The following is a 110,376-nucleotide window of genomic DNA, read 5'->3' on the forward strand; positions in this document are numbered from 1 at the left end:
CACGAGCGGTTCGCGTAGCCACCCGGGCAGGCGCGGCAGGCGCAAATCGTTCCACGGCTTGCCCGCATCACCCGCCATCTTGCGCAGGACGGCGTTGACCAGTCCCTTGAGCTTGGCGTGGCGGCGGTCATTGCCCAGCAGACCGACCAGTTCATGCACTACCCCATGCGCATCCCCGCCCATGCAGAGTTCGACCGTGCCGAGGCGCAGGATATTGCGGACATGAAGCGCGGGCGGTTTGCGCACCTGACGGCTGAGCAGCCGGTCGGCCCGGTCAAGGCTGCGCAGCGTGTCGTTGGCCAGCCGCTGCGCCCGGGCCCGGTCCGGCGGTGACAGGCGGTCGAGCTTGCCGCTGGCCACGAGGTCGGACATCAGCCGCCCTTCGCCCAGAACCTGATCCAACAGGAAAACCGCCGAGCGGCGAGCGGTGTATTGGGGCGTGGACATGGGTATTTTCCTTGGCGACAAGCTGCGCGCGGCATATATCAAGCGCATCCGACCAAAGGAAGCCCGACGATGAGCGACAACGCCCGAGATCTGCCACCCGAAGCCATCCGCGCTCTTGCCGAAGCCGAGGAACGCCGCAGGAACGCGGAAAAACTCGAACTGCCCAAGGAACTGGGCGGGCGCAAGGGGCCGGAACCGGTGCGGTATGGCGATTGGGAAAAGAAGGGCATCGCCATTGATTTTTGACGTGTTTGTCTGCCTTGGAGGGGCTCAGGTTTCTTCAATGGGCAGGAGCGCACCCGGAAAGCGCCAAGTTTAGCACAGTGATATCAGAGGACGGCCAAGAGCAGTTTTGCGCATCGGGAACCTGTCACCGAACCCCTCACACATCTCCGGCCTCTGATCTATAGAACTCGGCGCCCCATCCGATGTCTTTTCGCATGATCGCGCCGAAATCCGAGACGTGTCCGTGCCGGATCGCGTCGAGAAGCTGTTTGTGCCCGAGGTTCCAATCGAGGTTCGCGACGTCGGATTTTTCGAAACCCTGATACAGCGACGGGCCGGATTTCATCCAGAGCTGCTCGATCATTGCGACCATGTCAGGGTTGTCCGCTTTCCTGTAGAGCAGGAAATGAAAGCGGTAGTTGTCGGCCATGTAGGCGCGGAAATCCCGCAGTTTGAGATGTGCATCCATGCGCTCGCACAGCGCGCTGAGTTCATCCAGCATGTCAGGTGTCATCGCGCGATGAGCCGCCTCGACCGCAGCACTTTCCAGGAGCGCGCGCAGGTCGAACAGATCGGCCGCGCGCTTGTCGCTCAATCGCGGGACGTTGAATGCTTTGGCGGCGGCGCTTTCGATTGCATGCTCGGACGCCAGACGCTTCAACGCCTCGCGCACCGGCATCGGACTCGTCCCGAATTCCACCGCGAGTTTGCGCATGGATAGGCGGTCACCGGGTCGATAATAGCCTAGGATCAAACGGTTTTTCAGTTCCGCATAGATACCATCGGACAGCGAGGTTTCTTTTTGAATAATAGCGCCATTCATGCCGGCAATCTGGCATGAATGGCTTTCGCAAAGCAACTCGGCTTGAGGGGTGGCATCAAGCCCGCTCACGGTGTTCAGCCCTTGAACCACCAGCGTTGATAGGCGCGGGCGCCGTCCAGTTCCCAGGTGCTTCCAACATTTTCGGGATGGGCCACGGTGTCCTGATGGGCATAGACGTAATTCGTGAACATGGGCAGGATCGTGCCCCCATCATCGCGGGCGATCAGGCTCATCTCGCGGTACATCTCCGCGCGCTTCGTGTCGTCAAGTTCAGCCTTGGCTTGCAGGAGAAGCTCGTCAAAGCGTTCGTTGCTCCAAAACGCCTCGGACCAGCTTGCCCCTGTCTTGTAGGCGAGCGTGAACATCGTGTCGGGCGTCGGACGTGCCCCCCACTTGGAGAAAATGAACGGCTTCTTCAGCCAGACATCCGCCCAGTACCCATCGCCGGGTTCGCGGATCGGCTTGATGTTGATGTTTGCCGCCTTGGCCTGTTCGGAGAAGAGCGTCACGAAGTCCACCGCGCCCGGCATGATCGAATCCGATGCCGACATGTCCAGGCTGAGGCTGTCCATGCCTGCCTGTTTCAGATGCCATTTCGCCTTGTCTGGATCATGGGTGCGCTGCGGAATATCGTCGGGATAGTAGGGCATGTTGGGCGAGATGTGGAAGTCATTGCCCGGCGTGGCCGTACCGAAAACGATCTTTTCGATAAGCTCGTCGCGGTTGATGGCCAGCTTGAGCGCCATGCGCACATCATTGTTGTCAAAAGGCGCCTGCGTCACATGCATGGGCAAGGTTACGGCGGAGCCGGACGGCAGGTTCAAGATCGAAATCCCTGCGCGTCGTTCCAGCAAGGCGAGCGTTTTCAGGTCAACCGAACTGACAGCATCGACATCGCCTGAGACCAGTGCGGTTTGGCGGGCGTTCGGGTCGTTGATGGCGATGAGTTCGATCGAATCGAAGTACCCTCCGTCGCGGTGCCATCCCTCGTGCTTGGTCAGCTTGGCGCTTACCCCGGCATTGAAGTTGTCGACCTTGTAGGGGCCAGATCCCATACCACCGGCCCAATCGGCCTTGCCGTCGGCATCGGCCGGGACCATCGCGATGTGATAATCCGTCATGATATAGGGCAGATCGGCAAGGCCGGTGTCCAGTTCGATCACCACGGTATGATCGCCGTCCGCGCGTACATCCGTCACATTCGCAAGCAGGGATTTCGCCGCCGACGCCGATTCTTCGCCAAGGTGATGGCGCAGCGATGCGAGCACGTCATTGGAGGTGACGGGGCGCCCATCATGGAACGTCGCATTCTTGTTCAACTCGAAGGTCCAGACCTTGGCGTCGGGAGACGCCGTCCAGCTATCGGCCAGATCCGGGCCGAGCGTGCCGTCGGGATTGACCTCGGTCAGATAGCTGCGCGAGGCATGGGCCAATTGGATCATGAAGACCGAAAGATATTGCCCGGGGTCCATCGTGTCGGTGGTGTTGGCGTCGTGGATGGCGACCCGGAAATTTCCGCCTTGCGAAGGGGTCATTGCCGACACCTCGTTCGTCCAAAGCGTTGCCGCCGCCGCGGCGGTCAGGCCGGTGGCCGTTGCGTTCTGCATGAAATGGCGGCGGGTTATGCCACGCTGTCGCCCGGCCGCAACGATGCGGTCGAGTATCAGATTGCTGTCGTCGTTTTTCATTTTTCTACTCCCCTGTTGGTTGATTGCGGACCATTAAGAAATGCTCACGCCGGTTCTCTTGTCGATTTTTCGCCATGCTGAACCGTCTCATGGCGATTACTTGGTAGAGGCAGCGCCCGGTTCAGACCGTCAGCAAGCGTGCCATATATTTCGTGAAGTCCCAGATCGTCCCCTCATAATCATCCGGCGCCAGAGGTCCGCCATCAAAGGTGCGGGTCTTCATCGTCTCCTGCAGAATTTCGAGTTTTTCGCGGTCCTCGACATTGAATGACCTGCAGAGATCAACGTAATCCCTGACAGCCTGCGACTCGGGATCATCCTCGATCCCCGTGACGCCCCAGCGGATGCGGACTTTGTCCGGGCCATTCGGGCGGAGGCACATGAACAGCGTGAAATTCGTTGCCATGCCGACGACGAGGTTCGGAAACACCCCATACATCGGTGAGTTGGTGGTTTCGTCCTCGGTCAGATCCGGATGGAATGGGCCGCGTGGTGGGTAGTCGGGATCGTAATAGGCGTGATATCCCGTCCAGGCATCACCCGACACCATTTTTCGGCACAACCGGGTTGGCGTGATCTTGTGCAAGGTCTTCAGATGCGTCGCGCTCAGGTGGTAGCCTTCCATGAAATTCTCGAAAAGCGCCTTCCAGTTGCAGGCCCACTCATCCTCTTCCATGAACACCAGGAAACGCTCGTCTTGGTGGTAGTTCCTGATGACGTTCTGCAGACCGCCAAGCCGGGGCGTAAGGGGCTCGGCCTGACCGTCGAGATTAACAAAGATCCACCCGTTCCAGATTTCAGATGAAAACTCAGGCAGACCGCATTTCTTTTGATCGAATGCAGCCCGTTTCTTCATCAGTGGCGCCGCGACAAGCGCGCCTGTCGTGTCATAGTTCCAGGTGTGATACTGGCAGATGAACTTGCGCGCATTCCCCGACCCTTCGGCGACACGGTTGCCCCTGTGGCGGCAGACATTGGACAGCACCCGGACGGTCCCATCGCGATCGCGCACGACCAGCAATTGTTCACCAACCATCTCCGTGGTGAAGAAGTCGCCGGGATTTCGGACCTCTCCGATATGTCCCACGCAGAGCCATTCCTTGCGCAACACCGCGTCGATCTCGACTTCAAGAAAGGCGGCGGAGGTGTAGAATTCCGCGGGCATTGCCAGGGCCTCGTCGTCCGGCAGACTTGCCCGAAACGCGAGAGCTTCACGAATTTTGTTGGTGTTGCCGCTGGCGTTGTCCAGCATGAAAGCCTTCCGGTGTGGTTTTGAGCAAGTCTCTAACTGAGATCACGGTTTAAGATTCGTTTCAAGTAGATGTTTAGCGGGGTTGCATGATCCGGCGCAGAAAGGAATCCGAATCCATCCACGCCTTTTGCTGGCAGGTTTCAGCAGGCTCTAAAGCAAGTTTTTTGATGAAAAACCAAGTATAGTGAGTGGTTTGGAACTTTAATTCTCTGATCTTCGACACGATGTCGCTCGGTCAATTTGCACGCTGGGGATTGATTTTATCTCCCAGTAGAAATAACCGTGATCGCAGTTTTAGATAGTGACCGTGCGAAAATAAGTGCGTTGGGCCACGATCCCGATCGTTCATGGAGGGGACATGTTTCTCAAAAACACCTGGTATGTCGCTGAGTGGTCCGATGAAATCGGCGATGAGTTGCAGGAAGTTGTTCTGCTGGAGGAAAGCATCTGCATGTTCCGTGACAGCACGGGCGCGGTGGTGGCATTGGAAAACGCCTGCCCGCATCGCAAGCTGCCGCTGACCAAAGGCCGGCGCAAGGGCGACACCGTCGAATGCGGCTATCACGGGCTGACGTTCAATTGCACCGGCCAATGTGTCCGCGCACCGGGCAAGGGCGGCATCCCGTCCAATGCCAAGGTACATGCCTATCCCTGCGAGGAACGGTACGGTCTTGTCTGGATCTGGATGGGCAATCCGGCGTTGGCGAATGTGGACGAGATCTTCGAGATCGAAAATTACGGCAACCCCGAATGGGGTCTCAACCGCGGCAAGGCGTTGGAGATTGATTGCAATTACCTGTACGTGACCGACAACCTTCTTGATCCGACCCATGTCGCCTGGGTGCATCAGTCGTCGTTCGGGCAGGCGGCAACCGAGGACACGCCCCTGCGGATCACCAAAGGCGAGGATGGTGTTACGGTCTGGCGGTGGATGATGGATGTTGAACCGGCACCGTTCTATAAAAAGATCGTAGAGTTTGACGGCAATTGCGACCGGTTGCAGCATTACGAAGTACGATATCCCTGCCATGCGATTATCCGGGCGGTGTTTACGCCCGCAGGTACCGGTGGGGAGGGTGGCCCCCTGCACGACAAGACCTTTATCATGGACAGCTACAACTTCATGACGCCGGAAACCGAAAGCCGCACGCGCTATTATTGGTTTCAACTGCGTAACCTGCGGCCGGATGATGAGGATTTGTCACGGATGATGAGCGATGACGTCAAACACGCCTTTGAAGAGGACCGCGACGTGCTCAACGAGGTACAGAAGGGCATGACGACCAAGAAGACAGCGCATATCGACCTGCCGATCGACGGCGGACAATTGCGGTTCCGGCGGCAACTCGAAGTGTTGATCGAGCAGGAACGCACGGCCGACGCCGCCCTGGCCTGATGATGGCCGATCTGCCCGCCATCCTCACCGTTCTCGACGATCTCGTGGCCATTCGAACCGTCCCGGGTGAGAAGAATGCGGAATGGCTGCGGTATGTTTCTGCGCGCCTTGCTGCCATCGGCGCCGAAATCGCGGAGGTGCCGTCACCCGCGGGGGAACGCACCGGCCTGATCGCCAGTATCGGCCCGGATCGGCCAGGCGGTCTTGTACTGTCGGGTCATTTGGATGTGGTGAGCGCCGACGGGCAGAGCTGGACAAGTGATCCCTTTCGCCTTCGCCGCACGGAAAACAGGGTCTATGGTCGCGGCACCACCGACATGAAAGGCTTTGTTGCCTGCGCCATTGCGGTATTCGAGGAGGCTGCGCGCGGCGATCTTTCCCATCCCGTCCATATCGCGCTCTCCGCCGATGAGGAAACCGCCTGCCAGTCTGCCCGGAGCCTTGCGGCGCATATCGCCAAGAACCTCCCGCCCCCGCGCGGCGTTCTTGTAGGCGAGCCAACGGCGCTTCGGCCCAGTAACGGCCAGAAAGGATCCTATACCTATGCGGTTGATGTAACCGGTCGCGCGGCGCATGCCAGCATGCCCGAACTCGGGGTAAGCGCGACGGCGATCGCGGCGCGGTTGATGACATGGATCGAAGACCAATCCGCCAGAGTCTACGGTCCGGAGACAACGAGCCATTCTGTCGGTGTGGTCGAGGGAGGTACCGCCAGCAACATCATCGCGGGGCATTGCCGGTTCGAATGGGACATCCGCCTCGCGGCAGGAGACCGGCTCGACCAGATTGAGCAGGCGTTTCACACCGAAGTCGAGCGTCTTCTGGTGCCGCACAGGGAGAACGCAGCCGAAGTTGATGTGCGGTTGCAACAGACGGCGGATTTCCCCGGTTTCCTGACCGCGCCCGACCATCCTTTCGTAAAGGAATGCCTGATGGCGTCCGATGCGGGTGACCCTCAAGCCTTCCCGGCCGGAAGCGAAGGGGGCATCTATTCTGCGGCTGGCCTGCCGGTGGTCATCATGGGGCCTGGCGACCTTGCCCAGGCCCACATTGCCGATGAATTCCTTGAGATCGAGCAGCTTGAAAGTTGCGCGGTGCAACTGCGGCGGCTCATGGGGATGCAATAGGTGACTGGTCCGCCACACGGTCGCGGCGAATGCGGGATGCTTCCTGGCGCATCGGCGCAAGCTGCGGTGCATTTCGGATGAAATCCGCAGCTCTCGCCGCGATCATCATTGTCGGGGCATTGAGATTGGCGCTTGTGATCTCCGGCAGAGCCGAGGCATCCACCACGCGCAGGCCCTCTATCCCCCGGACGCGAAATTGGTCATCCACCACCGCCAATTCGTCATGCCCCATGCGGCAGGTGCAGGACGGGTGAAACGCGGTTTCCACCCTCTCGCGCAGCATGGCTTCGATTTCCTCATTCGTTCGGCAATCGGCGCCCGGGGTCATCTCGGCTCCCCGAAACGCATCGAAGGCGGGTTGCGCCACAAGATCGCGTGCGCGCGCCACACCTTCCCGCATCTCGCGCAGGTCATCGGCATCGGCCAGGTAGTTGAAATGCAACCTCGGTGCCCCCTGCGGGTTGGCCGGATCAAGCGCGATGTGCCCCGTGGTGCGCGGCCTTGCGTGATCGACATTGACGGAAAACGCCTGGTTGACGGTGATCCGGTCCCCGTCAACGGTAAATCCCAAGGGGCCAAAATGGTATTGCAGGTTGGGATAGGCGATGTCGTGATTGCCGCGGATAAGGCCGCCGGCTTCCCATATGTTTGATGTGGCGATGCCGCGGCCGGTCAACGCCCATTGCACCCCCGCAGCCGCCTTGACGAGCGGGTTGCCGATCCGGTGAAAAGCGAGGGGTTTTCGGCAGGCAAATTGTAGTTTGATCTTCGCGTGGTCGCGCAGGTTCTGACCGACACCGGGCAGGTCGGTGGCAACAGGGATACCGCATTCACGCAGGTGATCTGCCGGGCCGATCCCGGACAGCATGAGTAGATGAGGAGAGTTGATTGCGCCACCGCACAGGATGACCTCTCGGGTTGCCCTTGCGACCCGGCGTTCGCCGCGCTGGTCGAATATGACGCCCTCGGCCCGGTGCGCGTGAATTTCCAGAGCTAGGACCTCTGCCCCGGTCTCCAGGGTAAGGTTCGACCGCCTCAAAGCCGGCTTGAGAAAGGCAGTTGCCGCACTGCATCTGCGGCTGCGGCTCTTGGTGGCATCATACCGCGCGACACCTTCGGGGTGCTGCCCGTTCAGGTCGTCACTTGACCCTTGTCCTGCCTGCTTTCCGGCTTCAAGAAAGGCGTCATAGAGCGGATCGTGGGTATCTGTCCGCGTGACTTGCAACGGGCCGGAACCGCCCCGCCACTCATCCCCGCCGCGGCTATAGCTTTCAGCGGCTTTGAAATACGGAAGGCAATCGGCATAACCCCAGCCCGTCAGACCATGATCGCGTTCCCACCGATCGAAATCATCCGGGTGGCCCCGCATGTAGACCATCGAATTGATCGCCGAAGAACCGCCCACAACCCGTCCGCGTGGGGCCGGGACGCGGCGGCCATTCAGCCCCGGTTCAGGTTGCGATACATAGTTCCAATTGATGCGCCGGTCGCGGAAAGCGCGGTAGACGCCGGCTGGAACATGTATCATGAGATTTCGATCCGGCGGTCCGGCTTCGAGAAGCAGCACGGAAACCGACGGGTCGCGGCTGAGTGCTTCGGCAACGACACACCCCGCCGACCCGGCACCAATGATGATAAAATCATGATCGCCCTGTTTCGTCATGTCCCCGGCATCTGGCTGCTGTGACATGACCAAGTTCCACAGAATGCCCCCGGAAGTCCATTGCCGGTCAAAGACCCGGATCACCGATGACATCTCTCACGGGCGGTTTGCAATGCCATTCGCCGGATCAGGCGTAGCCCAAAGAAGGACCTTCGGAGCTTATCCGGACCTCAGCACATTGACCGAGCATTCGGCGTGACGCACCACCCGCGCGGTCGTTGGCCCGATCAGGTAGTCGGCGAGCGACGGGCGATGCGCGCCCATCACGATCTGTGTTGCGCCGATTTTCTCTGCCACTTTGAGGATTTCCTCATAGGCCGTCCCGTGCCGCGCCACGGTCTTGACCTTCATGCCGCTTGGCGTGTGTTCCGCGACGATTTCGTTCAGCCGCTCAAGCGCCTCCTTCACGATCCCCTTGAGGTCATAGTCCTCAGAGCCACCCATTTCGCCGCGTATGGCATAGCGAAAATCAAGCCCGGACAGAATGTCGGGGACCACCGTCATCACCGTCATTTCGCCATCGCGCGCCTTGGCCTGCATCACGCCTTCCTTGATCACCTTCAATCCGGTTTCCTGGTCCGCGAGGTCGATTGGAACAAGTATCTTATCTGTCATTTTCAGCCTGCCTTTCGTGACTCAGCGAACTTCACGGCGTGTGTAGAGCCAGAATACCCACACGAACATTAGAACAAGAAGAACATTCAGGATCGACACGTCCGCGGACGGGTTCATCGCCGCAGGTGGTTCCGGAAGTGCGGGCGCAAAGGCCGCGGCAATCGGCAGCACGGGGTCGATGATCCCGCCATCGGACACACCGCCTGCCAGCGCCTGAACCGTGCTTGTGGGTACCGGTTTCAGGCTGGGCGCTGCCGTGGCACCGGGCCCCTGTTCACCGATGGTCGTGGCCGCCGCAGCGGGGGCGGGACCGGCAAGGACCACCTGGCTCGACAATGTTTCGATGGCGGTGAATTGCAGCGCATAGGTGCCGCCGGGGATACGGGTCTGGCGCAGGAACGGGTATTTCACGAGGTTGCCGCCATCGGTCCATCCGGTGATCGGCAAAAGCTTCAACCCGGCGCCGTCAAAGGCATTCTCGACCACATCCAGCCCAAGCGGACCGGAGATCAGCGCGACCTGACCCGCATCGGCAATCGCCGCGATCAGCTCTGCGGCGCTGGCCGCATCCGTCGCAACCAACTCCGCATTCAGGCCAAGTGCGTCCTTCAGGATCATGCCCAGCTGATGGGTCGATGACCCTTCGGGGCCGACGATCAGTGCCGATGCTTCCTGGAGCGATTTCGGGGCATCCCCGTCCGTTGTCGCAACGAAGTGCAGGACGTTGGTTCCCACCGCTGCGACGCTTTCGAACTGATCGAGGCGGCGCGGTGCGGGACCAGAGATATCAAAGAAACGCTCGGCCCCCACCATGGCGAGCCGTGCATTGCCGCTGGCCACTTCTGCCAGGGGGTCGTTGCTTGCTTCGATGGCGACCTCGCGCCCGACAAAGGCCCGCCTGACCGCCCTGAGCGATGTACCCGCATGGGCGCTGTCGGTCAGCACGGCGGATGTCGCGATCAGAAGCGGATCCTCGGCCTCGACGGCCCCGGATGAAATCAGCCCCAGGCGCGCAAGGGCATCCCGGGCCACGGCATCCGGCGCCCGCCCCTCCAGGTCGACCTTCCGGTTAAGCGCCTGCATCTCGGCCTCGGAAAACTTGCCGCCGAGCGCGTCCAGCGCGCCGCCCAACTCGGGGAATTCGGACAGCGACGACATGCGCACGATGGGCGCCAGTTCATAAACCGGGAAGAAGGTCAGGTTGTCTTCGAGCAAGGTCAGGCCGTAATCCGCGATCTGGCCATCGGTGGTGTAGACCTCGATCACGTCCACCTTTTCGTCCAGCAGCATGTCATAAAGCTGCCCGCGATCCTCGAGCGGCACCTGCTCCACACTCCCGAATTCAAATCCGTAGCGTTGAACCATCGGGTTGAGACCATCAAGCGGGCGATCATCGAAGTCGTCTTCGATGCCCAGTGAGACCTCCGACGAACGGGCTGCGAGATCTGTCATGGTGGTCAGTCCAAGCTCTTCGGCCCGGTCCGGCAACATGGCCAGCCCGTAATTGTTGGCAAAGCCCACCCGTTCGCGCCAAGAGATCCCCAGGGGTTCGAACACCTCCTTCACCCGCGCGGTGGCCTCATCGCCATCGGCCAAGGGGCTTTGGCCCAGCATGACCAACCCGGTGCCATTGTACTCCGGATAGGCGTCGATATCCCCGCGTTTCAACGCTTCGAGAATGGCGGGGGTGTTTTCGTATTCGACAACCCCTTCCACCGGCAATCCCTGCTCGGTCGCAATCGCGGCCATCATGTGCGCAAGAACCCGGCTTTCGCCAAAACTCTTCGAGCCGATGCGGATGGCGCTTTCCTCTTCCGAACATCCCGCCAGCAGGACCACCGCGGCGAGAACTGAAATGAATGTCGATTTGAACATGGGTCTCTCCTTTCTCTGCGGTTGGTGTCAGGCGCTGCCTTCGGCGGCGATTTCAGGGTTTCGGCCTTCGGTTTCACCCTCGGCCTCGATCACTTCGGGCTCTGCGACCTCCTTTCGGATTTCCCGCATGAAGCCCACGATCTGCAGCAGGACAATCACGGCAAAGGGAATGGCCCCCGTGATCGCCATGGCCTTGGCCACCTGCACCGATTCCGTGACCAGCGTCGAGAATGTCAGAACCGCGATCAGGATGCCCCAGATCATCTTTTGAATGACCGGCGGGTTCAGGTTTCCGTCGGTTGTCATCATCGACAGAACGAAGGTGCCCGAATCCGCCGAGGTCACCAGGAAGATGAAGAGCAGGACAGCGGCCAGACCGGCCAGCAACGCGCCGCCGGGGAAGTAACCCAGGAAGGCAAAGAGCGCGGCAAAGACATCTTCGAAAATGATCTCTTTCAGGCCGCCACCGCCGAACATCTCGATATAGAAGCCCGCACCGCCAAAGGCTGCGAACCAGAGCATTGAGAACATGGTGGGCACCAGGACGACGCCAAAGACGAATTCCCGGATCGTGCGCCCGCGCGAGATGCGGGCGACAAAAATGCCGATGAAGGGCCCCCAGGCCAGCCACCAGATCAGGTAGGTCAGCGTCCAGCCGGAGGTCCATCCCGTCAGCCCCTCGAACGGGTAGAGCGTGAAGGACTTGGTGATGATCGCGCTGAAATACTGGCCGATGGAATCGACGAACGTCTCCATGATGAACTGCGTGGGTCCGGCGAAGATCACCAGAAGCATGATGGCCACGGTCAGCACCATGTTGAGGTTCGACAGGATCTTGATCCCCTTGTCGACGCCGGTCGTGGCCGAGAGCATGTAGCAGACGAAGAGCGCCGCAAGGATGATCATCGACATGGTGTTGTTCTGCGGCGTGTCGAACGCGTAGAACATGCCCGAGCGCACGGCGAGCGCGCCCATGGCGAGCGATCCGGCCAGGCCGAACACCACCGACAGGACACCCAGGATATCCGCGGCCTTGCCGACGTTTTCGCCTGCCTTGCCCTTGAACACATGTTTGATGGGCGTCGATATCATCGAGGGTTCATTGCGCCGGAAGGTGAAATAGGCAATCACCAGCGCGCAGCAGCCGTAGATCGACCAGGCGTGCAGCCCCCAGTGCAGGTTGGTGATGACCAAGGCCTCGCGCGCCGCTTCCGCGGTTTCGCCTTCCATGCCCGGGGGCGAGACGAAATGGTACATCGGCTCCGCCGCGCCCCAGACCAGAAGGCCCGAGCCCATACCGCCCGCAAACAGCATCGCGATCCACGACGCGGTGTCGAATTCCGGTTCCTCGTCGTCTTTGCCCAGCCGGATGTTGCCGTAAGGCCCGAAGGCCATGTAGCCGCCAAGCAGTAGAAAGCCCGAGCACATGGCAAGCCACATCCATCCCGCCCCGTTGAGCAGGTAGCTGGTGAAGGCCTGCGCCGAGCCTGTCATGCTGTTGGGGCTGATCACCCCCCAGACGCCGATGGCGAGGCACAAAACCATCGCGACGATGAAGACCGTGTTAAAGGACGCACCTTTGAAATTTGACATTTTCCCACCCTGTTTTTCCCGCAAGGCGCGTAATCCGCCCTTTACAGGCGTCCATCGGATGTCGATTTTCTTCACAAATCAAGGTTGACAGCGGCGAAAAAACTCAGCGAATCGTTGTATTCTTGGCGATTTCCCGCCCACGCTGCTTTCGTGTGCTTGATCCCGAGGCGGTTGGCTTGATTGCCCTTGATACGGTGCAAGATCGCAAGGCGCAGCCTATGGGAGACATGCGGAGAAAGGTGGCTTGTTGCCAGGTCGCCGCATAGACGCAGCCTTTGTGTCAACGTCGAAGGTAACGGAAGGCCGACGTTTTGGGGCACGGCAAATCCGTGTGCGGTCGACCGTGACGGGCACAATGGGCTTTTGGCAGAAAACGAGGGTGAATTGGCATATCTGCCAGGCACATCCCTTGTAAAACGGTTCTCAATGCGGAGCCGCAGCTCTCATCATTCTTACCAAAGGTCGATGTCATGAAGAAACTAGCCGCACTTGTCTTCCCCGGTTTCCAGACGCTGGATTTGCAGGGGCCCCTGGAAATGCTGGGAGATCATGATGAAGGATCTGTCGACATCAAGATCATCGCTGAGACCCTAGAACCTGTACCCAGCTACCATGGCACCAGGATCTTGCCCGACAGAACCCTCGCAGATGGAACAGATTACGATCTTCTTCTCATTCCTGGCGGTGACAGCGCACCGCTTGATCCGGTCAATCAGGCCATCAATGCCTGGATCGTCGAGACCTCCAAAAACGCCGAATATGTGATGGCGGTCTGTACCGGTACGGTTCTGTTGGCCACGACCGGCCTGCTGGATGGGCGCAGGGCGACAACCAACAAGAAGGATTTCCTGGCGACCATCCATCACGGGCCGAATGTCGAATGGGTGAAAGAGGCCAGGTGGGTCGAAGATGGCAAGTTTATCACCTCGTCGGGTGTTTCAGCCGGCATGGATATGAGCCTTGCGGTCATGGAGAAACTGTTCGGTCACAAGGCTGCCTATGAGATCGCGCGAGGGTGTGAGTATGAATGGCACCAGGATTGCAACTGGGATCCCTTCGCCAAGCTCGCCGGGTTGGTTTGAGATCATCGGAGTTTTGGGCCGATTGCCCGCGATGGTGCGAGAGATGTGCCAGTTGACCCGTAGGAAAGAGACATGATGCAGACCGACAAAACAGCCCCAAAACTGGCGCTCTATACGTTCGGCCTCTTCATTGAGGATGATGACCATCCCGCTAATGATAGCTTTTGGGAGCTGAATGACCGCATCTTTGCGATCGTTGACCTCTGCAACGGGTTGATTGCGCGCTCTGGATATGCGGACGAGGACGGCCCCGAAAGCTGGGGCCGCGAAGTCTATCCGCATTTCGCCCATGAATACGGAAGAGATACCGCACCCTCCACGCTGTCCCTCTGGGAGAGCATCGAGGCCGCAATGGCGTTCGTGTATTCGGGATTGCATGCAGAGGCTTTGAAGCGCGGGCGCGAGTGGAACATCAAACCGTCATGGCCGCCTTACGCTGCGTGGTGGTGGCCGCATGAAGCGCCTCCGGAGTGGTCCGATGCCGTGCAGTTGCACAAGCGCCTTCATGACAATGGCCCGTCCCCCAAGGTGTTCAACTTCAAGTCGCCGTTTGGACCGCATGGCGAAAAAATTGCTTTGGACCGGAAAGAGATCAGAAGATTATCAAACCTGAATGCACAGCGGATCTAGAATGCCTGTTTGTCCTTGGCCCGCTTCACCTAAGATGCCCTGACAGTGCTTTGCCAACCAGAACCGACGCCATGACACGAAATCCCTCTCATCAACCTGACACATCCGGGACACCCTTGGAGGTCGTGTTCGTCATCTACCCGGACATTTCCCTTTTGGACCTCGCGGGCCCGCTACAGACGATCACCTGGGCGAAGGAGCACGGGACGGATCGCCTTGGATACCAATCGACCATCGTCTCGCTTGGGGGCGGGCAGGTGCCAAGTGACACGCTTATCGCCGTTGATACCCAACCGATGGCGGCGTTGAGCGGGAAACATATCGACACCTTGATCGTCGTGGGGGGAGACGGCGTTTATGCCGCGATCAAGGACAGCTCTTTCCTGGATGCCGTGTCGGCGTTGGCGGCCCGATCGGATCGTGTCTGCGCGGTGTGTTCCGGCGCGTTGGTTCTGGCGGGGTTGGGGTTGCTCGATGGTCGGCGCGCCGTGACCCATTGGGAAGACAGCGACAACCTGGCGACCATGTTTCCGGATGTTCTGCTGGAAGAGGACCCGATCTACATCAAGGACGGTCATATCTGGACCTCGGCCGGTGTGACCGCGGGAACGGACATGGCCCTTGCGATCGTCGCCGAAGACCTGGGGCGCGAGGCGGCCCTTGCACGGGCCCAGGCGCTGGTCACCTACATGGTACGCCCCGGCGGCCAGTCGCAGTTCAGCCGGGTTCTGGAACGCCAGAGGCTTGAAACCGCATCACGGTTCGAAGACCTTCACAGGTGGATACGCGCAAACCTGCGGAAAGACCTGCGGGTTGAAGAGCTTGCCGGATTTGAAAACATGAGTGTTCGAAGTTTCTACCGCCTCTACACCGACACGATGGGACGCACCCCCGCGAAGGCCGTCGAGATGCTCAGGATGGAAGCGGCGCGGGAAATGCTGGAGACAAGCGGCACCGGCATCAAATCGGTCGCGCTGCGCTGCGGGTTTGGGGATGAGGAACGCATGCGGCGGGCCTTTGTCCGGCTTCTCGGCGTGGCCCCGAGCGAATACCGCGCAAGGTTCCGATTGGCAGAGGGCGTTGGATAGGTGGTGAGGTCAGCGATGCCTCAGACACAGGCCAGCATCATCGAGGTATGATGAACCACGAGATTACATTCAGGTCCTACCACGTTGCCGACCGGCGCTGGGTCGTTGCGACCACCTCTCAATTCAGACTATCCAGACGCAAAAATGTTCCACTTTTCTGAAAACTCACGTTCTGAATGAAGGAGCGTTGAGTGACATATCAGGATCACCATCCACTGCATCGGTGACACCACCTTGTACATACCTTCACTTTTTCCTTGTGACGGGGTGTTGCTCTTCCGAATAGACGCAGCAGAATACTATTTCCAAAGTGCTTAGCCAGCAATTTCCATATTAACTGTGGAATGCAGATTTGGTGCGTGCTCCAAGAATTCCATCTTGTGGGCCAGGATTTATCCCACGCTCTGACAAAGCCTTCTGTAACCAAAGCACAGATTGTCCGCAAAATTGGAGGCTCGTATGTTGTAGAAAACCTAAAAACTCTCGAAATACAACGATCTCTAGCCCTCCTGCCTTTTCAACGCCGATGGCTGTAAAGTCACCGTGTTTACTTACTTTTACGCCGTGAACAGGAATGCGCGTTTCAAGTTGTCCACGATCGACTAGCTCACCATCGTTGCTTGACAAACTAAGAACTCGAGAAACTGGATATCCGGACAACAGAATTATCTCTCCTGTTCGATCTGCAGAAAACCCTGCCCAGTCAGGGCGAAAGTTTTGCGCAACGCTGCGAATGTGATGGAAGATTCCCTGGAAAAGTCGACAAAACTGTCATTCATGCAGAGTTCGCGGATGGCAATTTTGCTTGCTGATTGGTCAACGTAGACAAGACTAGCCAAATGGTCCGCATCGCCCCAATAGATGTCTTTATATCTGGAAGTCGCGGAAACAATCTGGTGAAGCCAGAAGTTAGCTGTTTCCCTGTCGCTTTTATGTCACTGGATAGTCGAATTGTATTTTTGCAGTCATAGCTACGCTTTTCAACCTGAAACAAAACAATTCGGTCATCTCCAAATATCGACAAAACAAAAATTGGATCGTTCGTCTCACTCTCTAACAACGAAGTTTGAATGGACACGCCGCAAGGCAGCAAGTACCCTCCCAATATTGGAGCTTCTAAGTTCCCGTTATCTTTGAATTGATGCAATCTCCCCAATAGCAAAGACCATGAGGTAGCATCAGTTATCGTAAAGTTGTCGTTCTCGCTGATAACGATTTCGGTTAGAATTTCAGATTGCGAGAAGGCAATTTCGTACAATGTTTGAACTGACTTTAGGTCCGTTCACTAGACTTCTTTGACACTACGAAACGAGCGTTGGAGCGTGTTGAATCCAATTTTGGCCGATCGCTGCCAACTACATAAAACGTCCCATCAAATGCTACTCTAAAATCGCTGATGTGGAAATCGAGAGGGTACCGCTGGACTTCACGAGCTGGAAACAACTCATATTCAACAATAGTCGAAGTCAATGCAACAAATAGAGACCTTCTAGTTTCTGAAAATTCCACTCCAACTACATCCGATGATTGAAAAGTTGAATCTGGGTTTTCAATAGGATTGTCAGTCTTTGCATTACCGGCGGGATCAGCCATCAAGATAAATACAATTGCGGCGCCTATCTTGAACATTTTGCATCATCCTCTGAAAGCTTGCTTGAGTCGTTTGACGTGGTCCCATCTTTTTTGGACAGGGAAATCAAAAGCCGCTACCCAACGAATGGCCGGTCTTCCCAATGCAAAGCAGCGCAGAAATCTGAGCAACTGCAGCAACTTTCGTGCTGCGAGCGTGTGCAGCGCAAGAAAGAAAAGACCGTGTCGGGGCTCGGTGCCGACGTTAGAGCATTCGTAGCATCATTTCGGGGAGACCTATCAACTCCAATGCTGACGGCCCAAAGCGGCTGAGGTGGGTGGCTCCTGCTCCACCGGCATCGAATGTGCCAAAGTGCAGTTATCAACGACTGCTAGGAAAGGAGCCACCCAATGACAGTAAAGACCGTCGGCCTCGATCTGGCCAAGGATGTATTTCAAGTGCACGGCATTTCGGAGAATGGCCGTGTCATCTTCAACAAGGCCATCAAAAGCGCGAAGCTGCTGGCCTTCTTTGAGACGCTTCCGCCCTGCAGGGTTGGGATGGACGCCTGTGGGTCGTCCCATCTACTGGGGTCGCCAGTTGTGCAAGCTTGGCGATGATGTGAAGCTCATGCCCGCCGGTTACGTCAAACCGTATGTGAAACGCGGTAAGAACGACGCCGTGGATGCCGAAACAATCTGCGAAGCAGTTCGGCGCCCAACAATACGCTTCGTAGATACCAAGACTGAAGAACAGCAGGCTATTTTGTCCATTCACTGCGCACGGGATCTGGCGGTCCAGCGGCGCACCCAGATAGCCAACATGATCCGCAGCCTTTTTGCGTGAGTTGGGCATATCTTGCCCATCGGGATCGAAGCGGTAACGGCCTTTGCAAAGCGTCACCTTGATGGTGACAACTCGGACATGCCTGAGATCGCCAGCGGCATGCTCGGTATCCGGTGCTATCAGTTCATCGGCTTGAACGCGCGCATCGAAGGCTATTCGAAGATGATCGAACAACATGTCCTATTGAATGCAGACGCACGCCGACTAACGCGCATGCCAGGGATTGGGTCGATCACCGCGTCAGCTATCGTCGCAACGATTGGCGATGCAAAACAGTTCCGGACCGGACGCGATCTGGCGGCGTGGCTGGGGTTGATCCCTCTCAACAAGCCCAGTGGTGGAAAGGAACGTCTGGGCAAGATTACCAGGCGGGTGACCGCTATATTCGCAAACTGTTGGTCGTCGGCATGACATCGTGCGCAGTCATGGCCAAACGTTCGCCAGAGAAGGTGGATCTGCGGACGGCGAAGATCATTGCGGACAAACCATTCCGCTTGGCGACAATTACAATGGCAAACAAGGCCGCCCGGGCCATCCGGGCGATGCTAACCAAGAAACAGGAATACAGGCAGCCAGCGTTCTAAGCGCACCAGCTGCCCACGAGATGCAAGACGTTGAAGTGATGATGCGGAAGTAGGTCAACCAACAGCAAGGAAACTCCGGGAATGTCAGCGGCCCTCTTCTAAGGTCTAAGGTCGACAAGCCGATTGGAACCTCGCTCGCGGAATTCATCAAGGCCAGCGGAACACCGCCGCACAAACAGGCCGGACAGACGACAATACTGACAAAATGACCGCAGTTATCGCCAAAAACGCTTGCGATGCAGGAGCCACCCATAGAGGACGTTGCACCAGCCCGGAATCAAGACCGCGCAGCACCGCCCCATGGGCGGGCGCTTCGTCGCCGTTTCAATCCGAACAACTGGTGGAGGTATACGTGACCATAAAGCACGATGAACCACCTGGGTACGCCCACCCACGGTCAGACGATGCCCTCTGTTTCAATGGTGATCGAGCGGCCGCTTTGTCCGCTCAGCCGCCTACTTCGATAATGGCCCTCGCTAGGATCGGCACGGTGTCGCGGTTGAGGCCCGCGATGTTCATCCGGCTGTCCCCGATCATATAAATCCCGTGATCGGCGCGCAGTTTTTCGACGATCTCCGGGGTGACGCCAAGGCGCGAGAACATGCCACGATGTTGCGCCAGAAATCCGAACCGGTCGGAGCCGGACAAGACACGCAGCTCGTCCGCCAGTTGCTGACGCAGGGCAAGCATGCCGGTGCGGACCTCCTCAAGCTCGGCCTGCCAATCGGCGCGCAGGGCCTCATCCTGCAAGACCATCGTCACCAAGCGCGCACCGTGATCGGGCGGGAAGGAATAGGTCAGCCGGTTGAGCGAATTGAGATTGTCCTGCGCCACCGCGCGCAGCCCAGCATCCTGCGTGACGGTCATCAAAATGCCGGTACGTTCGCGATAAATGCCGAAATTCTTGGAACAGCTCCCGGCGATCAGGGTCTCGGGGCAGTTTGCGGCCACAAGGCGGGTCGCGGCGGCATCTTCGTCGAGGCCATCGCCGAAGCCCTGATAGGCGATGTCGATCATCGGCATAGCGCCCGTGCGGTTCAGCAAATCAATCACTGCTTGCCATTGCGTCAGGTTCAGGTTGGCACCGGTCGGATTGTGGCAGCAACCGTGCAGCAGCACCAGATCACCGGTGCGGATGTCTGCCAAATCAGCCATCATCCCGTCGAAATCCACCGCGCAGGTGGCATCGTCGAAATAGCGATAGCTTTGCGTGTCGATCCCAAGATGTTTCAGAATGCTGACATGGTTGGGCCAGGTCGGATCGGACACCCAGACCCGCAGATCGGGATTGGCCATGCGCGCCAATTCGAACGCCAGGCGCACAGCGCCGGTCCCGCCGGGTGTCGCCGCTGCAGCCACGCAATCCGCCGCAACGGCCTCACCCAAAAGAAGATCCCGCATCGCGTCGGTAAAGCCCGGATCGCCCGCCAACGCCACATAGCTCTTGGTGGTTTCCTGTTCCCAGAGCTTTTGTTCAGCCGCCTTGATTGCGCGCATGATCGGGGTGTGACCGTCGGCATCTTTGTAAACGCCGACGCCAAGGTCGATCTTGTCCTCGCGCGGGTCGGCGCGAAACGCCTGCATCAGGGCGAGGATTTTGTCAGCGGGTTGTGTCGAGAGTGCATTCAGCATCATTTGAGGCATCTTTCGTTGAGCGGGGTTTCGGCAAGGCGCCGGGTCGAACAGGTGTCAGGCTTTCTTGCGAAGGAGCGTCAGATCGCAGGCTGTGGCGTGTCCCATTGCCCGTTTGATACCGGGCAGAAGGGTAGCGCCATTCATGGCAAAGCTCAGCTCGATCAGGCCAGCGTCACCGTAGGCATCCTGAACCACCGCCCGGGCGTCCGGGTCATCCATCCGGTGCAGCGTCACGGCGTCGGCAAGCGTTGCAACGGCGGCCACTTCCGCCGGGAGTTGCGCGTAATCCGCCGCAAGCAGGTGGTCGATCTGCTGCATGTCGATGCCAGCTTTGCGGGCCAGGTTGATCTCGGCCTCGACACAAGTGCCGCAATCGGCCGCCAGCGCACCGCGCAGCCGGGCAGCATGATAGGCCAGCGGCGGGGTGTGATTTCGGGGGTCGAGAAACCCAAAAAGACGATTGTAGCGCGTCAGCAGTTTGATGTCGGTCCGGGCGATCCGGTGGACATAGTCGAGGGTTACACCAATCCGCCGCTCGGCCCGCCGGATAAGATAGGTCGCGACCTCTTTGAGGACCATGTCATGCGTCCCCGGTCGCCACGGGCATTGTCGGATAGGCCCCCCATTCCGTCCAGGAACCGTCATAAAGCGCATGGTCGGTCTTGCCGACCCGCTCCAGCGCGAGGTTGATGATCGCCGCCGTGATGCCGGAACCGCAGCTCGTGATAACCGGTTTCGACATATCGACCCCGGCCGCCGCGAACACCTCGCGCAGCGCATCGGGCGCTTTCATCGTGTTGTTCTTGGTCAGAAGCTCGGTGAAGGGAACGGATTTCGACCCCGGAATGTGCCCTCCCCGAAGCCCTTCGCGCGGCTCTGGCGCTTCGCCCCGGAACCGACCCGCCGAGCGAGCATCGAGGATTTCATAATCACCCAGTTTCGATGCCGAGGAGACCTGTGTCACATCCTTGACCATCTGATTCTGCCGGCGAACGGTCATGTGACGATCACGGACAATAGGCGGGAGGTCTTCGATCGGGCGCTCTTCGGCCATCCATTTCGGCAGGCCGCCGTCGAGCACGGCGATGTTCTCTTGCCCCATCAGCTTGAAAAGCCACCAGACACGCGCCGCCGACATCAAGCCGATCTGGTCATAAACCACGACCTGGTGCCCGTCGCCGACACCCATCGCCCGCAGTCGGGACATGAATTTCTCGACCGGCGGCACCATATGCGGCAACTCGGAACGATGGTCGCTGATATCGTCAATGTCGAAGAAACGGGCGTTGGGAACATGCGCCGCCTCGAAGGCGCTTTTTGCGTCGCGCTCATCACCCGGCATGAACCACGTTCCATCCAGCACGCGCAGATCGGGATCTTTCAGATGCGCGCCAAGCCAGTCGGTCGAAACCAGTGTTTTCGGATCATCATTTGCCATGGATGCCCCCGTTTTTGCTGCGTCCTGCCTACAACCCGGGGGCGTGAAGGGCAAGGCCGGGCGCTGGGACACAAGCGCCCGGTTTGGGCGTTATTTTGCCATGGCGTTCTTGATGAGACCCACGACGGCAAGCAGCACACCCCCGCCGACGCCGCCCGAGGCAATCTGCCCGATAATAGCACCCAAATCCGTGCCGCCAGCGGCTGCACCACCCGCACCGAGCGCCGAAAGGATCTGACCGCCGAGGCCGCCACCGACGATCCCCGCCACCGAGTTCAGCAACACGCCCAGATTGGCTTTTTTCAGAAGGCCCCCAGCCACGTTACCGCCGACGGCACCCGCGATCAGACTGATCAGAAGTTCCATTACGCTTCCTTCCTGTCGGGCCGTTACACGTTTTATCAGCCGAAGACTGACCCATCCCCTCCGGTGGAGAGAGCGTAGCAAAACCGCCCATGCGGACCTAAGGGGAAAAACCGAGGCCTACTCTCCGTGACGCAGCAGGCGTTGCTTCTGGCGGTTCCAGTCGCGCTTGGCCTCGGTCGCGCGTTTGTCGACATTCTTCTTGCCCTTGGCGATGCCGATCTTGAGCTTGGCCAGGCCGCGATGGTTGAAATAGAGCACCAGCGGCACAAGCGTCATGCCCTTGCGTTGCGTGTCGTTCCACAGGCGCGACATTTCCTTCTTGGACACCAGGAGCTTGCGGCGACGTTTTTCGTCATGGGTGAAGGTCTTGGCCTGATCGTAAGGCGCGATGTAGCTGTTGATGAGCCACAGCTCACCCTCATCCACCGCAGCATAGCTTTCGGCAATGTTGGACCCACCCGCGCGCAGGGATTTGACCTCCGACCCTTCGAGAATGATGCCGCATTCGATATCGTCCTCGATGGCATAATCATACCGCGCCCGCCGGTTTTCGGCGATGACTTTGTAGTTCGGATTGTCCTTCGGCTTGGCCATGGGTCTTGTCCTATCGGGGCGCTGCATACCTGTCCAGCGGCCCGCCTACATAAGCGGTCGCGGGCCGGGTTCCAACCCCAGCGATTCAGCCGCGCAGATCCTTGGGTGAGCCCATCACAACGTAGGAGGTAATCGACGCCACTTGCGGCAGGGTACCCACCACGTCGGTGTGGAACGCCTTGTAGGCCGGCAGGTCTGCGACCTCGATCCGGAGCAGGTATTCGACCGCGCCGGTAATGTTGTGGCATTCGACCACCTCGGGGGCGACGGCCATGGCGCGTTCAAACGCCTGCTGACTGGACTTGGTGTGGGAGTTGAGACCCACGGCGGCAAAGGCCACAAACCCCACCCCCATCGCCGGACGGTTCAGGACCGCGCGATAGCCTTCGATCACGCCGCGCTTTTCCAGCGATGCGACTCGGCGCAGGCAAGCCGACGGCGACAGACCCACCTTTTCCGCCAGGTCAAGGTTGCTGATCCGACCATCGCGTGACAGCTCGTGCAATATATTGTCGTCAATTTGATCCATGGCCGCATTTAGTTGCACATCTTCTGCCTCAACGCAAAACTTCGCAATTCCAATGCGCCCACTGCCGCATAAGGTTTCCCGAAATCACCCCGGACAACGACAATGACAATCGAACTTCTCTCCGCGCTTTTCACCTTCGCCTTCGTGACCGTCATCACGCCGGGGCCGAATAACCTGATGCTGATGGCCTCGGGGGCGAATTTCGGGTTCCGGCGGACTTTGCCGCATATGCTGGGCATCGGGATCGGGTTTCCGACGATGATTTTCCTGGTGGGGATCGGGATCATGCAGGTCTTTGACCTCTGGCCGATGAGCTACACGATCCTCAAGGTGTTCAGCGTCGCCTATCTCTTGTACCTCGCGTGGAAGATCGCCAATGCCGCGCCCCCGCAAGAGGCCGCAACCGAGGGCAAACCGCTGACCTTCCTGCAATCGGCGGCATTTCAATGGGTGAACCCCAAGGCGTGGAGCATGGCGCTTTCGGCCATCACCCTCTACGCCAGCAGCCGGGATTTGCCCGCGGTGATGTGGGTGGCAGGCGTCTATGTCTGCGTCTCGTTCTTGAGCACCACCGGGTGGACCGTCCTGGGCCAGCAAATGCGGCGCATACTGAAAAGCCCCGCCCGGCTGCGGGTCTTCAACTTGCTGATGGCGCTTTTGCTGGTGGCGACGCTCATCCCCGTGTTATGGCCCGCAGAAGGTTGACCGGCGGAGGGCGCAATGCCCCGAATCCTGACGTTTTTTCACACCGCGCTGGTGCATGGCGACACGTTTGATGCGCTCCGCGACCGGATCGCGCCCGGCGTGGCGATGCACCACAATATCCGGACCAGCTGGCTCGTCCGCGCGCGAAACGGGATTGACCCGGACCTCGCCGATGAGATCCGGCGCGAGATCTCGGGCGCCCGTCAACCGGCCATCTGCACCTGTACGACCATCGGCCCGCTGGCCGAGGCCGCCGGTGCAATCCGCATTGACCAGCCGATGATGCGGGCGGCGGCAGAAACCGGTGGCTCTGTCCTGATGATCTATTGCCTCGAAAGCACCGTGCAGCCAAGCCGGGAGTTGCTTGAGACCGCGATGCTAAGGGCGGGCAACAGGGCCACGATTGAGTTGCTGCCGCTGACCGGGCTTTGGCCGCTTTTTGAGACCGGTGAGACCGAGGCTTTCGCTCGTGCAATTGCCGAAGCCGTGCGCGATCGCGTGAGCCAACACCCCGGCATGGGTTGCATCGTGCTGGCGCAGGCATCCATGGCCGGAGCGGCAGAATGGTTGGCGGATTTGCCCTGCCCGGTGCTGTCCTCGCCGGAACTGGCATTGCGCGCGGGTCTGGCCCGGTTGTGATTGCAAATCCCGGCCCATGCCGCCATATATCCATGCGCAGAAGCTGGAGACCGCGATGACCAATTACCTCGACTTCGAAAAGCCCCTGGCCGAGATTGAAGGCAAGGCCGAAGAGCTGCGCGCGTTGGCGCGGACCAACGAGGAGATGGATGTCGAGGCCGAGGCGACCGCACTCGACAAAAAGGCCGCAGATCTGCTGCGCGATCTTTACAAGGATCTGACGCCCTGGCGGAAATGCCAGGTGGCGCGTCACCCCGAACGGCCCCATTGCCGGGACTATATCGAGCAGCTTTTCAGCGAGTATACCCCCCTCGCCGGGGACCGGAACTTTGCCGACGATCTGGCGGTGATGGGCGGGCTCGCGCGGCTGGACGACACACCGGTGGTGGTGATCGGCCACGAAAAGGGGGCCGACACCAAAAGCCGGATCGAGCGCAATTTCGGCATGGCCCGCCCCGAGGGGTACCGCAAGGCGATCCGCCTGATGGAACTGGCCGACAAGTTCAACCTGCCGGTGGTGACTTTGGTGGACACGCCCGGCGCCTATCCGGGCAAGGGCGCCGAGGAACGCGGCCAGTCCGAGGCGATTGCTCGCGCCACGGAAAAATGCCTTCAGATCGGGGTGCCGCTGATTTCGGTCGTGATCGGCGAAGGCGGCTCCGGCGGGGCGGTGGCCTTTGCCTCGGCCAACCGCGTGGCGATGTTGGAGCATTCGATCTATTCGGTGATCTCGCCCGAAGGCTGCGCCTCGATCCTGTGGAAAGACGCGGAAAAGATGCGCGAAGCGGCGGAGGCGCTGCGCCTGACCGCGCAGGATCTGACCAAGCTCGGTGTGGCCGACCGGATCATCAACGAGCCGATGGGCGGCGCGCATCGCGATCCGAAGAAAGCCATTGCCGACGTGGGCAAGGCAATCTCGGCAATGCTGAAAGAACTCGGCAATCAATCGCGCGAAGATCTGGTCAAGGACCGGCGGCAGAAATTCCTGAACATGGGCGACAAGGGCCTCGCCGCATAAGGCGGACCGTCACGCGGTCTTAGTCGATCTGCGGACAGCCGGTACCGCCGATGCCATCATTGCCGGATGCACATTCCGCCGACGGGTCCAATTTGCGGGCCGATGGCGCCGCATCACCGGCGGGTTCAGCCGCGATCACCGGCGCGGGTTCGGCCAGAATGGCTTCCTCCATCGGCGCCGGGGCACATGCGGCCAGCAGCAAAAGAGCGAAGATTGCGGATGTGGTGCGGCCTGTCATGCGTCGGTCTCCCCGGTCTTGTAGAAATACGCGCCCGCGCGGAAACGCTGTGGCCTGTCACTGGTTTTTTCGAATGTCGCGGCCAGGGCGTTAAGCTCCTGCAACACCGCCATCTGTAACGCTGCATGGCGGTCCTCGAGCATCTTGACCTGATCTTCGGACAGACCGCCATAATGCACTGCACGTTCAAAAACCGGGTCCATACCGGTCACGTTACCCGTCGCAGCCGACAGGTGATCACCTACATTTTGCGCCAGGTAGGCGACCTGTTCCGCGCTGCCCGCATGGGGTTGATAAGACCGCGACAGGAGTCGGACGGTCTGTCCGTCATCGGCAAGCTCGATCGTTCCGGTCTCCGCCAGCGCGTCCAGCATCGTACGGGGATGGACATCGCGCCGAACAAGCCGCGCCAGCGCGTCGAAGGACGGCGCATCGCCGGAGCGTGCGAGGTCACGCGGGTCGCCATCGTCATGGTATCCGTCTTCGGTCTGCCAAAGCGCGACCAGGCGGGTGAGGTGGCCGGTCTTGGTCGGTTTCGGCTCGAACCCGCGCAAACGCGCCACGTCGCGCCGTTGCAGCCCGGTCATCACCGACAGGCGGCTATCGGTGGCTTTGCCCTCGGACAACCGCATCGCTTCGACCACGTAATGCGCTTTCAGCCGCTCTGACAGTTCCGAAAACAGCACCCCGCGCGCGATCATCAACCGGGCAAGCGGGGCCAGCAGCGTATCAAGGAAATCACTCATATGTGCTTTTTGCACATTAATCCTGGACAAGAAAGCCGAATCCATAATATGTGCAATTTACACATTTTTAACGAGGTGCCCGATGTTGAGCCGCGATTATCACTTGCCGTTTGTCCTTTTGGCCGGTCTCGGCCTGTTGTCCGCCTGCGCCGCCGGTGGCCCAGGCGACACAAGGCTGGCCAAGACGTCCGAGGGGACAAGCGCCAGTCCCGTTCTGGCAGAACCCGTCATGGTCGACGCCGAACCGGCGGCGATATCCTCGGCCCGCATTGCGCCCAGCCACCCCCACCGGCCGCCCCGGGCCGGTATTGTGACCGCCGGTGATATTGACGACACCCGCAACTTCGCCGCGTTCCGGTCCTACCTGAAACGCAAGGGCGGGTCGGAAAGACCGTTCTCCCGGCCGGTGCTGGTGCAATTGTCGGGACCTGATGGCAAGCCTGCGCCCGGGGTCTACTACACGCTGCGCAAACCCGGGGCGAAGGAGCCGTTCCATACCGGCTATTCGGGGGTCGACGGGCATATCAATGCCTTCCCCAAGGCTCTCGGCGCCGGACAGCCCCAAAATGTTGAACTGCGGCTTTTTGCAGAGGACCAGGACGGCACGACGGTCCGGGATCTGCGGACAGGACCAACCCGGCACAAGATCGTACTGGCACGGAACACCGCATGGAAACCCGCCTTCCTCGATCTTGTCTTTGTCGTCGATACCACGGGAAGTATGGGCGACGAGTTAGACTGGCTGACCCGTGAAATGCGCGAGATCGTGAAGACCGCGCGCAGGGCAGCACCCGGCGTCGATATCCGCTATGGCCTCGTGGCCTATCGCGACCACGGGGATGCCTATGTGTTGCGCAATCTGGGCTTCACCGGGTCGGCACGGACCATGCAAGGCTGGCTGGACCGGCAGCGGGCAAATGGCGGCGGGGATTATCCCGAGGCTGCCGCCGCGGCACTTCAATCCGCCGTATCGCTCAACTGGCGCCGGGGCAAGGGCGAGCGTATCGTGATCCACATTGCCGACGCCCCGCCCCATAGCCGCGACGCGAACCGGTATCTTGACGCCGCCCGCGCCGCCGCCCGTCGCAACATCCAGGTTTACGGGCTTGGGGCCAGCGGGGTTGGTGACGAGGCCGAGATTTTGATGCGCCAGGCCGCGGCGATGACATCGGGCCGCTATCTGTTTCTAACCGATGACAGCGGTGTGGGCCACGCCCATGCCGAACCGGATATCGCCTGCTACCGGGTGACACGGCTCAAGACCCTCATGATCAACGTGCTGAAATCCGAACTGTCCGGCATCCGTCATGAGGCCACGGCCCAGCAGGTTGTGCGCGAGGTGGGGGCCTATCGCCGCGGCGTTTGCCTGAATTGATGGTCTATCCCACCAGCATCTTGAGGCCCTGCGTCACGTCGGAACGCACCGCAAGGCGAAGGCCGGGTTCATCCCCGGCCTTGAGCGCGCCGATGATAAGCCGGTGATAATGCGGCGGATCCTTGCGCGAGAGCTTGCCATAGAGCGCCCGCATCGTCGGCCCAAGCTGCAGCCAGACGGTTTCCGCCATGGCCAACATCGCCGGCGCCTGCGCACGTAGATAAAGAGTCCGGTGAAACTCCAGATTGCGGCGGATATACCCCACCGCATCGTGGCGCGAGATGTTTTCGGTGATCAGCCCGTTGATGCTCTGCAGCCGGTCGATCAGCGCGATATGCGCCCGTGGCAAGGCGCGGCTGGCCAGTTCCACCTCGATCAGGGCGCGCAAGGCCGCAAGCTCTTCGATACGGTCGTTGCTCAGATCGGGCGTGGACACGCGCCCCGACGTCGAAAGGGTCAATGCCCCCTCGGCGGTCAGGCGGCGGATCGCCTCGCGGGCGGGTGTCATCGACACGTTGAATTCTTCGCCGACGCCGCGCAGGGTGAGCGACTGCCCGGGGGCAATCTCACCATGCATGATGCGGGTGCGCAGCCCGCGATAGACGCGATCATGCGACGACGGGGACGGATCCGGGCGAGGGTTGATCAGCATGAGGCCTATTTGTGATCACAAACCAAGGAACGTCAATCGCCGAAGCGGTAGCGATGCAAGGCACCGCCCTCTTTGCGCAGCCATTGGCGGGGATCGCGGTAATCGGGCATAAGGTGTTCGACCAACGACCAGAAGGCCGCAGAGTGGTTCATTTCCTGCAAATGCGCGACCTCATGGGCCGCCACGTAGTCCAGCACCTCCGGCGGCGCCATGATAAGCCGCCAGGAATACATGAGCCCACCGGCGGCGGTGCAGGAGCCCCAGCGCGACCGTGTATCGCGCAGGGTCAGGCGGCTATACGGACGACCGATCAGACCGGCGTATCGATCTGATGCGGTGGCCAGTCGGTCACGGGCCAGCGTCTTAAGGAATGCCTGCAGCCGCGATGCCATCGCCTCTTCGGGACCGGGAACCAGAAGCGCATCGCCCTCCGGCACCACGCGCTTGCCCGTCCCGGGCATGATTCGCAGCATCTCTCCCTCAACCGGGATTTCCATCCCTGAGCTGACGGTGACAATCTCCGGCTGATCGCTGATCTGCGCCCGCAGCCAGTCACCCTTGGAGCGGGCAAATTTGAGCCCCTCGCCCTCGGAAACACCCCGCGGCAGGGTCAGTGTCACCGCCCCGTCAAGCCCCGAGACACGCAGCGAAATCCGCCGCGCGCGGGCGGACCGGCGCAGGGTCAGTTCGACCGGGGGGTTGCCGGGAAGAAGATGTTGGCCCATATGGCCTCCTGAATAACCTGTCCGCCGGGCTTCAAAGCCTTTGACACCTGCCGCACGTTATGGCAGGTGGCGCGGATCGTCGACAAGACCTCAGATTTGAAAGGGATGACCCATGCCCAAAGAAGAATGGGGCGTCAAGCGCCTGTGCCCCACTACCGGAAAGCGGTTTTACGACCTGAATGCCGATCCGATCATCAACCCCTACACGGGCGAAGTGTTCGAGCTTGAGAACGGCAAAAGCCGGTCGATCACGGCGGATGCCGAGGATGCCGAGACCAAGAAGATGAAGGACGCGGATGTCGACAGCACCGATGATGTGCTGGACGATGATGACGACGTCGACGTCGATCTGGGCGATGATGTGCTGGACGATGACGACGACGATGATGTGTCGCTGGACGAAATCGCCGACGTCGCGGCGGATGACGACGACAGTTGACCGCGAAAAGGCGGGATTTTCCACTTGATCCCGCCTGCCGCTTTGCCTAATTAGCGGCGAACCGATCCGACGGGTCGATGGTTTGGGGCCTTAGCTCAGCTGGGAGAGCGCTTGCATGGCATGCAAGAGGTCAGGGGTTCGATCCCCCTAGGCTCCACCAGATCTCCCATTTAAGCAACTGACTTTATTTCATAAATACGTTTTTCTTAGTTTTATCCCGCCGATTTACCCGCCGACAAGGTGGAACTGCGTTTAAAACTTGTTCTAAGCCTCGTAGGGATAAGTTTACTTCCGAATGCGAGCCTATGGTGGCTAATGCCGCTTCTACATGAGTCCAGAAGGGATTCCCATGAGTCCAAAAATGTGCGATGGTTGGAGTACGGGAGAAATGAGATGACCAACATTGAAAAAGTGATTCACAAACACTTGGGAACAAAAAACGTAGAGAAGATTCTTGTTAGTCATGACGAAGATATAGATGGCGAAAGCATTATCCGAGTGAAAGTGGTCTATAGTACGGATGTTGAGGAACTACCCGTAGAGACGATGGCTAAAGTGACGAATGAGCTTTGGGAAATTCTCCGTAAAGAAGATCAAGAAGCGCTTCCTTTGCTGAGCTACATTTCAGCTGAAGATACGCCTGAATTGAATGCAGCTTAGTCGCCAGCTAATTAATTCAGCGCGTCAGCGCTTCGGGCGCGCGGAAAATAGGACCGAGGCTGATCTTCGTCGTGCCGTTAGCGATACTTACTATGCTATGTTTCATTGCATTTGTGAGTCATTGTCAGCACCGCTTTTGGCTGCGGGTAGTTCGACTTTGGTTAACACTGCTTATTGCGCTCTATATCGCTTTCCCGAGCATAAAAAGCTAGCTGATCGCTGCAGGTGCTTACCGAACGATCAATTCCCTAATCACTTTGTTTCGTTCGCTCGTCAATTTGCCTCAATGCGACAAAAACGAAATGAAGCAGATTACGACCCTCTAGTTCAGATTGTTTACTCAGAAGTCGAAAACGACCTTAACCTATCGGCGAGACAAATTGCTGATTTTCAGAATTCGGATCAAATTGATCAGCTGGGTTTTGCTATGTTAGTCGCAGGCATTTCCAAGAACCGGTGAAGGTCTATTCCTCCTCCATGCTTCCTCTGATTTTTCCCGCGCCTTGTCGGTTCTCAAAATATTTTCTGGATTCGTCTCAGCATAATCGCGGAGGCATTGTCTCACTACTTCGGAAAGCGATTTAGATCCCGATTTTGCTCCAGCTCGTAGCCAATACTCAATATCAGGATCAAGAGTTATGGTCACTCGTGTTTTTTTCATTTGCCCTATCCCCAATGACCTCTCGAATGGTTGCAAGCGCTACGCAAGCGCCGAGCACGATTCCGATTTCTGAAATTGTGCTCCCCCCAAGTGGAAGGAACGACAAGGTATCGGGCGCGATTGCTTGTGCAACTGGAAGTAATAGCAGCGCTGCGCATCCAACAAGGATCGGTTTCATGAGTGTCTCCAAAGAATTTGACGCCCTTGAAGATAGCGGTATGTCGTTAAAACGAAGTTAAAGCTGCATCACTTTCATAACATGGGTATTGAGTGGCACTAGCTTCATGTACCGGTGTTGCTCGACCTCGCCACCACCAACCTCGGCTCCTCCGGAAAGCTCCTGATATCAAACCAGGTGAACCGCGTGCCGTCGGCGTTGGTCTTGTTGCCCCAGACGAGCCCATCTGAACCCTGTCGTATCAGTCCCGCCCGGAATGCCCGCAGGTCAATCAGATACCAGCTCTCTATAGCCGTCTGCGCGGCGTTGGCATGACCATAGAACAACCAATCGCCCTTACCATTTACAATCTTGGAAAGCTCCGTCTCTGCCCCTGAGGCAACGCGAGAGCGGATGGTGAACTGATGCGGGTATTGGGTGGCGTATCCCGGTCTGCGCACCCTTGCGGCTATCCGCATGTCACGAGCATCCAGCATCAGTAAGTCGGTGGCCTGGTGCCAATCCAGCGGATCCGGCGAAGTCTCCAGAAGGTGGCTTCCGACAATGCGCTTGATCTGCGGCAGGAACTGGTCGGACCAGTTACGATTGATGGAATAATGGTTCATTCAAATAGCCTTACCGTACAACTTCTTTGGAACATTCGGAGCCGCGTAATTTCGCCCTGTAACCGTCTTAATTTGATCAATTCGGTATGCTTATTCTTCTGTATGGACTTGAAAGTAATTTCAGTCTGGAGGTCCCGCTTCACTGTCCTTTGTGCGGGGCCTCCACCATGCCCTCGGCGACCGCAATTGCATCATCGCAGGCGCGACCCAAAGCCAACAGCAGTACAGGCAAACCATCGACCGGCAGCGGTGTCTCGGTTTCGGCATTGGCTCTCTCGTAGGCCAATCCGGCCAGGCCCTGCACCTGTTCCATCGTCTCACGCAGGTATTCGTATTCATCCATCGTCAGGGGCATGCAGATTTCTCCAATGTTGGTAACGCTAAGTTCATGTTTCTGTTGTTAATTGCCGGTGTCACATTTGACATTGAAGCTAGTACTGAAGCCTCGCCACTCGCTCCCGGCGGGGCTTCTTCATTTCCCTACAAATACTCCATACCAGTAACGCTAAATTCATATCCGTGCGGTTACTTCGCGTTGTAACGATTGGCAGTGGTTAATGGTAAGAGGCCTCGTCGAGTTCCAGCCCTCGGGGCCTCTTTCAAATTCCTCTAAAACTCACCGAACAGCGTAACTCCAGGTTCATTTCTCTGTCGTTAGATGACGTGTCTCTGGTGACAGGGATTGGAGGAGTGAGGGTCCCGTTTTCGTGTCTGGCGGGACCTTCAGCTTTCCCAATACTCTTTGCTTACAAGCGCGACCTCAACGCCTTGGGCCTCCAGTGCTTCCAGGTTCGCAGAGACATAGGCAGGCTTGGTGCCAATGGCCTTCTCATCGGCCAGGATCAGCTTGTCACCCGGTCGCATGATCTTGCACAGCAACTTGTAACCGGGCCGGTCCATCACACGGCCTTCTCGAATGTCGGTCATCACGAGCTCGGCGCCGACGTAGTAGGCCCGGCGCACGTTGATGTCCGCTGGTCCGTTGCGGGGTTCAGCCACATAGCCAAACACTCGCTTGCTATCCTCACGGAAGGCTTCGGGATGACAGACACCGCACGTCATCTCACCCCCTTTCCTGCGATGCCTGCCGGAAGATGGCAGACGCAATCTGATTGCCCCATTCCTTCGACCGGGATTCGAAGAAGCGATAGAAAGGCTCGACGCTGTTGAAGGCGACAAGTGCCTGCGCCTTGATAAGTACCCCCTGCATTGAGCGTTCTTCGCATTCAAGAATGGCGTTGACCTGCTCTGTCAGGCGCTCACGGGTCTCACTTCGCCGTTCAAGTGCAGCCTCTATCCCCGACGCATCTCGGATGGCATCCACCTCGGCCCAATATTTGCGCGCAATGGGAATGGCAGCCCGATTTTCTTCCAAAGACTTCTGGACCATACCGAGACGGCGCTTGCTCTTGGTTTTCAGAATGCGGGCAATCTCGCCCTCGTCGTACTCTGCCTCGCGGCGAAACACCTCGGGGGTGCCGACACGTATTGCACCACAACCCTTGATGTCGTGAGGATATCCCCTGAAATCAATCGTCTGTTCTTTGAGGCAACCAGTACCATACCGGACAATCGCCTTCGGTGCGCGAGGCCACGTCGGGCTGTACTTGCTGATAATCCGCTTCACCTCGGCGCGGGCGGCGACATGTTCGGCTTCAATGGCAGGCAGTTCATTGCCCATGCGGATCAGATCCGGGTTTTCGGCGATGCTGGCCTCAGTGACTGTTGCAGCAGCGGTCGATGCGGCGGCAAGGCCTAGCAGCATCTGGCGGCGGTTTGTAACTGCGGCGTTCATGATTGCGCCCTCCGGTTAGGGGTATCCAGCTCATCAAGTTCCTGCGAGAGGCGGTCGGCTTTGGCAATCACCTCGTGGATGAGTGCATGGGTGGCGTTGCTGGCCGGTGTGGATGCGTTCTGGACCTCATCGTAGAGGACACCAACACCCTGGCAGAGTCCGTGCAGGAAAGTTGCATCGTCGCGAAGGTCAGAGATTGTCTTGGGGTGATTAACTGCATTCATGGTTTTCCTCCGGTTGGGTATGTGGCCACTCAGTGCGGCCGGAATTCATGCACCGCGCCATCAACGGCGATGCGGGAAATGGTGGCCAGATTGACAGAGCGGGCAGCGGCCTTGTCGGCGTCCCAGACAGGCATCAGATGCGGATGACGCTCAGCGCGGGTCTGTGCGGCCTTACGGGCGCTCTCAGAGGCGCTATCGCCCTTGAGGTGATACTTGAGCGTTGCAGGCTGTACGCGCATGACCCGCTCGCTACCGTCCTTCTTGGTGAAGGTGACGGAGACAAACCGGCCCTTGGCGGCGGCAATCATCCGTCGCTTGGCTTCCATCTCCGCTTTGGCTTGTTCCTCGGCCTCGCGTTTCGTGGAAGCGCAGTAGGCACTGCGCAACTCGGACAGTCGGGCCAGTCCCTCGTGACCTAAGGTGGTGCGGTTTTCGAGGTTCTGGATTTCGGCCCAGAGATCCGCAGAGGGGCGCAGAGCTTGCTTGGCGCGCTCGGCTGCGATGACCGCCCGGCGTTTCATCTCGGCCCAGGCACGGCGCAGGGCATCGGGGAACACTTCGTGGAGTTTGATGACAGGCAAACGGCGGCTGAACAGTTCCTGACGAGCTAGCGTCCAAGCAAAGGAAAAGATTTCTGAGCGGTTGATAGCGTGGCTCATTGCATTGTCCTCGCCTTGCTAAAATTATCGATACAGTGTATTTATATAGTAACGTGGTAATTGTCAATACCACGCATTTAAAAAGATACGAGGTATTCATGACGCCCGAACAGGCAAGAGCAGCAAGAGCAATGTTGAAGGTGGGTGTGAGAGATGTTGCTGAAGCGACTGGCGTTACTCCAAACACAGTTTCTCGCATTGAGGCGGCAGCAGATCCCGATAAGCGCGGCCCACAGGCCTCAACAATCGCCGTTATAGAGGCTTGGTACGTTAGTCAGGGACTCGAATTCATACCCGAAAACGGCGGCGGACCAGGGGTGAGGTTGAAGAAGTAAGACGTGGGCTCGAATGTCTGCTTTGCGGACAAAGCGGCCTTTGCTTCACTTGAAGACGAAAACGCCTATAGTGACCCCTGGTTGTGTTCGTCATATTGTTGTTTAGGAAAGAAATGAGAATTTACCATCGACCCGAATGGACAATCTTTACCTGCCAATATGTTATGTCCAAGCGTCGAGAAAATTGTATCGAAGAAGAACTTCACATCGACATTGTCATGTACAATGCAAGTTCTCTAGACGAAGCATATGAAATTGCAAAAAATAGGATTGAAGCGCAGGATGATGTCTATCGTGATAAGCAAGGCGTTAAAATTACTCTGAAATGCCTTGGTATACGCGACGTACAGCTTGAACAATCAACATGGGATGACATGAAGAACGCTACCGCTGGAATTGGACTTCACCTGTGCACTGTAAACCTGCCTGACGGAATTCAAGCGCAATCTCTGGTTAAATCACGCGAAGAAATGAGTGTTGTTAGGGATTTAGAGTAGCAGTTTGCCGATTTACAGTGTCCACTTCGGACTCAGAGCCGTCATCTGACGCAAACGGTTGGTCCATTAAGCACTCAATGGCGGTTCAGCGGACTTTTCTGCCGTTGGCAAAGTGCTCCCCAAAGTCCGCTTTGACTAGCGAAGCTTCAAGATGACATTGTCCTCTGCCTCTTCTCCACCAGCGCCATGCACTCGGATGATTTCAACCAACCAGTCGAAAACAGTAGCGCCCTTGTTGTTTCCCGCATCCCTCAATTGTCTATTCACCGAACGGCGCGCAGTTGGATGGCAGCGATCAAGCCGACGCTCCAATATCCTTACTGTTTCTGGGTACCCCAAGCGCCTCTTCGACACTGCTGAGTTTTCCCAGATTAGAATAAAGCCCTCATCCGGTGTGCCAAAGCCACCACGAAGAACGTCATTAAAGGCATCGAGGTTATTACCCCATCTGGCATTTGGAATGAGAACACGACTGATCTCTTCGTAAAACTCTTCAAGCGTCGAGAACCGCTCGCCATCAATGCGATAGGTCTCCATGCTTTGATATTTTTTCCAAGTCTCTGGGGGCATGTTGGCATTCTCAGCGGCATCACAATAAGGCGCAAGAGTTCGTCACAAGACCCGACCTTCGCCATAACGCAGCAACTTGGCAAGTATGGGCTCCAAGCGGCCATCTGATGTATTCACTCGGGCATTCTAGAGCCGAGTGACTCCATCGCGGACAAAAGTTGCCGTTGACCCTGCAACAAAGAAATCACAGCTCCATTCGTAATGCTTGCCATTCTTCCCAAGCGTTTTCCGCGAGAATGTCTCGGTAACCGCGACTGGCTTCCATCTCTATCGCTGTCGATGTCTTCACCGCCATGCACACGGCTGAATCTCGTATCGAAAGAACTTCAAGCTCTTCAAGCGGTGTACCCTTTTTGTCTTCTGCCGCCTTTAAGACCGCTGCCAATGCGGGAACAAAAACCAGGATCAGTGCATCCTCGGTGGCACTAGGTTGTTGGTTTCCAAAGAGCTTCTTGAGAAAGTTCATGACCACATTTTCAACACGGAACCAGAGTATTTGTCTAGTGACCAGCTCGGTCGAAATGGGCTCGGAGCGGAAGTTCGATTGAGCCCTGCAACCCCCTCCTAGGGCCAAATACTCTTCGACGCTAAAGGCACCACGGATAAGCTTCGCAAGCTTCACGTTCGCAATCGTCAGGATTGCCGAAGTAGCCAGACATCTCGCTGTTTGACCAATACCCTTTTCCCAAAAGTCCCTCATCTTCGTCGCATGCTGACCACCACTGCATGACCTAAAACCTGTATAGCTTGCCGTCAGGGCTTCTCCGAATTTCTATCTTTCGCTGCTGTTCCTCGTCGGAAAGCTCTTTAGTCAATTCCCACTCTGCCATTACTAAATACCTAGCGTTTCTTTTTCGTGAGCAACTGATTTAATTAGTAAGCTTATGTCGGGAAAGGGCTCAAACCGGTCAATCGAGCATTTTAGTCGAACAATACGTAGCCGAACGACGTCGGAGGATTGCAGGGGGCATCAATGAAAAGAACCTTAAAAAGTTATCTAAAATTTTATGGTAAACGGCCACTTCTTACTTCGCTGGTAGGCATATTCCTCTTGTTTTTAGCCATGGCTGTCGTCGGAATTATTTTTGAATTACTCAAGAAAATGGTTCCGCTGAATCCAGATATTCTGATTTTTGTGACGCTTCCTCTATGGCTGCTGTTGTTGCTGCCAATGTGCTTAGTCGTTTTCTTGAGTGCAGAACTTATGTGGCGAACATTTGGTGTTTATAAAATTATTGGTGTCGAAGGAGAGCCTGTAAGAGAGTATTTCCGTCAACTCTCGGGAGATTTAAATGATGAATGAAAGTGATGGGCTTATAAGTGGAATTAAAGGGGCCTTACCAACGACTGCTTTGGGCACAAACCAGTCATCCGACGCATTCGCTCGGGCAAATTGGTAGTGAATGGCTGGAATGCGGGACGAAGCTGGCGATGCCCTGACCCTCTCGGATGGGTTGCGCCCGCTAGACACTACGCTTGGGAGGAAGCGATCAGCCCAGCAGGCACAGAAGCATGGTTGTGGAATAGGTGGGGATTTGCTTCTGCCGAAGAAAGTCGGCAATTAGGGTTAATTTCCGGTTAATGTTGCGCGCTTTGCGTGAACACTGGTGAGGGTCAGCGCCCTTTAGCCTCGGGCGGTTGACTGCCGCGTCCAATCACCGTGAGTGATCCATCCGGAAGCGGGCGCTGAAGCATCAGAGCGTCTTCAGTTTCCGCTGTGAGCCAGGTTTCAACCTCCTGCTCCGTGGTCAGAATGACCGGCATGGCCTTGGGGTGGATTTGGCCCACCTCGGCATTCGCGTCCGTCGTTAGAAAGCCATAGAGGTTATCGGTGGTTTCTCCGTCCTTGAGCTTTCGGACAGAGGTCCATTGCGTCCAGATACCAGCAAAGAAGGCCAATGGCTGATCCTCCGATAGAGCGAACCAAACAGGCTCTGAAGGCTTGCCAGGACGGTTGTGCGGCTCAGAAAAGGCTGTGAATGGCACGACGCACCGGTTGCCAACGCCGAGCCACCTACGCCAGTGTGGTGATTTAGTGTTGCGCACATTTGTGACGCCTCGATCCGTCTTCTTGCCCTTGAGGGCGAATGCGGGCGATGGCATGCCCCATCGCATCATCGACAGCACCCGTCCGCCCTCGCCGTTCCAGACCACAGGAGCCATGTAGTCAGGATAGATACCCTGTAGTGGCGGCATGTTGCCCGCCTGATCATCTACTTTGTCGAACAAGGCCCTGATCGCCGCCTGTCCCTTTGTTACCGAATACAAATTACACACGCCGAAAACCTCCCAGTCTTGCGCCATACCTCTATGGTCCGGAGACGAGTAGACATGACCCTGTGTTCCGTCGGCAAGTTCCAGATCAGGAAAAGCCTGAACCACCGCTCGTGCGCCTTCGGCATCCCGCAGATAAACGCCGAGGCCGTCCGCAGCCAGACCTGCCGACGAATGTACGGCATACTCACCGGGGCCAATTTCGTTGCCAAGCCAACGGTGCAGATGATCCAATCTGCGGCCTAAACCCCCTTCCGGTATCCTGAACCTAACCCGGATCGGGAAGGCGATTTCGTCAATCTTCTTTTGGGGAGTAGAGCGTCTGACCATCGAGAGAACATTGCAGGAACATCTGAGTCGTGCAATGGGTTGGCGTGAGGTAATGGAAGTAGTAGAGCTCGACTAGGCAGACTGAAGTAGAAGATGACCCGGAGTGATTTCGAGCATTTGAGCTTGGGTCAGACTACCGGCTGCGGATCGACCAACCATTCGGCCAGGATAGAAGTAGGCCATAAAGGTCCCAATTGAATGAGACGATTAAACTTCGTTGTCGAAACAGTTTTCTTAGCGCAAGAATTATTTTTCAGGTCTCATTGGAGGAAGCCCGGTTTTCTCGTTCGACAATAGTCTCGACCGCTAGCGCATCAATTTGGATCACTGTTCCGCACCACGCAAATTCGATAACGGGGGAAGCGCAGGAGACGTTATGCCATCACATTCGGCCCATAAAGCGATGTTTTCTGCCAAATTCTCGCTCCAGCTTACATCACCACCTTCGGGATACTGACCAATCATCAGATTTGTGAGACTGACTCCAGGCAATTGAGCATGGGGTTTTTCATAAGGAACTGGCTCCAAGCCTGATTCTCGCATTAGTTCGTGAAGTCGTGCCCACTGCTCTCGTTCGCCTGGCGATGAGTCCATCCAGTTCCACCGCCCATCTTCGAATCTGACTAGATCAACCGCCAATCCAAAGTTGTGCAAGCTTTGCCAGGGCCTTCCATTGGTCACTATAGGTCCCGAACTTTCTCGGCCCTTATTGTATAGCAGTCTTTGCCGGTGAGGTGATCTATATGCCTCGAAGATGCGAAACGGCAGCTGTTCTGCTTCGAGCTTTGCAAGCAGATCAACCACCTTTTCCCGTAGAGCCGGATGCAACTTCGTGAGATCCCTATCCACCTTAACACCATCAGGATTTTCAGGGCAAACACCACCCGGTCGATTGGAGCCTAACTGTCTTTCTAAGAACTCTATCCTAGCTTCCAAGAGCCCACGCTCTGACTTACTCGCGCTCTCAAGTTCCTCTCTTAGGTTCGCGATTTGCGTGGGGTTTTCCTCAACAAGATTTTCGAGGTACTTTGAATACTCTTCCCATCGGCCTTTCTGAGTTGTGTCTAACGTAACAAATGCGAAGTAACGCGCCAACCTTTGCCGTCTCTCAATGTCATCATCGATAGCAATTTCCACGAACTTGGCGACAAAATCACGATGCCCCCCATCGAAATCCTGTTGATTCTTTTCAGTCTTTTCAGCGAAAGTCAGATACGATCCAATAACTGCTACCAAGAAAGTTCCTAGGAATGTGACCGCTAGGTTATAGCGGGCTGAAATTTTCTGTTTTTCAATTTCAAATTCAAGCTTCTTAACCGAAGATTCTTTTTGCGCCACAACTCTTGTCCCTGCTAAACCAAAAAGTCTTTAAGAATTCTAAGAATAGATCAGGTAACTCTAACATATTCCTCCTAAGCTGCCATCAGGCGCAATTCGCGAAGAAGCGAACACTCCATTACTCCCCCTGCATCGCCCCCACGGTCCCTGTGAGATACCGCGACAATATCCGCTCGTTCTTCGGCGCATTGAGGCTTAGCGGCCTGCCGAGGAGTACCTTCATCAGTTCCGGATCTTCGACCGCATCTACAAGGATCTGACGTGCTCGGTCGTTGGTCAGACGTTGCAGGAACCGCTTGGCCCGGCCTGAGGCCATGTTGGCGCTTTCATTCGGAAAATCCGCGATCCAATCGCCTGCAAACCGCGCCCCAAAGACTAACAGTAGTTAAAACTAATTGCGCGCTGCGGACCTGGCAAATAAATCCAGCCGTCACCAGCAAGTTGACTAATGTCGCTCTGGATTATTTCCATCCGCCGCTGATTTAACAACCCCATTGATTGCATAGTGCGAATTGCCCAACAATCTGCCTCTTTTTCTCTAACTAGAGGGTTGTTACCGAAAGAGTGTCCCAATGCATGATGACCGCATTCATGAAAATACCAAAATTGCCTGGTGACTGGGTGGAAAGAGGACAAGACATGTGGATTGTAGAAAATAACTGGGCTCCCGTTTTGAATTGTCGCTATGGCAACGTTATCGACGGCTGAGGGAACTGAAGCGACCGGCACACCGAAATAGTCGTAACACCCGTCGTAAGTGACCTGAGCGGATACCTTGGTCGCCCAAATGAGGAATAAACTGAAAAAGACTATTTGAAGCAATGAAAGCAGATCAAACAAGTTCCGGATCATTTTAGTTCTGCCAGCACTTCATCAGGGCAGCCATTAGCTGGTTGATTGGGGCGTTGCGAATATTGGTTCATCGTCGTTCCAAATTGCTGCTTGTACTGGACGACCATTGGGCTGAAAGGTGGCAAGTCAGCAAGTTTTTGTATCGCCATGTCCACAAGGACCTCACCACAAATCCAGTCTCCTTTTGCAAGTTCGATTTGCGACCACTCGAATAGATTAAATGCTGTTTGCAAGACATAGTTATCTGCTTCGAGCGGCGCCAATAACGCTGCAGATTGACTATAGAGACCCCGCATCTTTTCAAGATTCAACCCATCAACTGAGTTCAGTAGAGCGAACGCACGTAACCTAAGTATGTCAGCTGATAATCCTGTATTCCCGTTTGCCTTCGCCTTCTCAAAAGCTGTGGCATAAAGCTCTTCCGTTAACGTCGGTTTGTTCATCTGCGAGATGGAGTAACCAAGCATAACTAGTTCAGGAGCGGTTAAACGATCCTTGTATTTCCTTAAAGCTCCGATTTTTCCTGACAATATGGTCGTTTTCTCCGCGCCATACGCCCGGCTCGCCATTGTTTGTAAATCCGGTGTTGGAATTGAACCTGCAGAACGTGCCCAGTCACCGTCTAGCTTAGCAACTTGGAGGGCCACCTCTCGTAACTCAAGAATTTCTGCGGACTCCCGAGCTTTTTTAGTCAGATAAAATCTGTCCCAAACACCCAATGGAAAGGTATAGAGTAAGGCTACTATCAACGTGCAAACGCCACCCCACTCTTTTACATGGTCAAGAAAAGATTTCGGCTTTACACGGGTCCTTTCTTCTAGAACAGCAACCCTCTCACTCAAATCCATGGCTTAACCCTAAAGAACAAACAATAAAGAAATTTCGCGCAAAAATTGTATCACATTAACTGGTCTTGAGCAAATTTTGACATCAAATGCGTTCGGCTACGCCTCGCAAAACTCCTCGGCTTCAAGCAGGCAAGCTCTTCCAACCACCCCCACGGCCTCAGGCTCAATCCCACCCTTGCCATTCGGCTCGGGCATGACCAGCATTACCAATAAGTTGCCCTGGTCTTGCTTAAGCACCCGCCTAATCATACCTTTGAACTATGGAATTTGTGATCGCAGTCGTGGGTGTTGGCCTCATCGTATGGTGGGGCGTAAAGGGCGAAGGCAAGATGCTGAACCCGCCTGATCCGAAGCCTATGAACGCAAAGCAGTGGGAGAAGCACCTGAAGAGGTGCAACCCCGGACTATATCAGCACATCAAAGAAAACGGCGAAAGCTTTGACCTGGGCAAACAAGGTTAGCGCTTCTGCTGCCTCAGACTCTCCGATGCGGCTATACCTGCTCCAACAGCCGCTGCGCCCGTAGGTGCAGTCCGTAGTGTCGGGATAATCCCGGACCCCACACTCTCAATTAAGTCTTCTGCGCCTTTCCGTACACCCCTGTCGGCTGCCCTCTTGGCTCCCTCGGCCACAGCACCGGCTCCCAGCATGGCGGGGCTGATGGTTGAGGCGTAGATGTTCAGTGCCAGCATCAGGCCATTTCCATTGGGACTAAGCTTGCTGGCCTTGCGCAAGGTGTTTTCTGCGTTCGAGCCCATGACAAATCGTTCCATGATGGCAATCTCGTCTGCCGTGAACCACTTCGCTTCATGGGGCTTGTCGAGAATGCGGTTCACGGCTTGGCGGTATGCATTCACCACGTTGCCACCCGACCCTGATGCAGCGGCATGCCTGCGAGCCTTCTTGAAGGAGTTATCCAGCAACTGAGCCTTGGAGAACCTGGCATGAGCCTCACGTGCCGTTTTCATGAGGGAACTGGATTGCGCCTTGGAGGCAATCATCCCGTCAATCTCGCCAATCATATCCAGCACAAAGGGCTCGTCTCCGCGATTGTATCTTGCCCAGAGGGTCTGACGCACCCGATCAAGTCGGTTGAGCGAGATGGATTTCTCACCGGCACGGCGTTTGAACATGCGCAGCACGGCAGCAGATTGCGGGTCTGCCTCAAAGTCCACATCACTTAGCTTTGCCTTGCGGTGGGCGCGCTGTGAAAGGGCAATCATATCGTTCTGATCAAACTTCACCCCGGCTTGCTTGACGGCTGCATAGGCCCGGTTCTTTTCCAGCTTTAGATCCGCAATGCTGGTGTTTTTGCGTAACTTGCGGCTCACCCCTCTTGCACCCGCTCCAGCCCCTTTGACGGCGGTTGCTATTGCACCCCCTGCAAAGAGACCAACAGGCGCAGTTACTAGCGCCTCCTTAGCTCTGTTTGTGGCGTTTCCTTCCCCTTCACCAAAGCCTTGCGCTGCCGCGAAGGCACCTCCCGTAGCGGCTGCTCCTTTGATGGTGTTAACGGGCGCGACGAGGCGGGCTGCCGGGTTCGTTACAGCTCCGGCAACGTTGCCCGCTATATATGCGCCCGGCCTTTGCTCGCTCTGCGCTTCCAGCATCGCCCTTGCTTGCTCTCGACGGAAGGTTGCCATGTCCTCACCGCCCTCCAGGTGACCGATTGCGCCCATCAGCTCATCGGTGGTGCCAAAGGAGAATCCCTGCATTGCGCCACCAGAAATCGCATCCAAGGTCGACGGCTCCTGCACTCCCTTGAGTAGTTCTCGCGACGTCAACTGCCCCGTACTGGGATTGCGGAACATGCCCTCGGGCGGATTGGGCGTGCTTTGTGACTCAGAGCGGAGAAATGCGGCAAAGGCGCGCGCTGCCCCGTCTGCCGTTGCGCCCTCCACTTGATAGGTCTTTCCATTCGGGCCGGAGATTTCGAACGTTCCCATCACTTCACCTCCCGAATTGTATAGCTTGCCCCATCCACCTCGAAAGATGTTGCGTCATCGCCCACCTCTGTATCAACCGCATCTGCTTCAATGCCTTCGCGGAATTCCCGAAGCTGATAAGCACGCCAGAAGTTGTCCCAGGATTGGCCCTCTTCGTTCGGGCGACTGAGTGACCCGAAATCTGCGACCCAATCTTCCATCAGGCCGGGTTTCTGAGTGACCACATCAAGTGCAGCAATCTGTCTTTGAATGATCCGCCTATTTGCCCCGGGCTCCTTATCCGGGCTCGCCGTGGTTTGAATGGCAGTCAGCAATTCGCGTTCAGTGTCATTGCCGCCAATGGCGCGCAATGCATCCATACCAATGGCCTTTGAGACAGATTCAAAGTCCTGATGCTGAGAGGCGAATTCCCCACTGCCGCCTAGAACCGAGAGGGCTCGGGAACCAAGGGCGCGCACGCCGGATTCAACGCCGCTATCAAAACCATTCTCCACAATCCGCCGGGCGGCCTCGACATTTACCGCAAGAGCATCTGCATTTGCGGATTGCTCCTTTGCCTCTTTGATAAGCGTCGCATCTCCTTCCGATATCTTCCGGCCGAGGCGTGGTTGTTCGGTGGGAATTCCGGCAGTGGGATCGGTATCGCCAAATCCCTCTGACAAGCTGATGTTGCCATCTGCGTCGATACTGATGCTCTGTCTCAACTGGCTAGCGCGCTTGAACTCGATGCGGCTCATCGGCGTGCGACCGGCAGCAAGTTCCTCTGCCACATATCGACCGTATTCATCTTCGGGTTTGGGCGGCCCCTCAAACATCGTTCGCATGAGAAAGTTCTGCGCCGCCTGCGGGGGCATGCTCGCTATGACCTTCCGCTGATCGGGTGTGAAGCGATCCATGATACCACTGTTTTTGAGGACGGATCGCATCTCTGCCGCCTCCTGACGTTTCCGCAATGCGCTGAACGCCGGTGAGAGGTTGGGTGTCTGGCCATTTGCGAGTTGTGACAATCCCAATCCCAGACCCTGAAATGCGATTTTCCGCTCAGGTGTGAAGAACTGGCTGGTTCGACCCAATAAACCGCGCTGTTGTTGCTCTTGTGGGGGTGCGCCCGTAGTGCCTGCCATGATGTTTTCCCTCATCAGTTCTTGCTAGTTATGTTATCACGTTTTGATGCAAAAATCCAACAAAATAGACCACTTAGAGCCTTCTAACATCGTCGCTCATGACAATGTTATCGTCAGTTGAATTTCCAAGTTGGTTGCGAAAATCTGCGATGAATTCACCGACAAACCTCGACTTGAATTCCGGAAAGCTCTCACCTTCCTGCCGTTCTGCCCGGTAAGGATTTCCACGATCCCATGTGGCAATCGCATGGGTGCAATATTCATCGGAAGTACCGCCCCGATATTCGGTATCGGGTATGATCAAGTCGACGCCTTTGCCACCTTTTTCCTCCAGCCGTTTCAGTCGTGTCTTGATGCTCATTGAATTAGTCCTTCTCGTTCTGCGATTTCCTTCAATCTGTGTGTTTCAACGACCAGAGATGCATAATCATTCAGGCCATCTTTCGGCATGCCTTCTGCCGCTTGCTTGTTCGGCGAGAGCCCATTGGGAATGCTCGCAAACCAGTCAATGAGGTCTGGGATGAATTCAAACTTTGGTCCCGTGATTTCGGGTACTGGAATGACCCAGGTCATGAAGTCTGCATGTCCATAAATCTGTTGGGCCAGAATTTGGTAATACACCTCATTGCTCACATAGAGATGCGAAGGTGTTTCTTCCGGTGCGAAGATTACGACCGTGGCTGATGAGTTCGCTTGTTCCTGATTCACTTTCTTGCCTCCAATGCCTCAATACGTGCCTCGTGGTCTGACGTTTCCAGCGTGCGCCGGTAGCTTTCGACAAGACCCATTACGCTTGCTGCCTCCAGTGGGGATAGTTCGCCCCCAGAGACGGCCCGTAGAACCGCTTGAGCGGCCTCGGCAGCCTCACTGGCAGATTGCATAGAAGGCAGGTCAAACTTGACCGGCGTGTCTTTTCTAGGTGGGGCTATACGCTCTAGGCAAAGACGCAGCGCCGTTGTGTCACCCTCTAGTGCCATGTCCACCGCCTTACGGGTCAAACCTTCCGCCTCGCCTTGCAGCAGCTCCTCAATGGCCCGAGTGGTTACATGCCGTGCACCCTTGGGTTTGCCTGGATTGCCAGTGGTAAACGTTCCGTCCGTATTCCGGCCGTTTTTACCGGTCGCAACGCTAGTCTTGTTTTTACCTGCATCTGTCATTGATTGACCTCGCAAGTTTGGTAACGGTGTTCAATTTCTCGGATGGTTTCATTGCCCCGGTCAGCCAGCGTTACCAACGTTACCCCCCTAAAGGGGGGTGGTAACGGTTGGTAACGGTACTCTGGCGGCGTTACCGGGCGGGAATGGTAACGGTTGGTAACGGAGGTAACGGTCATGCTCCGCACCTCCAGACGTAGTCGTCGACGATGCGAATGACTTCTTTTTCCTGAAGTCCCTTCTTTGCTGAGAAGAAGGCCTTTCGACGGGCGCTATCGCTTTCTCCATCGGACAACGCATGGCGGGTGCAGAACTCTTTCCAGATGTCAGTAGACACGCAATTGCGATTGTCGGGGAACATGTCGCCGTGTTGCTTGGTGCCGTGGTGTGCGAGAGCATCGTCCAGTGCCTGCAAGGCAATCTTCTGCTGACCCGTGATTTTTATTGTTTTGGCTACGGGGTCGGTTTGTTCAACGACCGCTGACGTGACCTTGTCTCCATCCTCATCAATGCCGATTTCGACGCCGCGAAGGGTATAGGCAAAGACTTGTCCCGTCGGCATGTCCCGCTGCTTGCGGGTCTCCGCCATAATGACGTTGCCCGAGCGTGTGAGTTCGATTTCTGTATCCACTGCAGCCCTTAGGCTGCCGCTGCCGCGTGCACCCTTGCTGGTGTCCTTACCCGAGTGGTGGATAACCATGATATGAGCGCCGGTTTGGGCGCGGATGAAGTCGATGTTTCTGACGAATGCCCCCATATCCTTGGCGGTGTTTTCATCGCCTGTCCCCATGCTACGTGCCAGGGTGTCGATCACAATTAGGGGGATGTCATCAAGTCGCTCAAGAGCACTAACAAGGGCAGTTGCATCGCCCTTTGCGCAGAGATCCAGGGCTGTTGGCAGGAGTAAGAATTCCCCATTCCCTTCAATGCTTTGAATGAGTTCAGGTTGGTCAAGCCGTATCGCCTCAATGCGGTTATTGATGCCATACCCGCCTTCACCGGCTATGTAGAGTACCGGACCATTTGATCCCTCGTTCACCCCACCAATGAGATGCCCGTGCCAAGGCCTTCCAGCGGCCACATGCATGGCCAGATCCAGAGCGAAGAAGGTCTTCCCAACATTACTTTCTCCGTAGACCACGCTCACCGTTTCTCGGTCGATCCACCCTTTCACCAGGTATCGCGACTTGATGACCGGCCTGATGCTGGAGATAGGCTCTAGAGCCCTGCGCAGGGCGCTTGCACGCTTAGGAAGTTCTGGTGCGATATATACAGGCGCGCTGCCCACCTCTTTGAGGTGCGCTGTATCTTGTGCATGGAGGCCATCGAACGAAGTCACGCGGCTTTCCTCCCCGTGACATGGTCCAGAAATGCAAGCTGTCGATCCGCATGCATCCGATTGAACGCTGCGAGACAGTAGGCATCAAGTTCCTCTTCGGAAGCCAGGTCAGCCCAATGTGCCGCCTGATCCATCTCAGAGAACAACGCCACTTGAGGCATGCCAGCCCCCTCAGGAAGAACTGCACCTGCAGTCAACTCAGCTTGGTGAGGGGGGAGTGACTTCAATGCTGCGTACGCGATTGCAGCACGCTCTTCGTCCTTGAGGCGAACGGACCAGACGCCCGACAGCTTGACCCAGGAGTTGAAATCACCCAGGTGGAGGGCAAAACCCAGCACTTTAGCTGCCTTCCTGTGTTCTTCAGACACGGCTGCACTGAAATGAGACGTGCTTCTCATTTAGGCGGCCTCACGCTGAGCTTTTGCTTCTTCGATGGCGGCGGCAATTTCTGATAAGGACCATCTGGTCATGCCGCCGATTTTCACGGGTTGGGGAATGGTTCCGTCAGACACGCGACGCCATACCGTGGCGACGCTGCAGCCATAAGCGGCTGCCGTGTCCTTTACCGAAACCAGTCTGTCAAAAGACTGTGGGGCCATTTTCAACACCTCGCGGTTGGTTGCGACATGTTGATAGAATCTCAGTTAAAAATTAGGCGGACCAGTCCGTCAAATCAGGCCATCTCGGCGTTTAATGCAGCGAAAACCACAAACTAGCGGCATTAATGGCTAATAATCGTACGGCGCTTCTGGTCGCCTACCTTTTTGGTTCCACTCGGCGGGCCGTTTGCTTAATTCAATATCGCGCGCTCGATCCCGATTGACGTTAAGGTTCTGTTGAATCCAAGAAACTCGCTCAACAACCGTTGGACGTTGAAGTACTTTTTCCAACATCAGAGCGATGTAAAACTTTTCGTATGCCGCTTCAATTTCGGCGCGCGTAGACAAGCTGTACCCCACGGGAATACTTGGAGTAAGGTCGACATCCTTAGTTAATTCACGAAAAGCATCTTCGGCAAAATCGACATCTATGTAAATTGTCCAACCTTCTACCAACTCAATGTTCCGATTCTGGCGAAGAAGGAAGTTACGTTTAGGCACAGTGCCTTCTGCCAAATCTGGGAAAAGAAACTGTTTTAGGAGATCAGCGGGAAATAATTGCCACCCGGCATTCTCTCCGTCGAAATTAGCAACTTCCAAATATTTCGTACGCTCTAAAATCGCATCAACGACCAAGTCTTTCCGTTTTCGCTCCCACGAACCAAACGATCCATCTCTATCTTGTCCCTGCCAAATGCCAAGAGCATTTTGGACCACTTTCCAAAAATGGCTGAGTTCGAGGAAGCGCCGCCAGTACCCACCCTCATCATCACTGTGACTGTACAGTCGAAGTTGCAACTCTATCGGATCAGGCATTCTTGTAACCCTCGGCACATGTTTGTGCTCTGTTCCAGTGCCTTACATTTCCACTCATCGCACCATCCTTACAACTTCACCGGATTTGCCAAAAGCGAACTGACCCCAGGTAGCCATCAAACTACGGCGGCGCTCAAAGAAATCGCTTCGCGCATAGGCGCGCTCGGTTTCGTTTCCGATTGCGTGGGCCAAAGAGGCTTCTGCAACCTCTCGGTCGGCATGCGCGCTTTCGCTGCACCAATCGCGGAAAGTCGACCGGAATCCATGAACGGTAAACCCCTCGCGCTTCATGCGCTTTAGCAGGGACTTAAAGACCATGACCGATTGCTCTCGGGTTGCGCCGCGCTTGTCGCGAGACGCTGCTGGGAAAACAAAATCAGCATCAAGGCCACGCATTCCCTCCAGTACTTCTATGGCCTCCTCAGAGAGTGGCACACGATGTTCCAGGCCGCGTTTCATCCGGTCAGCCGGTACGGTCCAGATCCTCTCATCGAAATCAATCTCTGACCACCTGGCCCCGCGTGCTTCGCCTGACCTGGCTGCGGTTAGGATGATGAACTGCAATGTCCTGGCTGAAACACTCTCGCGCTCGGATAGCTGACCCATAAACTCAGGCAGGTGTTCCCATTTCATAGCCGCCATATGCGCTGCACGACGCTTTACGGTAGGCAAGGACTTCGTAAGCCCGTCCACTGGATTGGGGTTCGGGTATTGGCCAGCACCTCTTGCCCAATCGAACACCGTCGAAAGGCGTTGCTTAAGTCTCTTGGCGGTTTCATGGCGCTCAACCCAAATCGGCCCCAGGACATCGAGCACATCTGCGCTTGTGATTGACTCAATCGGGCGGCTGCCAAATCGCGTGTTGGCATGCTTATCGACAGTGCTCCACCAGGTCTGCGCATGTTTCTCGTTCCGCCAAGTCGGCAGAAGTCCCTCGTAGACGCGTTTCGCTGCTTCCTCGAATGTCAGCATCTCGCGCTTACGCTCATCCAAAGGGTTCACGCCCTTACGTGCAAGCAGCCGAAGAGGGGATGCTTCTTCACGTGCCTTTGCCAACGAAACATCCGCAATCGACCCAAGGCCAATCTCGACCCGGTAGGGGTTTCCGCTCGCAGTACGCCTTCCCTTGATTGTTGTTCTGAGTATCCAGGATTTCGTACCACCAGGGGCGACGCAGAGATATAAACCCAACCCATCGCTGTACATGCCCGGCTCTTTGGCCGTCTGAACCTTTCTGGCAGTCAAGTTGTTCATCTGTTTTCCCGCCGATTTTCCCACCACAAAATATAGGATTGATTGCGACGGGCTGCAACGATTTGCGATAGAGATTACAGCAGAGTCTTTGAATCTAAGTATAAATTGGAATGACGTGAAACGGTCTGCGACATCGGTTATACGGACCTAGGCTCCACCAAATCTCAAAAATAATCCAGAGAATCGCTCGCGGACGCTGTCAGTTGCGCTATGCGTAGCGCCTTTGTCGCGCTCAACGCACACGGTGCGGGAAGAGCCACCAAGACGGGCGCGTCAATCGTCCTGCCACCCCGCATCCCGGTGCGTGCCGTCGCAATAGGGTTTGTTGCCCGACAACCCGCAACGGCAGAGAACATATTTCTTCGACGACATCCCCTGGCCCTGCGCACCCACCGGCGATTTGACGTTCTGCACCCAATAGGGGCCATTCTTTTCGATGGTGACGTCACACCGCTCCGCCAGACGATGTTCGCGCGCGCCGTCCGGGCGTTTCAGCGCAAGCGCGCCCGAGGGGCAGGCGGTGATCACCGCTTCGACCTCGGCCACCGCTCCCTTGTCAGGCTGGACCCAGGGTTTTTGCTCGGGGTTGAAGATGTGACTGGCCAGGCGCCCACACTCGGCGGCATGGGAACAGAGCAGTGGGTTATAGGTCACTGTCACCTCGGCCCCCTCATAGGTCAGCAGTTTGTCGGGGCCTGCGGGCTCACCACCGCGGCTTTCGAAACCGGCCTCCTTATGGCTGCCATCGCAGAAGGGTTTCATCTCGGATCGGCCACAGCGACACAGCGCCATCACTTCCTTGATCTCGATCTCGGCACCATCGGGTCCGACCATGCGTCGGATGCCCTTGGCGACCAGCGGGCCGTTTTCGCGTTCTTCAATTACCGGGTCTTCGCTCATCTGGACACTCCCTGATTCTCCCGAAAGTGTAGCCCGAACGCCTGATGGCGCCAAAACCGCGGCACCTAGAGCGCGCGCGCCAGCCTGTCCATCACGCCCACCAGTTCGGCACTGATCCCCGGCTCCGACAGGGCATGACCCGCCACCGGGATCATCCTCAGATCGGCCTTTTTGCCCCAGGCCTGCGCCAACCGGTAGGCGGTACGTGGCGGGCAGATCATGTCGTATCTACCCTGAACAATCGTGCCGGGGATATGGGCGATCCGGCTCACCTGATCCAGGATCTGCCCGTCGTATTCGAGAAACCCGCCATGGGTGAAATAGTGGTTTTCGAGCCGTGAAAACGCGCGCGCATAATCCGCCGGGCTGTCGCCGCTGGTGCCGTTGGAATGCACGGTCGCCACGGCGTTTTCCCAGGCTGCCCACGCCTTGGCATAGGTCGTCTCGGTCGCCCGGTCGCCAGAAAAGAGCCGCCTGTGATAGGCCGCGATCATGTCGCCGCGCTCGTCTTCGGGGATCAACTCCTGAAACCGGTCCCAGGTTTCGGGCCAGAACTGCCCGGCAGCCCCGCCATAGAACCACTCAAGCTCGGCCTGCGTCATCATGAAGACACCGCGCAGCACAAGCTGGTTGACCCGGTCCGGATGCGCCTGCGCATAGATCAGCGCGAGCGTCGCACCCCAGCTTCCGCCGAACACGGTCCAGGTCTCGATCCCGAAACGCTGGCGAATATGCTCGATATCGGCCACCAGGTGCCATGTCGTATTGGCCTCCACGCTGGCATGGGGCTTCGACCGGCCACACCCGCGCTGATCGAAAAGTACGATGCGATAGACCGCTGGATCGAAATAGCGCCGCATCGCCGGGCTGCACCCGCCGCCTGGCCCGCCATGCAGCACGACAACCGCTTTACCTTCGGGGTTGCCCGATTGCTCCACATAAATCTTGTGCCCGTCGCCCACATCCATCATTTGCCGGTCGAAAGGTTCGATCGGCGGGTAGAGATACTGGACTGCGCTCTTTTGGCCTGAGAATTTGTCCATGATCGTCCTATATAACGGGCAACACCATCAAGAACCTATGGAGAGCAGAATGCAAGCCGCTCAGACAACGATTGATCCCGCCGAGATCGCCAAGTTCGAAGCGATGGCCGCCGAATGGTGGGATCCGACCGGCAAGTTCAAGCCGCTGCACATGCTCAACCCGTGCCGGCTGGACTATATCACAGCGCAGATCGCCGCGGAATTCGATCGCGATCTGTCGGGGCCGGTGCCGTTCAAAGGGCTGCGCATTCTCGACATTGGCTGCGGCGGCGGATTGCTGAGCGAACCGATGGCCCGGCTGGGCGCCGAGGTGGTTGGCGCGGATGCCGCCGAACGCAACATCCCCGTGGCAAAGGTCCACGCCGAACAATCCGGCCTGACCATCGACTATCGCCACACCACCGCCGAAGCGATGGCGGAGGCCGGGGAACAGTTCGATGCGGTGCTGAACATGGAGGTGGTCGAACATGTGGCCGATCCACTGGCCTACCTGACCGCGTGTCAGCAATTGCTGCGCCCCGGGGGCATCCACATCTGCTCGACCATCAACCGCAACGCCAAGAGCTTTGCGATGGCCATTGTCGGCGCGGAATATGTCATGCGCTGGCTGCCCAAGGGAACCCATGAATGGAACAAGTTCATCACGCCCGATGAGCTTTATGATTTGCTGAAAAACGCCGGGTTAGAGCCTGTTGATCGCAAGGGATTCGTGTTCAACCCGGTCCTGTGGTCCTGGTCCCTGTCGCCGCGCGACCTGAGCGTCAATTACGTGACGGCCAGCCTCAAGCCCGCCTGATCCAATGCTATTCCTTGGCTTCTAGCCGCCCGCGCAACTCTCGCATCACCGGCAGGGTGGCGCGCACCTTGTCCTCCCCCAATTCGGCCACCACCTCCGAGATCATCGGTGTGATCCCGTCAATCGCAGTCTCGCGCGCTTTGCGGCCCGCGGGGCTGATTGCGACCATCTTGCGCCGCGCGTCGTCCCAATCCGGGCGGATATGGATATACCCGGCCAGTTCCAGCTTGCGCAGCGTGTTGGTCATGGCCCCGCGCGTGACATGAAAGCTCTTGGCAAGCTGCGCCGGGCTGCGTTCGTCATTGATCCGTGCCAGGTGGTTCAGCACGGAAAAATGTGAGACTTCCATCCCCTTGGGCAACACCCGGCTCAGCCGATTGCGGATCAGTTGATCGTTGGTCAGGATTTCACTGAACAACGTCACCGCAAGTGAGCTTTTGTTATCGCCAGTCATTCAAAGGCCGCCAAAATCGGTTCCATGCGCCAAAGATGGGATGCGCTGCCGTGCTTGTGCCACCTCAGCCGGGTCAAGATCAACGATTTTGATACCCGGCGTCTCACCCGCATCCGCCAAAACCCGTCCCCAAGGGTCTATTGCAAGGGAATGGCCGTATGTTTGCCGCTCCTTGCCGGCCTGCGACAAATGCGCGCCGGTTTGCGCGGGGGCCAGGACGTAACAGCCGTTTTCAATGGCCCGGGCGCGCAGCAGGACCTCCCAATGGGCCGCACCGGTGACTGGCGAGAAGGCGGAGGGGACGGTGATGATCCCTGCACCGGCCTGCGCCAATTGCCGGAAGAGGTGCGGGAAGCGAAGATCGTAACAGATGGTCATGCCGACAGCATGGCCGTCCACATCGCTCAAAACGGCGCGCTCTCCGGGGCGATAACCGGCGGATTCGCGATAGGTTTCCGTCTCGGATACCTGTACGTCGAACATGTGTATCTTGTCGTAGCGCGACCTGATCTCACCTTCCGGCGTGATGAGGAAAGACCGGTTCACAAACCTGCCATCAGGATCATCGGACCTCAGCGCCAGCGACCCGATCAGCAGCCAGACACCCAACCGCGCGGTTTGCTTGCGAAGCGCCGCCAGGGTGATGTCGTCATCCTCAGTCCGCAACACCGCGGCCTGATGGGTGCGACTGGTCGAGACGCAATTCGTGACCTCGGGGGTCAGGACAAATCGCGCGCCCTTTCCCGCGGCCTCGTCGATCAGGGATTGTGTGACAGGAAGGTTGCGGGACGGATCATCACTGCTGTTGAGCTGAACAAGGGCCGCACGCAACCGGGTCATGCGGCCAGGAGCGCATCCAGCTTGCCTGCGCGCTCCAACGCATAAAGATCGTCGCACCCCCCGACATGCACATCGCCCACGAAAATTTGCGGCACGGTGCGGCCGCCATTGGCGCGCTGGATCATCTCGGGTTTGCGCGACGGGTTGGACCAGACATTGATCTCCGAGAAATTGACGCCCTTATCTTTCAGAAGACGTTTCGCCGCGTGGCAAAAGCCGCACATAGGCGAGGTATAGATTTCAACTGGTTTCATCACATGAAGTTCCTGTAGCAGATGTTGAACAGGAACTTAGGCATCCCGGGCCGCCCGCGCTAGGGTGAGAGTGCACACATCTTTGGCACCACTGGACAAACAGGCCTCTGTGGCCGCCGCCAATGTGGCGCCCGATGTCATCACGTCATCTATCAGCAGCACAGGCCTGCCTGCCAGGCGATGCCGGCGCTTCGGATGTACGTCGATTGCGTTGGATAGGGTCGAAAACCGCGCATCATGATCGAGCCCGCCGAGGGATTGCGTGTGGCGCGGCCGAATCAGGAGGTCCGGGCAATGCGACAGGCCCGTCTCTGCGGCGATGCCTTTGGCGAGCAGCGCGGACTGGTTGTATCGCCGTTTCAACAGACGCATCCAGTGCAGCGGTATCGGCGCGATCAGCATCCCGTCACACAGCAATGGTTTGGCCGCCTGCGCCATCCACACCGATGCCGGGCGGACAACATCCTGCCGATCCCCGTGTTTCAGCGCCAGAACCAGCTTACGCGCGTTGTCCCGATAGACGAGCGCAGCGCGTCCCCGGCTCCAGGGCCGGTCGGTCCTGAGGCAATCGTCACAAATCTCGGCCGCACCCGTCTCCTGCCCCGGCAACGGTACGCCACAGAGATCGCAACAAAGGCCGGAGATGAACGGCGTATCGCGCCAGCACGCCCCGCAGAGACCGAAATCACTATCGACATTGACGCTGCAGACCGTACATCGCGGCGGGTAAATCAGGTGCAAGACCGTTTGAAACCCTACCGCCATCGCCCTATTGTCCCCGCCATGAATGCTCTGACCGATCGCGCGGCCCTCCTCCGCAATCGCCGCCGCGCCGCGCGCACCGGAAATGCGGCTCTGTTCCTGCACGAAGCCGCCCGCGATGAGATCAAGGATCGCCTGCAACTGGTTAACAAAACCTTTAAGGAAATCGCCCTGGTCAGTGGCTTTCCGGATTTCTGGGGAGGGGCCTTTGCCGGTGCGACCCAGGTCGGCGATGACGAAACACTGGCGCTTGAGCCTGCGGCGCATGATCTTGCGATCCATGCCATGTGCCTGCACTGGGCCAACGACCCCGTGGGACAATTGATCCAGCTTCGCCGCGCGCTCCGGCCCGATGGCCTGTTCCTCGGCGTTCTCTTCGGCGGCGAGACCCTGCATGAGTTGCGAACCGCCCTTTCCCAAGCGGAATCGGATTTGGTCGGAGGGTTGTCGGCGCGCGTGGCGCCGATGGCCGAAATCCGCGATCTTGGCGCCCTGTTGCAGCGGGCCGGGTTTGCCCTGCCGGTCGCCGACAGCCTGCCCCTGACCGTGACCTACACCTCGCCCCGCGCCCTGATTGGGGATCTGCGGGCGATGGGCGAAGGCAACGCGCTGATGGCGCGGCAAAAGACCGCGATGGGGCGGGCGCTTTTTGATCGGGCGAGCGAGATCTATGCGCGGCAATTTGGCGACGCGGACGGGCGCATCACCGCGACATTCGAGCTTATTTTCCTGACCGGATGGGCGCCGGACGAGAGCCAGCCGCAACCCCTGCGTCCGGGTTCTGCAACGGCACGGCTTGCCGATGCCCTTGGCGCCACCGAAAAGCCGTTAAATGATTGACCTCCCCGCATCCGCGGCTATGTCGGGAGCAACACAGGAAGAACAGGAACCGATAACAGATGTCAGAAGCGCGGAGACCGGAGAACGCTCCCGGCGATCACCCCAGGATCAAACCGGCGAAAACCGGTGTTCTGCTGGCCAATCTCGGCACCCCTGACAACACCGACTACTGGTCGATGCGCCGGTACCTCAACGAATTTCTGTCCGACAAGCGGGTCATCGACTATCCGCGCTGGAAGTGGCAGCCCCTGCTGCAACTCATCATCCTCAGCAAACGCCCCTTCAGCAGCGGTGCGGCCTATAAATCCATCTGGAACGAGGAGAAGGGCGAAAGCCCCCTGATGACCATCACCCGCGACCAGACGGAAAAGATGGCACAGACCCTCGAGGACCGGTACGGCGATCAGGTCATGGTCGATTTCTGCATGCGCTACGGCAACCCGTCGACCAAATCCAAGGTCCGCGAGATGGTCGAAGCGGGCTGCACCCGCATCCTGTTCTTTCCGCTTTATCCGCATTACGCCGGCGCCACATCAGCCACCGCAAATGACCAGTTCTTTCGCGCCCTGATGGAAGAGGCCTGGCAACCAACCGCCCGGGTCGTGGAACCCTATTTCGAAAATCCGCTTTATATCGAGGCGCTCGCCGCCTCGGTCGAGGAGGCCTATGCCAAGATCGAGGACCGGCCCGATATCCTCGTTGTGTCCTATCACGGCATGCCGAAACGGTACCTGATGCAGGGCGATCCCTATCATTGCCAATGCCAGAAAACGACTAGGCTACTCAAGGAACGCCTCGGATGGGACGACACCGAGATCACCACCACATTCCAGTCGGTTTTTGGTCCCGAAGAATGGCTAAAGCCCTACACGGTCGAAGAAGTTGCGCGGCTGGCGCGTGAAGACGGGAAAAAGAAGATCGCGGTGATGGCGCCGGCCTTCTCGGCCGATTGCATCGAGACCCTCGAAGAGATCAACGAAGAGATTCGCGAGAGTTTCGAGGAGGCGGGCGGTGAGGAGTTTACCTATATACCCTGCCTGAACGACAGCGATGCGCATATTCACGCGCTGGCCTCGATTGTCGGTGACAACCTCAAGGGTTGGATCGACTAACGGTGGCGGGAAAATCAGGAACGGTTTTCGGCTTGGAAATTGCATAAAGCCGATAGTTTAGCGCATCGCATCTGTTGCAGCGCTTAAAGTCGGCGCCCTGACGTCACATACCCACCCACCGGAATAAAAAAGCAGCGGCGAACCGCTGCTTTTCCGGAATTCTCTGTGCTCGACAATTAGTCGGCAGCAACAACCGCGGCAACGATTGCCAGCAGAAGCAGCGGAACCCAGATGCCAACTGCCGAGGAGCTTGCTGCTGTTTCTTCAACAACAACAGGTGCTTCCATGACAGGCTCTTCCATGGAGCCGGCGAAAGATGTGGTTGCGGCTGCGGCGAAGGCGGCTGCCAGTGCGAGTTTCTTCATAGTATCCTCCAGATATCGTCCCGGCATCACCTGTCCGTGATGGCGGGCGCATAAAACTTACCTCGTGAGGGGCTTCTAATCAGCTACAGGAGCCGATTGCAAACCATCTAGGGTACAATCCGGCAGATACCTTCGAATTTTTGTCAAATTAGCAACACTTGGGTGCCCACTTTCGTTTTCGCGAAGAGTTGGGCGATATGTTCGTTGTAAAGGCCGATGCAGCCGTTCGAGGACCGGCGGCCGATCTTGCGGGTGTCATGGGTGCCGTGGATGCGGTAATAGGTCCAGCTCAGGTAAAGCGCGTGCGTTCCCAGGGGGTTATCCGGACCCGGGCCAACGAATTCCGGCCAATCCGGGTTGCGCTTCAGCATCGAGGGCGTCGGGCGCCAGCTTGGACCCTCGACCTTGCGGACGACCTTGGTGCGACCACGGCGCGTCAGCTCTTCTGACAACGGGACGCTGGAAGGATAGAGCGTATATTGGCCAGTCTCTTCCCAGAAATGTAGCGCACGGGAGGAGATATCGACGAGAATCGCGCCATTCTTCAGATTTGAGAAATAGGGCTGCCAATCCAGCGACCGGAAGCTGGAGATGTTGCGGCGGGCGATCTGCGAGATCTCCTGCTCCATCTCGACAGTGCCGGTGCCATCGACGTTTTGCGCGATCATCGGTGTCCCGATAACCGACGCCGTCCCTGCCAGAAACGCGCGCCTGCTCAGGTCTTTCCCGGAATATGCGGACATGTCAGAACTCCTGATTTAGCTATCCGTATCTTAGCGGCATAACATATGGCGTGAAAGCCTCAGTCGCAAATCAAACAAACGTCAAGTGGCAAACTTACGCGGACCGGGTTTGAATCGGCGCGCGGCTCGGGATATGGCTGGCCAACGAAATCAAACTGGTGGCTTTGGAATCATGTTGCGCATTCTTGTTTTGCTGTTGTCTTCACTAGTGCTCCTGACCGCATGTGGCACACCGCCGCAAACCGGCGCAGATGGCAAGCCGCTGCCGCGGGTCTACAACATCCGCTCCGGCGATACCGCCAAGATCCAGTTCCGTATGCTGGATGCCGTGAATTCCCTGCGTCAGGCCGCGGGCGCCCCGCCGGTGCAGCTCAATGCAAAACTCAACGCCGCCGCCGCGACCCATTCGCGCGACATGTCGGTGCAAAACCGTCCCTGGCATTTCGGCTCGGATGGATCATCGCCAATCGACCGGGTCGCCCGCGTCGGTTATCCCGGTCAACTGGTCGGTGAAAACATCTCGGAGACTTTTGAGACCGAACTCGAAACCCTGAGCGCCTGGATGGACGTGCCCAACACCCGGGCGATCATCCTTGCCCCCGACGCACGGGACATGGGTTTTTCGTGGCTCCAGGAGAAGAACGGCAAGATCTGGTGGACATTGGTGATGGGCAAATGACCCCTCACGGGCGCAGAGTAATCAGCGTCCCGTCGTTGACCATCGCATAGATCTCTTCCATCTCTTTATTGGTGACCGAGATGCATCCTGCCGTCCAATCGGGGCCGTTGCCCGATGACTTGTTGGGCTGCCCGTGGATGAAGATATCCCCACCCGGGCTTTTCCCCGCCGCCTGCGCCTTGGCGAAATCGCGGACGTTCGGATAGGAAATGCCAAGCGACAAATGGAAGTCACTGTTCGGGTTGCGGCGGTCAATCCGATAGGTGCCTTCGGGCGTCTTGCCGTCCCCTTCGAACTCCTTGTGACCCACCGGGGCAAAGCCCAGCTCGATATCATAGGATTCAAGCACCTTTCGATCATGCAAAAGGAACATCTTGCGCTCCGCCTTGTGGACCACGATATGCGTGACCTCGGGGCCGTTATAGGTTTTGAACTTGGAGCTGCTGCACGCCGATAGGCCCGCGACAAGCACAACAAGTGCCAGATATTTAACTATCCGCATTTTTTATCACCTGGAATTACTGCTCGGGGTATTTCTACGCGGGAATGCCCCCTTGCGGATAGACCTAAAACGACGATCACCCGGATGTGATTGAAAATTCCGCCACAAGTTCGACATGGGTGGACCACCGGAACTGGTCCACGACCGTGACCGGCCCAAGCGCATATCCCGCCGCGATCAGCGTCGCAGCATCGCGGGCAAAACTCGTCGGATTGCAGGAAACATAAGCGATCCGGGGGATGCCGGTTTGGCAAAGTTCGGCAATCTGCGCCTGCGCCCCGGCGCGCGGCGGGTCGATCACCGCCGCGTCGAATCGCGTGAGCTCGTCCGGCAGAAGAGGTTGCCGAAAGAGGTCGCGCACCTCGTGCGTCACCTGTTTCAACCCCTGCGTCTTGCGCCAACCGGCATCGAGCGCACCTGTCATCGCGCCATCACCTTCGACGGCATGGACCTCCGATCGCATCGCAAGCGGAAGGGAGAAGGTGCCGCATCCGGCGAAAAGATCGACAATCCTTTTTGCCCCATCGGTGATCCGCGCCACCTCGGACAGCAGCGCCGCCTGTCCTTCCGCCGTTGCCTGCAGGAACGATCCCGGCGGCAGTTGCACCCGGGCCGGACCAAAGACCTTTTCGGGCGGGCGGCGGGTCGCGATCACCTCATCGCCCCAGACCAGCCGCGCCAGATCATGCGCTTCGGCAAGGTGGGCCAGCTCAATCCTGAGCGGCCCGTCAAGCGGTTTACCCTCCGAGACCGCGAGGTCCAGCCCGCTTTCCGTCACCGTCGCGGCCACGGAAATCCCGTTCTTTCGGCTTGCGCCCGCAATCGCCAGCGCTTGCGCGACCGGCAAAGCCGCCATGAGATCGGGATGCAGCAACTGGCAATCCGGGATCTCCACGACCACATCCGACCCCTTGGCATGAAACCCCGCCATCGCGCCCTTCTTGGTGCGCCGCGCGGCAAAACTTGCCCGGCGACGGCTTTGGGGCGGTGACGTCCAGATCGGCAAGAATGCCGCCTCGATCCCATGGGCGGCCAGTGCCGTCGCCACCACATCCGTTTTCCAGGTCGCCAGGAAATCGTCCGACGCATGCTGCAACTGGCATCCACCGCAGGATCGGAAATGCCGACACGGGGCCGAGACGCGATCAGATGATGGTGTTTCAATGCGAATATCGGTGAGGCGGCTGCCATCCAACACGCCGGTCACGATCTCACCCGGCAGGGTCAGCGGGGCATAGACCGGACCCTCGGCGATGCCGTCGCCCTGCTGGCCGAGGCGGATGATCTCATGGCGCGTCACAGGGCCAACAACCTGTCTTTGGTCGGCGCGAAATCCGCGTCAATCCAATGTTGTTCCAACTCTTTCAACCGCGCCCCCAGCGCCGGGCCGTCGAATTCGGGCATGAGGTCCGTGGCCTTGACCGGAAACGCTGCCGCCGCCCCGCGGGTCAGATCCGCCAGGTCACCCTGCGACGGCGGAACCTCGAACATCGCCGCGCGGAGCGTGAGGACATCGCGCCCGGTCTCGGGCCCAAACCGATATCCCAACTCGGCCGGCTTCCGCATCAACGACATCTCATTGCGCAGCAAATCGAGCTGCCGGGCCTGTGCCTTGCTGAGCCGGAGACGGTCGGATGGATCACCGCCACCCAAAGCGGCCAGCCGCCGCAGCGGGTCGGGATCCGCCGCCACCATCGCTTCAATATGCACAAGTGGCGCCAGCAGACGATCATCGGCCCCGGGCAAGACCGCAGTCAAGACGCCCCCCGCCCGCATCGCCGCAACCGCGGGCGCGGGGTCCGGCGCGGTCAGCAGTTTGATGATCTCGGCCCCAACCCGCTCGCGCGAGAGGCCCATAAGGCCTTCGACATGATCGGCAACGGCGGCAAGGCCATCGGCATCAAGCCCCTGTGCCGGATCGCCATACCAGGCATGAAACCGGAAAAACCGCAGGATGCGCAGGTAATCCTCGCGGATACGCTGCCCGGCGTCGTCGATGAACCGGACCCGCCGCGCAGTCAGGTCCGGCAAGCCGTCAAGCGGGTCGATCACCGTGCCATCGGCCATCGCATAAAGCGCATTCATCGTAAAATCCCGGCGGCGCGCATCCTCAGACACGTCCTTGGAAAACGCGACGGTCGCATGGCGGCCATGGGTTTCGATGTCCCGGCGGAACGTGGTGATTTCATGCGGGATGTGCTCGGCGACGACGGTGACCGTGCCATGATCCAACCCCGTCGGCACGGATTTGAATCCGGTCTTCCGGGCCAGTTCGATGACCTCCTCGGGCCGCGCATCGGTGGCGATGTCAATATCACCCACTGGCTCGTCGAGCAGCGCATTGCGCACGCAGCCGCCAACAAACAGCGCCTGAAACCCTGCGCCGGCGAGCATGGCGCACACCGCCTGCGACGCCGGTCTTCTGATCCAGTCGCCCGAAACCTTCATGACCGCCCCGCCGCATCGGCCATGGATCGCAGGATGCGCGCCGTTGCGCCCCAGATGTAATAGGGGCCGAAAGGCACGGTGAAGTAATGCCGCCGCGATCCCCGCCAGCGCCGCGATTGGATCAGGAAGTTTTCCGGCGTCATCACATGTGACAGCGGCACGGTGAACACCTCGTCCACCTCACCGGCCTCGGGGCGGGGGGTGAAAGGCGCCACGATCCGCGCCACAACCGGCGTCACGATGAAACCGGTCACCGTTTCATGGGATGGCAATTCGCCCAGCACCTCCACATTCGCCGGATCAAGACCAATCTCTTCGGAGGCTTCGCGCAGGGCCGTCGCGGTAATATCGGCGTCCCCCTCATCCTGCTTGCCGCCCGGAAAGGCGATCTGCCCCGGGTGATGTTTCAAAGCCGAGGAGCGTTTGGTCAGGTAAAGCCGGGCCTCGGGGCCGTTGCAGAGGATTGGCACCAGAACACTCGCCGGGCGCAGCTTGCGTCCCGGGGGCAGCACGACATCCGGGTTCAGATCGAAATCGGACGATGCGGCGCCGGTATTCGACAGCGCCGCCTTGACCGCAGAGAGGCCGTCAGGTGCCGTCACCGGGATCGCTTTCCGCCTCGAACCCAAGCGTTTTCGGGTCAAGCGTGTAATGGGCGCCGCAGAATTGACAATCGGCGGTGACCGTACCCTCGGGCGTGGTCATCTTTTCGATGTCGCGCGCCGAATAGATCGACAGGCTGCTGCGCACCCGTTCCTCGGTGCAGGTGCAGCCAAAGCGCACCGGCTGCGTGTCGAAAACCCGCGGTGTTTCCTCGTGAAAGAGCTGCACCAGAAGGTCAGTCGGCGCCACCGACGGCCCGATCAACTCCAGGTCTTCGACCGTATCCAGGAGCATGTTGACCCGCGTCCAGTTCTCCAGCTCTTCGCCATCAACGATATCCTCGGCCCCCAGCAGACCGCTTTCGCCCGAACCACCGCCCTGCGCATGCGGCGACGCCTTTGGCATATGCTGCAACATCACACCACCGGCGCGCCAATGCTCGGGGCCACCTGCCTCGGTCGATTTGCCGAAGCTCAGCGAAAACCGCGTCGGAAGCTGTTCGGATTGAGCGAAATAGGCTTCGGCGCAATCCTTGAGCCCACTGCCCGCAATCGGGGTGATCCCCTGGTAAGGTTCGGTTCCCTGTCCCTGGTCGATCAGGACGGCAAAATACCCTTCGCCCACTTGGTCGAACGGCGTCCCGTCGGTCAGGCGATCCCGGTCGAAACTGGCATAGGCGCGAATGCGGGCGCTGCCGCCCTCCTTGTCCGGGCCATAATAATCGGTGGCGATCATCCGCACCGGACCCTTCGATTGCACCTGCAGCGAAAGTTTCCAGCGCAGCTTGATCGTCTGCCCAATGAGCGCGGTCAACAGAGCCATCTCGGCCACAAGCGCCTCGACCACCGGCGGGTAATCATGCTGCTTGAGGATGCCATCCAACACGCCGTCCAGACGCGCGACACGGCCGCGAATATCCGATTGGTCAAGCTGGAACGGCAGTATCGTGTCGTCCCAGGCGATTTTCTGTCCGAGTGTCATGGGGGTTTCCTTGTGCGCCGGTTATTGGCATATCGCGTCTATATAGGCAGGGCAAGACGGGGTCCAAGGGGCAAAACATGATGCGACGGTTCGGTGAAACCCCGATTTTGACACAACGCTATACGATGCGCCCGGGTGTCTATGCGATCCTTGAACGCAACAACACCCTGCTGCTGACCCATCAGGCGGAACCGGAGCCGGAATTGCAACTTCCGGGCGGCGGTGTGGACCCGGGCGAGCATCCTTTGCAGGCGCTGCATCGCGAGGTGATGGAAGAAACCGGCTGGATCATTGCGAAACCGCGACGGCTTGGCGCCTATCGCCGGTTCACCTACATGCCGGAATATGACCTCTGGGCGGAAAAGATCTGCACCATCTATCACGCCACGCCCACGCGCCGCCTCGGCCCCCCGACGGAGGACGGCCACACCACGATCTGGGCCAGCCCGACGGTCGCGGCAACCGAGCTTGATAACTCCGGCGACCGCCATTTCGTCAAAGAATTATGGCGGCTTGCTTGAATTCCACCAGGACGGCCGAGACATCATCGGCAAAATCCTGATCGTCAGCAAAGCTCGACAGTTTCCAGATGATCGATTCGAGGCAGGCCATGCTGCGGGTCTGCCGCAGCTCGGTCAGGATCTGGCGGAAGCCGTCGTCGCCCAGCAGATTACCATCCACATCGGCACATTCCACCACTCCGTCCGAGCAGATCATCAGGCGATCCCCGGGGGCCATCGCAACCTCGAACTGGTCGTATTGCGCGCCTTCGATCAACCCGACGGGCAATCCACCCTGACCAAAAAGCTCGACCTTACCATTGGCACGCTGCACCACTGGGTGCGGGTGCCCGGCCTGCGTCATCACGATCCGGCCGGTTTCAAGATCGACATCGGCCAGCACCATCGTGAAATAAAGCTCGGTTTCAATTTCGCTCAGGAACAGGTCATTCAGGATCGAAACCGTCTCGGATGGAGGGCGTGGGACGAATTCGCCCGTTTCCGTTCTTTCCAGCGCGACGTTCTGCTCCGGCGAGGCCGAGGACAGATACCCGGCCAGCCGCGCCGTCATCAGTGCCGAGCTGATCCCGTGACCGGACACGTCGATGCCATAGACCCCGATCCGCGTGGGGCTGACCACGAACATGCCCACAAGGTCACCCCCGACATGGCCGCAGGATTGCAAAAGCATCGACACCTCGGCGGACCCGAAATCGCGATACCGGTCACTGACGAGGGATTGTTGTAGTTTCTTGGCCTCGATCAGGTCGTTGTCGAGCGAATCGTATACCGCCTGCAATTCATCCAGCGTGGAGGAAATAAGCCGGTTCTTTTCGGTCAACTCCCGCTCCATGCGCAGGATCCGTTCCCCCGCGGAGATCCGCGCGCGAAGCTCCCCGGCATTCACCGGCTTGGTCAGGAAATCATCGGCCCCGGCATCAAGGCCATGGGCGATCGCATCCTTTTCGCTCTTGGAGGTCAACAGGATGAAGTACCCATAGCTGTCCCGCGTCATCTGCCTGAATTCACGGCAAAATTCCGGACCGGTCATCCCCGGCATCATCCAGTCGCTCATCACCAGGTCGGGGGCGATGTCGCGGCACATCTCCAGGGCTTCGGACCCGGATTCCGCTTCGCGGACCTCAAACCCCCAGCGTTTGAGAGAGGCAGAAAGGATACGCCGTTGGGCACGGCTGTCATCCACGACAAGAACCTGCCGGATTACACCCGCAGCCTGCTCTTCCTGCCCGATTGATGTTGCCTGCAACGTCACGTCTGCCGCCCTATCTTGGTCACCCGCAATCTGGGACCCGCCGCTTAATAGGGTGTGAATGCTAAAATTGCCCTCAGTTTTTAAACCAACCCCTTCAGTTTATTAATCTTTCCGCGTCACGATCACACCAAAGGCAAAGGTGAGGACCGGCTATGATCGACTGGGACCGCGTAAACGAACTGCGTGATGAAATTGGGGCCGAGGATTTCTCGGAAGTGGTGGAGATCTTTCTTGAGGAGGTCGAGGAAGAGATGACCAAACTCTCCGCCGACGCGGACCGGCAGGACCTCGAATCCACCGTGCATTTCCTCAAGGGAAGCGCCCTGAACCTCGGGTTTTCGCATTTCTCGACGCTCTGCCAGAAAAACGAAACCGCCGCGCGGGGCGGCGACGCCGTTGACGTGGACGCCCTGAAAAGCAGCTATGCAGCATCGAAATCCGAATTCCTCGAGGCCCTTGATGCGCCCGACGCGGCCTAGATCAGGAACTGCGCCAGGACATCGTCATTGGTGATATCGCGATAGGTGAAACCGGCCTCCGCCAGTTTCTGCTCCAGGATCTCGAAGTTCTCCGCTTGGTTGGTTTCGATCCCGATCAGGACAGAGCCAAAATTGCGCGCTGATTTTTTGAGGTATTCGAACCGGGCAATATCGTCGTCCGGCCCCAACATCGACAGGAATTCCTTGAGCGCCCCGGGCCGTTGCGGCAGGCGCAGCACGAAATACTTCTTGATACCGATATGCCGCTGCGCGCGCTCCTTGACCTCGGGCAGCCGTTCGAAATCGAAATTGCTGCCTGACGTGACGCAGACAACGGTCTTTCCCGCGATCTGATCCGCGACATCCTTGAGCGCATCGACCGCCAAAGCCCCGGCAGGTTCCAAAACCACGCCTTCGACATTCAACATCTCGAGCATGGTCGTGCAAAGCCGATCTTCGGCCACGGTGATCGCGTCCGCCGGATCAAGATCCGACAGATGGGCAAATGTTTTCTCGCCGATTCGCGCCACGGCGGCACCATCGGCGAAATTATCGATATGATTGAGGCTGACCGGCGCACCGGCCTTCAACGCCGCCCCCAGACACGCGCCACCGGATGGCTCAACCAGCGTATAGGCCAGGTCCGAGCCAAAAAACCCGCGCACCCCGGAGGACAGGCCACCGCCCCCAACCGGCATGATGATCCGGTCCGGCAGTCCACCCATCTGCCGCATGATTTCCACCGCGACCGACGCCTGCCCCTCGATCACATCCTCATCATCAAAGGGCGACAGGAAGTGACCGCCAGTCTCGGTGCAATAGGCCTTTGCCGAGGCGAGTGTATCGTCGAAATAATCACCGGTCAGCCGCACGGAAATCGCCGATCCGCCAAACTTTTCGGTCTGGTTGATCTTCTGCTGCGGGGTCGTCACCGGCATGAAGATCGTCCCCCGAACCCCGAAATGCCGGCACATGAAGGCCACGCCCTGCGCGTGATTGCCGGCGCTCGCGCACACAAATTGTCTGGTGTCGGGGGTCACTGCCAGAACCTTGCGCATCGCGTTGAACGCCCCGCGCAGTTTATAGGACCGAACCGGGGTCAGGTCTTCGCGCTTGAGCAGAATATTGGCGCCATAGCGGTCCGAAAGATGTTCGTTGCGCTGCAAGGGCGTCTCTGCAAACACGTCGCGCATCGCGGCCTCGGCGGCGCGGGCTCTATCCTGAAAACTCTCCATCCGGTGATCTGTGGCCCAGGCAAGGCAGTCATGCAAGCCCTGACCTTGCCCCGCGTCCCAAAACCCGATAAGCGCCGGGCAAATCTGACACGAGGGAAACCAAATGACCGCGCCCAAGAAAGTTGTGCTGGCTTATTCCGGCGGCCTAGATACGTCGATCATCCTGAAATGGCTGCAGTCCGAATATGGCTGCGAAGTGGTCACTTTTACCGCCGATCTGGGCCAGGGCGAGGAGTTGGAGCCCGCACGTCAGAAGGCCGAGCTTCTGGGCATCAAGCCCGAGAACATCTTCATCGAAGATGTCCGCGAAGAGTTCGTGCGCGATTTCGTCTTCCCAATGTTCCGGGCAAATGCCGTCTATGAAGGTCTTTACCTTCTGGGCACGTCAATCGCGCGGCCGCTCATTTCCAAGCGACTTGTCGAAATCGCGGCCGAAACCGGCGCCGACGCGGTCGCACATGGCGCCACTGGCAAGGGCAACGACCAGGTGCGGTTCGAACTGGCGGCCTATGCGCTCAACCCTGATATCAAGGTCATCGCACCCTGGCGTGAATGGGACCTGACCAGCCGCACGAAGCTCATCGACTTCGCCGAGAAAAACCAGATCCCGATCGCCAAGGACAAGCGCGGCGAAGCGCCGTTTTCGGTTGACGCCAACCTTCTGCACACCTCGTCCGAGGGCAAGGTGCTCGAAGACCCCGCGGTGGACGCGCCAGATTACGTTTATCAGCGGACCGTGCATCCCGAAGATGCCCCCAACGAGGCGGAGTTCATCGAGATCGGTTTTGAAAAAGGCGACGCGGTCAGCATCAATGGCGAGGCCCTGAGCCCCGCAACCATCCTGACCAAGCTCAACGAATATGGCGGCAAACACGGGATCGGGCGGCTCGATCTGGTTGAAGGCCGCTTCGTGGGCATGAAATCGCGGGGCATCTATGAAACCCCGGGCGGCACGATCCTGCTGGAAGCGCATCGCGGTATCGAATCGATCACCATGGATCGCGGCGCGATGCACCTCAAGGATCAGCTCATGCCGCAATATGCCGAGCTGATCTATAACGGTTTCTGGTACAGCCCCGAGCGGTCGATGCTGCAAGCGGCGATTGACGCCTCGCAACAGCATGTGACCGGCACGGTGCGCGTGAAGCTCTACAAAGGGTCCGCCCGTACCGTGGGCCGCTGGTCGGATCACTCGCTTTACTCCGAGGCGCATGTGACCTTCGAAGAGGATGCCGGTGCCTACGATCAGAAAGACGCTGCAGGTTTCATCCAGTTGAACGCGCTGCGCCTGAAACTTCTGGCGGCGAGGGATCGTCGCCTTAAGGGCTGACACGGGTTCATAAAACCGGATCAGACGGGTGTTTGCCGCTGATCCGGTATAGTGCTGCGTCTTCGGGATGCTTTATCCTTGGTTAGCTGCCCAGCGCGGCCGCCCTTAGTTTTTCATAGGCCGGCATCGCCGCATCGGCCAGTTGCGCCTGCGTGTCGGTGAGGTCGGGCAGCGGCCCCTCGGCGGCGGCAAACCCGGTGGAGCGATGTACCGCACCATACCAATGCGCGGCCCAGACGCCATCATCCGCGTGACCCCCCGCGTGCCATTGCAGCATCGCCGGATCCCAGGGCAGGTCGATGACCGCGCATAGCCTTTTCAACATGGTTTCCGGATCGCGCCGGATATCAGCAGAATCGATTACGACCGGAGAAGCGCCAAGCATGGTGAGTTGGTCAAACAACTCGGCCTGCTGAACAAACCCGATATCTTCCAGCGTAGGATTATCGAACTTCGCCGAAAAGCTCGCAGCAACACGGGCCGGGTGCCGGATCAAGAACACATTGGTCACCTGCGACACCCAATCTCGCGGAACGCCGGGGATCATGTGCTGTGACATGTGCTTTTGATAGAAATGCGGTTTTTGGGCAGGAACAGAGCCTAATAATTCATCAATGACCACATTCGGATCAGTGGATTGGGACGCGATGATGTCATCCCGCATCGGATGGTCCAGGCCAGTTTGGGTCAGATAAGCCGCATAGAACGGTTCGTCCACCACCGCGAAATCCGATCGCGCGCCAAAGGCATACATCATCGCGGTACTCAGGTTGCGTGGCCCCGACCACATGGCAATTCGCATTTAGAGAAGTCCCCTGTCCGGGAGGGCGGGTTTCTGCCCTCAAATGTTACAGCGCACGCTAATTCCGCACTGATTCAGAGCCAAGGGGTAAATTGGTGTCACCACCCTGTGAGATTTGGTTTCAGCCGCTTGGCGGGAGTCCGTGCTTGGGTCAATGTGACTTCAAACGGAGGATGCGTCATGGTGGCGATTGATTTCAAACACTTCAAAACAGGTCTCTTGGCTGCGCTGATCGTCGTCGGCCTTGGGATCCAGTGTCAGAAGGCACATGCGGCAAGCAGCGAAACGCTGATTGTGGCGGGCGGCTGCTTCTGGTGCGTCGAATCGGATTTTGAATCCGTCCGCGGTGTGACCGACGCGGTCTCGGGATATACCGGCGGCACAGCCAAGAACCCGACCTACAAGCAGGTCACCAAGGGCGGCACGGGCCACTACGAGGCCGTCAAAATCACGTTCGACCCGGCGCAGGTTAGCCGCGCGCAGCTTCTGAACATGTTCTTCCGCTCGGTGGATCCGACGGACGCAGGCGGTCAGTTTTGTGATCGCGGCGACAGCTATCGAACAGCCGTTTTCGTGTCCAATGCCAGCGAGAAGAAAGCCGCCGAGGCTGCCATTGCCAAAGCGCAAAGCGACCTTGGACAGAGGATCGTAACGCCAATCCTGCAAGCCAAGACGTTTTACAACGCCGAAGATTACCACCAGGACTATTACAAGGGTAAGAAGCTGGTCGTGACGCGGTTCGGACCCAAGCGACAATCAGAGGCCTATAAACGCTATCGCAAGGCCTGCGGACGCGACAAGCGAGTGAAGCAGCTATGGGGCTCCGCCGCTCCCTTCGCGGCCAAGTACTAAGCCAGAAAACGAGAAATGGGGATGGTCAATACCACCCCATTTCAGTGTCTATTCCAGCCCGATACTCGATTTTCTGCGGCTCAGCCGACTTTACACGCCGCCAGAACCGCCATGTTCAGGATGTCATTCGCAGTGAAGTTGGTTGAACAGATCTGAATTGATTGGTCGACCCCCGCGAGGATCGGGCCCACAACGGTCGCACCGCCCATCTCCTGCATCAACTTGACCGAAATCGACGCCGAGTGCCGCGCCGGGACCACCAGAACATTCGCGGGGCCGGTCAGCCGCTGGAACGGATAAGCCTCCTGCGCCGTGGTGTTGAGCGCAACGTCCACGGTCATCTCGCCCTCGAACTCGAAATCCACACCACGCGCTTCCAGCACCTTGGGCGCCAAGTGCATCTTCTCCGCTCGTTCCGACCGAGGATAACCGAAGGTCGAAAAACTCACGAAAGCCACGCGCGGATCGACACCGAGGTGACGGGCGACTCCGGCGGCGCGTTCAGCGATATTCGCAAGATCCTCCTGGTCCGGCCATTCATGCACCAGCGTATCGGCAATAAAGACAATCCGCCCCTTGTGCATGATCGCGGTGACGCCTACGGCGCCATGCTCTGCGTCAGCGTCAAAGACATGGTTGATCAACTCCAGAACATGCGCCGATTTGCGCGTCGCACCAGTGACCAGCCCGTCGCCATGACCATGCGCCAGCATCAGGGATGAAAACACATGCCGGTCCCGCGCCGCCAGACGATGCACATCCTGATGGTCGATGCCCTTTCGCTGCAGCCGGGAATACAGGAAATCCTTGTACTGATCGAGGTAAGCAGTGTTGGCCGCATTCACGATTTCCAGCTCGGCGACCGCATCGCCCATGCCCGCCGCTTCCAGCTTTTCTTTCACATCCGCCTCGCGACCGACAACCAGCGCATGACCGAAGCCCGACCGCTGATATTGCACGGCCGCGCGCAGCACTCGGGGATCGTCGCCCTCAGCAAAGATCATCCGAGCCTGCGCTGCGCGGGCGCGGGCGTTGATCGACCGCATGATGCTCGCCGTGGGGTCCATCCGGGTTTTCAGCGTCACCTCATAGGCATCCATATCCACGATCGGCCGCCGTGCGGCGCCGGTATCCATGCAAGCCTTCGCCACCGCCGGCGGGATGGTGTGGATCAGGCGCGGATCAAACGGCGCCGGGATGATGTAATCGCGCCCGAAGGTCAGTTTGCGCCCATAGGCCATGTCGACCTCGTCTGGCACATCCTCGCGCGCGAGTTTCGCCAATGCCTCGGCGCAGGCGATCTTCATCTCGTCATTGATCGCCCGTGCATGCACGTCAAGCGCCCCGCGGAAGAGATAGGGAAACCCAAGTACGTTATTGACCTGATTGGGATAATCGCTGCGCCCGGTGGCGACGATGGCATCTGCGCGGACGGCATGGGCCTCTTCGGGCGTGATTTCGGGATCGGGATTAGCCATCGCGAAAATCACCGGGTCACTGGCCATCGACGCAACCATATCTTCAGTCACCGCGCCCTTGACGCTGACGCCGAGGAACACATCCGCGCCCTTCATCGCCTCTTCGAGCGTACGCAATTCCGTGTTCACCGCATGGGCGGATTTCCACTGGTTCATGCCCTCGGTCCGGCCCTGGTAAATCACGCCCTTGGTGTCGCAGACGACGCAATTGTCGTGCTTGGCGCCCATTGCCTTGAGCAGCTCGATACAGGCGATCCCCGCTGCCCCGGCACCGTTCAAAACGATCCGCACATCGCCGATTTTCTTGCCGCTCAGGTGCAGCGCGTTGATAAGCCCGGCGGCGCAGATCACGGCGGTCCCATGCTGATCGTCATGGAAGACGGGGATATCCATCACCTCTTTCAACCGCTGTTCGATAATGAAACATTCCGGCGCCTTGATGTCTTCGAGGTTGATGCCGCCAAAGGTCGGCCCCATCAGCTTGACCGCATTGATGAACGCCTCGGGATCTTCGGTATCAAGCTCGATATCAATCGAATTCACATCGGCGAAGCGTTTGAAAAGAACGGCCTTCCCTTCCATCACCGGCTTACCACCCAGCGCGCCCAGATTGCCAAGCCCCAGAACGGCGGTACCGTTCGAAATCACCGCCACAAGGTTGCCCTTGTTGGTGTAGTCATAGGCCGTCTCGGGGTTCTCCGCGATGGCGAGGCACGGCACGGCGACCCCCGGCGAATAGGCCAGCGACAGGTCGCGTTGGGTGGTCATCGGCACCGTCGCCTGGATCTCGAACTTGCCGGGCGTGGGTTCGAGGTGAAAGGCCAGCGCCTCTTCGGGGGTAAACTTGGTTTTTGCCATGATCGGTGCCTGTCATCTCGGAACGGTATCAGGCATCCATAGCCGGGCTTTGGAAAAGCCTCAACCGGATGGCGGTTTTACCTTTCGCCCATGCCTGTCGGTTTGTAAGCTCCCGGCGAACCGAGGGGGTGATCGTGACGTCTGCCAAATCCGCCGTGACGCCGATGATGGCGCAATATCTCGAGATCAAGGCGCAATATACCAATGCGCTTTTGTTTTATCGGATGGGCGATTTCTATGAGCTGTTCTTTGATGATGCCGTGGCCGCCAGTGCCGCGCTTGATATCGCGCTCACCAAACGCGGCAAACACCTGGGCGAGGATATCGCGATGTGCGGCGTCCCGGTTCACTCCGCCGAAGGGTATCTGCTGACCCTCATCCGTAAAGGCTTCCGCGTCGCCGTCTGCGAGCAGATGGAAAGCCCGGCGGAAGCGAAAAAGCGCGGGTCGAAATCCGTCGTAAAGCGCGACGTGATCCGGCTGGTCACGCCCGGAACCTTGACGGAGGAGAGCCTGCTTGACGCAAGGCGGCACAATTACCTGGCCAGTTTTGCCGAGGTCCGCGGCGCACATGCGCTGGCCTGGGTCGATATCTCGACCGGGTCTTTCCGGGTCATGCCGATATCCGCGGTCCGCCTGGGGCCGGAGCTTGCGCGACTCGCGCCAAGCGAGGTTGTGATCGCGGATGGCACGGACCTGGCAGAAATAGTGACTGAATCTGGCGCATCATACACGCCCCTTGGCCGCGCAGCCTTTGACAGCACCGGGGGCGAAAAACGCCTCTGCGCGCTCTTCGGGGTTGGGACCCTGGATGCCTTCGGGCAGTTTTCCCGCCCCGAGATTGCGGCGATGGGCGCGATTGTCGAGTATCTGGAGATCACCCAGAAGGGTAAGCTGCCTTTGCTGCGCCCGCCGGTACGGGAAGATCATACCGAGGTTCTGCAGATCGACGCGGCGACACGGCGTAACCTCGAACTGACACATGCGCTTTCCGGTGGGCGTGCCGGATCGTTGCTGTCGTCGATTGATCGCACCGTCACCGCCGGGGGCGGGCGACTATTGGAGCGACGCTTGTCGAGCCCGTCGCGGCAGTTGGATGTGATCAACGCACGGCACGATTCCGTGGCTTTTGCGGTGGAACAGTCTCGATTGTCAGGACAGTTGCGCGAAACACTGCGCAAAGTGCCAGATCTCGATCGGGCACTGTCCCGGCTGGGGCTTGACCGCGGGGGGCCGCGCGATCTTGCCGCCATTCGCAATGGGCTGGAACAGGCCGCCGAGCTGGCAGAGCTGTTGGCGACCCATGATCTCCCGGCCTTGTTGCAGGCCGCCATCGGATCGCTTCGGGGTCACAGCGACCTGACTGAAATGCTGGAACGGGCACTTGTAGCTGAACCCCCATTGCTGGTCCGCGACGGCGGGTTCATTGCCGAAGGCTATGACGCCGAACTCGACGATTGCCGCAAGTTGCGAGACGAAGGACGCGGCGTGATTGCGGCGATGCAGGCGGAGTACGCCGAGTTGACCGGCATCCAATCCCTCAAGATCAAGCACAACAACGTGCTGGGCTATTTCGTCGAAGTCACCAGTACTCATGCCGACAAAATGCTGTCGGAGCCGCTGAGCGAGACGTTCAAACATCGCCAGACCACGGCCAATCAGGTCCGCTTCACCACTGTCCCCCTGAGCGAGATGGAAACCAGGATTCTGAATGCTGGCGGACGGGCGATTGAGATCGAAAAGCGGCTCTATGACACCCTGAAAGACGCCATTCTGGAAAAATCCGCCGAGGTCGCGCAGGCCGCCCGTGCCCTGGCCGAGATGGATCTGACGACGGCGCTTGCTGACCTCGCAACCGGAGAGAACTGGTGTCGGCCCAAGGTCGATACCAGCCGCGCGCTCAAGATAACCGACGGACGCCATCCGGTTGTCGAACAGGCCCTGCGAACGCAGGACGGCAGCCCTTTCATCGCCAATGACAGCGATCTGGGCGATGGCGCCAATATCTGGCTGCTGACCGGCCCGAACATGGCAGGTAAATCGACCTACCTGCGGCAGAATGCGCTGATTGCCGTGCTGGCGCAGATGGGCAGCTATGTACCCGCGCATTCGGCGCATATCGGGCTGGTCAGCCAGCTGTTCAGCCGGGTGGGCGCGTCCGACGACCTGGCGCGGGGCCGGTCCACTTTCATGGTTGAGATGGTCGAAACCGCGGCCATACTCAACCAGGCGGACGATCATGCGCTGGTGATCCTCGATGAAATCGGGCGCGGCACGGCCACTTATGATGGCCTCTCAATCGCCTGGGCGACGCTTGAACACCTGCATGACGTGAACGGCTGCCGCGCCCTATTCGCGACCCATTACCACGAAATGACGAATCTCAGCGACAAGCTGGCGCGCGTCGAAAACGCCACCGTCGCGGTCAAGGAACATGATGGCGAGGTGATTTTCCTGCACGAGGTCCGGCAAGGTGCTGCGGATCGTTCTTACGGGGTGCAGGTCGCCAAGCTCGCCGGGCTGCCGGATGCTGTCGTTGCACGGGCGCGGGTGGTTCTCGATGCGCTGGAAAAGGGTGAACGCGAAGGCGGCACCGCGCAGAAAGCATTGATTGACGACCTGCCACTTTTTGCCGCGACACCGCCACCGCCTCCTGTCCCCACAAAAACCTCCGAAGTCGAGGAGCGGCTTGCAGAAGTCCTCCCCGATGACCTGACCGCGCGGGAGGCGTTAAACCTGATCTACGAGCTCAAGGATTTGCTGCGATGATCATTCATCCGGATATGGCGATAACGCTCCCCGACGGTACGCGCCTGTCGGCGCGGGTTTGGATGCCTGATAACGCGGAATCAGAGCCTGTTCCTGCGATACTTGAGTATTTGCCCTATCGAAAATCCGACGGTACGGCAGCGCGAGACCACGGCATGCACCTGCATTTCGCCCGCGCCGGATACGCCTGCCTTCGGGTGGATCGGCGAGGGTGCGGCGATAGTGAAGGGCTCTTTGACGACGAATACTCCGAGCAGGAATTGCAGGATGGCGTCGACATCATCAACTGGATCGCGGCACAGCCCTGGTGCACCGGAAAGGTCGGGATCCAGGGGATCAGTTGGGGCGGGTTCAACGGGCTTCAGATCGCGGCGCGCGCGCCCGAGGCGCTCAAGGCGGTCATCAGCATTGGCACGACGGTCGATCGTTACCACGATGACATCCATTACAAAGGCGGCATTCAACTTAGCGAAAATATCGGCTGGGCCGCGACCGTCTCTTCCTGGTTTTCGATGCCACCGGATCCGGCGCTGCGCCCTGATTGGCGCGAGATGTGGCTTCAGCGACTGGAAAACGCGCCGTTTCTGGCAAGCCGCTGGATGCACCATGCGGACCGCGACGATTACTGGAAACACGGATCGGTTTGCGAAGACTACGGTGCAATAAAGGCACCGGTTCTAGTGATGGGCGGGCTGCATGACGGCTATCGCAACGCCATGGCGGCATTGGTGGGCGGGATGAGCGCCCCGGTCAAAGGCGTCGCCGGACCGTGGAACCACAAATACCCGAACATCAGCACCATTGAGCCGTCCATTGACTATCTTGGTAAGGCGCTCAGGTGGTGGGATCACTGGTTAAAAGGCGTCGATACGGGCGTTGAGGCCGACCCCACCTATCGAACCTATGTGATGGACAGCATCAAACCGGATCCAGCCCTTTCCTTCCGGCCTGGTCGATGGTTTGGATTGAAGGGTGATCCGCGCGACGCCGTCGAGATCGAAGAACTCGGCCTTGGCGACGGCACACTTGGCCATAGAGCGCCGTTTTCAGCGGAATTAGTGACTGATTTGCGATGTGGGCGCAGTTGCGGTGAATTCTTTCCTTTCGGGTTCGGACCCGGAGAATTGCCGGACGACCAAAACCATGATGATCGCCTGTCGCTATGCTTTGAAAGCGAGCCGACCAGTAACGGCCGCGATCTTTTCGGCGCGCCGGAACTCACCCTTCAGGTGGCGGCAAACGGACCACGGGCGCAGATCGCGGCCCGGCTTTGTGACGTCCGGCCGGATGGCACATCGGCGCTTATCACGATGGGGCTGCTGAATTTGCGGCATCGCAACGGCTTTGATGCTGCCGAGGAACTGGTAGCGAATACGGCGTATGACGTTTCGCTGAACCTGGATCAGGCATCGTATCACCTCCCCGCAGGTCATCGGTTGCGGCTTGCGATCTCTGGCAGCTATTGGCCATTTTGCTGGCCTGAGGGGCAGGATGTAACGCTGACCATCAGCGGCGGAACCTTGTCTTTGCCTTGGCTTGACCCGGATAAGGCGGTGCCCGTTGATTTCGATCCGCCCGTTGAGATGGAAGAACGGGCCTACCAACAACTCAAGACCGGAAATGAGCGCAAAGAGTGGCGGGAGGATCCCGCATCGGGCCGACAGACGCTAGAGATATCCGGCGATCACGGACGGCGGCTGGATACTGAGACGGGTTTGATCACCGAAAGCGCGGTGAGCGAGCGATGGGAGATTACCCCAACCGACCCGGCGAGCGCGCAGGTCGAGATCACCTGGACGCGGTCGCTCGGACGCGGCGATTGGGAGGTCAGCAGCAAGGTCGTCACGCGAATGCGCGGCGAGGCGGATGCGTTTGTCGTTCATCAACATGTTGAGGCTTTTGAAGGCACCCAAAAAGTCTTTGACCGGCAATATTCAGACACGATTCCACGCTGAAACCGCCCTACCAGCTACCACTGGCACCCCCACCGCTTGAGCTGCCACCGCCAAAAGAGGACGAGGAGGACGAGCTTTTGCTTTTCTTCGGAGTCGTCCGCCACCCGGTATATGTGTCGTGGCAATTGTGGCACTGATAGTCGATCCGTTGCTTGCCGGTCGTCGTGGTCGTGGCTACCTTGACGGTGGTGGTTTCAGCCTCAAGCGTGCGAAAACTGCAACTGCGGCACGCGCCATAGGATGAAAACCAGGCTTTGTAGGCTTCGATGGTGATGTGTTCGCAAAGCGGGCATTCCCACACATCGTAGTCCACGCTTTTCAGGTGCTCTTCGACGATCTGACCTTCTTCCAGATGAGCATCCTCGGAATGATCATCCAGACGGATCATAGGGCATTGGTCATTCGGACAGATCCGCGCCCGGTCCCGCTTCCAGCGGCGGTAAGCCTGGACCGGCAACAGAAGCAGCGGCGCTGCCAAGAGGTAGATCCAGTTCCCCACCGCGAGGAACATCCGTTTGATCCCGTTCCAGATCTTGACATGAAGCGGGTCGGCAGGCGCGGCCGATTTGCCATCCGTCAGATCGCTGATGACAGCATCCACCCCAAGCGCAATCCCGGCGGCATAGTTGTCGTTGCGAAACTGCGGGACGATAACGCGGTCGATAATCGCCTTCATCGGCGCATCCTTACTGCGCCCATAGCCCGAACCAACCTCGATCCGCATTTTCCGGTCAAAGCGGGCGATCAGCATCATCACACCATCATTCCGTGTGGCATCCCCGACCCCCCAATGATTGAAAAGCCCGGTGGCGAATGGCTCAATCGCGCCGGTGTGGCCAAAATCCTGCATGGTGTTGATCGTCACAACCGTGAATTCAACACCCTCCTCCGAGCGGAGCCGCTTCAAATCGGATCGAATGTCGTCCTCTTCTTCATCCGTCAAAAGATCGGCGAAGTCGTTGACGTAAATCTCGGAGTAATCGGGATATGTCTGCGCGCGGGCATCGGGCGCCAAAACGGTCAGCGCCACGATAAGGGTCAGAAGGATACGCATGAACTTACCTGTATTTCGGGCCGATAGTTCGGCCACGGCAGGTTAGTCTTTCATCGACGAAACGCCAACCTGCGCCGGTCGCAGGATGCGATCATGCAGCATGAAACCCTCGGCAGAGACCTGAATGATCTCACCGGCCTTGGTGCCGGGCAGGGGCGCTTCGAACATCGCTTCGTGCTCCTGCGGATCAAACCGGTCGCCGACCTCGGGCGAAATCAACCGGATGCCGTGCTTGGAAAAGACGTTGAGCAGCTCCCGCATGGTCAGGTCGATGCCTTCGAAAAACGCAGGTGCCGCGGCGCGCTGCTCTTCGGTGGCTGATTCGAGGGCGCGTTTCATGTTGTCGAAGACGGGCAGCATATCGCGGGCGAGCTTTGAGCCACCGTAATTTGCCGCCTCAAGCCGATCCTTATCGGAGCGTTTGCGCGCATTTTCGGCGTCCGCCAAGGCGCGCATGAACTTGTCCTGCAGCGCGTCCCGCTCCGCCCGAAGCGCGTCAATTTCCGCTTCTTCATCAGTGATTTCAGCGGTTTCCGCCTCAAGCTCTTCGGCCAGGGCCGCTTCGATGTCGTCCAGGAATTCTTCGTTTTTCGCTTCTGCCATCTTTTTCACCTCTAACCCCGGTCGGCGATCAATTTGCCAACCAGTTGCGCCGTGTAATCCACAATCGGCACGATCCGTCCGTAGTTCAGGCGGGTCGGGCCAATCACGCCCACCGCACCCACAATCTTTCGATCAGCGTTCATATATGGAGAGACCACCAAAGAGGAACCCGAAAGTGAGAAAAGTTTGTTCTCAGAGCCAATAAAAATGCGCACACCTTCGCCTTCCTCGGTCAGTTCGAGGAATTCGGCAATGTCACGCTTGCGCTCAAGGTCATCGAAAAGCGTCCGGATACGGTCCAGGTCTTCTTCGCCAGTCTCGGAATTCAGAAGATTCGCGCGGCCCCGCACGATCAGGCGCTCGTAACTGTCGCCGTCCCCATCCCATACGGCGAGGCCGCTTTCGACCATCGCATGAGACAATTGGTCGATCTCCTGCCGCCGTGCGTCAATCTGCGCGGCAATGGCGGACTGCACCTCCGAAAGCGTCTTACCCTCGATCAGCGCGTTCAGGAAATTCGCGGCTTCACGCATCGAACTTGGTGTCTGCCCCGGCGGCGGGTTGAACACCCGGTTTTCCACATGGCCATCGGCAAAGACCAGCACCACGAGGGCGCGATCATGGCCGAGGCTCACAAACTCGATATGTTTGATCGGGGCTTCATGTTTCGGCGTCAGCACCAGCGAGGCACCATGGGTCACGCCGGATAGCGCCGATCCGACGCGATCAAGCGCCGCCGCCACATCATCCGAATTACTACCCATCGTGGCGTCAATCATCTGCCGGTCGGTGTTTTCCAGGTCACCCACTTCGAGCAACCCGTCCACGAACATCCGCAGCCCTTCCTGGGTCGGGATCCGACCGGCACTGATATGCGGACTGTCGAGCAGGCCGAGATATTCCAGATCCTGCATGACATTGCGGATCGTTGCCGCACTAACCTTCTCGCTCATGTCGCGGGTCAGGGTCCGCGAACCAACGGGATCACCACTGGCAAGATACCCCTCGACAACCCGGCGAAACACCTCGCGGGAGCGGTCGTTCATCTCGGCCAGGATTTTGCTGCTGTCGGTCATGGGGTCCGTCTTGTGCGAATTCCGGCTCGTACTAAATGCCGCGCCGATCAAAAGGTCAATCGGGGTTGCTATCCGGGTGGCCGCACCTGTATCCCCAAGCCTGACAGAAAAGAGGATGTTGCAATGCGACCTTCGGGTAGAGATTTAAGCGAGATGCGCGCGGTTTCAATCGAAACCGGGATCACGAAACATGCCGAAGGGTCCTGCATGATCCGCATTGGCGATACCCATGTGCTTTGCACCGCCACGATCGAAGATCGCGTGCCGCCGTTCATCAAGGGGTCGGGCCTTGGTTGGGTCACGGCCGAATACGGCATGTTACCCCGCTCAACCACCAGCCGGATGCGGCGGGAGGCCACCGCCGGCAAGCAAGGCGGGCGCACTGTCGAGATCCAACGCCTGATCGGCCGGTCGCTGCGGGCAGGTATTGATCGCGTGGCCCTGGGCGAGCGGCAGATTACCGTCGATTGTGACGTGATCCAGGCCGATGGCGGCACCCGTTGTGCATCGATCACCGGCGGTTGGGTCGCATTGCGGCTTGCGATCGCCAAGCTCATGAAAACCGGCGATGTCATCAGCGATCCGATGCCCGATCCCGTCGCCGCCGTAAGCTGCGGGATTTATGCGGGTCAGCCGGTTCTGGACCTTGATTACCCAGAGGACAGCGAAGCGGGTGTCGATGGCAATTTCATCATGACCGGATCGAAGCAGTTGATCGAAGTACAGATGAGCGCCGAGGGCTCGACCTATTCGCGCGATCAGATGAACCAGCTCATGGATCTGGCCGAAAAAGGCGTGGATGAGCTTGTCGCGGCGCAATTGGCGGCGGTCAATGCGTAAGTTCGACGGCGATACGCTTCTGGTGGCCACGCATAACGCGGGAAAGCTGGAAGAAATTGCCGAATTGCTGAAGCCCTTTGGCGTGAATGTTATCGGCGCCGCCGAAAAGGGCCTGTCTGAGCCGGAAGAGACCGAGACGACTTTTGTCGGCAATGCCCGCATCAAAGCCCATGCCGCGGCCAAGGCAACCGGGCTTCCGGCCTTGTCCGATGATTCCGGGATTGAGATCGACGGTTTGGGCGGCGCACCGGGCGTATTTACGGCGGATTGGGCGGAAACAGAGACTGGTCGGGATTTTGTCATGGCCATGACGCGGGCGCATGACGAACTTATCCAAAAGGGCGCACCCAAGCCCTGGACCGCCCGGTTTTGTTGTACCCTGGTACTGGCCTGGCCCGATGGACACGACGAGGTCTATCCCGGGCGGGTCGCCGGTCAGATCACCTGGCCCATGCGCGGCAACAAGGGCCATGGATATGACCCGATTTTCATCCCGGACGGGTACGACATTACCTTCGGCGAGATGGATCGGTGGGAGAAGAACCGGATAAGCCACCGCGCGGATGCCTTTGCCAAACTCGTGGCCGGGTCATTTGGCTGAGGATTGGCAGCAGGCCGGTTTTGGCCTCTATCTGCACTGGCCCTTTTGCGAGGCAAAATGCCCGTATTGCGATTTCAACAGCCATGTAGCACGCGAAATCGACCAGTCCGCCTGGGCGACAGCTTACCTGCGTGAAATCGACCGACACGCCGAATTGCTGCCGAACCGCGTGCTGAATTCGGTGTTCTTCGGTGGCGGAACGCCAAGCCTGATGAATCCGGACGTAGTGGACGCCATCATCACCCGCATCCGCAAAAGCTGGCCATCGGTAAACGACATGGAAATCACGTTGGAGGCCAATCCGGGATCGGTCGAAGCGGGGCGGTTTCGCGGTTATGCGCAGGCGGGTGTCTCGCGCATCTCGATGGGTGTACAGGCGCTGAACGATGAAGATTTGCGACGCCTGGGGCGTATCCATACCGTCGCAGAAGCACGCCAAGCCTTTGATATCGCTAAGCAATGTTTTGATCGTGTGAGCTTTGACATGATCTACGCGCGTCAGGATCAGACCCTTGACGATTGGAAGGCCGAACTGCAAGAGGCGCTTTCCATGGCGATTGATCACCTCTCTCTCTACCAACTGACGATCGAGGAGGGGACGGCGTTTGGCGACCGCTACGCCGCCGGCAAACTGCGCGGTCTGCCTGTGGAAGATACCGCCGCGGATATGTACGAGGCCACGCAGGAAATGTGCGACGCTGCGGGCATGTCGGCCTATGAGGTTTCCAGTCATGCGCGGCCCGGGGCGGAGTCCCGGCACAACCTGATTTACTGGCGGTACGGCGATTACATCGGGATCGGCCCCGGTGCCCATGGGCGCATTACCCAAGCCGGCACACGGATCGCCACCGAGGCCTATTCGTCACCGGCCAAATGGCTCAGCGCCGCGATGGGTGGCGAAACAGAAAAACTCCGCACACGTCTTTCCGGCATCGAACAGGCCGATGAATATGTCATGATGGGTCTTAGGATCACCGAGGGCATAGATCCGGCGCGCTACGCCGTACTTGCCGGAAGACCGTTGGACGCACAGGCCATTGATATGCTCGAAGACCTGGAAATGATCGACGCATCGCCATCGCGAATTCGCGTGACAGCGAAGGGCAGGATGTTGTTGAATGCGGTTATCAAAGAATTTTTGTCAGGAAATTGATGCGGCTGTTCTGGGCGATACTCGGTGTGTTGAGCCTTGGATTAGGTGTCATCGGCATCGCGCTCCCGCTGCTGCCGACGGTGCCGTTTATCCTGCTGGCAGCATTCTGTTTCGCCCGCTCCTCTGAAAGATTGCATGCCTGGCTTATGGCTCATCGCCGCTTCGGACCAATGATCGACGACTGGAATGAGCGCGGCGCCATCAGCCTGCCGGTCAAGCGGCTTTCGACACTTTCAATTCTGGCGGTGTTCGCAATCTCGGTGTTCATGGGGCTTCGGCCGATGATCCTCGGGATACAGGCCATCACGCTCGGGTGCGTAGCGTTGTTTATCTGGACCCGGCCTAGCGGCTAGCACTCAACAGGCGGCAAAGATCATCCAACTCATCCAGCGTCTTGTAGGCAATCGAAATGCGCCCACTTTCCTCGCCTGGTTTGTGATCGACCGAAACCTTCATCCCGAGATTGGCCGACAGATCGCCCTCGAGCGCCTTGGTGTCCGCATCCTTTGCCGGGGTAAGTTTGGCCTTGGGGGTCTTGCTGCCATCGGCAAAGATGTTACCGGCACTGGTTTTGGCCAGCTTCTCGGTCTCCCGCACCGAGAGGTTTTTCTTGATGACCTCCCGCGCCAAGGCCGCAGGATCATCCCCCGTAATCAAAGCGCGCGCGTGACCAGCCGACAGTTTTCCATCCCGCAAATAGGTCTGCACCTCCTCAGGAAGCTGCAACAAACGCACAGAGTTGGCGATATAACTCCGGCTTTTGCCAAGGACCTGGGATAGCTTATCTTGTGTATGACCAAACTTATCCATCAACTGGTTGTAGCCAACTGCTTCTTCAACCGGGTTCAGGTCGGCCCGTTGGATGTTCTCGATGATGGCAACTTCCAGTACTTCGATATCGGTAAATTCTCGCACCAGCACCGGGATTTCATGCAGCTTGGCCATCTGCGCCGCGCGCCACCGCCGCTCACCTGCAACGATTTCGTACTCACCCTCCCGGCCTGGTTTTGCGCGAACGATCAGCGGTTGGATGATACCCTTTTCAGCAATCGAGGCACTCAGGTCGGCGAGTTTCTCCTTGTCGAAACTCCTGCGCGGCTGATCCGGGTTGGCAGAGACCTTTTCAATCGGCACCAGCAGATCAGGCCGTTGCGTCGCGCCTTCAGGGGGAGAGGCGGTATCTTCGTTTACATCCGCCATCAAAGCCGAGAGGCCGCGACCAAGTCCACGTTGCTTCATTGGTTTCTTCGTCATTCCCCGCTCCTTCCCGCGCTCAGGCTGCGGCGCGTGATTGGTTTTGCATCAACTCGCGCGCCAGATCCCGATAGGCCTGCGCCCCCTTCGATGTCGTATCATAATCCAGAACAGGCACCGCATAGGATGGTGCCTCGCTGACCCGGACATTGCGCGGAATCCGCGTCCGGAAAACCAGGGATCCAAGGTTGTCCCGGGCGTCCTTTTCAACGGCTCCCGACAGGTTGTTGCGCGCATCGAACATGGTCAGCACAATACCCTCGATCCGCAGGTTGGGATTGGCCGTCTGCCGCACTTCGCGAATGGTCAGCATCAATTGCGATACACCTTCAAGCGCGAAGAATTCCGATTGGAGCGGCACCAGGACCGAATGGGATGCGACCATGGCGTTGACGGTCAGCAGGTTCAGCGATGGCGGGCAATCAATCAGGATGTAATCGAGTTCAAACGCATCCATGGCCGTCTGCCGCAGCGCGTCATGGAGGAGAAAGCTCCGTTTTTCATTGGAGAAAAGCTCAATATCGGCCGAGCTGAGATCCACGGTCGCCGGGATGATCATGAGGTTCGGGCTATCGGTCTTTTGAATGACATCGTCAAGTTCTACATCGTCAAGAAGCAGATCATATGTCGTATATTCCCTGTCATCGACCTCAATACCTAGTCCCGTGGACGCATTGCCTTGTGGATCAAGATCGACGATCAGAACCCTGTTGCCAAGCTCCGCCAAGGCGGCGGAGAGGTTTATCGTCGTGGTGGTCTTGCCCACGCCACCCTTCTGGTTCGCGATGGCGATGATTTTCGGTCCACGGGGACGAGTGGGATCAGACACGCGATACTCCTGTGATACGCAAAATGACGGGGCCTGTTTCGGTTTCACTCTTAACAAACTGATAGTCAAAGCGCCACTTGGATTGCGCGGCCTGAACCTCTTTCTGCCAGTTTTCTCCTTTTGGAAAAAGCGCCACGCCTTCGGGCGTCATATGCCGTTCCGCAAAGCCCAAAAGGGACGAAAGATCTGCCAAGGCACGGGCGGAAAGCACATCCGCGCCCAGTGGCTCAACCTCTTCGATACGGGCGTTCACGACGTCTGCCTTGGCCCCGGTCTCTCGGATAACTGTCCGTAAGAACGCACACTTGCGCGCATCGCTTTCCACCAACGAAACCTTACGCGGAGAGCCGACATCCATCGCCATGATCGCGATGACAAGGCCTGGGAACCCGCCACCGGACCCAAGATCCGCCCAATGCGCAACAGGACCTTCCGCCATGTCAAAAACCTGCGCAGAATCAACTATATGTCGTGTCCATGCCGATTGAATCGTCGATTTCGCCACTAGGTTTATAGACGGATTCCACTTGCGAAGCAGGTAGATGTAGTGGCTCAGCCGTTCATTTGTTTCACGTGAAACATTCGGGAGGCCGTCGGTCGTCATGCGGTCTTGCCGCGCCGATCCTGGCGCAAACGCGCCATGATAAGGGTGAGCGCCGCCGGGGTCATCCCATCGAGACGCCCAGCCTGCGCCAGGTTGCCAGGGCGCGCCGATGAGAGTTTCGACCTGAGTTCATTGGACAGCCCCGGTATCAGCGCGTAATCGAAATCCGCAGGAATTTCTTGCGCTTCATCACGCTTCAACATTTCAACATCGCGATTTTGCCGATCAATATAGTTGGCATAGAGCGCGTCTTTTTCCAATTGGTCGCGGATACCGCCATCAATATCGGCCAGCGCCTCGTCGAGCTGCAGCAGGTTGGTGAAATCGATGTCAGGGAACGCCAGAAGCTGAAAACCGGTCCGGCGAGTACCATCCTGATTAACCTTCAGCCCGATCGCCGCGAGTTCTTTCGGTGTGAAGTTACACTCCTCCAGCCGTGCCCGGCCGGTGGTCAGGTTTTCCATCTTCTGATCGAAAATTTTGCGGCGCGCGTCGCTCACACACCCAAGATCTATCGCCTTTGGCGTCAGCCGCTGGTCCGCGTTATCCGCCCGGAGGGACAGCCGGAACTCCGCCCGAGACGTAAACATGCGGTAGGGCTCGGAGACCCCGCGCGTGATGAGATCATCAATCATGACGCCGATATAACTGTCTGAGCGGCTAAAAAGGGCAGGGTCCTTTTCCTGAACCGCAAGCGCGGCGTTAAGCCCAGCGACCATACCCTGAGCCGCAGCTTCCTCATATCCTGTAGTTCCATTGATCTGACCCGCAAGATATAGGCCAGGAACCGTCTTAACCGCGAGCGTCGCGTCCAAGGCACGCGGATCAACATAGTCGTATTCTATCGCGTAACCCGGTTGCAGGATCGTCGTCTCCTCCAGCCCCTTGATGGAATGGACGTAATCAAGCTGCACATCCTGCGGCAGCGATGTCGAAATCCCGTTCGGGTAAATCACACGATCCGACAGGCTCTCTGGTTCAAGAAAAACCTGATGGGAGGTTTTATTGGCAAAACGAACGATTTTATCTTCGATCGACGGGCAGTATCGCGGACCAACCCCATCAATCTGGCCACCATACATCGCGGAGCGCGCCAAGTTCTCACGGATGATTTCATGGGTTCTTTCATTGGTATGGGTGATCCCGCAGGAAACCTGCTGCGCGGACGGGCGCGACGACAGGAAGGAAAAAAGCACCGGATCTTCGTCCCCAGGCTGCGATTCCAGCTTGTCCCAGGCGATGGTGCTGCCGTCCAGACGGGGCGGGGTACCGGTTTTCAAACGGCCAAGGGAAAGCTCAAAGGAATCAATCCGTTCAGCAAGTTTGACGGAGGGCCGGTCGCCCATGCGCCCTCCCGGCCTTGATACGTCGCCAATATGGATGACACCGCGCAGGAATGTTCCCGTGGTCAAGACCACGGCACCAGCCTTGATTTCACTGCCGTCCTCGAGGACCACGCCAGCAACCCGCGAACCCACCATTAGAAAATCGCACGCTTCGCCCTCGATCACGCTCAGGTTTTCCTGAGCCTCGATCTCGGCCAGCATGGTTTCGCGATAGATCTTGCGGTCCGCCTGTGCACGCGGCCCCTGAACCGCGGGGCCTTTCCGACGATTGAGCAACCGAAACTGGATACCGGCCGCATCGGCGACCCGACCCATCACGCCATCAAGCGCATCAATCTCGCGCACCAGGTGTCCTTTGCCCAAACCCCCGATTGCAGGATTGCAGGACATGACGCCAATGCCAGCGCGCTCAAGCGTTACCAATGCGGTCTTCGCCTCCATGCGCGCGGAGGCATGTGCCGCTTCGGCTCCGGCATGGCCGCCACCGATCACCACGACGTCAAAGTCAAAATGTTTCACGTGAAACACTCCTCACTTACCAAGGCAGAAGCTTGCAAAGATCTCGTCCAGGACATTCTCGATATCAATGCGTCCTACCAGAGAATCAAGCGCCCGGATAGCCGACCGCAATTCCTCTGCTGCGATGTCGGCCGTCTCCTCACCGCGGGGCAATAGGTCCATGGCCGCATCGAGCGCAGCAAGGCCACGCTCCATTGCCTGCTGATGGCGCAACCGGGTTGCGACCCCGACACCCGCCACACGTCCCCGCAACGTCGCTGAGATCTGATCCATCAATGCCGCCACGCCATAGCCCGTCTGCCCGGAGACAGCGCCCCGCTTGTCCTCAAGAAGGTCAGCCTTGGCGTTCAGAATAATGTCCTCATCCTCGATGGGAAAATCCGGTTCGGCGCCGTTCTCAACCAGAAAAACACGTAAGTCCGCCTGCGCCGCACGTTGGCGCGCACGGTCGATCCCAATGGTTTCAACGGCATCTTCTGTCTCTCTCAAGCCTGCCGTGTCCAGCAACGTCACCGGCAGCCCACTAAGATCCATGCGGACTTCGATCACGTCCCGCGTGGTTCCCGCGAATTCCGACGTAATCGCCGCGTCTCGACCTGCTAAGCTATTGAGAAGAGTGGATTTTCCAACATTCGGCGCCCCAATGATCGCCACTTCAAACCCGTTTCGGATACGTTCGGCGCTTTGAACACCCTTGATCTCAACACTCAGTGGCGTCGTTACGTCAGTGACCAGTTCCCTGACCTCAGGGCCGACATCAACGGGAACGTCTTCATCCGCAAAATCAATTGTGGCTTCAAGCAACGCCGCGGCACGGATCAGCTTCTGCCGCCAGACTTCCGCCCGCTTCCCGAGATCCCCAGACAGAACACGTAAAGCCTGCCGCCGCTGTGCCTCGGTCTCAGCCTCGATGAGGTCGGCAAGCCCCTCGACCTGGGATAAATCCATCCGACCATTCTGCAGCGCCCGACGGGTGAACTCTCCCGGTTCTGCGGGCCGTAGACCGTCCATCTTTGACAGCTCACCAAGCAGCGATGAAACCACCGCCACGGACCCATGGGTCTGAAACTCGACAACCTCTTCGCCGGTGAAACTTCCATTGCGCGGAAAGGTCAGCACCAACGCCTCATCAAGGCGCACACCCTCACTGTCCCGCAGCACCCGCAAGGTTGCCATGCGAAAGGCCGGTACGTCACCACAAAGCAGTTCAACCGCTGTCAGCGCCTCCGGTCCGGAAATGCGAATGACCGCAACGCCGGCTTTGCCTTGCGCCGTTGAAAGAGCATAGACCGTGTCCATGAAGGCCCTCGCAACACCCCGATCAGGTGTTCATGGAATCGAAGAATTCCGAGTTTGTCTTGGTCTGCTTGAGCTTCGACAGCAGGAATTCGATCGCATCCGTGGTGCCCATCGGATTGAGAATACGACGCAGGACAAAGGTTTTCTGCAAGTCGATCTTGTCGATCAGCAGGTCCTCTTTCCGGGTACCGGATTTCAGAATGTCGATCGCCGGGAACACGCGCTTGTCGGCGATCTTGCGATCCAAGACGAGTTCGCTGTTACCAGTGCCTTTGAACTCTTCGAAGATGACCTCGTCCATCCGGCTGCCGGTATCAATCAGCGCCGTCGAGACAATCGTGAGCGATCCACCTTCTTCGATATTCCGCGCCGCACCAAAGAACCGCTTGGGCCGTTGCAGGGCGTTGGCGTCCACACCACCGGTCAGAACCTTACCCGAAGAGGGCACCACAGTGTTAAAAGCCCTACCAAGTCTTGTGATTGAGTCAAGCAGGATCACAACATCTCGTTTATGCTCAACCAAACGCTTGGCCTTCTCGATCACCATCTCGGACACTGCGACGTGGCGTGTGGCCGGTTCATCAAAGGTGGAGCTGATAACTTCACCTTTGACTGACCGCTGCATATCGGTCACCTCTTCGGGGCGTTCGTCGATCAGCAACACGATGAGATAGCATTCCGGATGGTTCGCCTCGATGCTTGCCGCAATGTTCTGCAGGATCACCGTTTTACCTGTCCGCGGCGGGGCCACGATCAACGACCGCTGACCCTTCCCGATGGGGGCGACGAGGTCGATTACACGGGCGGATTTGTCCTTGATGGTCGGATCTTCGATTTCCATCTTCAACCGCTCATCCGGGTAAAGCGGCGTCAGGTTGTCGAAAGCGATCTTGTGCTTGGCCTTTTCCGGATCCTCGAAATTGATCTGCGTCACCGAGGTCAGCGCGAAATACCGTTCGTTTTCCTCCGGCGCCTTGATGAACCCCTCGATCGTATCCCCGGTTCGCAGCGAGAATTTGCGGATCATTTCAGGCGAGACATAAATATCATCAGGGCCCGGCAGGTAATTCGCCTCGGGTGAGCGCAGGAAGCCGAACCCGTCCTGCAACACCTCAAGCACACCGTCACCCGAGATTTCCCATCCCTCATCCGCGCGTTCGCGGAGGATTTGGAACATCATCTCGCCCTTGCGCATGGTCGAAGCGTTCTCGATCTCGAGCTCTTCGGCCATCGACAGAAGATCTTTCGCGGACTGGGCCTTGAGATCGGACAGGTTGAGACGTTCTTGGGACATGGAGATATACCTTCGAAGCCGCCGGATCGGGCGTGCATTCATTTCTGTGCTGGAAAACAGGTCACCCGGACGGGCGCTTGGCAAGCTACATAAGGGTGGGGCGGGGACGAGTCAACAAATCCTAGAAACGCACAACCACTGACAGGACGATCACCACCATCATCACGGTCGGCACCTCGTTCATCATCCGGTAATGACGACCGGTGACGGTGTTCTGGCCCTTGACGAAATCCTTGCGCCTGAGGCCAAGCCAATGATGAAACCAGGTCATGACCAATACCGCCGCAGCCTTGGTATAGGGCCAGACCGCTGACCAATCGACAATCCCGGGCGTCAAGACAAGCATCAAGCCAAACACCCAGGTCGCGATCATCGCAGGGTTCATGATGAGACGCAGGAGTTTCACCTCCATCATCTGGAACACCGGATCAATTTCTTTGATTTTCTCCGATTGTTCGACATGATGGACGAAGAGACGGGGGAGGTAAAACAACCCTGCCATCCAGGCGATCACAGACATGATGTGAAACGCCTTGGTCCACGGGTAAAGGCTAATCAGAAAATCACTCATAATCTTTCCCCAGCTCTGAGCAACCTTCCCTTAATAATAAATAGAAAGAGAAGAAAGGATGATGTTTTTGTAGGGATGCCCATATTCTGTGGATTAGTGGCTTATGCACGGTTTATGAACAACGCTCCGAGTTTGTGGATAAAAGGGTCAAGATCAAGGGAAAAGCTGTCTTTGTTCTGTAATAGTCGTTTAAAAACAAATATTTATAATGATACTGATTCATCCAAAGATGTTGATAAGTGAGGGATAAATCGCCATCTCCGGTCTCTTTCCCAAGTTGGAAATTTTCCCAATCCACAATGGGAAGAAAAGCCAGAAACATCGTCAACCCCGGGGGAATTGCCATGGATTTCATCAAGGCATGGATTTGTTGGGCAAGTGTTCTTAAACATCGGCCAAGGTATTCATAGGGTTTTCCACATGGTTCAAGATCTGATCCTCGCCTCGGGCTCGGACATTCGGCAGCAGCTTCTGCGAAATGCGGGGCTGGAATTTCGTGTTGAGCCGGCGCGCGTTGACGAGGAAATGATGCGGGATGCAATGCTGGCCGAGGGTGCGCCACCACGGGATATCGCCGATGCCCTCGCCGAGATGAAAGCGCGCAAGGTAAGTGAGAAGAACCCCGGCACGATGGTCATCGGCTGCGATCAGGTACTCAGCTTCGAAAAGCAGCTTCTGTCGAAACCCACCTCACCCGACGATGCCCGCGCGCAACTCACGCAGATGCGCAGTAAACGGCATGAGCTTCTGTCCGCTGCGGTGATCTGCGAAGATGGGCGGCCTGTCTGGCGCCATGTCGGTGTCGTGCGCCTGACCATGCGACGCTTTTCAGATGCCTATCTCGACGGATATATAGAGCGCAACTGGGACAGTATCCGCCACTCGGTGGGGGCCTACAAACTCGAAGAAGAAGGTGTCAGGTTGTTTACGCAGATCGACGGGGATTACTTCACGGTGCTGGGTTTGCCGTTTCTCGATCTCTTGTCATATCTGGGCCTGCGGGGAGTGATTGATCAATGAGTGACAAAAAAATTCCGTTGGCCGGGGTGATCGGCCACCCCATCGCCCATTCGAAATCGCCGCAACTGCATGGGCATTGGCTCACGACGCACGGGTTACCAGGGTTCTATGTGCCGATGGACGTGACGGCGGATGATCTGGCCGATGTTATCAAGACCTTGCCAAAAATGGGTTTCGTTGGCGTCAACATCACGGTGCCGCACAAGGTCAAGGTGATGGAACTGGCCGATCTTGTGACCGACAGGGCATCATTGATCGGTGCGGCGAATACATTGATCTTCCGCCGTGATGGCAAGCTGCATGCAGACAATACCGACGGCTACGGTTTCGTCCAAAACCTCCGGCAGGGCGCGCCTAGCTGGAACCCCAAGGCGGGTCCGGCAGCAGTTCTTGGTGCGGGCGGCGCCGCGCGGGCGGTGGTGGCGTCGCTTTTGGATGTGGGTGTGCCCGAGATCCTGATTGCCAACCGGACGCGGGTCCGCGCCGAAGCCCTGCAATCGGATTTCGGCAAGAGGGTTCGTGTGGTCGATTGGGTGCAGGCCGGCAACATGATCGAAGAGGCTGCAACGGTTGTGAACACCACCTCCCTGGGGATGATGGGCAAACCCGACCTTCGCGTCCCGCTCGATGGGTTGCAAAAAGGCGCTTTGGTCACGGACCTGGTCTATAACCCATTGAAAACAAAAATTTTACGAGAGGCTGAGGACATGGGATGCCAGACAGTTGATGGTCTAGGCATGTTACTGCATCAAGCCGTCCCGGCATTCGAGCGTTGGTTTGGTGTGCGCCCCGACGTGGATGACGCCACCCGGGCGGCTGCGCTGGCATGAGCTTCCGGCTGGGCCTGACCGGATCCATTGGAATGGGCAAATCCACCACCGCCAAGCTCTTTGCCGAAGAGGGTTGCGATATATGGGATGCGGATGTGGCTGTGCACCGGCTCTATGCCAAAGGTGGTGCCGCCGTCGGACCGATCGGTGCCGCCTTTCCGCAGGCAATCGCCGAGGGGGCCGTTTCGCGCAGCCATCTGAAATCAGTCATCGCGGCGGATACCACGGCGCTGAAGAAAATCGAAGAGCTCGTCCATCCGTTGGTGGCCAGGGACCGCGAAGAGTTCCTGCGGACTAGTGACGCGGATATTGCCGTTCTCGATATCCCGCTGCTCTTCGAGACCGGCGGCGATGCCCGGATGGATGCGGTTGCCTGTGTCAGCGCGCCGCCCGATATTCAACGCCAACGGGTTCTCGACCGCGGGACAATGAGCGCGGCGCAATTCAAGGCCATTCTTGAAAAACAACTGCCCGATGCGGAAAAAAGGGCGCGATCCGATTACGTGATCGTCACGGACACGCTTGAGCATGCGCGCGAACAGGTCCAAGCTATCGTCAGGGATATCAGAGGCAGGTTGGCAGATGCGTGAAATCGTTCTGGATACGGAAACCACGGGATTTGAGCCCGAGCAGGGCGACCGGATTGTCGAAATCGGGGCGGTGGAACTCTATAACCACATGCCCACCGGCAAGACCTATCACCAATACATCAACCCCAAACGCAATATGCCCGAAGAGGCATTTGGCGTGCATGGGATCGGGCCGGATCTGCTCGACAATCCGCGCGCGGCAAAACCGGGTGAGGTCACGCTCAAAGACAAACCGGTTTTCAGCGAAGTCGGTCAGGCCTTCCTTGATTTCGTTGGCGATGCGACGCTGGTTATCCATAACGCAGCGTTCGACATGAAATTCCTCAATGCCGAGCTCGGCTGGATGAACCTGCCGCTTTTGCCCATGGATCGGGCGACCGACACGCTGGGAATAGCGCGCAAGAAATTTCCGGGCTCGCCCGCATCGCTGGACGCGCTCTGCCGACGGTTCAATATCGACAACTCGACGCGGACTTTGCACGGCGCACTGTTGGACTCCGAAATCCTGGCAGAAGTTTACCTGGAGCTGATCGGCGGGCGACAGCCGGACTTGGTACTGAGCGCCTCCTCGACCGGTGGCGGCGGGGTCACGGCGGCAGATGACGGATGGCGCCCCTCGGCGCGGCCAACGCCGCTTCCGTCTCGCCTCAGTGAAAAAGAAGCCGCCGCCCATGATGCCTTCGTCGAGACGCTGGGCGACGGCGCGTTGTGGAAGAAGCTCGGCTGATCAGGCGTCCGATTTCGGCGCTTCAGCCTGCTGCGCCGCCTGGCGACGCTGAATTTCGTTGCGATAAAGCTGCACGAAATCGATGCTTTCCAGGTTCAGCGGCGGGAAGCCACCATCGCGGGTAACATCGCTGACGATGCGGCGCACATAGGGGAAGATCATCCGCGGGCATTCGATCAGCAGGAACGGATGCATCTGCTCTTCGGGCACGCCCTCAACGTGGAACACACCGGCATATTCCATCTCAAGCAGGAAGAGCGGCGATTGATCTTCTTTGTTCTTACCCGCCACGTTCATCTTCATGATGACTTCATACTGGTGATCGGCCTTGCGCTTCTTGGCGTCAATATTGACCCCCACGGTCACGTCAAGCTGCACTTCGCCGCCGGTGCCCTTCTGCGCGAGGATGTTCTCGAACGACAAGTCGCGGACAAACTGCGTGAGGACATTCATCTTTACTTGCGGTGCCTCGGTGGCGGCACCGTTTTCGTTTTCAGCCATTTCTGTACTCCAAAAGGGTCAAAGCATTTGCCGCAGGCTTAACAGGATGGGGTGCAGGCCTCAATGCTTTGTCCAGCCGGAGGTCGGGTGGGTCGGTTTTTTCGGCGGATCCATGTCGGGCTGGGTGTCAACTTCCTCGAATTCGCCTTCGATGATATCCGCACGGCCCGACCTTTGATGCGGGTGGGGCCGTCGCGACTGCCCTTGCGGGCCCATGTCGAACCGTTGCACATGCACCCGTTTGCGCAGGTATTCAAAGGCCGCGTGACGCACCGGCGGCATCAGCAGGGCAAACCCGACGCCATCGGTAAAAAACCCCGGCGTCAGCAACAGCGCGCCCGCAAGCAGTATCATCGCCCCATGGGCCAAAGGCTCGGTCGGATCGTCAAGCTCGGAAAAGGACCGCCGCAGATTGCCCATTGCCATGGCCCCCTGGGTCCGCACCAGCCAGGTTCCGATAATTGCCGTCAGAACCACCACGCCCAGCGTCGGCCACAGGCCAATGGCGCCGCCCACCTGAATGAAGAGGGCGATTTCGATCAGCGGGACAGCCAGGAAGGCCAGAAACAGCCACATTGAGGCAACTCCTTTGTTTTGCAGGCCACATGGTGGACTTGAGAGCATCAACCCCCTACATAAGTGCCAGACAACGTTGTTACCATGCCCCGCACGATAAGAGGTACTTATGAATTCGCCCATTCTTCAGCTTTTGGTGTTGGCTGGCATCGCCATCTTTCTGATTTTTCGGCTGAAAAGTGTGCTGGGAACCCGGGATGGTTTCGAAGCCCCGACGCAACGTGGCCCGGCACCGTCGGATAGCCGCCGGCAGGATTTCGAAGTGATCGAAGGTGGTCCGGATCACGACATCACCGACCATGTTGCCGAAGACAGCGAAGCCGCGGCTGCCCTTGCCGAAATGAAGCGGGCCGAGCCGTCCTTTAACGTGACCGAGTTCCTGCAGGGCGCGCGCGGCGCGTATGAGATGATCCTGATGGCGTTCGAACGCGGCAAGCTTGACGAGGTGACGCCGTTCCTGTCGGAAGACGTCTATGAAACCTTCGTTCAGGTGGTCGATGCCCGCGAAGAGCAGGGCCTGACCATCGAGGCGGATTTTGCCGGTGTTCGCGAGGTCAGCTTGCATGACGCACGTTTTGACCAGGCATCGAAGCGGGCCGAGATCACGATGAAATTTGTGGGCGAACTTTCGTCAGTTGTCCGCGACAAGGAAGGCGAGATCGTCGAAGGCAAGCCGGGGCAGACCAAGCGTCAGAAGGACGTTTGGACCTTCGAGCGTGTCATGGGGGCGGATGACCCGAACTGGCGGCTCGTTGCCACGGGCGAATGACGCGCGCCTTTTGGGTGGCGTTGTGCTTCTGGCTGCCCTGGGCGGCCAGCGCGGAGACGGATGAGCTTTCCCATAAGATCCTCGATTTTGACGAGCTTGAGGCCTGGGAGGACGACGATCATGAAAAGGCGCTTGATGTCTTCCTGAACACCTGCCCCGACCTGAAAGACCATGACTGGAGTGCGCTATGCGCATTGGCGCAGCAGAAACCCGCGGCAAAGGCGTTTTTTGAGCTTTTCTTTCGTCCGGTCCTGATCGAAAACAAAAAAAAGGCGCTTTTTACCGGGTATTTTGAGCCCGAATTGCAGGGATCGCTGCAACGCGACGCACGGTATCGTTATCCGGTCTACCGCGAACCTCATGCGTCGAAAATCTCGGAACAATGGCTGACCCGCCGCGAAATCGAAACCAGCGGTGTGATGGAGGGCCGTCGGCTTGAAATTGCCTGGGTCGATGATCCGGTCGAACTGTTCTTCCTGCAAATTCAGGGGTCGGGGCGGATCAAACTCAACAATGGTCAGACGATCCGGGTCGGATATGGCGGCGCAAATGGTCATGAATACCGCTCGATCGGGGTCGAGCTGGTGCGGCGCGGCGTCTATCAGGCGCATCAGGTCTCGGCCGAGGTGATCAAGAATTGGGTCCGGCGCAATCCCGTCGAAGGGCGTGAACTTCTTTTCCATAACCCGTCCTATGTCTTTTTCCGCAAACTCAAGAACCTGTCGGCTGATCTAGGGCCGCTCGGCGCGATGAACCGGTCGGTCACGCCGATGCGGACGGTCGCGGTTGATCCGGCTTACGTGCCGCTTGGCGCGCCGGTCTGGGTAGAAAAGGACGGCGATGGCCCGATCCGCCGGTTGATGATCGCGCAGGACACCGGGTCGGCGATCAAGGGGCCGCAACGGGCCGATATCTTCTTTGGGACCGGCTACGAGGCGGGCCGTGCTGCCGGGCGGCTGAGCGATCCGGGCCGGATGGTGGTCTTGCTGCCGATCCAGCGCGCCTTTGCCATGCTGCCCGAGATCAACCAATGACACGCCGCCGGCTTCGTCCCGACGAGTTGGATCTGTGGCGCAAGGTGGCCGATACCGCGCAACCGCTGCACCCGGACCGGCCGGCGCCAAAACTTCCGGCGATTGGCAAGGACCGTCCGAAACCGGCCCCCCGTCCTGTCGAAAAATTCGACCTCGGTGCGCGTAGTAATGGCAAGAAGCCGGGGCATGATGTGTTGCCGGGTCTGCCGGAACGCCTGGCGCAGGCACCAGTCAAGATGGACCGCAAGGCGTTTGGCAAGCTCAAGCGCGGGAAACTGGCCCCCGAAGGCAAGATCGACCTGCATGGCAAGACATTGGACCAGGCGCATCCGGCGTTGACGCGGTTCATCCTCAAGGCCCATGCGGATGGGAAACGTCTTGTGCTGGTGGTCACGGGCAAGGGCAAGGACCGCGATGATGGTGGCCCGATCCCCGTGCGTCTTGGCGTGTTGCGCCACAATGTGCCGCATTGGCTTTCGGTGCCGCCATTGGCGCAGGTGGTGTTGCAGGTCACCGAGGCGCATTTGAAACACGGCGGCGGCGGGGCCTATTACGTCTACCTACGCCGCGCGCGGTAGCAGGGGCGCCGCCCGGGACACACCGATGAACATCATCACGCTGGCGAAGATGAAGTACACCGCGATGATGAGGTACTGCGCCTCGATCCCCATGCCGAGATCAATACCAAGGCCGGTGATCCCCGGCCCAATGGCCGAACCGAGCACCATGACCGCCGCGGCCATTGCCTTGATCGAGCCCAGGTGCCTCGTGCCGAAGAACTCGGCCCAGAACGCATTGGGAAGGGTGGTGTTTGCCCCGGTCGTTATGCCCAGGAAAAAGAATCCGAGCAGCATGGAAACCGGGCCGCTGGCATAGGCAAAGACGATGAAAGCCGCGACCATCGGCAGTTGGAAATAAGGGATCAGGCGGGCCGTGCCGAACCGGTCCAGCGCCCAGCCCGAGAGTACCATCGCGCCGATGCCGGTGAGTGTATAGAACGGAAACATCGCCACCATTTCCACATGGGTCATGCCCTTGATTTCGGCAAAGTGTACCTGGTGGAAGAAAAACGCGGTGTTGAACGCGCCGGGACCAAGGAGGGCGGGCACCATGAACCAGAAAAGCCAGTGGCCAAGGGTCTGATTCCGGGTCCAGTGTTGGGCGCCCATGCCGACCGCCTGATCCGATGAGGCCAGCGATTGCGGTGTGCGTTCGCGCCGCAGCAACATCAGCAGGACCGGCACGCCAAGTGCCGCAATCAAAGCCGAGAGCACCCAGAGCGTCCGCCAGTCATAGATCAGCATCAGCGACACGAAGATGAGCGGCAACAGGGCTTCACCTATCGCAAATCCAAGCGTAGCGATGGCCAATGCCTTGCCGCGCGTCAGGATGAACCAGCGGGACATGGCGACAACGGCGATGTGGCTTGTCATGCCCTGGCCGGTGAATCGCAACGCGAGGATCACCAGGGGCAACAACCAGACCGCGTGGTTGAGTGCCATGAACAAGCAAGCCGCCATCAGCATGAGCAGGATGACAGTGCCCAACGCGCGGGCGCGGAACCGATCGGTCAGGCCCCCGGCCCACACCATCAAAACCGCCGACGCGCCGGTACCAAGCGTGTAGATCCCGCCCCATTCCCCGTGGCTCAGCCCGAACTCCGATCTGATCTCGCCCGCGAAGATCGAGATGAAAAAGGTCTGTCCGAAGCTCGACAGGAAGGTCAGCAAGGCCCCGGCGCACAGCCAGGGCGCGTTATCCCTCAGGAAGCGGGGCGCCGGCATCGGCGCTATGTGCCCAGATCAAGATGAGAAAAGATAAGGGCCGCCAGTTTCTCGGAATAATTCTTGGTCACGTGGTTACGATCGAAGATCACCATGTTTCCATCCCCGTCAATGGAGGGGCAGGACGCCGCATCGCAATAGAAATCCACGGTTTCAATATAGCCATCGACCACATCGGCAAGCCCACGGGTCGGTGCCACACTTGCCAATTGATCCTGCCGGGAGATGGTCTGCGATGCGTCGTGATCGCTGCGGATCCTCTGGATTTCATGTTCGGCTACGGGGGCATCATAGATCGGCCCCTGCTCGACAAGGATTGTCTTGGCGCCCATTTCGCGGAAGAGGTCAACGGCTTGTCCGACCCGCCCACGCACCAACGTCGGTGAAGTCGGCTCGCCATCGAAAAGGACGTTGCCTGCTTCCATCGCGACAGAGAGATTTCCGATGATAAGGACGGTTTCGACATTAGGCAGTTTGCGGATCTGTTCGATCACCTCCGCATGGGTTGCGGCGGTGCAGGTCGACAGCGCGGTGTTGCGCAGCCCGAGAACCGGCGGGCAACCATCGGCAACGAATGCCATCCCCGCAACACCGTTCTGCAGCGCAAGTTCATGCATACCGTGGAGCGATGCACCGGAAAGACTATCGCCCCACATGACAATTGTCGGTTCCTGATCCGCCACGCCAAACCGACAATACTGCAACCCGAGTTCTTTGATCTTGGTGTCGCAATCGCGTCGTACATCACGTCGTTCGAGATACTTGATCAACTCCGGCGAGGCGTTTTCCAATGCCCATTGGTAAGAAGGCACCGCTTTGTAATTTTCGTGGACAGTCGTCAGGAACACCGTCGTCGCGCCCGCCACCAATACGAAACAACCGGCCATCGACAGGCAGAGTTGTTTGACCGACGCCGTTCGGCGGAAGGGGCGTTCGACCACCCAGTAGCTGAACGTCGCCAGAAGCAGCGAAAGCGCGATCAGGGCAAATGCGAAATCCTCGAACATGGCGCTGCCGAAACGATGCTTGAAGAAGGCGAAGACCGGCTGGTGCCACAGATAGGCGCTGTAGGATACAAGCCCGATTGCCACCATCGGCCGGGTCGCCAGCAGTCTATTGGCGATCGTCCCCTTGCGGGCGAAAAGGATGATGAGGCCCGTGCCAATGGTCGCGGGCAGGGCATAGGCGCCCGGGAACGGGGTATGGTGGGTATAGATGAAGATCGGGACGACGATCAGGATTAGGCCCGCAATCGACAACAGATCGGCCTGGGTGGTTCGGGTGAAATCCGGGTTTTTCCGCAAATAGATCGCTGCAAAAACACCAACCAGAAGCTCCCATCCCCGGGCGGGCAAGAGGAAGAACGTGGCCGACGGGCGATTGTAGATCCCCCATTGCGACAGGATCAGGCTGGCGATGAACAATACCACGAGCGAGATCATGACCACCCTCTGACCAAGCGGCATCAGGATCATCATCAGAACCGGAAAGATGATGTAATATTGCTCTTCAACCGCGAGGCTCCAGGTATGCAGAAGCGGTTTCAGCTCGGCAGTGGTTTCGAAATAGCCGGCTTCCATCCAGAAAAGGAAGTTCGACACGAAGAAGGTCACCGCCGTGAGGCTTTCGGCAAAATCCCTGAGGTCGCGCGGCATCAGCCAGAACCAGGCGAAGGGAACACATGCCAACATGACGAAGAAGAGCGCCGGTAAAATCCGCCGGGCGCGGCGTTCGTAAAACCGCAGGATCGAAAACCGGCCCTCGTCCAGCTCGTTGATGATGATGGTGGAGATCAGGTAACCACTGATGACGAAAAACACGTCGACGCCGATGAAACCACCGCCAAATGGTGCGATGCCAGCATGAAACAGAATGACGGGAACAACGGCCAGTGTCCTCAGGCCATCAATCTCACCGCGATATTTCATTCATTAACTCCGACACGCGGCAGGTTTCCATTTCGCCGCGATGTACACAATCACCGCCCGATTTGCGAGGTAAAAAACACGCGGGATAAGGATCAGGTTGGCGGGTGTGCTCGCGTTGGAACCTTATTCGGCATCATCTTTCTTCAGGCGTTTGCATGCTTCGTGGAACCCGCCATCGCAACCAAGCTGGTAGAAATGTTCGATTTGTGAGTCGAGGCGGAAAGCGCCTCTCTGGTTTTCGGCGAAAAAAGCGACATTCGTGCATCCGATTGGATCACCCAGATTGCAGGATTTTTCGAAATATTCGACCGCCAGGAAATCATCCTGCTCGCCCGCCATGCCCTTGGCATAGATGTTTCCCAGGCCGTTGCAGCCACCGCCATTACCCGCGTCGCAGGCGGTCTTGTAAGCCTCGAACGCCTTCTTTCCATCCGCCGCAACACCTCTTCCGAACTCATAGTTCACGCCGAGATTGGCACAGGCGATGGGATCGCCCAAGGTACATCCGCGCTTCGAAAACGCGACGCTCACCGGGAGGTCGGGGTCCGAAATTTGAGTGCCATTATGGAGGCTTCCGGCGCGGGTACAGCTATCGGCATAGGCCAGGGAACAACCCTTTTCGTGCCACGCCAGTTCTTCGTCGAAATCCTGTTTCCAAAACGGGGCCATCACCCCCGCCAAAGCACCCGCGACATAACAGCCTTGTCCAAAGCCAAATGTGCAGGATTTCTCGAAAAACATCCTGCGGGCCTTGATCTCTTTGGGGTCGGAGGGCTGCTCGGGATACCTGTTGCCCATATCGAAACAGCCCTCGCCAAAGTTGAATTCACATGACTGCTCGACCAGATCCAGCCCTTTTTGTTCGCTGCTTCCTGGAGCCAATCCGTCGAGATGGAGTTGCCCCAGGCGATAGCAACTGTATCCGGCATTTCGGGCGCAGGCGAAGGAGAGGATTTCCGCGGCCTTGTCATGATCCACCGGAAATACATCGCCATCGACATAAAGAGAGGCCTCGAAAGCACAAGCGTCCGCATCCGCCCGGCATGAGCGCCGGGCAAGTTGCGCGATAAGAAGGGGGTCGACATCGCCCAATGCCGTTTCCCTGAAATAGGAAGCGACGGCAACACAGGCGAATTCATGACCGAAATCGCAGCTTGGCCCCAGAAGCGCCATCGCGGCATCGGGATCAAGAGCCAGGTCGCGACCATCAAAAAGCTGGCCGCCCACCACCGTGCGGGATAGTTGATCCCCGCCGAGACATTCGAAGTAGTAGAGGGCGAATTTCAGGTTTCCCCGCAGTAATTCCCATACACGCGCCGGATCGGATTTCGGCACCATGCCCGAGACGCAGATCGCATCACGGTTGCTGCCGCAGGTTTCCTCTTGGGCAGTCGCAGCATCGCCATTGAGCGTCATCCAAAGGCACAATCCCGCCGCTCCGATGACCCGCTTGAAAGTTGAAATTGCGGGGTGGCGGAAAGTGGGCACTCGAACCTCATCAAGTAGGAAAACAGGTATGACGTGTAACGGCGTTACGTTTTTCACCCTAGTGAACATCGCAGGCGGTTTTCAACCACCACGCGCCCCGATTGTTTCACCTGACCTCAATGCGTCAGCAGCAACCGGTCCGTGACCACTTCACCCTCAAGCGTTTTCCCTTCCATCTGGAACCGCTTCAGCATGGAGCGGCCGCAGTTTACCGGGACCTGGCGGGCAAAAAGCGTGGTGGGAAAATCATACCCGCAATCGGTCGCGCCGGACTTTTTCGACCCGTCCAGGCTAAGCGCGACAAAGGCACCCCGGGCCTTGGCGCGTTCGATGGCGCGGAAAAGCTCTTCGAGGTCAAAACCCTGCGCACCGTAAAGGATCGCCTGGCTATGGCTATAGGGCGGGTCGCAATAGACCACGTCGCCATCGCCCGCACGATCAAGCGACTCGGCGTATTCGCGGTGAAAGAACGCGGTGCCGTGAACCCGGGCGGCCCATTCATCGACACGGCGCGCGAAGGCATCGAAATGGATCGGGCGATGGGCGCCGCAGGGCGTGGACATATACCCGTCCTTCTTGCGGAATCGCACGACGCCACCATAGGCCGCGCGGGTCAGGAACAGAAAATCCGCCGGGTTGGCCTGAGTGTTGTACCGCGCCTTGATGGTCTCGTATTGCGCAACCTTGTCGCCATCCTGCGCCTCGATCCAACGGTCCCGATACCACGTCTTGACGATCTCGGGATCCTCGCGCAGCGCCTGCCAGATCCCGATCAGGGGCGCGAAACTGTCCGCCGCTTCGGCCCGATTGGGGGAAAGGACGCCCAAAACGGCGCCGGAGCCCAGGAACGGCTCATGGTAGGTGCCAAAGCGGTTCGGAAAATACGAGATGATCTCATGGGCAAACCGTTGTTTGTTCCCGATCCATTTCAAAAGCTGCGTTTTGAACGGCGCGACATCATCGGTTGTGTTGATCGTCCTCGATATCCGGTCCTGCTTGTTCACCTGCGGGGCCTAGAGCACGTAGCGGCTCAGATCGGCGGATTTCATCAGTTCGCCAAGGTTGGCCTCGACAAAACCGGCATCGACCGTGACCTTGTCGCCGGCCCGGTCCGGGGCGGTAAAGCTGAGTTCTTCGAAAACCCGTTCCATCACCGTGTAGAGGCGGCGCGCGCCGATGTTTTCGACGCTCTGGTTCACATCCGCGGCGATCTTGGCCAGCGCCGCAATGCCATCGTCGGTAAACTCGACGGTCACCTCCTCGGTGCCCATGAGCGCGGTATATTGCAGGGTCAGCGCGTTGTCGGTCTCAGTCAGGATACGCACGAAATCCTCTTCGGTGAGCGCGCGCAGCTCGACCCGGATGGGCAACCGGCCTTGCAATTCGGGCAGCAGGTCCGAGGGTTTGGCAATGTGAAACGCGCCGGACGCGATGAACAGGATATGATCGGTCTTGACCGGGCCATGCTTGGTCGAAACGGTGGTGCCTTCGATCAGGGGCAGCAGATCGCGCTGCACACCCTCGCGGCTGACGTCGCCGCCGCGCGCATCCGACCGGGCGCAGACCTTGTCGATCTCATCAAGGAAAACGATGCCATTCTGCTCCACCGCATCAAGCGCGGATTTGTTGACGGTCTCGTCATCGAGCAGCTTGTCCGCCTCTTCGCCGATCAGCACATCATAGGATTCCGCCACCGTCATCTTGCGCCGCGTGGTGCGCCCGCCAAGTGCCTTGCCGAACAGATCGCCGAGGTTCATCATGCCCATCTGGCTGCCGGGCTGACCGGGGATGTCCATCATGCCAAGCGGGTTGGAATTATCGGCAACATCCAGTTCGATCACCGTATCGTCGAGCAGTCCGTCCTTGAGCTTCTTGCGGAACATTTCGCGCGTCGCTTCGCGGGCATCCTCCCCGGCGATGGCGGCAATTACCCGTTCTTCGGCAGCCGCATGGGCGTTGGCCTTGACGTCTTCGCGCATCTGCTCGCGGGTCTGCAGGATCGCGGCATCGACCAGATCGCGGATAATCTGCTCAACATCGCGGCCCACATAGCCCACTTCGGTGAACTTGGTGGCCTCGACCTTGATGAAGGGTGCGCGGGCCAGCTTGGCAAGTCGGCGCGAGATCTCGGTCTTGCCCACGCCGGTCGGCCCGATCATCAGGATATTCTTGGGATAGACCTCATCGCGCAGATCGTCGGCAAGCTGCTTGCGGCGCCAACGGTTGCGCAGGGCGACAGCGGTCGCGCGTTTGGCGTCTTTCTGGCCGATGATGAAACGGTCAAGCTCGCTGACGATTTCGCGCGGGGTGAGGTCAGTCATCTAGGTCTCCGGTGTGATACTTGGCGGAACCTAAGCATGGCAGGCGAAAACGCAAGCGTTGACTAATCTTCACGCCCGGTGAGAAGCGCGTGATACCCCATTTCAGTTTCGATTTCTCAGGTTAGGTTGCTGCGTGAGATTTCAGACCCGAGGAACAGACCATGCAGAACCGCAGACAATTCATCATCTCGACCCTTTCCGCCAGCGCCGCGATCACGCTCGCTGGGCATCCCACCCTGGCCGGTGGCCATGGCCGTATCGGCACCTTCACCGGCAAGAGCAGCCACGTCACCAAGGGCCGTGCCGAGTTCGTCGTGCATGGCGACAAGGCCGAAGTGATCCTTCTGGACGATTTTGATTTCGACGGCGCGCCGGACCCGAAAGTGGCGCTGGGCAAGGATGGCTACAAGAGCTCTCTTCTGATTGGCAAGCTGAAGAAGAACAAGGGCAAGCAAACCTACCAGGTCCCCGCCGGGTTGGACATCGAAGGTGTCAACGAGGTCTGGATCTGGTGCGAGAAATTCAACGTGCCGCTGGGCGTCGCGAAACTGAACTAGGCTTCCCTCCCAATTAGGAAGCTCTACAGGTGTTTCGCGCCGTTGTTCCCCTCATCCACCGCGAGACACCGAAACCGGGGGCTGGTTGTCATTAACGACCGGCCTCCAATTCATTTTCGGATCGGTGGCAGGTCGGCTTCCGTCTTGGCCAATCCGGTGTGCAGCGCGACGGTATCAAGCGCCTCTTTCAGCACCCCCTGAAGGTTGTCCTGGCATTCGTCAACGAGCTTCGAGACGAATTGCTCCACTACCTCCGCAACAGCACTTTCGTCGAAATTCGAAAGATAGGCGCGTAGGGCGATGTTCATTGGGGCATTTGCGTAGATCTCCCGCGCCTTCTCCAAATCTTCCTCGGTGCTGGGTACGCTGGGGAGATCCGCGTTCAGAAGATATTCGGTATTGCTGTCAAACATCTCGTCGCAGGTCATGTAAAGCTGCGTCGTGAAAGGGTCGGCATGGGGCGCGCTTGGCACCACCAGCGCCAGGACAAACACGGCAAACAAACCGGCAGGAACGCAGGTTTCAACCATGCTTCGGCGAAAACCGCCCATGGCTCAGATCTTCTCGACCGTCAGATTGCCATTGGTATAGACGCAGATATCCGCGGCGATGGCCATGGCCGCGCGGGCGATCTCTTCGGCGGATTTGTCGCTGTCCATCATGCCGCGCGCGGCGGCCAGGGCATAGTTCCCGCCCGATCCGATGGCGGTCACGTCATGTTCCGGCTCCAGCACGTCACCAGCGCCGGTAATGACATAAAGCTCCTTGCCGTCCGTCACGATCAGCATCGCTTCGAGCTTCTGCAGGTATTTGTCGGTGCGCCAGTCCTTTGCCAGCTCGACACTTGCGCGTTGCAACTGCCCCGGTGTCGCTTCGAGCTTGGCCTCCAGCCGCTCCAACAGGGTGAAGGCATCGGCGGTTGATCCGGCAAACCCGGCGATGATATCGGTACCGCCGGGCGACAGCCTGCGGACCTTGCGGGCGGTGCCCTTGATGACGGTCTGGCCCAGGCTGACCTGTCCGTCACCGGCGATTACGACCTCGCCGCCCTTCTTGACGCCGATAATCGTGGTGCCGTGCCATCCGGGGAATTCGTTGCTCATGGGGCCTCCGATCTCTTGTTGAGACCCTATATGGAAGGGGATTTGTGCGGACGCAAGAGCGGGTTAACCCAGCAGGTCGCGCGTTACCGCTTCGAAAATCCGAACGCCGGCGGGGATCAGATCATCGGGAAAATCATAGTGCGGATTGTGCAGGGGCGGTTGATCGACGCCCGCCCCGAGAAACAGCATCGCGGATTTTGCAACCGCGCCGAACCGGCCGAAATCTTCGGAGGGGCGCCAGGGGAGCGCGGTGTCGTCGCGGGAAATCCCGGCCCTGTCCAGTGCCGTAGCAAGGATGTCGGTGGCCACCGGATCGTTTTCGCAGTGACGGAAGATATCGTGATAGCGGTGGTCGATTTCCAACCCGTGGTCTTGTGCCGCCTGCCCCGTCAACGCGATTGCCTGATCGCAAAGTGCTTTCATCCGGTCATCGGTCAGGGTGCGCAGCGTCGCAAAAAGCGTCGCATTGCCGGGTGCGATGCCAAAGGCGGGCGCCCCCATGTTGGCGTGTGTGACAGTGACAAGCGAGAAACCCGCATCGTCTGTATCGCCGTGGGACAAATTGGTCAGCGCAGGCATCAGGTCAGAGATCGCAGCCATGGGTGACACGCCCGTCTCGGGCTGCGACGCATGGGCCGATGTGCCGGTCAGGGTCACCTCAAGCCCGCGGGACGCGCAACAGACCGGGCCGGATTTCAACGCTGCGGTACCAAGTGGGATGCCCGGCAGATTGTGCAACGCAAAGGCGAAGTCGGGGGTCAGAGCCTCGAACCGGGGATCTGCCAGGACCGCCGCGGCCCCTGCGCCGGTTTCTTCTGCGGGCTGGAAGAGCAGGATAACACGCCCGCAGGCGGGGCGGCATCGAGAGAGGCATGTTGCGAGGCCCATCATGATCGCCATATGGCCATCATGGCCGCAAAGATGTGCAACACCTTCGCTCCGGGACCTGTGCGCTGCATCACTGATCTGCTGTATCGGCAAGGCGTCGAGTTCGCAGCGAAAGAGGATTGTTGACCCGGGCGAAGGGCCGCCGAAGCAAGCGGCCAGCCCGTGTCCGCCCAATCCGGTCACTACCTGGTCAGGCGATAGCGCGCTCAAGGCATCCCGGACCATCTTGGCCGTTTGCTCTTCATTGCCCGATACTTCGGGGCTTTGGTGAAGCGTTCGGCGAAACGATGTCAACGCGGCGATGTCGGAAGTCGAAAGATCCATGTGACGTCTAATATGGAGTGGGCAGCGCATTGGCAATCTGCGGGCTTGGGCGGAAACCTGTCATCGGACCACACGCGGAGGGCGATTCGCGCCAAAATGCGATGGGCGGATTTCTGCGCAAGGATACTTGCCAGCCAAATACCCGTTATACGTGTTCAAAATGCAACTACAGGCGGCAGTTTGCAAAAAATCTGCAAAAGAAATGTCAAAGTACTTTTTCGCGGAGCAAAAATGTGGCAAGAATATGCCGATTAGTAGGTGAATGTGTGTTTGACCTGGTCTGGGGCGGTGATCTTTAAGTCTGCCGAGCTGTGTTTTGATCCGGGTTTAGTGGCCTTATTGGGGTCGGGCGCGAATACTAGCCCTGTTGGCGAGTTGAAGGGTACGAAATACCAAGGGCGTCCCAATCGGGCGCCCTTATTCTTTGCAACGCCTGAAGCGGTTTTCTGACGCTTCGATCATGATCGTTTCCCCTAGTCGCGTGATCGCGGACCCGTGGCCCAGATTGTCCGCCTGCCAGGGCGTAATCATTGCCAAAACGCGAATCTGCGGCGCGCCTTAACCAAGTTCCGGTGAAATGACCTCACGAGAACCAGTATATTTCCATCCGGGTAACAATTACGCGCAGTATGGCTCGGCGCAGCGGTTGTCGCCCAGAGCCTTGGTAAAATACTGATTATAAACAAGATAAATTGTACAGTTCCAAAATGGCAAGTCAAAATCAGAGTTGGCAACTGGTAACACCCTCGTGTTCATGCCGTGAGCCTTTAGTTTACCGTGGAATTTCCACCCCGAAATAGCTAATATCTGCGCCTGAACCTGCCTGTCGAAAAACTTGCTTTCTGAAATTGTAGGCAAATCTGTTTGTAACCTAGTTATGGGGCCCGAGCCAATTTATGAGCCTTACCAGTCATCACACCCCCGCCGTATCTTCGACTAAAGGATATTTCCATCTGGGCATCTTCTGGCTGATTGTCGCGACAGTCTCAGCCGGCGTGTTCTTTTGGGATGGCATTGCCGAGCTTCTCGAAGCTTGGCAGCTACCGGAATATAGCCATGGCCCCTTGATTCCGATCCTGTCGGCGCTGCTCTTCCTGCGACAGCTCAAAACCGTTCCGGTGAATGACGGGCCGGTTGCCGATCGCTGGCCCGGTGTTGTTCTGCTGTTGATCGCGGTGGCGCTGGGCCTCGCGGGCAACATGATCGAGATCCCGGACATCGTTGCCTATGCGCTGATCCTATGGGTTGGTGCGATCCTGCTCATCAGCTTTGGATGGAACACGGGGAAACACTTTTGGCCGCCGGTCGTTCACCTCGTCTATATGCTGCCGCTTCCCGGTGCGCTTTACTACGGTGTGTCGACCTACCTGCAGGGCATTTCTTCGGAACTCGGGGTCTATTTCCTGCAATTGCTGCGGGTGCCGGTTTTCCTCGAAGGCAACATCATCGATCTTGGTGTCTACAAACTGCAGGTGGCCGAGGCCTGTTCCGGCCTGCGCTATCTCTTCCCGATCCTCAGCTTCTCGTACATCTTTGCGGTGCTTTACCGTGGGCCGATGTGGCACAAGGCGATCCTTCTGATCTCGGCCGCGCCGATCACGATCTTCATGAATTCGGTCCGCATCGCGATTGCTGGTGTGATCGTCAACAATTTCGGTCTGAGCCACCTCGAAGGGTTCTCGCATTTCTTCGAAGGCTGGGTGATCTTCATCAGCTGCATCTTGATCCTGTTCGCCCTCGCCTGGGTGATGGTCAAGCTGCGCCGTGACAACATCGGCCTAATCCAAGCGCTGGATCTGGACACCGAAGGCCTCGGCACACAGGCGAAACGGATCTTTCTTGTCCGTCCGTCGCGCGCCTTGATCTCGGCGGCAGTGATCGTCGCCGCCTTGGCCGCGGTCTGGTTCTCGACGCCGAAGCGCGAGGCGGTACAAATCGACCGCGATCCGTTCGTTCTGTTCCCGGTGACGGTTGGCGATTGGAAATCAGGGCCGCAGTATTCGCTTGATCCCGCGATCGAGCGGGTGTTGCGGGCGGATGACTATCTTTCGCTTCGCCTCAACCGGCCGTCGGCGATCGAAGAGGTCGAACTCTTCATCGCCTGGTACAAAGATCAAAGCCAAGGTGGCGTGCATTCCCCCGAAGTGTGCCTTCCTGGAGCAGGTTGGGAGATTGCCAAGCTCGAACAGATCGAGGCGACCCCGCCTGCCGGATTTGGCGAAACCTTTGACCTCAACCGGGCGGTGATCCAGAAGGGGGTCAATCGGATGCTGGTCTATTACTGGTATGAGCAGCAGGGGCAGCGCACCGCCTCGATGTTCAACGCCAAACTGCAACTGATGCAGGGCAAGCTCACCAATGGCCGTAATGACAGTGCCATCGTGCGCCTGACCACGGACATGCTTCCAGGCGAATCCATTGCCGAAGCGGAACTGCGCCTCAAGGATAGTCTGGATAGCGTGTTGACCAAGTTGCCACGGTTCATCCCTGGTCTCTGATCAACCTTGGAGAGTAGAGAAAGGCGCAAACCAAAAATCGGTTTGCGCCTTGTCATGAGGGCTGGTTGCAATTTTTGCCGCGATGACGACCAGGCACAGCAACCAGAATAAGCTGTTCAGCACAGCTGATGCTGGACCGACCCCCCGGGGCTCTCAAGTTGATATGGTCGTCTTCGATGGCCGCTCAATTCGATCGACCGCAAGTATTGTCGGTCGATTGCATAGTAGCCGAGATTATCCCCGCTCGTCACAGAGTAACCGTTGGTTTGAACCAAACCAACTCAGACCCAGAAGCGCAACCGTCGCACCAAGAGTGGCATCGCTCCCGTAGTACCGTTGATACGTTTACGGATGAAGGTACCCGATCAAGGATCGTGCACGTTCTCGACGAGTAACAATGCAAAACGCCGCCCCAATCGGGGCGGCGCTTGGTTCTTTTTCAAGATCTGTCTGAAAGATCAGACCATGTCGAACACGTCCACCGAAACTGTGGCACGGGTGAAGTGGCCGTTGCCATCCGTTGTCCAGTAATCGAACGTGTCTGTACCCTCATAGCCGTCAAATGGCGTGTAAATGAAGGTCCCGTCGTCCTGGAACACCAGATCTCCTTTATACGGATTGGTGAACCCGTCGATCGATAGAACATCGCCATCGGGGTCGGCGTCATTGGCCAGCACGTCGATCATGATGCTCGATTCGTTGTTGACCGACACATGATCGTCCTCGGCATCGGGTGCGAGACTGTTGAGGTCGATCAGCCCGTTCGAACTCACGCCTAGACGTTGCAGCCGGTCATCCGAAATGTCGAGGGTGATGACATGCGCAATCTTGAGCAATTCACCCGTTGCGCGATCAGCGATCAGGTCTTCGAGCAGCATGATGTTCCGACCATCGTCGGTTTCATAATACCCGTCCGCCAGAAGGATCGTCAGGATATTTTTGGTGAAGCTGATATCCTGAACATCGGATCCAAACTGCCGATCCCGGCTGCCAATCGAATCCGTCTTGGTCCCATCGAAGGTTATACCTTCGTTGAGGCTGATCGTGGTGTCGCCGGTCATCTGGAACTGCAACCGGCCCTCAACCAGATCGTCAGAAGACAGGATTGTATGCCAGTTCTTGTTGAAGCCTTCGATTTCGATGTCGTTGCCGCTGGCATCAACATCGATCAGAACATGATCAATATCGTCACCGCTCCAGGCATTCTTGATCCGCTGGTCCAAATCGAGACCAGTCTGGAAGTTTGTCACCTTGAGACCGTTGAGCACCAGATCAAACACGTGCGGCCCAAATTCGAACCCGGTTCCCGCCTTGGAGATCAACTGATCGCTGTCTGTGCCGATCAGGTCGAAATTCTTCAGCGTGTAGTGGGACGTATAGGTCAGCTGCACACCTTCGGTTGTTTCCCAGTTCACGAAGCCGTCCATCACGGTGCGCACATCGTGATTCTGCTCGATCTGACGTTTTACGACGATGAGCCCGACTTGCGTACCGAAGGCTTCATTGTCGCTGAAACCTTGGATCGGCACTTGATCGTTGCTTCGCGCAGTCTCGGAGCCATAGAAGGCGCCGGGTTGATCCGTATGATCGGCAACAGGATTTTCCGACGCAGTCCGGGTCATCCAGACAAACCCATGGGTCGTGTTCGCAGCGATATTCTCGCTGGCCTCGACCATCCGGCCACTGAAGAAGAAACCATCGCCGGTGCGGCCGACATCGTCGCGGTTGACGTCTTCGCCCGATTTGGTTTGGGCATGACCGTACCCGATACCTTCGGTCTTGATCGCCACGTTCCGCCACCATATCCCGGTTTCATCGCCATCTTCGGCAACAAAGGCTGCACCAAAGACGTCGAAGGCCACGTTGTCGACAAAGTTCGCATG

118 protein-coding genes, 1 tRNA gene and 1 pseudogene (1 of these 120 only partly in view) are annotated in these 110,376 nt (G+C 58.1%); 40 read left to right on the forward strand and 80 right to left on the reverse strand.

Annotation, left to right across the window (positions count from 1 at the left end; genetic code table 11):
- Nucleotides 1-447, reverse strand: the beginning of a protein-coding gene (locus tag RBB29_RS10840) for an RsmB/NOP family class I SAM-dependent RNA methyltransferase (RefSeq protein WP_306114240.1). It extends 819 nt beyond the left edge of the window; the window shows 447 of its 1,266 coding nt (coding positions 1-447); its start codon is at nucleotides 445-447; its stop codon lies beyond the left edge, outside the window.
- Between the two features lie 69 nt (nucleotides 448-516).
- Here RBB29_RS10840 and RBB29_RS10845 point away from each other — a divergent pair, with 69 nt between their 5' ends.
- A complete protein-coding gene (locus tag RBB29_RS10845) occupies nucleotides 517-693 on the forward strand; it encodes a DUF1674 domain-containing protein (protein WP_306114239.1) in 177 nt (58 codons plus the stop codon).
- Between the two features lie 136 nt (nucleotides 694-829).
- Here RBB29_RS10845 and RBB29_RS10850 read toward each other — a convergent pair whose 3' ends face one another.
- From RBB29_RS10850 to RBB29_RS10860, 3 genes are all read right to left on the reverse strand, one after another.
- Nucleotides 830-1,564, reverse strand: a complete 735-nt coding sequence (locus RBB29_RS10850) for a GntR family transcriptional regulator (RefSeq protein ID WP_306121146.1) — start codon at nucleotides 1,562-1,564, stop codon at nucleotides 830-832.
- A 5-nt stretch (nucleotides 1,565-1,569) separates the two neighbouring features.
- The gene (locus tag RBB29_RS10855; RefSeq protein ID WP_306114237.1) at nucleotides 1,570-3,183 is read right to left on the reverse strand and encodes an ABC transporter substrate-binding protein; all 1,614 of its coding nucleotides are present in this window, start codon (nucleotides 3,181-3,183) and stop codon (nucleotides 1,570-1,572) included.
- A gap of 121 nt (nucleotides 3,184-3,304) precedes the next feature.
- Nucleotides 3,305-4,435 carry an aromatic ring-hydroxylating dioxygenase subunit alpha gene (locus RBB29_RS10860; protein ID WP_306114236.1) on the reverse strand — a complete coding sequence of 377 codons (1,131 nt, stop codon included), beginning with the start codon at nucleotides 4,433-4,435 and terminating at the stop codon, nucleotides 3,305-3,307.
- A gap of 358 nt (nucleotides 4,436-4,793) precedes the next feature.
- Here RBB29_RS10860 and RBB29_RS10865 point away from each other — a divergent pair, with 358 nt between their 5' ends.
- Together RBB29_RS10865 and argE are read left to right on the forward strand one after the other, a co-directional pair.
- The gene (locus RBB29_RS10865; protein WP_306114235.1) at nucleotides 4,794-5,831 is read left to right on the forward strand and encodes an aromatic ring-hydroxylating dioxygenase subunit alpha; all 1,038 of its coding nucleotides are present in this window, start codon (nucleotides 4,794-4,796) and stop codon (nucleotides 5,829-5,831) included.
- 2 nt (nucleotides 5,832-5,833) lie between these two features.
- Entirely contained in the window at nucleotides 5,834-6,958 is a 1,125-nt protein-coding gene (gene argE, locus RBB29_RS10870; RefSeq protein WP_306114234.1) for an acetylornithine deacetylase, read from the forward strand.
- Here argE and RBB29_RS10875 read toward each other — a convergent pair.
- The 4 genes from RBB29_RS10875 to RBB29_RS10890 all read right to left on the reverse strand — a co-directional run bounded on the left by RBB29_RS10875 (nucleotide 6,942) and on the right by RBB29_RS10890 (nucleotide 12,704).
- Entirely contained in the window at nucleotides 6,942-8,648 is a 1,707-nt protein-coding gene (locus tag RBB29_RS10875) for a choline dehydrogenase (protein WP_306121147.1), read from the reverse strand. The genes argE and RBB29_RS10875 overlap by 17 nt on opposite strands.
- A gap of 132 nt (nucleotides 8,649-8,780) precedes the next feature.
- Nucleotides 8,781-9,236, reverse strand: a complete 456-nt coding sequence (locus RBB29_RS10880; RefSeq protein WP_306114232.1) for a universal stress protein — start codon at nucleotides 9,234-9,236, stop codon at nucleotides 8,781-8,783.
- Nucleotides 9,237-9,257: 21 nt separating this feature from the next.
- A complete protein-coding gene (locus tag RBB29_RS10885) occupies nucleotides 9,258-11,111 on the reverse strand; it encodes a glycine betaine ABC transporter substrate-binding protein (protein ID WP_306114231.1) in 1,854 nt (617 codons plus the stop codon).
- 27 nt (nucleotides 11,112-11,138) lie between these two features.
- Nucleotides 11,139-12,704 carry a BCCT family transporter gene (locus RBB29_RS10890; protein ID WP_306114230.1) on the reverse strand — a complete coding sequence of 522 codons (1,566 nt, stop codon included), beginning with the start codon at nucleotides 12,702-12,704 and terminating at the stop codon, nucleotides 11,139-11,141.
- Nucleotides 12,705-13,174: 470 nt separating this feature from the next.
- Between RBB29_RS10890 and RBB29_RS10895 the strand changes: the two genes are divergently transcribed.
- From RBB29_RS10895 to RBB29_RS10905, 3 genes are all read left to right on the forward strand, one after another.
- Nucleotides 13,175-13,786, forward strand: a complete 612-nt coding sequence (locus RBB29_RS10895; protein ID WP_306114229.1) for a DJ-1/PfpI family protein — start codon at nucleotides 13,175-13,177, stop codon at nucleotides 13,784-13,786.
- A 72-nt stretch (nucleotides 13,787-13,858) separates the two neighbouring features.
- Nucleotides 13,859-14,416 (forward strand): DUF3291 domain-containing protein, encoded by a 558-nt coding sequence (locus RBB29_RS10900; RefSeq protein ID WP_306114228.1) that lies wholly within the window; start codon nucleotides 13,859-13,861, stop codon nucleotides 14,414-14,416.
- A gap of 71 nt (nucleotides 14,417-14,487) precedes the next feature.
- Nucleotides 14,488-15,504: a GlxA family transcriptional regulator gene (locus RBB29_RS10905; RefSeq protein ID WP_306114227.1), complete on the forward strand. Its 1,017-nt coding sequence runs from the start codon at nucleotides 14,488-14,490 to the stop codon at nucleotides 15,502-15,504.
- Between the two features lie 1,272 nt (nucleotides 15,505-16,776).
- Here the strand turns inward: RBB29_RS10905 and RBB29_RS10910 are convergent.
- The gene (locus RBB29_RS10910) at nucleotides 16,777-17,133 is read right to left on the reverse strand and encodes a hypothetical protein (RefSeq protein WP_306114225.1); all 357 of its coding nucleotides are present in this window, start codon (nucleotides 17,131-17,133) and stop codon (nucleotides 16,777-16,779) included.
- 351 nt (nucleotides 17,134-17,484) lie between these two features.
- On the opposite strand from RBB29_RS10910, the pseudogene RBB29_RS10915 reads away from it, so the two are divergent.
- Nucleotides 17,485-18,504: pseudogene (locus RBB29_RS10915) on the forward strand (IS110 family transposase).
- A gap of 447 nt (nucleotides 18,505-18,951) precedes the next feature.
- Here RBB29_RS10915 and RBB29_RS10920 read toward each other — a convergent pair.
- The 6 genes from RBB29_RS10920 to RBB29_RS10945 all read right to left on the reverse strand — a co-directional run bounded on the left by RBB29_RS10920 (nucleotide 18,952) and on the right by RBB29_RS10945 (nucleotide 23,066).
- Nucleotides 18,952-20,136: an amino acid aminotransferase gene (locus RBB29_RS10920; RefSeq protein ID WP_306114370.1), complete on the reverse strand. Its 1,185-nt coding sequence runs from the start codon at nucleotides 20,134-20,136 to the stop codon at nucleotides 18,952-18,954.
- A 57-nt stretch (nucleotides 20,137-20,193) separates the two neighbouring features.
- The gene (locus RBB29_RS10925; protein ID WP_306114224.1) at nucleotides 20,194-20,718 is read right to left on the reverse strand and encodes a hypothetical protein; all 525 of its coding nucleotides are present in this window, start codon (nucleotides 20,716-20,718) and stop codon (nucleotides 20,194-20,196) included.
- A 1-nt stretch (nucleotide 20,719) separates the two neighbouring features.
- A complete protein-coding gene (gene sseA / locus RBB29_RS10930) occupies nucleotides 20,720-21,577 on the reverse strand; it encodes a 3-mercaptopyruvate sulfurtransferase (RefSeq protein WP_306114223.1) in 858 nt (285 codons plus the stop codon).
- Nucleotides 21,578-21,667: 90 nt separating this feature from the next.
- The gene (locus tag RBB29_RS10935) at nucleotides 21,668-21,943 is read right to left on the reverse strand and encodes a hypothetical protein (RefSeq protein ID WP_306114222.1); all 276 of its coding nucleotides are present in this window, start codon (nucleotides 21,941-21,943) and stop codon (nucleotides 21,668-21,670) included.
- Between the two features lie 117 nt (nucleotides 21,944-22,060).
- The gene (gene smpB, locus RBB29_RS10940) at nucleotides 22,061-22,537 is read right to left on the reverse strand and encodes an SsrA-binding protein SmpB (protein ID WP_306114221.1); all 477 of its coding nucleotides are present in this window, start codon (nucleotides 22,535-22,537) and stop codon (nucleotides 22,061-22,063) included.
- A gap of 85 nt (nucleotides 22,538-22,622) precedes the next feature.
- The gene (locus RBB29_RS10945) at nucleotides 22,623-23,066 is read right to left on the reverse strand and encodes an Lrp/AsnC family transcriptional regulator (protein WP_306114220.1); all 444 of its coding nucleotides are present in this window, start codon (nucleotides 23,064-23,066) and stop codon (nucleotides 22,623-22,625) included.
- A 102-nt stretch (nucleotides 23,067-23,168) separates the two neighbouring features.
- On the opposite strand from RBB29_RS10945, the gene RBB29_RS10950 reads away from it, so the two are divergent.
- The 3 genes from RBB29_RS10950 to RBB29_RS10960 are packed head-to-tail and all read left to right on the forward strand — an operon-like array spanning nucleotide 23,169 to nucleotide 25,428.
- On the forward strand, nucleotides 23,169-23,771 hold the full coding sequence (locus tag RBB29_RS10950; protein ID WP_306114219.1) for a LysE family translocator: 603 nt from the start codon (nucleotides 23,169-23,171) through the stop codon (nucleotides 23,769-23,771).
- 15 nt (nucleotides 23,772-23,786) lie between these two features.
- A complete protein-coding gene (locus RBB29_RS10955; RefSeq protein WP_306114218.1) occupies nucleotides 23,787-24,410 on the forward strand; it encodes a hypothetical protein in 624 nt (207 codons plus the stop codon).
- Nucleotides 24,411-24,465: 55 nt separating this feature from the next.
- The gene (locus RBB29_RS10960) at nucleotides 24,466-25,428 is read left to right on the forward strand and encodes an acetyl-CoA carboxylase carboxyltransferase subunit alpha (RefSeq protein ID WP_306114369.1); all 963 of its coding nucleotides are present in this window, start codon (nucleotides 24,466-24,468) and stop codon (nucleotides 25,426-25,428) included.
- 19 nt (nucleotides 25,429-25,447) lie between these two features.
- Here the strand turns inward: RBB29_RS10960 and RBB29_RS10965 are convergent, their stop codons facing one another.
- Complete coding sequence (locus RBB29_RS10965; RefSeq protein WP_306114217.1) at nucleotides 25,448-25,666, reverse strand: hypothetical protein; 219 nt, start codon at nucleotides 25,664-25,666, stop codon at nucleotides 25,448-25,450.
- Nucleotides 25,663-26,412: a DUF6502 family protein gene (locus tag RBB29_RS10970; protein WP_306114216.1), complete on the reverse strand. Its 750-nt coding sequence runs from the start codon at nucleotides 26,410-26,412 to the stop codon at nucleotides 25,663-25,665. Before RBB29_RS10970 ends, RBB29_RS10965 begins: the two co-directional genes overlap by 4 nt.
- A gap of 82 nt (nucleotides 26,413-26,494) precedes the next feature.
- Between RBB29_RS10970 and RBB29_RS10975 the strand changes: the two genes are divergently transcribed.
- On the forward strand, nucleotides 26,495-27,787 hold the full coding sequence (locus RBB29_RS10975) for a vWA domain-containing protein (RefSeq protein WP_306114215.1): 1,293 nt from the start codon (nucleotides 26,495-26,497) through the stop codon (nucleotides 27,785-27,787).
- 4 nt (nucleotides 27,788-27,791) lie between these two features.
- Here RBB29_RS10975 and RBB29_RS10980 read toward each other — a convergent pair whose 3' ends face one another.
- Nucleotides 27,792-28,439, reverse strand: a complete 648-nt coding sequence (locus RBB29_RS10980) for a GntR family transcriptional regulator (RefSeq protein ID WP_306114214.1) — start codon at nucleotides 28,437-28,439, stop codon at nucleotides 27,792-27,794.
- 32 nt (nucleotides 28,440-28,471) lie between these two features.
- Complete coding sequence (locus RBB29_RS10985) at nucleotides 28,472-29,164, reverse strand: M48 family metallopeptidase (RefSeq protein ID WP_306114213.1); 693 nt, start codon at nucleotides 29,162-29,164, stop codon at nucleotides 28,472-28,474.
- Between the two features lie 112 nt (nucleotides 29,165-29,276).
- Here RBB29_RS10985 and RBB29_RS10990 point away from each other — a divergent pair, with 112 nt between their 5' ends.
- The 3 genes from RBB29_RS10990 to RBB29_RS11000 all read left to right on the forward strand — a co-directional run bounded on the left by RBB29_RS10990 (nucleotide 29,277) and on the right by RBB29_RS11000 (nucleotide 30,263).
- Nucleotides 29,277-29,603 (forward strand): TIGR02300 family protein, encoded by a 327-nt coding sequence (locus RBB29_RS10990; protein ID WP_306114212.1) that lies wholly within the window; start codon nucleotides 29,277-29,279, stop codon nucleotides 29,601-29,603.
- Between the two features lie 84 nt (nucleotides 29,604-29,687).
- A tRNA-Ala gene (locus RBB29_RS10995) sits at nucleotides 29,688-29,763 on the forward strand.
- A 233-nt stretch (nucleotides 29,764-29,996) separates the two neighbouring features.
- Nucleotides 29,997-30,263: a hypothetical protein gene (locus tag RBB29_RS11000; protein WP_306114211.1), complete on the forward strand. Its 267-nt coding sequence runs from the start codon at nucleotides 29,997-29,999 to the stop codon at nucleotides 30,261-30,263.
- Nucleotides 30,264-31,206: 943 nt separating this feature from the next.
- Here the strand turns inward: RBB29_RS11000 and RBB29_RS11005 are convergent.
- From RBB29_RS11005 to RBB29_RS11030, 6 genes are all read right to left on the reverse strand, one after another.
- Complete coding sequence (locus RBB29_RS11005; RefSeq protein WP_306114209.1) at nucleotides 31,207-31,707, reverse strand: hypothetical protein; 501 nt, start codon at nucleotides 31,705-31,707, stop codon at nucleotides 31,207-31,209.
- A 139-nt stretch (nucleotides 31,708-31,846) separates the two neighbouring features.
- Nucleotides 31,847-32,062, reverse strand: coding sequence for a hypothetical protein (locus tag RBB29_RS11010; RefSeq protein WP_306114208.1), 216 nt, complete (start codon nucleotides 32,060-32,062; stop codon nucleotides 31,847-31,849).
- Nucleotides 32,063-32,430: 368 nt separating this feature from the next.
- Nucleotides 32,431-32,769, reverse strand: a complete 339-nt coding sequence (locus RBB29_RS11015) for a hypothetical protein (protein WP_306114207.1) — start codon at nucleotides 32,767-32,769, stop codon at nucleotides 32,431-32,433.
- 1 nt (nucleotide 32,770) lies between these two features.
- Complete coding sequence (locus tag RBB29_RS11020) at nucleotides 32,771-33,502, reverse strand: hypothetical protein (protein WP_306114206.1); 732 nt, start codon at nucleotides 33,500-33,502, stop codon at nucleotides 32,771-32,773.
- Nucleotides 33,499-33,726 (reverse strand): hypothetical protein, encoded by a 228-nt coding sequence (locus RBB29_RS11025; protein ID WP_306114205.1) that lies wholly within the window; start codon nucleotides 33,724-33,726, stop codon nucleotides 33,499-33,501. The genes RBB29_RS11020 and RBB29_RS11025 overlap by 4 nt, the downstream gene beginning before the upstream one ends.
- Nucleotides 33,727-33,755: 29 nt before the next feature.
- On the reverse strand, nucleotides 33,756-34,385 hold the full coding sequence (locus RBB29_RS11030) for a hypothetical protein (RefSeq protein ID WP_306114204.1): 630 nt from the start codon (nucleotides 34,383-34,385) through the stop codon (nucleotides 33,756-33,758).
- 98 nt (nucleotides 34,386-34,483) lie between these two features.
- Between RBB29_RS11030 and RBB29_RS11035 the strand changes: the two genes are divergently transcribed.
- Together RBB29_RS11035 and RBB29_RS11040 are read left to right on the forward strand one after the other, a co-directional pair.
- Complete coding sequence (locus RBB29_RS11035; protein ID WP_306114203.1) at nucleotides 34,484-34,720, forward strand: helix-turn-helix transcriptional regulator; 237 nt, start codon at nucleotides 34,484-34,486, stop codon at nucleotides 34,718-34,720.
- A 164-nt stretch (nucleotides 34,721-34,884) separates the two neighbouring features.
- Nucleotides 34,885-35,217: a DUF4288 domain-containing protein gene (locus RBB29_RS11040; RefSeq protein WP_306114202.1), complete on the forward strand. Its 333-nt coding sequence runs from the start codon at nucleotides 34,885-34,887 to the stop codon at nucleotides 35,215-35,217.
- 135 nt (nucleotides 35,218-35,352) lie between these two features.
- Here RBB29_RS11040 and RBB29_RS11045 read toward each other — a convergent pair whose 3' ends face one another.
- Nucleotides 35,353-35,787: a barstar family protein gene (locus RBB29_RS11045; RefSeq protein WP_306114201.1), complete on the reverse strand. Its 435-nt coding sequence runs from the start codon at nucleotides 35,785-35,787 to the stop codon at nucleotides 35,353-35,355.
- 184 nt (nucleotides 35,788-35,971) lie between these two features.
- Complete coding sequence (locus RBB29_RS11050) at nucleotides 35,972-36,487, reverse strand: hypothetical protein (RefSeq protein WP_306114200.1); 516 nt, start codon at nucleotides 36,485-36,487, stop codon at nucleotides 35,972-35,974.
- 273 nt (nucleotides 36,488-36,760) lie between these two features.
- On the opposite strand from RBB29_RS11050, the gene RBB29_RS11055 reads away from it, so the two are divergent.
- Nucleotides 36,761-37,090: a hypothetical protein gene (locus RBB29_RS11055; protein ID WP_306114199.1), complete on the forward strand. Its 330-nt coding sequence runs from the start codon at nucleotides 36,761-36,763 to the stop codon at nucleotides 37,088-37,090.
- A 311-nt stretch (nucleotides 37,091-37,401) separates the two neighbouring features.
- Here RBB29_RS11055 and RBB29_RS11060 read toward each other — a convergent pair whose 3' ends face one another.
- The 17 genes from RBB29_RS11060 to pip all read right to left on the reverse strand — a co-directional run bounded on the left by RBB29_RS11060 (nucleotide 37,402) and on the right by pip (nucleotide 51,603).
- Nucleotides 37,402-38,295 (reverse strand): SOS response-associated peptidase, encoded by an 894-nt coding sequence (locus RBB29_RS11060; protein ID WP_371931478.1) that lies wholly within the window; start codon nucleotides 38,293-38,295, stop codon nucleotides 37,402-37,404.
- A 420-nt stretch (nucleotides 38,296-38,715) separates the two neighbouring features.
- A complete protein-coding gene (locus tag RBB29_RS11065) occupies nucleotides 38,716-39,729 on the reverse strand; it encodes a M15 family metallopeptidase (protein WP_306114198.1) in 1,014 nt (337 codons plus the stop codon).
- Nucleotides 39,730-39,847: 118 nt separating this feature from the next.
- Nucleotides 39,848-40,045, reverse strand: a complete 198-nt coding sequence (locus RBB29_RS11070) for a hypothetical protein (RefSeq protein WP_306114197.1) — start codon at nucleotides 40,043-40,045, stop codon at nucleotides 39,848-39,850.
- A gap of 59 nt (nucleotides 40,046-40,104) precedes the next feature.
- Nucleotides 40,105-40,569 carry a hypothetical protein gene (locus tag RBB29_RS11075; RefSeq protein WP_306114196.1) on the reverse strand — a complete coding sequence of 155 codons (465 nt, stop codon included), beginning with the start codon at nucleotides 40,567-40,569 and terminating at the stop codon, nucleotides 40,105-40,107.
- An 8-nt stretch (nucleotides 40,570-40,577) separates the two neighbouring features.
- Nucleotides 40,578-41,429, reverse strand: a complete 852-nt coding sequence (locus tag RBB29_RS11080) for a hypothetical protein (protein ID WP_306114195.1) — start codon at nucleotides 41,427-41,429, stop codon at nucleotides 40,578-40,580.
- Nucleotides 41,430-41,886: 457 nt separating this feature from the next.
- Nucleotides 41,887-43,374, reverse strand: coding sequence for a hypothetical protein (locus RBB29_RS11085; RefSeq protein WP_306114193.1), 1,488 nt, complete (start codon nucleotides 43,372-43,374; stop codon nucleotides 41,887-41,889).
- Nucleotides 43,374-44,498: a hypothetical protein gene (locus RBB29_RS11090; RefSeq protein WP_306121148.1), complete on the reverse strand. Its 1,125-nt coding sequence runs from the start codon at nucleotides 44,496-44,498 to the stop codon at nucleotides 43,374-43,376. The genes RBB29_RS11085 and RBB29_RS11090 overlap by 1 nt, the downstream gene beginning before the upstream one ends.
- A 73-nt stretch (nucleotides 44,499-44,571) precedes the next feature.
- Entirely contained in the window at nucleotides 44,572-44,859 is a 288-nt protein-coding gene (locus RBB29_RS11095) for a hypothetical protein (RefSeq protein WP_306114191.1), read from the reverse strand.
- Nucleotides 44,856-45,206 carry a hypothetical protein gene (locus RBB29_RS11100; protein WP_306114190.1) on the reverse strand — a complete coding sequence of 117 codons (351 nt, stop codon included), beginning with the start codon at nucleotides 45,204-45,206 and terminating at the stop codon, nucleotides 44,856-44,858. The genes RBB29_RS11095 and RBB29_RS11100 overlap by 4 nt, the downstream gene beginning before the upstream one ends.
- Entirely contained in the window at nucleotides 45,203-45,655 is a 453-nt protein-coding gene (locus tag RBB29_RS11105; RefSeq protein ID WP_306114189.1) for a DUF5681 domain-containing protein, read from the reverse strand. The genes RBB29_RS11100 and RBB29_RS11105 overlap by 4 nt, the downstream gene beginning before the upstream one ends.
- Nucleotides 45,656-45,827: 172 nt before the next feature.
- Nucleotides 45,828-46,991 carry a helicase RepA family protein gene (locus tag RBB29_RS11110; RefSeq protein ID WP_306114188.1) on the reverse strand — a complete coding sequence of 388 codons (1,164 nt, stop codon included), beginning with the start codon at nucleotides 46,989-46,991 and terminating at the stop codon, nucleotides 45,828-45,830.
- Nucleotides 46,988-47,389, reverse strand: a complete 402-nt coding sequence (locus tag RBB29_RS11115) for a hypothetical protein (RefSeq protein WP_306114187.1) — start codon at nucleotides 47,387-47,389, stop codon at nucleotides 46,988-46,990. The genes RBB29_RS11110 and RBB29_RS11115 overlap by 4 nt, the downstream gene beginning before the upstream one ends.
- Entirely contained in the window at nucleotides 47,390-47,590 is a 201-nt protein-coding gene (locus RBB29_RS22295; RefSeq protein WP_371931480.1) for a helix-turn-helix transcriptional regulator, read from the reverse strand. It abuts the gene before it with no gap.
- 129 nt (nucleotides 47,591-47,719) lie between these two features.
- Complete coding sequence (locus RBB29_RS11120; protein WP_306114186.1) at nucleotides 47,720-48,406, reverse strand: hypothetical protein; 687 nt, start codon at nucleotides 48,404-48,406, stop codon at nucleotides 47,720-47,722.
- Between the two features lie 54 nt (nucleotides 48,407-48,460).
- Nucleotides 48,461-49,660: a site-specific integrase gene (locus RBB29_RS11125; protein ID WP_306114185.1), complete on the reverse strand. Its 1,200-nt coding sequence runs from the start codon at nucleotides 49,658-49,660 to the stop codon at nucleotides 48,461-48,463.
- A 273-nt stretch (nucleotides 49,661-49,933) separates the two neighbouring features.
- Nucleotides 49,934-50,560 carry a CDGSH iron-sulfur domain-containing protein gene (locus RBB29_RS11130; protein WP_306114184.1) on the reverse strand — a complete coding sequence of 209 codons (627 nt, stop codon included), beginning with the start codon at nucleotides 50,558-50,560 and terminating at the stop codon, nucleotides 49,934-49,936.
- Between the two features lie 65 nt (nucleotides 50,561-50,625).
- On the reverse strand, nucleotides 50,626-51,603 hold the full coding sequence (gene pip, locus RBB29_RS11135) for a prolyl aminopeptidase (RefSeq protein WP_306114183.1): 978 nt from the start codon (nucleotides 51,601-51,603) through the stop codon (nucleotides 50,626-50,628).
- Nucleotides 51,604-51,652: 49 nt separating this feature from the next.
- Here pip and ubiG point away from each other — a divergent pair, with 49 nt between their 5' ends.
- The gene (gene ubiG / locus RBB29_RS11140) at nucleotides 51,653-52,399 is read left to right on the forward strand and encodes a bifunctional 2-polyprenyl-6-hydroxyphenol methylase/3-demethylubiquinol 3-O-methyltransferase UbiG (RefSeq protein WP_306114182.1); all 747 of its coding nucleotides are present in this window, start codon (nucleotides 51,653-51,655) and stop codon (nucleotides 52,397-52,399) included.
- Nucleotides 52,400-52,406: 7 nt separating this feature from the next.
- Here ubiG and RBB29_RS11145 read toward each other — a convergent pair whose 3' ends face one another.
- From RBB29_RS11145 to RBB29_RS11160, 4 genes are read right to left on the reverse strand one after another with little or no spacing between them, the layout of a single operon-like run.
- Nucleotides 52,407-52,853, reverse strand: a complete 447-nt coding sequence (locus RBB29_RS11145; RefSeq protein ID WP_306114181.1) for a MarR family winged helix-turn-helix transcriptional regulator — start codon at nucleotides 52,851-52,853, stop codon at nucleotides 52,407-52,409.
- A complete protein-coding gene (locus RBB29_RS11150) occupies nucleotides 52,854-53,684 on the reverse strand; it encodes a carbon-nitrogen hydrolase family protein (RefSeq protein ID WP_306114367.1) in 831 nt (276 codons plus the stop codon).
- Nucleotides 53,685-53,689: 5 nt separating this feature from the next.
- The gene (grxC, locus tag RBB29_RS11155) at nucleotides 53,690-53,947 is read right to left on the reverse strand and encodes a glutaredoxin 3 (protein ID WP_306114180.1); all 258 of its coding nucleotides are present in this window, start codon (nucleotides 53,945-53,947) and stop codon (nucleotides 53,690-53,692) included.
- Nucleotides 53,948-53,983: 36 nt separating this feature from the next.
- Nucleotides 53,984-54,712, reverse strand: coding sequence for a ComF family protein (locus RBB29_RS11160; RefSeq protein ID WP_306114179.1), 729 nt, complete (start codon nucleotides 54,710-54,712; stop codon nucleotides 53,984-53,986).
- A gap of 18 nt (nucleotides 54,713-54,730) precedes the next feature.
- Between RBB29_RS11160 and RBB29_RS11165 the strand changes: the two genes are divergently transcribed.
- Both RBB29_RS11165 and hemH read left to right on the forward strand, forming a co-directional pair.
- On the forward strand, nucleotides 54,731-55,549 hold the full coding sequence (locus tag RBB29_RS11165; RefSeq protein ID WP_306114178.1) for a methyltransferase domain-containing protein: 819 nt from the start codon (nucleotides 54,731-54,733) through the stop codon (nucleotides 55,547-55,549).
- A gap of 59 nt (nucleotides 55,550-55,608) precedes the next feature.
- Nucleotides 55,609-56,661 (forward strand): ferrochelatase, encoded by a 1,053-nt coding sequence (gene hemH, locus RBB29_RS11170; protein ID WP_306114177.1) that lies wholly within the window; start codon nucleotides 55,609-55,611, stop codon nucleotides 56,659-56,661.
- 176 nt (nucleotides 56,662-56,837) lie between these two features.
- On the opposite strand, the gene RBB29_RS11175 is transcribed toward hemH, so the two are convergent.
- Both RBB29_RS11175 and RBB29_RS11180 read right to left on the reverse strand, forming a co-directional pair.
- Nucleotides 56,838-57,026 carry a hypothetical protein gene (locus RBB29_RS11175; protein ID WP_306114176.1) on the reverse strand — a complete coding sequence of 63 codons (189 nt, stop codon included), beginning with the start codon at nucleotides 57,024-57,026 and terminating at the stop codon, nucleotides 56,838-56,840.
- Between the two features lie 143 nt (nucleotides 57,027-57,169).
- A complete protein-coding gene (locus RBB29_RS11180) occupies nucleotides 57,170-57,769 on the reverse strand; it encodes a L,D-transpeptidase (RefSeq protein ID WP_306114175.1) in 600 nt (199 codons plus the stop codon).
- Nucleotides 57,770-57,941: 172 nt separating this feature from the next.
- On the opposite strand from RBB29_RS11180, the gene RBB29_RS11185 reads away from it, so the two are divergent.
- Nucleotides 57,942-58,448, forward strand: coding sequence for a CAP domain-containing protein (locus RBB29_RS11185; protein WP_306114174.1), 507 nt, complete (start codon nucleotides 57,942-57,944; stop codon nucleotides 58,446-58,448).
- A 4-nt stretch (nucleotides 58,449-58,452) separates the two neighbouring features.
- Here the strand turns inward: RBB29_RS11185 and RBB29_RS11190 are convergent, their stop codons facing one another.
- The 5 genes from RBB29_RS11190 to RBB29_RS11210 form a co-directional block, all read right to left on the reverse strand.
- Nucleotides 58,453-58,950 (reverse strand): murein L,D-transpeptidase family protein, encoded by a 498-nt coding sequence (locus tag RBB29_RS11190; protein ID WP_306114173.1) that lies wholly within the window; start codon nucleotides 58,948-58,950, stop codon nucleotides 58,453-58,455.
- 76 nt (nucleotides 58,951-59,026) lie between these two features.
- Nucleotides 59,027-60,250 (reverse strand): class I SAM-dependent RNA methyltransferase, encoded by a 1,224-nt coding sequence (locus tag RBB29_RS11195; RefSeq protein WP_306114172.1) that lies wholly within the window; start codon nucleotides 60,248-60,250, stop codon nucleotides 59,027-59,029.
- Nucleotides 60,247-61,398: a CCA tRNA nucleotidyltransferase gene (locus tag RBB29_RS11200; RefSeq protein ID WP_306114171.1), complete on the reverse strand. Its 1,152-nt coding sequence runs from the start codon at nucleotides 61,396-61,398 to the stop codon at nucleotides 60,247-60,249. The genes RBB29_RS11195 and RBB29_RS11200 overlap by 4 nt, the downstream gene beginning before the upstream one ends.
- Nucleotides 61,395-62,006 carry a CoA pyrophosphatase gene (locus tag RBB29_RS11205; protein ID WP_371931485.1) on the reverse strand — a complete coding sequence of 204 codons (612 nt, stop codon included), beginning with the start codon at nucleotides 62,004-62,006 and terminating at the stop codon, nucleotides 61,395-61,397. The genes RBB29_RS11200 and RBB29_RS11205 overlap by 4 nt, the downstream gene beginning before the upstream one ends.
- Nucleotides 61,987-62,982 carry an Hsp33 family molecular chaperone HslO gene (locus RBB29_RS11210; RefSeq protein WP_306114169.1) on the reverse strand — a complete coding sequence of 332 codons (996 nt, stop codon included), beginning with the start codon at nucleotides 62,980-62,982 and terminating at the stop codon, nucleotides 61,987-61,989. Before RBB29_RS11210 ends, RBB29_RS11205 begins: the two co-directional genes overlap by 20 nt.
- 77 nt (nucleotides 62,983-63,059) lie before the next feature.
- Here RBB29_RS11210 and RBB29_RS11215 point away from each other — a divergent pair, with 77 nt between their 5' ends.
- The gene (locus RBB29_RS11215; RefSeq protein WP_306114168.1) at nucleotides 63,060-63,503 is read left to right on the forward strand and encodes an NUDIX hydrolase; all 444 of its coding nucleotides are present in this window, start codon (nucleotides 63,060-63,062) and stop codon (nucleotides 63,501-63,503) included.
- Here RBB29_RS11215 and RBB29_RS11220 read toward each other — a convergent pair.
- Complete coding sequence (locus tag RBB29_RS11220) at nucleotides 63,478-64,755, reverse strand: PP2C family protein-serine/threonine phosphatase (RefSeq protein ID WP_371931483.1); 1,278 nt, start codon at nucleotides 64,753-64,755, stop codon at nucleotides 63,478-63,480. The genes RBB29_RS11215 and RBB29_RS11220 overlap by 26 nt on opposite strands.
- 152 nt (nucleotides 64,756-64,907) lie before the next feature.
- On the opposite strand from RBB29_RS11220, the gene RBB29_RS11225 reads away from it, so the two are divergent.
- Nucleotides 64,908-65,234 carry an Hpt domain-containing protein gene (locus RBB29_RS11225; protein ID WP_306114167.1) on the forward strand — a complete coding sequence of 109 codons (327 nt, stop codon included), beginning with the start codon at nucleotides 64,908-64,910 and terminating at the stop codon, nucleotides 65,232-65,234.
- On the opposite strand, the gene ilvA is transcribed toward RBB29_RS11225, so the two are convergent.
- Entirely contained in the window at nucleotides 65,231-66,469 is a 1,239-nt protein-coding gene (gene ilvA, locus RBB29_RS11230) for a threonine ammonia-lyase IlvA (RefSeq protein WP_306114166.1), read from the reverse strand. The genes RBB29_RS11225 and ilvA overlap by 4 nt on opposite strands.
- A 103-nt stretch (nucleotides 66,470-66,572) precedes the next feature.
- Here ilvA and RBB29_RS11235 point away from each other — a divergent pair, with 103 nt between their 5' ends.
- Nucleotides 66,573-67,799, forward strand: coding sequence for an argininosuccinate synthase (locus RBB29_RS11235; RefSeq protein ID WP_306114165.1), 1,227 nt, complete (start codon nucleotides 66,573-66,575; stop codon nucleotides 67,797-67,799).
- 82 nt (nucleotides 67,800-67,881) lie between these two features.
- Here RBB29_RS11235 and RBB29_RS11240 read toward each other — a convergent pair whose 3' ends face one another.
- Nucleotides 67,882-68,601, reverse strand: coding sequence for an HAD family hydrolase (locus RBB29_RS11240; RefSeq protein ID WP_306114164.1), 720 nt, complete (start codon nucleotides 68,599-68,601; stop codon nucleotides 67,882-67,884).
- A gap of 180 nt (nucleotides 68,602-68,781) precedes the next feature.
- Here RBB29_RS11240 and msrA point away from each other — a divergent pair, with 180 nt between their 5' ends.
- Nucleotides 68,782-69,453 carry a peptide-methionine (S)-S-oxide reductase MsrA gene (gene msrA, locus RBB29_RS11245; protein ID WP_306114163.1) on the forward strand — a complete coding sequence of 224 codons (672 nt, stop codon included), beginning with the start codon at nucleotides 68,782-68,784 and terminating at the stop codon, nucleotides 69,451-69,453.
- 80 nt (nucleotides 69,454-69,533) lie between these two features.
- Here the strand turns inward: msrA and RBB29_RS11250 are convergent, their stop codons facing one another.
- Nucleotides 69,534-71,789 (reverse strand): NADP-dependent malic enzyme, encoded by a 2,256-nt coding sequence (locus RBB29_RS11250; RefSeq protein WP_306114162.1) that lies wholly within the window; start codon nucleotides 71,787-71,789, stop codon nucleotides 69,534-69,536.
- Between the two features lie 164 nt (nucleotides 71,790-71,953).
- Here RBB29_RS11250 and mutS point away from each other — a divergent pair, with 164 nt between their 5' ends.
- Nucleotides 71,954-74,557 carry a DNA mismatch repair protein MutS gene (gene mutS, locus RBB29_RS11255; protein WP_306114365.1) on the forward strand — a complete coding sequence of 868 codons (2,604 nt, stop codon included), beginning with the start codon at nucleotides 71,954-71,956 and terminating at the stop codon, nucleotides 74,555-74,557.
- A complete protein-coding gene (locus RBB29_RS11260; RefSeq protein WP_306114161.1) occupies nucleotides 74,554-76,512 on the forward strand; it encodes a CocE/NonD family hydrolase in 1,959 nt (652 codons plus the stop codon). The genes mutS and RBB29_RS11260 overlap by 4 nt, the downstream gene beginning before the upstream one ends.
- 7 nt (nucleotides 76,513-76,519) lie before the next feature.
- On the opposite strand, the gene RBB29_RS11265 is transcribed toward RBB29_RS11260, so the two are convergent.
- The 3 genes from RBB29_RS11265 to hrcA are packed head-to-tail and all read right to left on the reverse strand — an operon-like array spanning nucleotide 76,520 to nucleotide 79,245.
- Nucleotides 76,520-77,566, reverse strand: a complete 1,047-nt coding sequence (locus RBB29_RS11265) for a YgcG family protein (protein ID WP_306114160.1) — start codon at nucleotides 77,564-77,566, stop codon at nucleotides 76,520-76,522.
- Nucleotides 77,567-77,608: 42 nt separating this feature from the next.
- A complete protein-coding gene (locus tag RBB29_RS11270; protein WP_306114159.1) occupies nucleotides 77,609-78,169 on the reverse strand; it encodes a nucleotide exchange factor GrpE in 561 nt (186 codons plus the stop codon).
- An 11-nt stretch (nucleotides 78,170-78,180) separates the two neighbouring features.
- On the reverse strand, nucleotides 78,181-79,245 hold the full coding sequence (gene hrcA / locus RBB29_RS11275; protein ID WP_306114158.1) for a heat-inducible transcriptional repressor HrcA: 1,065 nt from the start codon (nucleotides 79,243-79,245) through the stop codon (nucleotides 78,181-78,183).
- Between the two features lie 123 nt (nucleotides 79,246-79,368).
- On the opposite strand from hrcA, the gene rph reads away from it, so the two are divergent.
- From rph to RBB29_RS11295, 4 genes are read left to right on the forward strand one after another with little or no spacing between them, the layout of a single operon-like run.
- Nucleotides 79,369-80,085 (forward strand): ribonuclease PH, encoded by a 717-nt coding sequence (gene rph, locus RBB29_RS11280; protein ID WP_306114157.1) that lies wholly within the window; start codon nucleotides 79,369-79,371, stop codon nucleotides 80,083-80,085.
- Nucleotides 80,078-80,686: an RdgB/HAM1 family non-canonical purine NTP pyrophosphatase gene (gene rdgB / locus RBB29_RS11285; protein ID WP_306114156.1), complete on the forward strand. Its 609-nt coding sequence runs from the start codon at nucleotides 80,078-80,080 to the stop codon at nucleotides 80,684-80,686. Before rph ends, rdgB begins: the two co-directional genes overlap by 8 nt.
- A complete protein-coding gene (hemW, locus tag RBB29_RS11290) occupies nucleotides 80,649-81,839 on the forward strand; it encodes a radical SAM family heme chaperone HemW (protein WP_371931484.1) in 1,191 nt (396 codons plus the stop codon). Before rdgB ends, hemW begins: the two co-directional genes overlap by 38 nt.
- On the forward strand, nucleotides 81,839-82,192 hold the full coding sequence (locus RBB29_RS11295; RefSeq protein ID WP_306114154.1) for a YbaN family protein: 354 nt from the start codon (nucleotides 81,839-81,841) through the stop codon (nucleotides 82,190-82,192). The genes hemW and RBB29_RS11295 overlap by 1 nt, the downstream gene beginning before the upstream one ends.
- Here RBB29_RS11295 and RBB29_RS11300 read toward each other — a convergent pair.
- The 7 genes from RBB29_RS11300 to hemJ form a co-directional block, all read right to left on the reverse strand.
- Complete coding sequence (locus tag RBB29_RS11300) at nucleotides 82,182-83,093, reverse strand: ParB/RepB/Spo0J family partition protein (RefSeq protein ID WP_306114153.1); 912 nt, start codon at nucleotides 83,091-83,093, stop codon at nucleotides 82,182-82,184. The genes RBB29_RS11295 and RBB29_RS11300 overlap by 11 nt on opposite strands.
- Before the next feature lie 19 nt (nucleotides 83,094-83,112).
- Nucleotides 83,113-83,922, reverse strand: a complete 810-nt coding sequence (locus tag RBB29_RS11305) for a ParA family protein (RefSeq protein ID WP_306114152.1) — start codon at nucleotides 83,920-83,922, stop codon at nucleotides 83,113-83,115.
- Nucleotides 83,915-84,526: a 16S rRNA (guanine(527)-N(7))-methyltransferase RsmG gene (rsmG, locus tag RBB29_RS11310; RefSeq protein WP_306114151.1), complete on the reverse strand. Its 612-nt coding sequence runs from the start codon at nucleotides 84,524-84,526 to the stop codon at nucleotides 83,915-83,917. The genes RBB29_RS11305 and rsmG overlap by 8 nt, the downstream gene beginning before the upstream one ends.
- Nucleotides 84,523-86,391 carry a tRNA uridine-5-carboxymethylaminomethyl(34) synthesis enzyme MnmG gene (mnmG, locus tag RBB29_RS11315; protein ID WP_306114150.1) on the reverse strand — a complete coding sequence of 623 codons (1,869 nt, stop codon included), beginning with the start codon at nucleotides 86,389-86,391 and terminating at the stop codon, nucleotides 84,523-84,525. Before mnmG ends, rsmG begins: the two co-directional genes overlap by 4 nt.
- A gap of 12 nt (nucleotides 86,392-86,403) precedes the next feature.
- On the reverse strand, nucleotides 86,404-87,690 hold the full coding sequence (gene mnmE / locus RBB29_RS11320) for a tRNA uridine-5-carboxymethylaminomethyl(34) synthesis GTPase MnmE (RefSeq protein ID WP_306114149.1): 1,287 nt from the start codon (nucleotides 87,688-87,690) through the stop codon (nucleotides 86,404-86,406).
- A 22-nt stretch (nucleotides 87,691-87,712) separates the two neighbouring features.
- A complete protein-coding gene (gene rho, locus RBB29_RS11325) occupies nucleotides 87,713-88,984 on the reverse strand; it encodes a transcription termination factor Rho (RefSeq protein WP_306114148.1) in 1,272 nt (423 codons plus the stop codon).
- Nucleotides 88,985-89,105: 121 nt separating this feature from the next.
- Nucleotides 89,106-89,555, reverse strand: a complete 450-nt coding sequence (hemJ, locus tag RBB29_RS11330) for a protoporphyrinogen oxidase HemJ (protein WP_306114147.1) — start codon at nucleotides 89,553-89,555, stop codon at nucleotides 89,106-89,108.
- Nucleotides 89,556-89,975: 420 nt separating this feature from the next.
- Here hemJ and RBB29_RS11335 point away from each other — a divergent pair, with 420 nt between their 5' ends.
- From RBB29_RS11335 to dnaQ, 4 genes are read left to right on the forward strand one after another with little or no spacing between them, the layout of a single operon-like run.
- Nucleotides 89,976-90,575, forward strand: a complete 600-nt coding sequence (locus RBB29_RS11335; RefSeq protein WP_306114146.1) for a nucleoside triphosphate pyrophosphatase — start codon at nucleotides 89,976-89,978, stop codon at nucleotides 90,573-90,575.
- On the forward strand, nucleotides 90,572-91,405 hold the full coding sequence (locus RBB29_RS11340) for a shikimate dehydrogenase (protein WP_306114145.1): 834 nt from the start codon (nucleotides 90,572-90,574) through the stop codon (nucleotides 91,403-91,405). The genes RBB29_RS11335 and RBB29_RS11340 overlap by 4 nt, the downstream gene beginning before the upstream one ends.
- Nucleotides 91,402-91,995 carry a dephospho-CoA kinase gene (gene coaE, locus RBB29_RS11345; protein WP_306114144.1) on the forward strand — a complete coding sequence of 198 codons (594 nt, stop codon included), beginning with the start codon at nucleotides 91,402-91,404 and terminating at the stop codon, nucleotides 91,993-91,995. The genes RBB29_RS11340 and coaE overlap by 4 nt, the downstream gene beginning before the upstream one ends.
- Nucleotides 91,988-92,722, forward strand: coding sequence for a DNA polymerase III subunit epsilon (gene dnaQ, locus RBB29_RS11350; RefSeq protein WP_306114143.1), 735 nt, complete (start codon nucleotides 91,988-91,990; stop codon nucleotides 92,720-92,722). Before coaE ends, dnaQ begins: the two co-directional genes overlap by 8 nt.
- Here dnaQ and secB read toward each other — a convergent pair whose 3' ends face one another.
- Complete coding sequence (gene secB / locus RBB29_RS11355) at nucleotides 92,723-93,223, reverse strand: protein-export chaperone SecB (RefSeq protein ID WP_306114142.1); 501 nt, start codon at nucleotides 93,221-93,223, stop codon at nucleotides 92,723-92,725.
- Nucleotides 93,224-93,283: 60 nt separating this feature from the next.
- Nucleotides 93,284-93,799: an FxsA family protein gene (locus RBB29_RS11360; protein ID WP_306114141.1), complete on the reverse strand. Its 516-nt coding sequence runs from the start codon at nucleotides 93,797-93,799 to the stop codon at nucleotides 93,284-93,286.
- Between the two features lie 109 nt (nucleotides 93,800-93,908).
- On the opposite strand from RBB29_RS11360, the gene RBB29_RS11365 reads away from it, so the two are divergent.
- From RBB29_RS11365 to RBB29_RS11375, 3 genes are read left to right on the forward strand one after another with little or no spacing between them, the layout of a single operon-like run.
- A complete protein-coding gene (locus tag RBB29_RS11365; RefSeq protein ID WP_306114140.1) occupies nucleotides 93,909-94,568 on the forward strand; it encodes a Tim44/TimA family putative adaptor protein in 660 nt (219 codons plus the stop codon).
- Nucleotides 94,565-95,602, forward strand: coding sequence for a murein transglycosylase A (locus tag RBB29_RS11370; RefSeq protein ID WP_306114139.1), 1,038 nt, complete (start codon nucleotides 94,565-94,567; stop codon nucleotides 95,600-95,602). The genes RBB29_RS11365 and RBB29_RS11370 overlap by 4 nt, the downstream gene beginning before the upstream one ends.
- Nucleotides 95,599-96,180 (forward strand): Smr/MutS family protein, encoded by a 582-nt coding sequence (locus RBB29_RS11375; RefSeq protein ID WP_306114138.1) that lies wholly within the window; start codon nucleotides 95,599-95,601, stop codon nucleotides 96,178-96,180. Before RBB29_RS11370 ends, RBB29_RS11375 begins: the two co-directional genes overlap by 4 nt.
- On the opposite strand, the gene RBB29_RS11380 is transcribed toward RBB29_RS11375, so the two are convergent.
- The 5 genes from RBB29_RS11380 to hslU all read right to left on the reverse strand — a co-directional run bounded on the left by RBB29_RS11380 (nucleotide 96,163) and on the right by hslU (nucleotide 103,123).
- Nucleotides 96,163-97,386: an MFS transporter gene (locus tag RBB29_RS11380; protein WP_306114137.1), complete on the reverse strand. Its 1,224-nt coding sequence runs from the start codon at nucleotides 97,384-97,386 to the stop codon at nucleotides 96,163-96,165. The two genes, RBB29_RS11375 and RBB29_RS11380, sit on opposite strands and share 18 nt — an antisense overlap.
- 5 nt (nucleotides 97,387-97,391) lie before the next feature.
- Nucleotides 97,392-99,314: an acyltransferase family protein gene (locus RBB29_RS11385; protein ID WP_306114136.1), complete on the reverse strand. Its 1,923-nt coding sequence runs from the start codon at nucleotides 99,312-99,314 to the stop codon at nucleotides 97,392-97,394.
- 123 nt (nucleotides 99,315-99,437) lie between these two features.
- Nucleotides 99,438-100,802 carry a tetratricopeptide repeat protein gene (locus tag RBB29_RS11390; protein WP_306114135.1) on the reverse strand — a complete coding sequence of 455 codons (1,365 nt, stop codon included), beginning with the start codon at nucleotides 100,800-100,802 and terminating at the stop codon, nucleotides 99,438-99,440.
- A gap of 116 nt (nucleotides 100,803-100,918) precedes the next feature.
- Nucleotides 100,919-101,806, reverse strand: a complete 888-nt coding sequence (locus RBB29_RS11395; RefSeq protein WP_306114134.1) for a DNA adenine methylase — start codon at nucleotides 101,804-101,806, stop codon at nucleotides 100,919-100,921.
- 9 nt (nucleotides 101,807-101,815) lie between these two features.
- Complete coding sequence (gene hslU, locus RBB29_RS11400) at nucleotides 101,816-103,123, reverse strand: ATP-dependent protease ATPase subunit HslU (protein WP_306114133.1); 1,308 nt, start codon at nucleotides 103,121-103,123, stop codon at nucleotides 101,816-101,818.
- Between the two features lie 161 nt (nucleotides 103,124-103,284).
- Here hslU and RBB29_RS11405 point away from each other — a divergent pair, with 161 nt between their 5' ends.
- On the forward strand, nucleotides 103,285-103,680 hold the full coding sequence (locus tag RBB29_RS11405; protein WP_306114132.1) for a DM13 domain-containing protein: 396 nt from the start codon (nucleotides 103,285-103,287) through the stop codon (nucleotides 103,678-103,680).
- Nucleotides 103,681-103,790: 110 nt separating this feature from the next.
- Here RBB29_RS11405 and RBB29_RS11410 read toward each other — a convergent pair whose 3' ends face one another.
- The 3 genes from RBB29_RS11410 to RBB29_RS11420 all read right to left on the reverse strand — a co-directional run bounded on the left by RBB29_RS11410 (nucleotide 103,791) and on the right by RBB29_RS11420 (nucleotide 105,995).
- Complete coding sequence (locus RBB29_RS11410; protein ID WP_306121149.1) at nucleotides 103,791-104,231, reverse strand: hypothetical protein; 441 nt, start codon at nucleotides 104,229-104,231, stop codon at nucleotides 103,791-103,793.
- A 3-nt stretch (nucleotides 104,232-104,234) separates the two neighbouring features.
- On the reverse strand, nucleotides 104,235-104,783 hold the full coding sequence (gene hslV, locus RBB29_RS11415) for an ATP-dependent protease subunit HslV (protein WP_306114130.1): 549 nt from the start codon (nucleotides 104,781-104,783) through the stop codon (nucleotides 104,235-104,237).
- 63 nt (nucleotides 104,784-104,846) lie between these two features.
- Nucleotides 104,847-105,995 carry an amidohydrolase gene (locus RBB29_RS11420; protein ID WP_306114129.1) on the reverse strand — a complete coding sequence of 383 codons (1,149 nt, stop codon included), beginning with the start codon at nucleotides 105,993-105,995 and terminating at the stop codon, nucleotides 104,847-104,849.
- Nucleotides 105,996-106,891: 896 nt separating this feature from the next.
- Between RBB29_RS11420 and xrtD the strand changes: the two genes are divergently transcribed.
- Nucleotides 106,892-108,493: a VPLPA-CTERM-specific exosortase XrtD gene (xrtD, locus tag RBB29_RS11425; protein WP_306114128.1), complete on the forward strand. Its 1,602-nt coding sequence runs from the start codon at nucleotides 106,892-106,894 to the stop codon at nucleotides 108,491-108,493.
- A gap of 458 nt (nucleotides 108,494-108,951) precedes the next feature.
- Here xrtD and RBB29_RS11430 read toward each other — a convergent pair.
- Nucleotides 108,952-110,376 (reverse strand): Ig-like domain-containing protein (locus tag RBB29_RS11430; protein ID WP_306114127.1); only part of this gene is annotated, 1,425 nt, incomplete at its 5' end.

The organism is Roseovarius sp. MMSF_3359, assembly GCF_030733385.1.
GTDB lineage: Bacteria > Pseudomonadota > Alphaproteobacteria > Rhodobacterales > Rhodobacteraceae > Roseovarius.

Bases quoted from the DNA above. Each gene is read 5' to 3' on its own strand.
- RBB29_RS10845 (WP_306114239.1), top strand. From the start codon at position 517: ATGAGCGACAACGCCCGAGATCTGCCACCCGAAGCCATCCGCGCTCTT.
- RBB29_RS10855 (WP_306114237.1), bottom strand. From the start codon at position 3,183: ATGAAAAACGACGACAGCAATCTGATACTCGACCGCATCGTTGCGGCC.
- RBB29_RS10860 (WP_306114236.1), bottom strand. From the start codon at position 4,435: ATGCTGGACAACGCCAGCGGCAACACCAACAAAATTCGTGAAGCTCTC.
- RBB29_RS10865 (WP_306114235.1), top strand. From the start codon at position 4,794: ATGTTTCTCAAAAACACCTGGTATGTCGCTGAGTGGTCCGATGAAATC.
- argE (WP_306114234.1), top strand. From the start codon at position 5,834: ATGGCCGATCTGCCCGCCATCCTCACCGTTCTCGACGATCTCGTGGCC.
- RBB29_RS10875 (WP_306121147.1), bottom strand. From the start codon at position 8,648: ATGTCACAGCAGCCAGATGCCGGGGACATGACGAAACAGGGCGATCAT.
- RBB29_RS10880 (WP_306114232.1), bottom strand. From the start codon at position 9,236: ATGACAGATAAGATACTTGTTCCAATCGACCTCGCGGACCAGGAAACC.
- RBB29_RS10885 (WP_306114231.1), bottom strand. From the start codon at position 11,111: ATGTTCAAATCGACATTCATTTCAGTTCTCGCCGCGGTGGTCCTGCTG.
- RBB29_RS10890 (WP_306114230.1), bottom strand. From the start codon at position 12,704: ATGTCAAATTTCAAAGGTGCGTCCTTTAACACGGTCTTCATCGTCGCG.
- RBB29_RS10895 (WP_306114229.1), top strand. From the start codon at position 13,175: ATGAAGAAACTAGCCGCACTTGTCTTCCCCGGTTTCCAGACGCTGGAT.
- RBB29_RS10900 (WP_306114228.1), top strand. From the start codon at position 13,859: ATGATGCAGACCGACAAAACAGCCCCAAAACTGGCGCTCTATACGTTC.
- RBB29_RS10905 (WP_306114227.1), top strand. From the start codon at position 14,488: ATGACACGAAATCCCTCTCATCAACCTGACACATCCGGGACACCCTTG.
- RBB29_RS10910 (WP_306114225.1), bottom strand. From the start codon at position 17,133: ATGTTCAAGATAGGCGCCGCAATTGTATTTATCTTGATGGCTGATCCC.
- RBB29_RS10920 (WP_306114370.1), bottom strand. From the start codon at position 20,136: ATGCTGAATGCACTCTCGACACAACCCGCTGACAAAATCCTCGCCCTG.
- RBB29_RS10925 (WP_306114224.1), bottom strand. From the start codon at position 20,718: ATGGTCCTCAAAGAGGTCGCGACCTATCTTATCCGGCGGGCCGAGCGG.
- sseA (WP_306114223.1), bottom strand. From the start codon at position 21,577: ATGGCAAATGATGATCCGAAAACACTGGTTTCGACCGACTGGCTTGGC.
- RBB29_RS10935 (WP_306114222.1), bottom strand. From the start codon at position 21,943: ATGGAACTTCTGATCAGTCTGATCGCGGGTGCCGTCGGCGGTAACGTG.
- smpB (WP_306114221.1), bottom strand. From the start codon at position 22,537: ATGGCCAAGCCGAAGGACAATCCGAACTACAAAGTCATCGCCGAAAAC.
- RBB29_RS10945 (WP_306114220.1), bottom strand. From the start codon at position 23,066: ATGGATCAAATTGACGACAATATATTGCACGAGCTGTCACGCGATGGT.
- RBB29_RS10950 (WP_306114219.1), top strand. From the start codon at position 23,169: ATGACAATCGAACTTCTCTCCGCGCTTTTCACCTTCGCCTTCGTGACC.
- RBB29_RS10955 (WP_306114218.1), top strand. From the start codon at position 23,787: ATGCCCCGAATCCTGACGTTTTTTCACACCGCGCTGGTGCATGGCGAC.
- RBB29_RS10960 (WP_306114369.1), top strand. From the start codon at position 24,466: ATGACCAATTACCTCGACTTCGAAAAGCCCCTGGCCGAGATTGAAGGC.
- RBB29_RS10965 (WP_306114217.1), bottom strand. From the start codon at position 25,666: ATGACAGGCCGCACCACATCCGCAATCTTCGCTCTTTTGCTGCTGGCC.
- RBB29_RS10970 (WP_306114216.1), bottom strand. From the start codon at position 26,412: ATGAGTGATTTCCTTGATACGCTGCTGGCCCCGCTTGCCCGGTTGATG.
- RBB29_RS10975 (WP_306114215.1), top strand. From the start codon at position 26,495: ATGTTGAGCCGCGATTATCACTTGCCGTTTGTCCTTTTGGCCGGTCTC.
- RBB29_RS10980 (WP_306114214.1), bottom strand. From the start codon at position 28,439: ATGCTGATCAACCCTCGCCCGGATCCGTCCCCGTCGTCGCATGATCGC.
- RBB29_RS10985 (WP_306114213.1), bottom strand. From the start codon at position 29,164: ATGGGCCAACATCTTCTTCCCGGCAACCCCCCGGTCGAACTGACCCTG.
- RBB29_RS10990 (WP_306114212.1), top strand. From the start codon at position 29,277: ATGCCCAAAGAAGAATGGGGCGTCAAGCGCCTGTGCCCCACTACCGGA.
- RBB29_RS11000 (WP_306114211.1), top strand. From the start codon at position 29,997: ATGACCAACATTGAAAAAGTGATTCACAAACACTTGGGAACAAAAAAC.
- RBB29_RS11005 (WP_306114209.1), bottom strand. From the start codon at position 31,707: ATGAACCATTATTCCATCAATCGTAACTGGTCCGACCAGTTCCTGCCG.
- RBB29_RS11010 (WP_306114208.1), bottom strand. From the start codon at position 32,062: ATGCCCCTGACGATGGATGAATACGAATACCTGCGTGAGACGATGGAA.
- RBB29_RS11015 (WP_306114207.1), bottom strand. From the start codon at position 32,769: ATGACGTGCGGTGTCTGTCATCCCGAAGCCTTCCGTGAGGATAGCAAG.
- RBB29_RS11020 (WP_306114206.1), bottom strand. From the start codon at position 33,502: ATGAACGCCGCAGTTACAAACCGCCGCCAGATGCTGCTAGGCCTTGCC.
- RBB29_RS11025 (WP_306114205.1), bottom strand. From the start codon at position 33,726: ATGAATGCAGTTAATCACCCCAAGACAATCTCTGACCTTCGCGACGAT.
- RBB29_RS11030 (WP_306114204.1), bottom strand. From the start codon at position 34,385: ATGAGCCACGCTATCAACCGCTCAGAAATCTTTTCCTTTGCTTGGACG.
- RBB29_RS11035 (WP_306114203.1), top strand. From the start codon at position 34,484: ATGACGCCCGAACAGGCAAGAGCAGCAAGAGCAATGTTGAAGGTGGGT.
- RBB29_RS11040 (WP_306114202.1), top strand. From the start codon at position 34,885: ATGTCCAAGCGTCGAGAAAATTGTATCGAAGAAGAACTTCACATCGAC.
- RBB29_RS11045 (WP_306114201.1), bottom strand. From the start codon at position 35,787: ATGCCCCCAGAGACTTGGAAAAAATATCAAAGCATGGAGACCTATCGC.
- RBB29_RS11050 (WP_306114200.1), bottom strand. From the start codon at position 36,487: ATGAGGGACTTTTGGGAAAAGGGTATTGGTCAAACAGCGAGATGTCTG.
- RBB29_RS11055 (WP_306114199.1), top strand. From the start codon at position 36,761: ATGAAAAGAACCTTAAAAAGTTATCTAAAATTTTATGGTAAACGGCCA.
- RBB29_RS11070 (WP_306114197.1), bottom strand. From the start codon at position 40,045: ATGGCCTCAGGCCGGGCCAAGCGGTTCCTGCAACGTCTGACCAACGAC.
- RBB29_RS11080 (WP_306114195.1), bottom strand. From the start codon at position 41,429: ATGGATTTGAGTGAGAGGGTTGCTGTTCTAGAAGAAAGGACCCGTGTA.
- RBB29_RS11085 (WP_306114193.1), bottom strand. From the start codon at position 43,374: ATGGGAACGTTCGAAATCTCCGGCCCGAATGGAAAGACCTATCAAGTG.
- RBB29_RS11090 (WP_306121148.1), bottom strand. From the start codon at position 44,498: ATGGCAGGCACTACGGGCGCACCCCCACAAGAGCAACAACAGCGCGGT.
- RBB29_RS11095 (WP_306114191.1), bottom strand. From the start codon at position 44,859: ATGAGCATCAAGACACGACTGAAACGGCTGGAGGAAAAAGGTGGCAAA.
- RBB29_RS11105 (WP_306114189.1), bottom strand. From the start codon at position 45,655: ATGACAGATGCAGGTAAAAACAAGACTAGCGTTGCGACCGGTAAAAAC.
- RBB29_RS11115 (WP_306114187.1), bottom strand. From the start codon at position 47,389: ATGAGAAGCACGTCTCATTTCAGTGCAGCCGTGTCTGAAGAACACAGG.
- RBB29_RS22295 (WP_371931480.1), bottom strand. From the start codon at position 47,590: ATGGCCCCACAGTCTTTTGACAGACTGGTTTCGGTAAAGGACACGGCA.
- RBB29_RS11120 (WP_306114186.1), bottom strand. From the start codon at position 48,406: ATGCCTGATCCGATAGAGTTGCAACTTCGACTGTACAGTCACAGTGAT.
- RBB29_RS11125 (WP_306114185.1), bottom strand. From the start codon at position 49,660: ATGAACAACTTGACTGCCAGAAAGGTTCAGACGGCCAAAGAGCCGGGC.
- RBB29_RS11130 (WP_306114184.1), bottom strand. From the start codon at position 50,560: ATGAGCGAAGACCCGGTAATTGAAGAACGCGAAAACGGCCCGCTGGTC.
- pip (WP_306114183.1), bottom strand. From the start codon at position 51,603: ATGGACAAATTCTCAGGCCAAAAGAGCGCAGTCCAGTATCTCTACCCG.
- ubiG (WP_306114182.1), top strand. From the start codon at position 51,653: ATGCAAGCCGCTCAGACAACGATTGATCCCGCCGAGATCGCCAAGTTC.
- RBB29_RS11145 (WP_306114181.1), bottom strand. From the start codon at position 52,853: ATGACTGGCGATAACAAAAGCTCACTTGCGGTGACGTTGTTCAGTGAA.
- grxC (WP_306114180.1), bottom strand. From the start codon at position 53,947: ATGAAACCAGTTGAAATCTATACCTCGCCTATGTGCGGCTTTTGCCAC.
- RBB29_RS11160 (WP_306114179.1), bottom strand. From the start codon at position 54,712: ATGGCGGTAGGGTTTCAAACGGTCTTGCACCTGATTTACCCGCCGCGA.
- RBB29_RS11165 (WP_306114178.1), top strand. From the start codon at position 54,731: ATGAATGCTCTGACCGATCGCGCGGCCCTCCTCCGCAATCGCCGCCGC.
- hemH (WP_306114177.1), top strand. From the start codon at position 55,609: ATGTCAGAAGCGCGGAGACCGGAGAACGCTCCCGGCGATCACCCCAGG.
- RBB29_RS11175 (WP_306114176.1), bottom strand. From the start codon at position 57,026: ATGAAGAAACTCGCACTGGCAGCCGCCTTCGCCGCAGCCGCAACCACA.
- RBB29_RS11180 (WP_306114175.1), bottom strand. From the start codon at position 57,769: ATGTCCGCATATTCCGGGAAAGACCTGAGCAGGCGCGCGTTTCTGGCA.
- RBB29_RS11185 (WP_306114174.1), top strand. From the start codon at position 57,942: ATGTTGCGCATTCTTGTTTTGCTGTTGTCTTCACTAGTGCTCCTGACC.
- RBB29_RS11190 (WP_306114173.1), bottom strand. From the start codon at position 58,950: ATGCGGATAGTTAAATATCTGGCACTTGTTGTGCTTGTCGCGGGCCTA.
- RBB29_RS11200 (WP_306114171.1), bottom strand. From the start codon at position 61,398: ATGAAGGTTTCGGGCGACTGGATCAGAAGACCGGCGTCGCAGGCGGTG.
- RBB29_RS11210 (WP_306114169.1), bottom strand. From the start codon at position 62,982: ATGACACTCGGACAGAAAATCGCCTGGGACGACACGATACTGCCGTTC.
- RBB29_RS11215 (WP_306114168.1), top strand. From the start codon at position 63,060: ATGATGCGACGGTTCGGTGAAACCCCGATTTTGACACAACGCTATACG.
- RBB29_RS11225 (WP_306114167.1), top strand. From the start codon at position 64,908: ATGATCGACTGGGACCGCGTAAACGAACTGCGTGATGAAATTGGGGCC.
- ilvA (WP_306114166.1), bottom strand. From the start codon at position 66,469: ATGGAGAGTTTTCAGGATAGAGCCCGCGCCGCCGAGGCCGCGATGCGC.
- RBB29_RS11235 (WP_306114165.1), top strand. From the start codon at position 66,573: ATGACCGCGCCCAAGAAAGTTGTGCTGGCTTATTCCGGCGGCCTAGAT.
- RBB29_RS11240 (WP_306114164.1), bottom strand. From the start codon at position 68,601: ATGCGAATTGCCATGTGGTCGGGGCCACGCAACCTGAGTACCGCGATG.
- msrA (WP_306114163.1), top strand. From the start codon at position 68,782: ATGGTGGCGATTGATTTCAAACACTTCAAAACAGGTCTCTTGGCTGCG.
- RBB29_RS11250 (WP_306114162.1), bottom strand. From the start codon at position 71,789: ATGGCAAAAACCAAGTTTACCCCCGAAGAGGCGCTGGCCTTTCACCTC.
- mutS (WP_306114365.1), top strand. From the start codon at position 71,954: ATGATGGCGCAATATCTCGAGATCAAGGCGCAATATACCAATGCGCTT.
- RBB29_RS11260 (WP_306114161.1), top strand. From the start codon at position 74,554: ATGATCATTCATCCGGATATGGCGATAACGCTCCCCGACGGTACGCGC.
- RBB29_RS11265 (WP_306114160.1), bottom strand. From the start codon at position 77,566: ATGCGTATCCTTCTGACCCTTATCGTGGCGCTGACCGTTTTGGCGCCC.
- RBB29_RS11270 (WP_306114159.1), bottom strand. From the start codon at position 78,169: ATGGCAGAAGCGAAAAACGAAGAATTCCTGGACGACATCGAAGCGGCC.
- hrcA (WP_306114158.1), bottom strand. From the start codon at position 79,245: ATGACCGACAGCAGCAAAATCCTGGCCGAGATGAACGACCGCTCCCGC.
- rph (WP_306114157.1), top strand. From the start codon at position 79,369: ATGCGACCTTCGGGTAGAGATTTAAGCGAGATGCGCGCGGTTTCAATC.
- rdgB (WP_306114156.1), top strand. From the start codon at position 80,078: ATGCGTAAGTTCGACGGCGATACGCTTCTGGTGGCCACGCATAACGCG.
- hemW (WP_371931484.1), top strand. From the start codon at position 80,649: ATGCCTTTGCCAAACTCGTGGCCGGGTCATTTGGCTGAGGATTGGCAG.
- RBB29_RS11295 (WP_306114154.1), top strand. From the start codon at position 81,839: ATGCGGCTGTTCTGGGCGATACTCGGTGTGTTGAGCCTTGGATTAGGT.
- RBB29_RS11300 (WP_306114153.1), bottom strand. From the start codon at position 83,093: ATGACGAAGAAACCAATGAAGCAACGTGGACTTGGTCGCGGCCTCTCG.
- rsmG (WP_306114151.1), bottom strand. From the start codon at position 84,526: ATGACGACCGACGGCCTCCCGAATGTTTCACGTGAAACAAATGAACGG.
- mnmE (WP_306114149.1), bottom strand. From the start codon at position 87,690: ATGGACACGGTCTATGCTCTTTCAACGGCGCAAGGCAAAGCCGGCGTT.
- rho (WP_306114148.1), bottom strand. From the start codon at position 88,984: ATGTCCCAAGAACGTCTCAACCTGTCCGATCTCAAGGCCCAGTCCGCG.
- hemJ (WP_306114147.1), bottom strand. From the start codon at position 89,555: ATGAGTGATTTTCTGATTAGCCTTTACCCGTGGACCAAGGCGTTTCAC.
- RBB29_RS11335 (WP_306114146.1), top strand. From the start codon at position 89,976: ATGGTTCAAGATCTGATCCTCGCCTCGGGCTCGGACATTCGGCAGCAG.
- RBB29_RS11340 (WP_306114145.1), top strand. From the start codon at position 90,572: ATGAGTGACAAAAAAATTCCGTTGGCCGGGGTGATCGGCCACCCCATC.
- coaE (WP_306114144.1), top strand. From the start codon at position 91,402: ATGAGCTTCCGGCTGGGCCTGACCGGATCCATTGGAATGGGCAAATCC.
- dnaQ (WP_306114143.1), top strand. From the start codon at position 91,988: ATGCGTGAAATCGTTCTGGATACGGAAACCACGGGATTTGAGCCCGAG.
- secB (WP_306114142.1), bottom strand. From the start codon at position 93,223: ATGGCTGAAAACGAAAACGGTGCCGCCACCGAGGCACCGCAAGTAAAG.
- RBB29_RS11360 (WP_306114141.1), bottom strand. From the start codon at position 93,799: ATGTGGCTGTTTCTGGCCTTCCTGGCTGTCCCGCTGATCGAAATCGCC.
- RBB29_RS11365 (WP_306114140.1), top strand. From the start codon at position 93,909: ATGAATTCGCCCATTCTTCAGCTTTTGGTGTTGGCTGGCATCGCCATC.
- RBB29_RS11370 (WP_306114139.1), top strand. From the start codon at position 94,565: ATGACGCGCGCCTTTTGGGTGGCGTTGTGCTTCTGGCTGCCCTGGGCG.
- RBB29_RS11375 (WP_306114138.1), top strand. From the start codon at position 95,599: ATGACACGCCGCCGGCTTCGTCCCGACGAGTTGGATCTGTGGCGCAAG.
- RBB29_RS11380 (WP_306114137.1), bottom strand. From the start codon at position 97,386: ATGCCGGCGCCCCGCTTCCTGAGGGATAACGCGCCCTGGCTGTGCGCC.
- RBB29_RS11385 (WP_306114136.1), bottom strand. From the start codon at position 99,314: ATGAAATATCGCGGTGAGATTGATGGCCTGAGGACACTGGCCGTTGTT.
- hslU (WP_306114133.1), bottom strand. From the start codon at position 103,123: ATGACTGACCTCACCCCGCGCGAAATCGTCAGCGAGCTTGACCGTTTC.
- RBB29_RS11405 (WP_306114132.1), top strand. From the start codon at position 103,285: ATGCAGAACCGCAGACAATTCATCATCTCGACCCTTTCCGCCAGCGCC.
- RBB29_RS11410 (WP_306121149.1), bottom strand. From the start codon at position 104,231: ATGGGCGGTTTTCGCCGAAGCATGGTTGAAACCTGCGTTCCTGCCGGT.
- hslV (WP_306114130.1), bottom strand. From the start codon at position 104,783: ATGAGCAACGAATTCCCCGGATGGCACGGCACCACGATTATCGGCGTC.
- RBB29_RS11420 (WP_306114129.1), bottom strand. From the start codon at position 105,995: ATGGATCTTTCGACTTCCGACATCGCCGCGTTGACATCGTTTCGCCGA.
- xrtD (WP_306114128.1), top strand. From the start codon at position 106,892: ATGAGCCTTACCAGTCATCACACCCCCGCCGTATCTTCGACTAAAGGA.